Source organism: Microbacterium sp. SORGH_AS_0454 (assembly GCF_031453395.1).
Classification (GTDB): domain Bacteria; phylum Actinomycetota; class Actinomycetes; order Actinomycetales; family Microbacteriaceae; genus Microbacterium.
In genome coordinates, this window is the sequence record NZ_JAVIYS010000001.1 from 1541597 (window position 1) to 1654619 (window position 113023).

Here is a 113023-nt window from a genome sequence, read left to right on the forward strand (position 1 = left end):
ACAGCTACCGGGCTTTCGACACCCCCGTCGGGCGCGTGGGCATGCAGATCTGCTACGACAAAGCGTTCCCCGAGGCCGCGCGCATGCTCGCCCTCGACGGTGCCGAGATCGTCGTGAGCATGTCGGCCTGGCCCGCGGCGCGTACGGCGACCGCCGAGAACCTGCAGGACGACCGGTGGACCTACCGGTTCAACCAGTTCGACATCGCCCGGGCCCTCGACAATCAGGTGTTCTGGATGGCATCCAATCAGTCGGGCACCTTCGGTTCGCTCCGCTACGTCGGCAACGCGAAGGTCGTGGATCCGGGCGGCAACGTCCTCGCCACCACGCTGCTGGGTACCGGCCTCGCGATCGCCGAGATCGATATCGAGGAGACGTTCCGGGCGATGCGCGGGGGCATGTTCCACCTGCGCGACCGTCGTCCCGACGTCTACGGGCCCGTCGCCGAGACGACCGGCGCGCACGTCGAGGGATGGAAGGAGCTGGCCCGTGCCTGAGATGCGCTTCGCCGTCCGCTGGCCCGACGGCGCCGAGTCGTCGCACTACTCACCGAGCCTCGTCATGCACGACTACCTCACCACGGGCGAGAGCTACGGGGTCGCCGACTTCGCCGCGCGCGCCGGAGAGGCTCTGGATGCCGCGGCTGAACGCGTGCGGGCCGCATACGGTTTCGCGTGCACGTCGGCCATGGCATCCCGTGACGAGATCGTGCAGGCGGCAGCCACCTATGCCGGCGGCGAGGTCACGGTGCTCCGCATGGAGCCGCCCCTTCCGGCGGTGGCGTCGTGATCGCCGTCGAGATCCGGGCGGGCGACCACTATCCCGCCGTGATCGTCGGCGGCGGGCAGGCGGGCCTCTCGGTCAGTTGGAACCTCGCGCAGGCGGGTGTCGAGCACGTGGTCATCGAGCGCGAGTCCGCGGCGCACGAGTGGCGCGACGGCCGCTGGGACAACTTCACCCTCGTGACGCCGAACTGGCACTGTCGGCTTCCCGGCTACGCGTACGACGGACCCGAGCCCGACGGGTTCATGACCCGCGACGAGGTCTACGCCTGGGTGCGCCGATACGCCGACACGTTCGATGCGCCGATCGCCGAGGGCGTCGAGGTGCAGCGGGTCGACCGCCGCGACGACGGGGTCTTCGTCGTGCACACCAGCGCGGGCGAGATCACCGCCGACACCGTGACCTCCGCCACCGGGGGATACCATCGCCCGATCACCCCGTCGTGGGCCGACGACCTGCCCGAGCGCATCGTGCAGATGCACTCGCACCACTACCGCAACGCGGCACAGCTCCCGGGTTCGGTGCTCGTGGTGGGGACGGGGCAGTCCGGCACGCAGATTGCCGAGGACCTTCACCTCGAGAGGCGCCAGGTGCACCTCGCCGTGGGGCGCGCGCCGCGCGTGGCGCGGTTCTACCGCGGACGGGACTGCATGACGTGGCTCGCCGACATGGGCGTCTACGACGTGCCGGTGGGGGAGCAGGCCGCGGCCAAACGCGCGGCGACCAACCACTACGTCACCGGGCGCGACGGCGGACGCGACATCGACCTCCGCCTCTTCGCGGCGCAGGGGATGGGCCTGCACGGACGGGCGATCGGCGTCGCCGACGGAAGCCTCGCGTTCGATGACAGCCTCACGGCCAACCTCGACCGGGCCGATGCGGTCGCCGAGTCGATCAAGAACGACATCGACGCCTACATCGCCCGGGAGGGCGTCGACGCTCCGGTCGAGCCGCGCTACCAGCCGGTGTGGACCCCCTCGGGAGGCCCCACCCGACTCGACCTCGACGAGATCGACGCCGTCGTCTGGGCCATCGGCTTCCGCGCGGACTGGTCGTGGCTCGGCGACCTCGACGTGCTGGATGCGGCCGGGCACCCGGTGCACGACCGCGGCGCGACGGCGGTCCCCGGATTCTCCTTCGTGGGGCTTCCGTGGCTGCACACGTGGGGCTCGGGCCGTTTCCACGCGATCGCACGGGATGCCGAGCACGTCGCCGCCGGCATCGTGGAGGCGCCGCGCGGCGTCCTCGCCGTGCGCTGAGCGGCCAGCGCGTACTCTCGGGGAATGGCATCCGTGACGATGGCTGCGGTGGCGGCCCACTTCGGCCGCGACGTGGACCGCACGCTCGCCAAGCTCCCCGGCATCCTCGAGGACGCACGCGGGCGCGGCGTCGATCTGCTCGTGCTGCCGGACGCCACGATCGGCGGCTACCTGCTCGACCTGCACCACCCGGTGGAGGAGGGCGACGGCATCCCCCACTCCGTTGAGATCGACGGACCCGAGGTCGCTGCGATCGTCGCGCTGGCGGGTGACATGACGGTGTGCTTCGGGATCGCCGAGCGTGCCGTCGACGGGGGCGAGGAGCGGCGGTACAACACCGCCGTCTGCGTGAACGGGGACGGCGTGCTGGGGGTGCACCGCAAGGTGCATCTGCCGCTGGGCGAGTCGGAGGTCTACGCCGCCGGCGACGATTTCCGCGCCTTCGATACCCCGGTCGGTCGCATCGGCATGCTGATCGACTTCGACAAGACCTTTCCCGAGGCGGCGCGGTCGGTCGCGCTCGACGGTGCCCAGGTCATCGCGTGCCTGAGCGCGTGGCCGGCGAGCGTGACCGACCGGTCCGACCGCATCCGCAACGACCGGCAGGCCCACCTGTTCGACCTGTACGACTGCGCCCGCGCGGCCGAGAACCAGGTCTATCTCGTGTCATCGAACCAGACGGGCGTGCTGGGCGGCCTGCGCTTCCTCGGGCAGGCGAAGGTCGTCGACCCCGCGGGCGAGATCGTCGCCAAGACCTGGGCCAAGGGCGGGCTCGCCGTCGCCGAGGCCGACGTCTCTGCCGACGTGGCCCGCGCGCGACGCTCGCTCAACCACCTCGCGCAGCGCGCCGAACACGCCTACCGGCTCACCGCGCCGGCATAGACCGCGCGCTCGCCGCGGAAAGGACGACCCATGCGCATCGCGCAGCTGACATACTCCACCAAACCCCGCGGCGGGGTCGTGCACACCCTCGCGCTCGCCGAGGCTTTGGCCGCGCGCGGGCACGACGTGGAGGTGTGGACGCTGGGGCGCGGCGACGACACCGCGTTCTTCCGTCCGGTCGACCCGCGCGTCCGCGTGCGCGTCGTGCCCTTTCCCCCGCGCGACGGCGAGGGCGTGGGGGAGCGCATCGAGCGCTCGATCGAGCTGATGGCGGCGGCGCTCGACCCCGACGCCGACATCGTGCACGCGCAGGACTGCATCTCGGCGAACGCGGCGCTGCGGCGCGGCATCCCGGTCGTCCGCACGATTCACCACCTCGACGCGTTCACGACGCCCCAGCTCGTGGCGTGCCATGACCGCGCCGTCACCGAGCCGGTCGCCCGACTGTGCGTCTCGCGGGCCGTCGCGCGCGAGGTCGAGCGCGATTACGGCGTGCGGCCCGAGGTGATCGCGAACGGGGTGGATGCCGAGCGGTTCGCGGCCGCGGCCGATGACGACCGGGCTCAGTGGAGGAGTCAGCTCGGCGCGTACGTGCTGGCCCTCGGGGGCATCGAACCGCGCAAGGGCTCGATCGACCTGCTCGAGGCCTACGCCCTCACACGCGATACGCACCCCGACCTGCGCCTGGTGTTCGGCGGCGGCGAGACCCTGTTCGACTACCGCGAGTACCGGGACCGCTTCGAAGCGCGCGCGGCGGAGCTCGGCATCCGTCCGATCATCCTCGGGCCGGTCGACGACGCCGCGCTGCCGGCCCTGGTCGCCGAGGCGCGGGCGCTCGCGTTCGTCTCGACCAAGGAGGGCTTCGGCCTGGCGGCGATGGAGGCACTCGCCGCGGCCACGCCGGTGGTCGCCCGCGATCTGCTGGTGATCCGCGAGGTGTTCGGCGACGCGGTGCTCTACGCGTCGACGCCATCTGAGATCGCAGCCCAGCTCGACGCGGTGCTGCGTGGACGGGCGTCGGTCGACACGGCCGCCGGGGTCGAGCTCGCCCGCGCCCACACGTGGGATCGCGCCGCGCGGGCGCACGAGGAGTTCTACGCCCGCGTGCCGCTGGCGAGCGCGCGGTGACCGAGCAGACATTCTCGGCGATCCTCGCTGAGCGCGCGCGGGCCGATCCCGACGAGCCCCTCGTCGTGGACAGTGCCGGGGCGATGACGGCGGGGGAGCTGGATGCCGCGGCCTCGGCGCTCGCGCACGAACTCCTCCGCCGAGGAGTGCGGCGCGACGACCTCGTCGCCGTGTCGCTGCGCAACAGGCGCGACTTCGTCGTCGCGTGCTTCGGGATCTGGCGGGCGGGCGCGACGCCGCAGCCCCTGTCGACCGAGCTGACCGCGGGGGAGCGCGGCGCCCTGGAGGCGCTGGCCGTGCCCGCGGCCGCCGTGGGGTCGCGGCCCGTGTCGCCGGGGATCGCGTGGCTGCCCGAGGCGCGCGTGGCCCCGCGCGGCGGCGAGCTGCCGGATACGGCGGCATCGTGCTGGAAAGCCCCGGCGACCTCGGGCTCGACGGGACGGCCCAAGATCGTGCGCGCCGCCGCGCCCGCGACCCTGGATCCCGCGCGCCCGGTCGCGGAGTTCCTGCCCCGCCGGGCGACGCAGATCGTCGCCGGACCCCTGTGGCACTCCGCCGTGTTCACCTACGCGTTCCGCGGCCTGCTGACGGGTCACCGTCTCGTCATCCTGGATCGCTTCGACCCGGCCGCGTGGGTCACGGCCGTCGAGACGCACCGGGCGACCTGGGGTCTGCTGGTTCCCGCGATGATGGCGCGCCTGCTGCGGCTGCCCGCCGAAGCGCGGGCGCTCGAGCGCGTCGCGAGCATCGAGAGCGTGCTGCACATGGGGGCACCGTGCGCGCCGGGTCTCAAGCGCGCTTTCGTCGACTGGATCGGCGCCGAGCGGGTCGACGAGGTGTACGCCGGCAGCGAGTCGAACGGACTCACCCGCATCACGGGGACGGAATGGCTCGCACGCCCGGGCAGCGTCGGGCGGCCGATCGGGGGCACCGAGATCCGTATCCGCGACGACAGCGGGCGCGACCTGCCCACGGGCGAGGGCGGACTGGTGTGGATGCGGCGCGGCGCCGCCCCCGCCTACACCTACGTGGGCGCGAGCTCGCGCCGCGACGCCGAGGGTTGGGACACCCTCGGCGACATCGGACACGTGGATGCCGACGGCTACCTCTTCCTGCACGACCGGTCAGACGACATGATCAACCGCGGGGGTGACAAGATCGCCCCCGCCGTCATCGAGGCGGCGCTCGAAGAGCATCCCGCCGTGGCGGAAGCCGTCGCCTTCGGCGTCGCCGACGACGAGCTGGGCCAGGTGGTGCACGCCGCTGTCCGGCTCACCGACCCGGCGGCATCCGCGTCGGTGATGGCCCACGCCCGGGCGCACCTGGGCCGTCGCGCCGCGCCCGTCGCGCTGCACGTGTCGACCACGCCGCTGCGCAACGACGCCGGAAAGGTGCGGCGGTCGGCGTTGGCGGAGCGGTTCGTGGGCTGAGCGGCAGCGAAGACGTCGCGCTCCTCGTGTGAGGCGCGTTCCTCGGCCGCACGTCCGCGCGCAGCGCTGCCCGCCGGTCGATGCGCCCGGATTCGCACCGGCGGGGCCGCGGGCCCTCAGCCGTTGCGCGAATCGTCCGGGTCGGCGGGGTCGGAGGGGTCGGCGGGGGAGAGGACGCGCCGCAGCAGGGCGACGCACGAGGTCATCGCGACGCGGGGTTCGAGGATCCACTGGATCTGCAGGCCGTCCAGGGCCGCCACCGCGAGGGTGACGAGATCGCGCGCTCTTTCGGGGGAGAGGGCACCGCCCCACTCGGCCTGGATCTTGTCGGTGAGATGACCGCGCATCTGCGCGAACCGCGCGCGGAAGAACTCCTGAGCGGGATGCTCCTCGGTCGTGCTCTCGGCCGAGAGCACCGCGTAGAAACGCACCAGGTCCGCGCGGCGCTCGTTGGTGGCGGCGGCGAGCTCGAGGTAGTCGGGAACGGGCATCTCGTCGATGCCCCGGCCCTCGGGATCGCGCAGCGTGCCGTGTTCGTCGTAGAAGCGCTCGAGCGTGGCCAGAAGCAGCTTCTCCTTGGTGGAGAAGTGGTGCAGGATCGCGGACTGGACGATGCTGGCGTCCGCGGCGATACGTGCGAGAGAGGTTCCGCGGTAGCCGAATCGGCCGAAGTTGTGCACGGCCGAGGCGAAGATCGCCTCCCGGGTCGAGTCGCCCTGCGCGACGATCCGGGGGGCGCGGGGCATGGCACTCATCCTAGGGCGGCGGTCTCGCGGACCGCCGCCCGGTCGGATCAGCGGACGCCGCGGATGACGGCGATCGCCGCCGCGCCCAGCAGGGCGAAGACCGCCGCGCCAACGTACAGCGCGACGTAGTTCTGGCTGCCGGGCGTCGCCCCGATCAGCAGAAGCACCGGCGCAAGCACGGGGGCGACCGTCTGGGGCACGGTGCTGGACAGGTTGAACACGCCCATGCCCTTCGCGGCCTCGGTGTCGGAGTCGGGCAGCACGTCCGAGACGAGCGCGTAGTCGACGCCCATGTACGCCCCCTGCGACAGACCGCCGATGACGACGCCGAGCAGGAACCCGTCGAAGCCGGTGGCGGTGGCCACCACGATCATCGCGGCCGCGTAGCCGAGCGAGGCGGCGATGACGAAGACCTTGCGTCGTTTCACGATGTCGCTCAGCCAGCCCGCGAGCAGGCTGCTGACGAACACACTGGCGGCGAGAGCCAGCATGGAGATGAACAGCAGGTTCGGCAGCGCCTCCTTGGGCAGGCCGAGGTGGTCGCTGAGGAAGTAGGTCTTGTACGTCGTCAGCAGGGCCAGCGCGGTCCAGACGAGGAAGCGACCCACCCACGCGAGTCCGAAGGCCGGGAAACGGAACGGGTTGATCCACAGCGCGGTGAAGATGTCGGCGAGACGGAACCGGCCGACCTCCGCGCGGGTACGCGGCACTTCCTTGAGGCCGGCGACGAAGACGACGACGAGCACGAGGGCGAGCGCGGCGGGGGCGAGAAACATCCACACGCCCTGCGTGCCCGTCCCCTGCACGAGGAACGTTCCGGCCACGGCACCGACCTGACTGCCGGAGCCGAGCCACGCCGACACCCGACCGCGCTTGTGCGCGGGGACGCGTTCGGGCAGCACGGCCACGGTCGCGGCGAGGGCGGTGTTGAAGCCGACCTGCGCAATGCACCACGCGACGGCGATCATCGGAATGGTCGTCGCAGCCCCCAGGAAGAACGTCGCGATGATCCCCACCAGCACGCCGCCGAGGATGAAGGGGCGCCGCTGGCCGAAGCGCGAGGTCGACTTGTCGCTGAGGCGCCCGAAGATCGGGTTGGCGAACAGCGCACAGGCCGCGCCGAGCCCCGCGATGAGCGAGAGGGATGCCGCCTTGTTCGCCGGATCCACGTCGCCGACGCGGAGCGAGAGGGTGACGGCGGCGGGGGTCATGAGGGCGATCCACACCCCCAGTTGGCCGAGGACGTAACGGGTGATGAAGCCGGCGCCGACGTGCTGGCCCGTCAGCCGGATCATGCGCTCGGCGGTGCTCTCGGCCGTGCTGCCGGCGGCCGTCGGGACCGGATGCTGTGTCTGTGTCATGGTGTCTCCTTTGACGAGGGGGAAGGGGGGTGGGGGTCAGGCCTGCGGGGTGAGGCCGTGTCCGTAGGGGAACAGCGGCGCTTCGGTGTCGAAGGGCACGTCTTCGCGCGAACGCTCGACGGCGGCCATCGACGAGGGGAGCTCGAACGGCAGCCGCCCCTCCGCGCGCGCACGACCGAAGAGGACCTCGAGGTACGCCCGGTCTCCGCTGCCAAACGATCCCGTCACCGCCGCCGCCGCGGCGGCGACGTCGGTGAGGATGGCCGGGCGGTCCAGGAACACGTCCACGACGGTCGGGACGGCGCGGCAGAGCGCGTCGATGTGGGCGGCCTCGTCGGGCAGAGAACTCGAGCGAGCCCTGGTGGAAGAACGTCTCGAAGTAGAAGGTCTGTCGCACCTCGCTCGGCGCCTTCACGCGGAGGATCGCGATGTCGGCATCCTGGGCATCGTCCACCACCTCGGCGAAGTCGGCCAGGATCGCCCGGTCCACGCCCTCGGCGTAGACCCGCAGACCGGTGCGGAGGGGGAGCACCGCGCGGCCGGTGTCGCCGTTGGTCAGGACGGTGATGCTGCGCTGCTGGGCCGCGTGACCGGCCGCGACCGCGTCGGCGGCCCCCGCGACGGCGCGTGCGTGGTCGAGGTCGAGGAACGGGTCGTCGAACAGTCCGAGGGCGAACTTCACCCGTAGCAGACGCCGCACCGACTCGTCGATGCGCTGCTCGGTGATCTCGCCGCTCTCGACGAGGTCGACGACGATCTCGGGGCACTTCTCGCCGCCGAGCTGATCGGCCCCGGCGTCGAGGATCTTCTTCACGCGCGTGCGGGCGTCGGCGTGCTCCATGCCCCACGCCTTCGGGGGGAGCTCCCGCCCGGGGGTGGTGTAGCCGTGCACGAGGGCCCAGTCGGTGCAGATGACCCCGTCGTAGCCGAGCTTCTCGCGCAGGAGACCGGTGAGGATCTGCTTGTTGAAGCCGAAACCGACCTCCTCCACCGGTTCGCCGTCGAGCACGAGCCCCTCGGGGAGGCCGTAGTAGGGCATGATGCCCGCCGTGCCCGCGGCAATTGCGGCGCGGAAGGGCTCGAGGTGGTAATCGAAGTTGTCGCCCGGGTAGACCTGCTCCCGCCCGTAGGGGAAGTGCGCGTCCTCGCCGTTCTTCTGGGGGCCGCCCCCGGGGAAGTGCTTGGTGGTGCAGGCGACCGATGTCGCGCCCAGCTCGGCGCCCTGGAACCCGTCGAGGTAGGCGCGCACGTAGGCGGATGCGAGCTCGGCATCCTCGCCGAACGTGTGGATCTGCCGCGCCCAGCGCGGCTCGGTCGTGAGGTCGACGGTGGGGTGGAGCGCGGCGCGGATGCCGACGGAGGCGTACTCGGCGCGCGCGATGTCGGCGAACTCCCGGACCGTGTCGACGTCGCGGAGTGCGGCGAGGCCCAGGGGCTCCGGCCACTTCGAGAAGAACGCGGAGGGGAGCGAGGCGCCGACGTTGCGGACGAACGCGTGCCGCGGATCGGTGGAGAGGGTGACGGGGATGCCGAGTCTCGTGCGCGACGCTGCCTCCTGCAGGGCGTTGCTCCAGGCCACGGCCTGTTCGACGCTTTCGAGCTCGAGCACGTTGAAGTGCGTCATGTGCTTCTCGCCGAGCAGGTCGCTGGTCGCCGTCTTGTTGTAGCGCTCGGCACCGACGACGTCATCGTCGGGGGTCTCGTGCTCGACGACGACTCCGCCGCGTCCGGACTCGATGACCGACTGGAACATCTGCCCGGCCTTCTCGGCCAGCGTCATCCCCGACAGCAGGTCGTCGACGCGGTCGTCGATGCTCGCGGTCGGGTTCTCGTAGACCGCCATGATGCCGTCGTGGTCGAGGTCGCGGAAACGCGTTCCGTCGGGTGCGGTGAGCGCCGCGGCGGTGGGGGACAGCGTGTCGGACATGGGGGCCTCCTGAGTGGTCTGCACTGACTGTATGAACAGTCAGTCTGTTTGACAAGCAAAAGAAAGAGGGCGTGCGATTCGAAGAACGGCCGAGCCCGCGCGGCACGGCCCCGCCCCGCGCGAAGCGGGACGAGGCCGTGCGACCGGCGTCAGGCCCGCTGCAGACCGCGCACCGGGCTGACGGACTGCTCGGCTTCGTGGTCGGGGCCGAGGGGGATGCCGCTGCGGTCGCGCAGCAGCAGGGTGGCGAGGAAGCCGATGACCGTCATGCCGGCGAGGTAGACGGTGACCGCGGTCGTGCCGCCGGTGGCGTCGACGAGCGCCTGAGCGATGGTCGGGGCGAACGCGCCGCCGAGGATCGCGCCGATCGCGTACGAGATCGACACCCCCGAGAAGCGGATGGATGCCGGGAACAGCTCGGCGTACAGCGCCGCCTGGGGCCCGTAGGTCAGGCCCAGGCCGACCGTGAGCACGACGAGGCCCAGGGCGAGCATGCCCACGCTGCCGGTATTGACGAGCGGGAACAGCAGCAGCACGCCGACGAGCTGGGCGGCCCAGCCGACGAAGTAGGTGTTGCGACGGCCGATCTTGTCGCCGATCCACCCGCCGATCGCGGTGAAGACCAGCCACGACACGGCCGAGAGGGTGACGGCGCCGAGCACGTCGGCGGTGGCCAGCCCCACCGGCCCGTTGGGGTTGGTGGCGTAGCGCTGGATGTATCCGCCGGTGGTCATGTAGCCCACGGCGTTGTTGCCCGCGAACACGAGCGCGGCGATGATCACGAGTACGGCGTGCTTGCGGAAGAGCTGGACGATCGGCGCCTGGGTCTTCTCCTTGCGCTCGCTCAGCTCGACGAACACCGGGCTCTCCTCGACCTTCTTGCGCACGTAGTGGCCGACGAGGATGAGCACGAACGACAGCAGGAACGGCACGCGCCAGCCCCACGCGAGGAACGCGTCGCCCGGCGCGATGAGCGCCATCAGGGCGAGGATGCCGCTGGCCAGCAGCAGACCGAGCGGCACGCCGAGCTGCGGGGAGGCGCCGAAGAGGCTGCGCTTGGTCTTGGGGGCGTGCTCGACCGCCATGAGCACCGCGCCACCCCACTCGCCGCCGGCCGAGATCCCCTGCAGGATGCGCAGCAGGATCAGCAGGATGGGGGCGGCGATGCCGATGACGTCGTACGTCGGCAGCACGCCGATGAGCGTCGTGGACGCGCCCATCAGGATGAGCGTCAGCATGAGCACGATGCGACGGCCGTACTTGTCGCCGAGGTGTCCGGCGAGGAACGCGCCGAGCGGGCGGAACAGGAAGCTCAGCCCCACGGTGAGGAACGACAGGATCTGCGCGAACCCGGGCCCGGCCGGAGCGAAGAACAGCTGCCCGAACACCAGGCCCGCGGCGGTGGAGTAGAGGAAGAAGTCGTACCACTCCACGGTCGTGCCGACGACCGTGGCGAAGACGACACGGCGGCGGTCCGCCGCGGTCGAGATGGTGCCGGTCGGGGTGAAACCACCCGAACGGCGTGAGGATTGAGCGGACATGCAGGACTCCTTGGACATCGTTGTCGACGCCGCGACGTGACCGTCGCGGCGGGTGGGCAGGGATTCAGCGTTGGGACAGTTGCGGCACCACGGCGAGCCGTGGGCCGGGAGCGGCCGAGGCCGCGGCGACGAACTCCTCGAGTTGGTCGAGGTCGTCGAGATGATGGGCGTCGATGCCGTAGCCGCGCGCGATCGCGCACGGGTCGAGGCCGTCGATGTCGAGGTACCCGCCGTCGGGGACGTCCATGATGCGCGAGAAGCGCTGGAGCGCCCCGTACTCCTGGTTCTGCGCGATCACGAAAGTGACGGGGATGCCGTAGCGCGCCGCCGTCCACAGCGCCGCCGGGGTGTACTGCATCGCCCCGTCGCCGATGAGCGCGATCACCGGGCGGCCGGGGTCGGCGAGCTGCACCCCGATCGCGGCGGGCAGGCCCCAGCCGAGACCGCCGTTCGCGGGGAAGTAGTACGACTGCGCGCGATCGAACGTCAGGCGCGCCCACAAGGCATCCGCCGAGGTCCACTCGAGCACGATCACGGCGTCGTCGGGCTTCGCGCGGTCGATCGCGTCGAGGATCGCCGGCGCCGAGTAGCGTCCGTCCGTCGCCGGAGGAGCGGCATCCGGCGCGAACGCGGCGCCCGCGGGCGACTCGCCCTGTCGGACGCGGGAGGCCAGTCGCGCCGCGGCGTCGACAGGGTTGCCGACGAAGATCGCGCCCGCCGCCGCCCGCGCCGCCTCGCCGGGGTCGGAGGTGACGCCGATCAGCCGCGTGCCGGGGGCGAGGGGAGCGCCCTCGACGAACTGGTGATAGCGGAACACCGCGGCGCCGAGGGTGACGACGAGGTCGTGGTCGGAGAGCACGTCGGCCACCGCCCCGAGCCCGGTGGGCAGGATGCCGCGGAAGTGCGGATGCCGCGTGGGGAACGGCGCGCGAGACGGGCTCGGCGCGACCCACACCGGCAGGCCGCGGCGCTCGCTGAGTGCACGCGTGGCCGCCCATCCGGCATCCGTGTCCACGCCCGGTCCGAGCACCAGCACCGGTGACGACGCGGCGTCGAGCTGGGCCGCGATCTCGTCGAGGTGCGCCTCGGCGAGCACCGGGGCCGCCGCCACCGACCGCGACGCGAGTCCGGCGGCGACGCGCTCGTCGGCGGGTCGCGCCCAGTCGTCGAGCGGGACCGAGACGTAAGTCGGTCCGGTCGGCGCCGACAGTGCCAACAGCGCCGCCTGCGACACCGCCGCGGGCACGTCCTCCGGCCGCAGCGGCTCGGCCGAGAACTTCACGAGCGGGTCCGCCAGGCGCGTGGCATCCACGTTCGTCAGCATCGCGTTCAGCGGCACGTACCGGCGGCTCTGCTGCCCCGCGAGCACGAGCACGGGAGCGTGAGCGGCGGCGCTGTTGGTGAGGTTGCCCATCGCGTTGCCCGTGCCCGACGAGGAGTGCAGGTTGACCACACCCAGCGACCCCGACGCCTGCGCGTAGCCGTCGGCCATCGCCACCGCCGCGCCCTCCTGGAGGGCGAGGACGTAGTCGATGTCGTCGGGCAGGTGCTTCAGCATCGTCAGCTCGTTGGAGCCGGGGTTGCCGAAGATCCGGGTCACACCGCGCGCACGCAGCACCTCGTAGAACGCCTGGGCGACGTCGGGAGTGGACATGGGGGGATTCCTCCGCGAGATCAGAACGGGTAGGTGGCGACGTCGGCCTGCATCGTGACCCACTGCGTCTCGGTGAACGCCTCGATGTTCGCCTCGTGCCCGCCGAAGCGTGCGCCCGTGCCCGAGGCACCGACACCGCCGAACGGAGCCTGCGACTCATCGTCGACGGTCTGGTCGTTGATGTGCAGGATGCCGCTGGGCAAGCGATCGGCCAGCTCGTAGGCGCGGAACGCGTCCTTCGCCAGGATGCCGAGGGAGAGGCCGTAGTCGCTCGCGTTGACGAGCTCGACGAGTTCGTCGACGGAGCCGAAGCGGGTGACCGGGGCGACGGGGCCGAAGATCTCCTTCTGGAACGCCGCGTGCTCGGGGGTGACGTCGGCGAGGACGGTGGCCTCGAAGAACAGCCGGTCGTAGCCGCCGCCCGCGGTGACCCGCGCTCCGGCGTCGACCGTCTCGCTCACGATCGCGGCGATCTTGTCGCGCTGGCGCTCGTCGATGATCGGTCCGAGCGGCACGCCCGTGGCGGGGTCGCCCGCGGGCAGGGCGGACGCCTTCGCGCTGAGGACCTCGACGTACTCGTCGTAGATGCTGTCGTGCACGAGGTGGCGCCCGGTGGTCATGCAGATCTGACCCTGGTGCAGGAACGATCCCCACGCGCCGGCGGATGCCGCGGCGGCGACGTCGACGTCACCGAGCACGACGAGGGCGTTGTTGCCGCCGAGCTCGAGGTGCGCGCGCTTGAGCAGCTGTCCCGCGCGGGCACCGATGATGCGCCCTGCCTCGGTCGACCCGGTGAACGAGATGATCGGCACCGCGGGGTGCTCGACGAGTGCCGATCCCACTTCGACGCCGCCCGGCAGCACCGAGAACACGCCGGCGGGAACACCGGCGGCCTCGAGCACAGCGGCGAAGAACAGGCCGCCGCTGACGCTCGTGCGCGGGTCGGGCTTGAGCACGACCGCGTTGCCGAGGGCGAGAGCCGGGGCGATCGAGCGCGCCGACAGGATGCCGGGGAAGTTGAACGGCGAGATCACGCCGACCACTCCGACGGGGCGGCGACGGCTGAGGCTCAGGCGCGGCCGCGCCGAGCGCAGCAGCTGGCCGTACGGCATCATCGCGGTGGCCGCGGCGAGGTGGAACTCGTTCGCGACGAGGCTGGCCTCGAAGTGGGCCTTGCCCTGGGCGGAACCGGCCTCGTCGCTGAGCCAGTGGGCGAGGGTCTCGGTGTTCTCCTCGATGATCGCCGCGGCGCGGCGCATGGCGGCGGCGCGCTCCTCGGCGGGGGCGGCGGCCCACGCGGTCTGCGCGCGGCGCGCGGCTTCCACCGTGCGGTCGAGGTCAGCGGCGGTGGCCGCGGCCACCCGGCCGATCGTCTCGCCGGTCGAGGGCGAGACCACCGCGGCGGTGTCGGGCGTGCTCACCCACGATCCGTCGAAGTAGCGGCCATCCCAGGTCTGCGGGTCGAAGAACGTCATCGGTCAGTCCCCTTTCGGTGTGTCAGTGCGTGAGTGCGGCGGCGCGCAGAGCCTTGTCGGCGAGGGCCGCGGAGGCCTCGTCGACGGCGGCGCGTTCGGCGTCATCGAGGTAGTCCAGCGGGGTGGGCGCGACGGTGTCGTCGCGCACGACCGCGAGCAGCGTCGTGTGGGAGTCGTTGCCGTCGCCGTCGCGTCGCCACACCGCGACCGGCACCGGCTCGCCGGCGGCGAGTTGCGCGATCGTGCGGGCGGAGCCCACCGGCGTCGTCCAGCCGGAGCTGCGGCCGGGCCGCAGGTCGGACCACCGGCGGAACCAGCCGCGGGCGTCGGCGTCGATCCGCGCTCGCTGCGCGGCGTCGAGGACGAGCGGAGCGCCGTCGAGGGTGACACCGCTCCATACGAGCACCTGACCGTCGCCGTGCTCGCCGATCACGAGGGCGTCGAGACGGCCCGGGTCCACCCGCAGCTCCCGCGAGATCGCGGCGATGAAGCGGGCGCTGTCGTTGAGGCAGTAGCCGAAGACCCGCGCGGGGTGGATGCCGCTGGTGTGCGCGAGGCAGGTGGCCAGCACGTCGGCGGGGTTGGTGACGATCATGACGAGACCCGTCTCGCCCGCGAGCGCCTCGATGGCGGGACGCACCGCGTCGAGCACCCCGAGGTTGCCCTGCAGGAAGGCCTCCCGGGTTCCGTCCGGCGTCTCGGGAAGCGAGGCGGCGAACACCACGAGGTCGACGGGCTGCTGCTCGGCCGCGCGGTCGAGCGGGACGACGACGAGCCGGGCCCGCGTGCGTCCCGCGACGATCTGCGCTTCGCGCATGTCGATCGCGTGCGCCTCCAGCACGTTCTGCTTGAGGTCGAACAGCAGGATCTCGTCGTAGTCGTCGCTGAGCGAGAGCTGATGGGCGAGGCCCGCACCGGTGAGACCGGATGCCCCGAGGATCGCGACGCGCCGCGGCGACCATGTCTGCGTCATTGCACTCTTCCCTTCGCGCGTGTTCATGCGCTGTTCTCGATTCAAGACGCCGGACGCCGAGAGGTCCAGACGAAGGTTCGGATGCTGACCATAGAATCTCTCTATAGAGCTGCACCGGAAGGGCGAGCACATGGCATCCATCGATCTCGATCTGCTGCGCACCTTCGTCGCGATCTACGAGCGCCGCAGCCTCACGCGGGCGGCCGGAGCGCTCAACGTCACCCAACCCTCGGTCAGCTACGCGCTGGGCCGACTGCGCGGGGAGCTCGGCGACCCCCTCTTCGTCCGCTCGGCCCGGGGGATGACGCCGACCGCGCGGGCGGAGCAGCTCTACACCGTCGCCCGGTCGTCGATCGACGCGATCGACGACGTCGTCGCCGGGCGGGAGTTCGACCCGCTCACGGCCCGCTCCCGCTTCCGCGTGGCGCTGACCGACATGGGCGAGTACGCGTACCTCCCGGCCCTCATGGAGCGCATGTCGACCGAGGCTCCCGGCGTGAGCCTCGACGTCGTGCCCATCGACGTCGACGCGGTGGACCGCTGGATCCTCAGCGGAGAGGTCGACGCCGCCGTCAGCAGCGCCGCGCCCACCGGCCGTACCGTGACGACCGACCTGTTCACCGAGACCTACGTCTGCGTGGCGACCTGGCCCGCCGATCTCGTCGGCGTGCCGGTCGAGCCCGCCGAGCTGGCGACGCTGCGCCTGGCCCTGATCGACTCGTCGTCGGGGCACGACCGCGTCGGCCGGGCACTCGACGAGACCGGGATCACGCCGCGCGCGGTGCTGCGCGCGCACCACTTCTCGACCCTCCCCGAGACGCTGGTGCGCTCGGGCGATGCGGCGATCGTGCCGCGACGCGTCGCGGCGATGTTCGCGCGGCGGTGGCCCCTGCGGGCACGTCCGCTGGGCGAGCTGGTCGAGAGCTTCGATGTGCGGCTGTTCACCCAGGCCGCCCTGCACTCGACGGCGGGCCGTCGGTGGTTCTTCGCGGTGCTGGAGGATGCCGTGCGGGCGTTCGCCGTCGAGTCGTCGGACGGGGAGGATGCCGCCCGCTGAGCATCGTCGGCTCACCCGCCGCCGCCGTCACGCGCGTCGCAACCCGCCGCGCAGCGCGAAGAGGACGACGCCGAGGGCGACGGCGACGGACCCTCCGGCGATGACCGAGGCGGATCGCGCGCCGACGGCATCCGCAAGGAGACCGAGGACGGGAGAGCCGAGAGGGATGCCGCAGAGCGTGACCATCGCGAACAGCGCATTGACGCGGCCGCGCAGCGCGTGCGGCGTGACCATCTGCACGTAGGCCGCGCCCTGCGCCATCAGCAGCATGGAGGCGATCCCCGTCGGGACGAGGCCGACCGCGTACAGGGGGAAGGTCGGCAGCGCACCGGTGGCCGCGGTGAGCAGGCAGACGCCGATGGCGGCCGCGGCGATCGAGCCGGGAGTGACCCGACCGAGCACCGCCGTCAGGGCAGCCCCCGCGATGGTGCCGACCGCGAGGGCCGACCCGAGCAGCCCGACGCCGGTCGCTCCCGCGGAGAAGTCCTGCGTTGCGGCCAGCGTCGCGATCGACAGGATGTTGGGGGAGATGAGCCCCGCGACGGCGGTGAGCGCGAAGACGAGGCGCAGGCGTGGTTCGGCGAGGACGAAGCGCACCGCGTGCCCCATCCCCGCGGGAACGGCCTCGTCGCCGTCGGGCTGGCCGTCGCGCCGGCGGGGCAGCCGGGTCAGCACGAGAGCGAAGACGCCGAGGGCGGTGGCGCCGACGACGAACGACGGGCCGTTCCCGAACCCCGCGATGAGGAATCCCGCCGCGCTCGGACCGATCAGCCGGCCGAGCTGGAAGAACAGGGTGTTCAGACCGACGGCGTTCGAGAGGACGCGGGCCGGCACGATCTCGGTGATCACCGTGGGGCGCATCGCGCTCTCGAGCGCGGAGCCGAGGCCGTACACCGCGGCCAGGACGAGGGCGAGGGGGACGGTCATGACCCCCAGCAGGAGCGACGTCGCCTGCGCGATCCCGACCAGGGCCATCGTGCTCTCCCCGGCGATGAGGAGGCGACGCGGTCCCCACCGGTCGGCGAGCACGCCGATCACGGGGCCGAGGACCAGGAGCGGGACGAACTGGATGGCCGCTGTGATGCCGAGCACCGCACCGCTCCCGCCGCTGAGGTCGAGCACGAGCAGACTCTGCGACGTGCCCAGCATCCACGAGCCGATGAACGCGAGCTGCGCACTCGCCGCGTAGGCGCGGAACGCAGGGAAGGCGAAGCTCGCGATCGGCGAACGGCCGGGCCGGGCGGCATCCTCTCCCCCCGCGAGGGCGCTCACCACGGTTTGACGATGGAGGTCGGGTCCGCGTCGTACTCCTGGTCGCGACGGAGAAGGGACTCGTCCACGGTGGCGTACAGGATGCCGTCGACCTCGGGGGCGAGCGGCTCGGCGATGCTCTCACCGAAAGGTCCGAAGATGCGCGTGGAACCGCCGCCGCTGAGAATGCGATCGCGCTCGCCCTCCGGGAGCTCGAGCAGCTCGAGGTAGGCGGCGCCGGCCACGATGGTCGGGGCGAGGGTCACGACACCGCCCTCGGCGGCGTACTGCGAGCTCGCGGCCATGCTCGCCTCCGCGCTCATCGGGACGAACCCGGGATAGAGCCCGAAGTGGGGCCACGAGGCCACATGGAGTTGCTCGTTCTGCGACAACAGGGCGTGTCGGAGGAGCGGACGGCGGTTCTCGGAGCAGTTGAGGGCACCGATGCGGCCGATGGAGCTGTCGACGACCTCGAGATCGGCACCGGATCCGGAGGCGAAGATGTCCCACTCGACCGCGGACGGCTTCAGCTTCCGCCGCTTCATGGTGGTGATGCCGTCGTCGCTGATGACGTATTGCGCCATGTAGAGCTCGTCGCCCACGCGTTCGCTCAGACCGAGGACGACGGTGATGCGCCCCTCTCGCGCCGCCGCCTCGATCCGCCGATGCTGCGCGCTGCCCGCCACGAGCGAGTTCTCGAGGTAGCGCTGTCGGAACGGCGCGCGGTAGTCCTCGTCGCCGAACCACATGAAGCTGGGGTAGCCCGGCACCCAGGTCTCGGGAAACGCGATGACACGCGCGCCGTGGGCGGCCGCCTCGGCGATCAGGGCGACGGTCTTGTCGGTCGTGCCGTCGAGGTCGAACCACACCGGCTCGGACTGCACGGCGGCGAGAGTGATCTGGGCCATGGGGGCTCCTTCGGGGACGGTCAGGCGCCGGCCAGCAGGGCGCGGCGGGCGAGGCGCCTCTCCTGCTGCAGGCGAGGGTCGGGGACGGGAGCGGCGGCGAGCAGCAGACGCGTGTAGTCGTCGGCCGGCGTCTCGGTCACGGTGCGGGTGGGGCCGAACTCCACGATCCGGCCCTTGTTGAGCACGGCGACCTCGTGCGAGACCTGGCGCACGACGGCGAGGTCGTGCGAGATGAAGAGGTAGCTGACCCCGAGGTCGCGCTGCAGTTCTGCCATGAGGTCGAGCACCTGCGCCTGCGTGGTGAGATCCAGCGCGCTCGTGGGCTCATCGCAGACGACGAGTCGCGGCGACACGGCGAGAGCGCGGGCGATCGCGATGCGCTGTCGTTGTCCGCCCGAGAACTCCCGGGGGTAGCGGTCGACGGCGTTCCCGGGCAGGGAGACGCGGTCGAGGAGGCCGCGGACGATGCCGTCCGCCTCGGCCCGCGTCATCCGGCGAAGCGCCAGCAGCGGTTCGGTGAGGATGTCGCCCACCGTCAGGGAGGGGTTCAGCGAGCTGTAGGGGTCCTGGAAGACGACCTGGATCTGCGTGCTCACCTCGCGTCGACGGGCGAGCGGCAGGTGCGTGATGTCGCGCCCGTCGTAGGAGATGTGTCCCCCGGCCACGCGGGTGAGGCCCAGGATCGCTCGTCCGATGGTGCTCTTGCCGGAGCCGGATTCGCCGACGAGGCCGAGCGTGCGTCCGGGCTTCAGCTCGAACGAGACGCCGTCGATCGCGGTGTACGCCGGGGTGAACAGACCGCGCTTGCGGTAGGTGACGCGCAGGTCGCTTACGCGCAGCGTCCCGTCGGTCGCGGGCGCGGGTGTCGTGGTGGTCATCATCGGGTGCTCGCCTCCTCATCGGCATACCAGACGGCGTGTTCGTCGCCGCGCATCGCGGGGTTCGCCGCGAGCAGACCTGCGGTGTATTCGTGGCTCGGGTGATCGAAGAGCTCCTCGACGGCGGCGTTCTCGATGATCCGCCCGTGCAGCATCACGATCGCGCGGTCCGCGACGTCGGCGACGACCCCGAAGTCGTGCGTGACGATGATCATCGCCATCGTCCGCTCCCGGCACAGCTCGCGCAGCAGCTCGAGGATGTCGGCCTGGACGGTGACGTCCAGCGCCGTGGTCGGCTCGTCGGCGATGAGCAGCTCGGGCTCGGCGGCCAGGGCCATCGCGATGCACACGCGCTGCGCCATCCCGCCCGAGAGCTCGTGCGGGAACGAGCGTGCGACGCGCTCGACGTCGGCAATCTTCACCTGCGCGAGGAGCCGGCGCACCTCGTCCCGGCGGGCACGGCGGTCGAGATTGCGGTGCAGCCGCAGCGACTCGTCGATCTGGTGCGCGACGGAGAACGCCGGGTCCAGGCTCACCATCGGCTCCTGGCCGATGTAGGCGATGCGACGGCCGCGGACGTGGCGCAGCTCGCTCTCGGGGAGGGTGAGCAGGTCGTCGCCGTCGAGCACGATGCGCCCCGCGGTCGCCTCGACGCCGGTCGGCAGCAGACCGATGATCGACATGGCGGTCATCGTCTTGCCGGAGCCGGACTCGCCGACCAGGGCGAGGATCTCGCCGCGCCGGAGCTCGAACGACACGTCGGTGAGCAGGGGCGTCGCGCCGGCGGCGGCGGAGAGCCCGAGGACGGACAGCATCGCGCCCCGCTGGTCCACCGGGGTCGCTTCGGCGGGAAGAGGGGTCCGCGCGACCATCACGCCGCGCCCGGTGCCGGCGTTGCCGGGAATGGCATCCCGCACCGCGTCGCCGACGACGGTGAACGCAAGGATGGTCAGCACCAGGACGAGACCGGAGGGGACGAGCATCCACGGCTGCTGGTTGATGTAGGTGTTCGCGTCGGCCACGGATCCGCCCCAGCTCGGCGCGGGGGGAGGGCTCGCGAGCCCGAGGTAGCTGAGACCCGCCTGCGTGAGCAGTGCGAGGCTCAACACGATCGTGGCTTGGACGATCAGGGGGTTGCGGACGTTCGGCAGCACGTGGCGGGCGATGATCCGGGGCGAGCGCAGTCCGTATACCTTCGCCGCGTCGACGTACAGCTCCGCGCTCGTGGCAGCGGCGCCGTCGCGGGCGAGTCGGAAGAACACCGGCGAGACGATCAGGCCGAACACCGCCATGGCCGTGTACACGTTCTTCCCGGTCACCGCGAGGATCGTGAGCAGGATGACGATGACCGGCACGCTCTGCAGCAGGTCGATGATGCGTGCCGAGATGGCATCCCAGCGGCCCCCGCGGAAGTAGCCGGCCGTGAGCCCCGCGGGTACGCCGATGACGAAGGCGACCGCGAGAGCGAGCAGCGCGCCGAGCAGGCTCACCTGGCCGCCGTGGAGCAGGCGGCTGAGGATGTCGCGCCCCAGGCCGTCGGTTCCGAGCGGATGCGAGGCGGTCGGGAGGGAGAGCGTGTTCGCCAGGTCCTGCTTGATCGGGTCGTAGGGGGTGAGCAGGGGCGCGGCGATCGCGCCGATCACGACGATCGCAATCCACAGCAGTGCCAGGACCAGCGGAACCGAGATTCGCGGGCGGGCGCGGCGGGTCCGGACGGTGGGGACCGCGGGCGCGGGGGAGAGGGCGGTGGACATGGTCACCTCAGTTTCGGGTTGAGCCAGGCGGAGACGAGGTCGGTGAGGAGGTTCACGGCGACCACGAGCAGGGTCATGACGACCACGACCCCCTGCATGAGAGGAACGTCGAGCTTCGACACGGAGGCGAAGATGAGGCTGCCGAGCCCGGGGAGCGCGAACACCTGCTCGATCACGACCGCGCTGCCCAGCATGCCGACGAACTGCAGGCCGGTCACCGTCAGGATGGGGCCCGAGGCGTTGCGCAGCAGGTGCTTCGTGATGATCGACGTGCGGGACACGCCCTTCGCACGGAGGATGCGGACGAAGTCGCGCCGTGCGAGATCGGTGAGGCTGGCGCGGGTCTGTAGGGCGATCGCAGTCGCCGAGGCGAGCCCGAGCGCGATCGTCGGCAGTGTCAGGCTCCGGAGCCAGCCGTTGGGGTCGTCCTCGAACGGGATGTAGCCCGACGGGAGGAAGATCGGCACCCAGATCGCCAGGCAGAGCACGAGGACGAGGGCGAGCCAGAAGTTGGGCAACGCCATGCCGATGACCGACACCAGCTGCACGGCGCGGTCGACGAAGCCGCCGCGGACCGCGGCGAGCACCCCCAGCCCCACGCCGACGATCAGCGACAGCAGGGTCGCGGCGAGGGTGAGGCTCAGTGTGACCGGGATGCGGGCGGCGATGGTGTCCAGCACGGGGGAGTGGTCGTAGAAGCTGGTGCCGAAGTCCCCCCGCAGCGCCGCGGTGAGCCAGTCGAGGTAGCGCTCGAACAGCGGACGGTCCAGGCCCAGCGCGTCGCGCAGCGACGCGAGCTGTGCGGGTGTCGCGGTGTTGCCCAGGATCGTCGCGGCGGGGTCGCCGGGGATGAGCGGGACGAGCAGGAACGTCAGCAGCGAGACGAGGAGCACGAGGGGGACGGCGATCGCGAGACGGCGTCCGATGACCGAGAGCACGGGATTCTCCTTCCGGAGGAGGAACGCGGGGGTAGGGGTCGGGGACGGGGCTCGCGGCCCCGCCCCCGACCGCGGGACATCAGGAGATCGGCGACCAGGCGTAGATCCAGGGGTAGCCCTCGCCGGGCCACAGCTTCACCTGGACGTTCTTCGAGGCGTAGACGATCACGTCGGCGTAGTACACCGGCAGGAACCACGCGTCGTCCGAGACGATCTGTGCGATCTGCTGGTACAGCGACGTCTGCTCGGCGGGGTCGCTCGATGCGGCGGCCTGGGCGTACAGGCTGTTGATCCGCTCGTCCGACGACTTGTAGGGGTTGAGCACGCCCGTCGGGGTGACGATCGGGGCCAGCGTGGTGTACATGTCACCCTGCGTGTACGTCAGGGCGTAGGCGGGGTCCTTCGCGGCCTGGACGTTGGCGAAGAAGTCGCCGTCCTGGTCGATGGTCATCGTCACCCCCACCTCGGCGAGATACCCCTGGATGGCCTGCACCATGGCGTCATGGATGCCGGGGACCGAGGTGACGGCGAACGTGAAGCCGTTCGCGTACCCGGCGTCGGCGAGCAGCTCCTTCGCCTTCTCGGGGTCGTACGGGTAGGCATCGTCGAGAGCGGGGACGTTGCCGGTGGTCTGGGTTCCGAAGTACTGGTGCGCGGGGCTGCCGTACTCGCCGACGACCGCCTTCGTGATGGCGTCGCGGTCGATCGCGTAGTTCAGGGCCTGCCGCACGCGGACGTCGCCGAGCGCGGGCTGGTTGGTCCCGGCGCGGTCGCCGAGGACCAGTCCCCACGTGTCGGTGGCCTGCGTGACGATCTGCAGCCCCGCCGACTTCGCCGCCGCGGCCGTCGTGGTGTTACCGAGGGCGATGTCCATCGTGCCGGCGCGCACCGCGTTCAGCGTCGACGACGGGTCGGTGAAGTACTTGTACTCCAGGGCGTCGTACGAGAAGGCCGAGGCGTCGCCCCAGTAGTCCTCGTTGCGGACGAAGCGCCAGTGGTCGCCCGACACGGTGGCGTCGGTGTCGAGCACGTACGGGCCCGTGCCCGCCGGCTCGGTGGCGAGGTCCGGGCTGCTGAGGTCGGCCGGGCTGACCATCATGCCCACATTGTGCGACAGCAGATCCTCCATCGCGGGGAAGGGCGCCGACAGCGTGATCAGGACGGTCTTGGCATCCGTCGCTGTGATCGTGTCGATCGCCGCCGCGTTGCCGATCGCGGGACCCGAGACGGTCTTGACGCGTTCGAGGTTGGCCACCACACCGGCCGCGTCCAGGACGGTGCCGTCGGAGAAGGTCACGCCGTCGCGCACGGTGAGCTGGAAGCTGGTGGGGGAGAGGTACTCGTACGCCGAGGCGAGGCCGGGGGTGTACGTGCCGTCGACGTTCTTCGTGATGAGCGTCTCGTAGGCGGGCTGAAGGATCCAGATCGAGGGACCGGAGTCGGCCAGGTACGGGTCGAAGCTCACGGCGCTGACGGTCGTGGCGATGTCGAGTTCGTCGGTCGACGAGGCGGATGACGACCCGGCGCAGCCCGCGAGGGCGGCGGTGACGGAGAGCGAGAGGGCGATGGCCGCCGTCACGCGGAGGGGGCGTGGCATGAGAGGAGCTCCTTCGGGTGGTGGTGCGCGAACGCGATGGGGTGACGTGGATCAGGGACAGGCGGACGGAGTGGGGCCGTTCAGGTGCTCCCACGAGGCGGCGAGATCGAGCAGGTACTGCTCGTCGTCGGGGCGGGTGGCGAGCAGGCTGAGGGCGAACGGTCGGCCGCCGGGGAGCGTGCCGGCGGGCAGCGCGACGGCGGGGTGGCCGGATTTGCTGGCGAGGAATGTCGCGAGCGGACCAGGGAACAGCACGGCGTCGACGCCGTCGATCTCGCGCAGATGCTCGAGCACACGCTGTGCCGCGTCGTACTCGTCGGCGCGGAGTCGGTTGCGCAAGGCGCGGTCGGCGCGCAGGTCCACCCGCGCGGAGGCCTCGATGTTGTCGATGCCGTAGGGCTGCTCGTCGGGAGTCGCGTCGCGGTAGTGCGCGTAGAGCGTGTCGAAATCGCGGACGGGGGAACCGGCGGGGAGGGCGTCGAAGTACTCACCGACCGAGTCGCGGAAGTCGAACGCGGGTACGAGGAGGTCGCTGGGCCCGTCGACGGGGATCGCCGTGGTGGCCGGCCGCAGGTCGACCCCCGCGGTCAGCAGGGTCGCGACCGCGTCGGCCCACGCGGTCTGCGCGTCCGCCTCGGGGCCGGCCAGGCAGAGGGCGATGCGCGCGCCGGCGAGCCGGTCGACGCGGAGAGCGTCGTGGTACCGGCGGTGATCGTCGGGGCGCATCCCGCCGAGCGCGGCCGCGAGGTGGGCGACCCGCAGCGCCAGCGGACCCGGGGTGTCCTGCGCGAGGGTGATCGGCAGCGCTCCGCGCCGCGACAGCAGCCCGACGGTGGGACGCAGACCGTAGACACCGCAGTTCGCCGCCGGGACGAGGATCGACCCGCCGGGTGTCGGTGCCGATCGTGGCGTCCACGAGGCCGGCGGCCGCGGCCGCGGCGGATCCCGAGCTCGATCCGCCCGTCGGGAAGCGGTGCCCGCGGGGGTTGCGGGGCGACCCTCCCCGCGCGCTGTACCCTCCCGGGGCGGCGAAGGTGACCCATCCGCAGAGCTCCTGCAGGTTGGTCTTGCCGACGATGCCGGCACCGGCGCGACGGAGGTTCGCGATGATGTCGGCATCCCGGTCCGGAACGGACTCGGCGAGTGCGCGGGACCCCGCGGTGGTCGGCAGGCCCGCCACGTCGATGCTGTCCTTCACCAGGACGGTCACCCCCTCCAGCCCCGGCGTCGGGGCCGCCGCCGCGCGCGTCTTCCACTGCTCGTCGACCGTCGCGACCGCGCCGAAGCCGGTGGGCGCGGTGTCGAGGGAGCGGATGCGCGCCAGCACGGGGTCATCGACGCCCGGCTGGCCCAGGGTGGGGAGAGAGATCACAACAGTCCTTTGCGAATTTGGGAACTGAGAGGATCTAAACAGACCGCTGCGTGACGTAATTAGGGATCAAACGAAACGTAATAGGTCCTCAACATGCCGGAAACATAAGGGCGCGTTGGATGCAAAATCCCCGTCATTGCGGGGCGCTCCGAGCGTTTTGCCGGCGACGGCGCGCCTAATTTTGTGAAACGAACGACATTAATTGGTCCGCCCGAGTAGAGTGCTGAGGTGTCTTCCGATCAGTCCGCCGTCTCGGCGTTCCAGCAGTACGTCCGCGCGCGCATCCTGGAACACCTGCGTCAGAGCGGCGAGGCGAGTCGGACCGCATTGGCGGAGGTGACCGGGCTCTCCCGTCGAACGCTCGGCGGCATCGTCGACGACATGAAGCAGGCCGGGCTCGTCGACGAAGCCGACGCCGACCGCGGACCCGACCGCGGTGTGGGCCGCCCCGCGCGGGTGTTGCGCCTCCCGGTGCGACAAGAGGTCACGCTCGCCGCTGACATCTCCCCCGACAGACTCCGGGTCGCGCTGGTCGACTCCGCGGGAGCGATCCTGTCCGTCGCCGAAGCGAATGCCGACATCGCGCGGGGGCGCTCGCATACGGTGGGCACCCTCGTCGCGCTCGCACGTTCACTCGATCGCGACGAGGGGCGCCACCCGGCGCGCGCGGTTCTCGGGCTTCCGACGATGGTGGACTACGAGCGTCAGCTCGTCGATACGGCCGGTGCGCGCGCGCTCATGCCGAGCTGGACCGACGGTGCGACCGTCGACGAGTTCGCGTCGGCGCTCGGGCTTCCCGTCACGATCGCCAACGGGGCGACGCTCGCGACCCTCGCGGAACTCCGCCTCGGGGCGGGGCGGGGGAGGAAGAACTTCATCGTCCTCGGGATCGGTCACGAAGGGATCGGCTCCGGCATCGTCGTCGAGGGTCGCGTGTTCGAGGGGGCGCGCGGCTTCGCCGGTGAGATCAGTCACGTCAGCGTTCACGCCGACGGCGTGATCTGTCCCTGCGGGCAACGCGGTTGCCTCGCCGCCGAGACGGCGAATCAGCTCCGCCTGTTCCTCCAGGCGCGCGGGGTCGACATGAACGCGGAGGCGTACGAGGAACTGTCGACCGCGTCGGCGCAGGGCGACCCTGCCGTGCGGCGTCTGTTCGCCGATATCGGCTGGCAGATCGGTCGCGCCGTCGGCAGCGTCGCCAACGTCTTCGACCCCGACGCCGTAATCATCAACGACACCCTGACCGAGGTGGGCGACGACGCGGTGACGCAAAGCCTCGTCCGCAGCATCATGCAGCACACCCACCCCGGCATCACAGCGGGGATGACGGTCGTGGCCTCCGACCTGAAGCACACGTCGATCCTGGCGGGGGCGGGACTGCTCTAAGTCTGGCCCCCGGCCAGGATGCGGAGCCGGCCGCCGCGGAACCCGCGACGACCGGGGTCATGCCTTTGCGAGGCGTGCGCTCAGTCGGCGCATCCGTCCGGGCTGCACGCGAGCCCCGCGGTGGCCTCCCGCGGTGCCGTCACGACCCGCGCCGCGGCGGTGATCTGTGCCCGCAGGTGGGCGGCCGACGCGGTCGGGCTCCCGATCTGCACGAGCTCGTCACCGCGCCTCAGCAGCAGCATCGGGTAGCTGTGCACGCCGAGCTCGGCGAGCCAGTCCTGGTCCCGTCGGGCCTGGCCGGCGATCACGTCGTCGTCGAGGTGCCGCTGCACGGCGTCGGCGTCGAGTCCGCGGTCGGCCGCGATGGCGGCGTACGTCTCGGCATCCGAGAGACTGCGACCGTCGCGATAGAACGCCGCCTGCATAGCCGCCGCCATCTCGAGCGCGCGGTCATCGCCCGCGCTCGCGCGCAGGGCGGCGAGACCGCGGGCCGCGGCATCCGAGTCCAGCAGCGTGCGGCCCTCGCTCAGGAGGCGCTCGTAGTCGGGGCCGAAGGCGACCCCGGTCAGCTCGGCGATGCGGGCGTTCGCGTCGGGGATGTGCCCGAAGCGCCCGATCGGGGCGGAGTTCCCCGCCCGAGAACAGAGCGCCGTGGACCACGGTGATGCGGATGTCGTCATCGGCGGCCAACTCGTGCAGGGCCGGCGCCATGCCGTAGCACCAGCCGCAGTAGGCGTCGAAGACGTAGAGGAGGTCGTGCATGGGGTGTCCTGTCATCGGGGGGCGGCTTCGTCGAACGCGCGACGCGCGTCGAGCACGTCTTGCATGTGGGCGCGTGCCCAGTTCTCGACAGCGAGCAGCAGGGGGCCGAGGCTCGTGCCGCGCTCGGTGAGCTCGTAGATCGCGTGGGGCGGGCTCGTGGGTTGGACGGTGCGGGTGAGCAGACCGTCGCGTTCGAGACCCTTCAAGGTCTGGGAGAGCATCTTGGGGGAGATGCCGGCGACTCGTCGGGCGAGATCGCCGTGGCGCGCGGGTCCGTCCGAGAGGACGCCGATGACGAGAATCGTCCAGCGGTCGCCGATCCGGTCCACCAGCTGCCGGCTGGGGCAGTCGGGGTTGTACGGGTCGAAGCCGAGTACCTCGTCCATGGGCGTCCTCTCGATCGGTCGGGATTCAGTAAGCCACAGAGAAGCGCGCGCGGGGGTGAGCGTGCTGCTCGATCTCGTCGACGAAGGCGATGGCGTAGTCGGCGCCCGAGATCGCGGAGGTGCCCTCGGCATCCGTCAGCAGCACGTCGCCGCCCAGGCGGAAGGTGCCGGTGCGCTGGCCGGGGTTCCACGAGCCGAAGGTGGCGGCAGGGCTCAGGTAGAACCAATCGAGGGCGGTGTCGCTGCCGCGCAGCGCGTCGAGGATCTCGCCGTGAGCGCGTGCCTCGGGCACGAAGGCGGCGGGGAATTCGTCGGTGTCGACCAGGCGCGGGCCGCCGTCGGCGACGGCGAGCGAACCGGCGCCACCCACGACGCCCAGGCGCGCTCCCGCCGCCAGAGCGGCGGAGACGACCGCGGGCAGGGCGACGATCAGGTTGGGCTCGCCCTCCTGGCGCGCGGTCGCGGGCAGGGCGACGACGATGTGCTGCGCGTCGGCCGTGACCTCGCGCACGAACGCCTCGTCGAAGATCGAGCCGGCGACCGACGCCGCGCCCTCGGCGGTTTCGCCGCCCGAGCGCGAGACGCCGACGACCTCGTGACCGCGCTGGGTGAGTTCCGCGGCGATGTTGCTTCCCGCGTAGCCGGTGGAGCCGAAGACGACGACCTTTGCCATGGTGTTCCTATCTGTAGGGGAGGTAGTACCTAAAAGATAGCACACATGACGGCGGCGGAGCGCGGCGCGGCACGCCGACCGGCGCGGTATCGTCGCCGAACAGATTTCACTTCCGCGAAACACAGGCGGTCGACAACGCCCATAGGGTCGGCGCGACGTTGCGCGACAGGAGGATGCCGTGAGCCGCGTGTCGTGGAAGATCATGGAGACCCTGACCGCCGAAGCCCCCCTGCCCGAGCGGCGCCGGCGGCTGGGGCGCCAGCTGCTGAGGGCCGTCGAGGGAGATACGTTCGTGTCGTACCGGTGGACGCCCGCGGGTCCGTACGCCGACCCCGTGGGGGTGCAGTTCGACGACGAGCACCTCCGCGCGTACGACGCGCGCTTCCGGCACATCGACACGATGACCCCCCGGTTTCTGAAGGTCCGCGGGGCATCGGCCATCAGCCCGCAGCGGGACAGTCGTGACGAGTTCGTCCGCGACTTCCTGTTCCGCTCCGGCATGTTCCACGGCATGAACTACTTCGCCCCCCCATCCCGTGGTCGGATCCATCGACCTGCGGGTGTGGCGCTCGCAGCGGCGCGGCGCCTTCACCCCCGACGACGTCCGCAAGCTCCAGGCGATCGGCGACCTCATGCACCGGCTGTGGAGCACAGAACCGCTGGCGACCTCCGCCCTCACGCCGCGACAGAGGGAGATCGCGACGCTGGTGGGCGAGGGACTGACCGACCGGGCGATCTGCGACCGGCTCGGCATCTCGCTGCCGACCCTGCGCACCCACCTCGCCCAGGCATTCGCCAAGACCGGAACCCAGAACCGCACCTCGCTCGCGATGGCGGCCCGCGCCCCTCGTCATTAATGACGATGCCGGTGCGCTGACGCGTCGAGAATGCTGGGTCGCACGCAACCGTTCCAGCATTCCGGGAGAGAAATGTCCACATTGCGCACGGGGGTCTCGCCCCTGTCCCGACTCGATCGCTTCCCCCGGTGGGGATTGAGCGCGATCTCCGTCCTCACCATCGGCCTGGGCATGCTCTTCGTCCAGTACGACGTCTTCAACATCAACGTCTCGTTCGTGCAGACGTGCGCCCAGATCATCGGCGGCTGCACCCCGGCCACCGCCGACCAGTTCATCGGCCTGCCCATCTTCCTCAGCCTCGTCGGCTACGGCATCGGGGCCCTCATCCTGGGGCCGATGTCCGACCGCTTCGGACGCCACCGCCTGCTCATCATCGCCATGGTGATCACGGGTCTCGGGTCTCTGTTCTCGACCTTCGCGGGGGATGCCACCAGCTTCAGCCTCTCGCGCCTGATCACCGGCATCGGAATCGGTGCCGACCTCGCGATCATCAACGTGTACGTCAGTGAGATCGCCCCGCGGCGCATGCGCGGTCGCTACACGAGCGTGCTGTTCTTCATGGCGGCTCTGGGGGCCGCGCTCGGCATCTGGCTGGGTCTGTTCCTCACCACGCCCCTGACGCCGTGGCCGCAGGGTCTGCCCTTCGCCCTGGCATCCGACACCTTCACCGCCGGCTGGCGCTGGGTCTACGCGGTCGGCGCGATCCTGGCGGCGTTCTCGATCGTCCTGCGCATCGCGCTGCCCGAGTCGCCCCGCTGGCTGGCAAGCCGCGGACGCGACGACGAGGCCGCCGTCGTCGTCGAGCGCATGGAGAAGCTCGCCACCCGCCGGCACGCGCTCCTGCCCGCCTCGGAGGGTGACAGCGACACGACCGAGGTCACCGTCGGCGGGACGTTCTCGGCCGTGCGCGAGCTGCTGACCTCGCGCGTCTACCTGCGGCGTCTGCTCGTCATCGGCATGGCGTGGCTGCTGGGCTACATCACCCTCTACGCTTTCGCCGGGGCCTTCACCTCGGTGCTCGTGCGGCAGGGATACGCCCCGGCGGAGGCCGGCATCGTCAGCGCCGTGGGCCTGACCGGCTTCATCCTGGCGGCAGTCGTCGCCCGCTCGGTGGTCGACCGTGTCGAGCGCAAGTGGTGGATGCTCATCGGCGGTGTCATCACCGTCGTCGGCGCGCTGGTCGTGGTGGGCGGCGGCGGGGCGACCGCGGCGACCTTCCTCGGCGCCATCGTGGTGTTCTTCGGCCAGAACATCTGGGTTCCGGCCCAGTACGCCCTCACGGCCGAGAGCTTCCCGACGCGTTTCCGGACGACCGCCTACGCCCTGGCCGACAGCATCGGTCACGTCGGCGGCGGGCTCGGTGTCTTCCTGCTCGTGGGCATCTTCTCGCAGTTCCCGCTGCTCGGGTCGCTGCTGGGGCTCATCGCCTTCCTCATCGTCGGCGCGCTGGTCAACCTCCTCGCTCCCCGCACCCGCAACCGCTCGCTGGAGGAGATCTCCGCATGATGTCGACGCGAACGGCGATGTCCGACGACCACGGCATCTGGACGCAGCGGGCCGACGAGGAGTCCCTCGCATCGCTCGAGAGCTCGGACGCGTTCCCCCTCGCCGTCAAGGCCAACATCGCCGTTCGCGGACTGCGTCGCTCGGCCGGATGCCGCGTCCTCGACGTGGTGGCGGAGGATGCCGACGCCCCCGTGGTGGCGGCTCTCCGCCACCACGGGGCGGTCGTGATGGGCATGGCGAACATGCACGAGCTCGCCCTCGGGGTGACCTCGGACAACGCCGCCTACGGCCCGGCGCGGGTCCCGTCGGCCCCGCACCTCTCGGCCGGCGGCTCGTCGGGTGGGAGTGCCGCCGCCGTCACCGCGGGGCTCGTGCCGCTGGCGCTCGGTACCGACACCGGCGGGTCGGTCTCGATCCCGGCGAGCAACTGCGGCGTCGTGGGATTCCGCCCCAGCACGGGGCGGTGGCCCACGGCGGGGATCGTGGGCCTGTCGTGGACCCGCGACACCCCGGGGGTCTTCGCCGCGACCGTCGCGGAGGCGGCGCGCGTCGACTCCTGGGTCACGAGCAGCACGGCGGCAACCCCGCTCGAGCGCCCGCGCCTCGGCATCCCGACCGCGTTCCTCGACGACCTCGACGCGCGGACGGAGCAGGCGTTCCACCGCACGCTCGACGCGTGGGGACCGGGCGTCGACGTCGTGGAGGTCGACATCTCCGACGTGCTCGAGCGCACCCGCCCCGCCGAACCGCTCGTCGTCGGCTGGGAGGCTCCTCGGGAGCTCGCGTCGGCGGCCGCTCGGGCTCTGCATCTGACGCCTGACGAGGCGTTCGCGGCACTGCGGGCGGGGGTCGAGACGGCCGATGTCGCGGCGTTCCTCGATGCGATCGCCGCGCGTCCGGTGACGGCCGACGAGTACGCGCGGGCACTATCGCTGGTGCTCGACGCGCGCCGACTCGCGGCGGACCTGATGGACCGCGACGCTGTCGACGCCCTGGTCTTCCCCACCACACCGGCACCGGCCCCGCCGTCCGGCGGCGGCGAGAGCACCCGGCACCGCGACCGCGAGATCTCGGTCTTCGAGCTCTACACCCGGCACACCGGACCCGGAACGATCCTCGGTGCGCCGATGGTCACCATCCCGGCCCTCGCCGACGACGTTCCCGTCGGCGTCACCGTGCAGGGCCGACGTTTCGACGACGCGCGCATCCTGGCCCTCGGCGTGCAGCTGCAGAGCGTCCTCCTCGAGGTGGCGCCGTCGCGCCGAACGGTCGGCGCCGGACGATGAGAGCCGCCCGCGCGGGAACGAACCGCGCGCGCGGCTCTCACTCGCTGCGCGCGCCGACCCGCGCCACGCGCGGCGCTCGGGATCGCCTCGAGCACAGAGAGCGCGCGCTGCCGCAGGCGTGGGTCGCGGGATGCGATTCGCCACGTTCTCTCCACCCGAGGGGCCGGCGGCACCGGGCCCGCGGGTCACCCGTAGTCGGGCAGCGCGAACGTGTCGGCGGGAGGGCGGAACAGGCCCGTGGTCAGCCGACGTCCGGCGCGCGATGAGGCCGCTCGCAGCACCCCGTGAAAGAGAGCCCGTCCGGCGCGAGAGCGGGGATTTGCGAGTCGCGGTGTGCCTGGTGGCAGATCCTGTGCACGCTCGACGAACGGACGGAGGATGTCCTCGTAGCGCTGAAGGGCCGTCTCGACATCGGTGCTGCGACCGAGCTCGCCGGCCAAGACGTAGGCACCCACCAGCGAGAGGGTCGTGCCCATGCCGCTCAGGGGAGACGCGCAATGGGCGGCGTCGCCGACGAGCGCGACGCTGCCACGGTGCCACGTGTCGAGGTGCACCTGGCCGACCCTATCGAGATAGAACTCCTCGGCGTGAGCCATCTCGCGCAACACGCGAGACGCTTGCCACCCGGCATCCGCGAATCGCCTGCGCAGCGCGTCTCGCGAACGACCGGAGTCGTCGTCGCCTGTGTCGGCCCGCTCGTCGCCGCGGGTCGGGTAGGACAGCGTGGCGCGGATCGTTCCCAGGTTGTCGGGGCGCAGGGTAATAGTCCGTCCGCCCGTGGCGGTGTACCACCGCCACCAGTCGGTGTCGTCGGGCTCGCGTGGGATGGTCAGGTAGGCCGTCGACATGTTCTTCGAGACGATCGGATCGATGCCGGGGAAGACCAGTCGGCGTGTGCGAGAGCGCAAACCCTCGGCGATCACGACGAGGTCGAACTGCTCGTCGGTTCCGTCGTCGAACGTGACGTGTGCGCCGGCACCGTGATCGTCGATCGAACGGATCGTGGTGCCGAAGCGGTACTCGACGCGCTCGTCGGTGAGGTCGAACAACACCCGTGACAACTCGCCGCGGAGAATCTCGAGCTCGGCCGTCGCCCCGCCGGTGTCGTCACGCCCGGCGGGGAAGCTCGCCACCGTCTGCCCGCGGGCCCCGATGAATCGCGTTCCTGCCTCACTCGTGTTCCGGGCTCGGATCGCCTCTTCGACTCCCATGCGGCGCACCACCTCGCGACCGGCGCCGCGGATGTCGATGTTCTGTCCGCCCGCGCGCAGTTCGGGCGCGCGCTCGATGACGGTGACGTCCCACGCCGCGCGCTCCATCCAGAAGGCCAGTGCCGGCCCCGCGATGCTCGCGCCGCTGATGAGGACGCGTCGGCGCGCCGTCATCGCGCCACCTCCGTCGTGACTGTCGCCGCGGTCGACGGCTCGCCAGCCTGCCGCTCGACGCCGCGCGCTGCCTCGACGCCCGCCGGGCGCGAGGGGATCAGGAAGGTGGCGATGACGCCGACCACCAAGAACCCGGCGGCGAGGAAGGCGCCGAAGGCCACGGCATCCGTCATCGCCTGACGTGCCAGGTCGGCGACGTTCTCGAGGCCCGGCACCTGACCGATCGGTTCGATCGCCGCGCCGGCGCTGTCGGTCACGGCATCGGCGAAGTCTTTCGCGTCGGAAGGGGCATACCCGCTGTCCTCGAGCCTGTTCTGCAGTCCCCCGCCCAAGGTCGAGAAGAAGACGGTCGTGAGCGCCGCGATCCCGAGCGCCGAGCCGAGCTGGCGGAACGTGCTCTGGATGCCCGAGCTCTGACCGCCCTCCTCGGCGGGCACGTCGGCGAGGACGACGTTGGTGACCTGCGCGGTGGCGAAGCCGACGCCCACGCCGTAGAAGAAGAGGACGATCGCGATGAGCAGCCACGATGCGTCGGTGACAGTCGCGACGAGACCGAGGCCGGCGAGGCCGAGCACCTCGAGCACCAATCCGAGTCGCACGAACGCCAGCGCGCTGACGCGGTTCGAGAGCGGGAAGCTGATGCCGCTGGCGACGAAGCTGCCGATCGCGATCGGGACGAGGGCGAGGCCCGCCTGTAGCGGCGAGTAGCCGAGCGTGAACTGCAGCCAGAGGGGCAGCACGGCGATGATGCCGAACTCGCCGAGCCCGATGATCAGGGTGGCGACGTTGCCGTTGCGGAAGGACGCGATCGAGAACAGGCGCGTGTCCATGAGCGGCTGGTGGCGGCTGCCCGGGCGGCTGAGCCGTGCCTGCCTCCACACGAACACGGCGAGAAGGAGCGCCGAGGCGACGAGTGCGACGAAGGCGGGCGACAGCCCGGAGTCCCAGCGCAAGCCGAACACCTCGAATGCGTTCTCGCTCATGGTCCAGCCGTAGACACGACCCTCGACGAGCCCGAACGCGAGCAGTCCGAGACCGCTGACCGAGAGAGCGGCGCTGATGGCGTCGACGCCGCCACGCGAGCGGGCGGGCTGGAGGAGGAACAGCACGCCGATGACGACGATCACGATCGTCAGCGGAATGTTGATACCGAAAGCCCAGCGCCACGACGCGTGCTCGGAGAGCCACCCGCCCAGGACGGGACCGAGCGCGGTGGCGGCGCCGATCGTCGAGCCCCAGACGGCGAACGCCTTGCCGCGCGCGGCGCCGACGAACATCGCGTTGAGAAGGGCGAGCGAGGTGGGCAGCACGGCGGCGGCGCCGACGCCCTGCAGGAAACGGGCGAGGACGAGGATCTCGCCGGTGGGGGCGAGACCGGCGAGCAAGCTCGTGAGACCGAAGACGACGACGCCGGCGAGGAACACCGTCTTCGCCCCCCACAGGTCGGAGATGCGTCCGACGACGAGCAGCAGCGCGGCGAAGACGATCGCGTACGACTCCTGGATCCACTGCGCCTGGCTCGAGTCGATGCCCAGGTCGTCGATCACCGAGGGGGTGATGACGTTGACGATCGTCGTGTCCACGACGATCAGGGCGACCCCCAGAGCCACGGCTATCAGGCTGATCCAGCGGCGCGCACTCTCGGATCGCGGCATGGTGTCTCTCCTCAAATAGTTCTACCGTCAAATGTTTCTTCGGGAGAATAACTTGATGAAGTGATAACCTGCAAGTCCGGTCGCAGGAGGTTAGGACGGGAGGGCTTCATGGGTGAGGACGACGCCGCTCGTGCTTCGGACCCGGTTTCGCCCTCGGTCACGGACGCACTCCGCGCCTACGGCGCGACGTATGCGCAGGTCGCGCGGGCCTTCGCCGCCTACGCCGGATTGCACTCCACGGACGCTGCGGCGATGATCGAGATCCTCGGGGCCGAAGAGCGTGGCACGCCGCTGTCGCCGGCGAGACTGAGCGACCAGATCGGACTCAGCTTCGGCGCCACCTCGACCCTTCTGAACCGGCTCGAAGCGGTCGGCCACGTGACCCGCAGCCGCACGCAGGCGGATCGGCGGATCGTAACCCTGCATTCGACACCTGAGGTCCAGCGGCTTGCCGACGAGTTCTTCGCGCCTCTGGGGCGGCGCCTCGACGCGATGCTCGCCGCCCACTCGCCGGCGTTCCTCGCCGAGTTCTCGGCGGTGCTGATGGCGATGAGGGATGCCACAGACGACTACATTTCTCAGGGCCCCGGGAGCGAGAACGCGTCCGCCGGAGACACGGGTGAGCCCGTGGAAGATCGCGGCGGGGCAGAGCGCTAAAGGGACGTCGTCGACGTTCTGGCCGCGTCGCCATCCCTCGGGAGTTGTGACCGCAGGCCGGGGCACGGGCCCCGGCTTGCAGCGATCAGCCGTTCGAGGACGCCCCGAAGGCGGTGGTGTAGAGCTGTCGCAGCGCGTCCGTTGCGGGGCCGCTGTCGCAGGGTGAGATGAAGTCGTCCGTTGCGGCGACGAGGTACGTCTGGCCGGCGGTGAACAGCACGCCGGTGTCTTCCTGTACCTGTTCGACGGTCAACGTCGTGCCGGGAGTGCCGGCGAACACCTCGGTGACGGTGAGGGTGACGTTCTCGCCGGTGACGGCTGTGGCGGTGGCTTCGTAGGCGGTGTCGAATTCTTGCAGGCTCGCCACGGTCGGTGCCTGGCACGCGGCGGGGGTCTCGTCGGGGCCGGGGCCGGGGGCTTGGATGGCGGGGGTGGCGACGAGGCCGGCGATCAGGGCAGCCGCCCCGGCTGTCGCGGCGGCTCCGAGGGAGACCCCGGCGAACAGACGCCGCCGGTGGCGGGGGGCGGTCGCGGTGTTGCCGGCGAGGTCGTCGCGCTCCGCGGCGGCCACGATGCGCCGGATCCGGGCGTCGTCCAGGCTCGGGTCGCCCGTGGTCGGGTCCGCCTGGCGCATCAGTGCCCTCAGGTCATCGTCGTTCATCGCTCTCCCCCTTTCGTGGTGGTGCCGGCTGGTCGGCGTGGTGCTTCCATCTCTTGTCGCAGTTTCTTCTTGGCTCGATGCAGGCGAATGGTGGCCGCGTTGGTCGTGATGTTCAGGACCGTCGCGATCTCGGGCGGTCCGAGTTCTTCCCACGCCCACAGGCGCAGGACCTCGGCGTCGGTGGCCGACAGGCGGGCCAGGGCCGCGCGCAGGCAGTCGGCACGCGGATCCTCATCCGGGCCGGGGTCCACGGTGTCGGTGGGCGGGTCGACGGTGATGATCCGCTCCGCCACCCGCCACTGCCGCCGTGCGGAACGCTCGGCGTTTCGCAGGCAGTTGCGCGCGGTGACGTACAGCCACGGCAGGGGTTCTTCGGGCACATCGTCGAACCGTCTCCAGACGATCAGCATCGTCTCGGAGAAAACATCGTCCGCGGTCTGCGGATCGATTCGTCGACGAAGGAAGCGGAGGACCGCATCGCCGTGCGTTCGTACGAGCGATTCGTACGCTCGGGAGCGTTCCATCGGAAGTGTGTGCACGAAATCATCATGTCCGGGCTCGGGCGATGCTTTCACCTCGAATCGTCGAAAAAAATGTTCGGCGACATGAAAGGTCCGGCGCGATGGTGGCCATGGACAGATTGACGCTGCGCCGACCGCCCGCTCACCGGAACGGGCCGCAGCTGAGAGAGAAGGCCCCTCGCCATGAACATCAAGACCCTGACCGCACTGACCGCCGCCACCGCTGTGATCTTCATCGGCGGCCTGGGGTTCATCGGCGGCACCGCTGTGGCCGCGCTTCAGGACGCCATCGCCCCACACGACAACACCTACATCGATACCGTCCCCGCCCCCGCCGACGACGCGATCGATGCCCCCTCCGCCCCGCTGATCCTCACCCCGAACCAGTTGGCCGCGGGGCCCGTGACGCTGCAGCCGGGTCAGACCCTCCTCGTCGTCTCCGACGCGCCCCGGGGCGGGACCTTCACGGGCACGGGCGGATCCGGCGACGACGGCATCGTCCAGTTCGAAGCGGCCGACGACACCGACGACGCCTCCTTCTTCGCCCACAAGCCCGGCACGACCACAGCCTGGGTCTCGGGACCCGACGGCCACCGCGTGAGCTTCGACATCACCGTCGCAACCTCCTGAGCGTGGGGTCCACACTCGTCGCGGTGACCACTGACCGTCGGCGGTCCCTTCCTCTCGCCACTCTCACCCTCGCTGCCATCGTCGTCGCGGTCAGCGTGGTCTCCATGAACGCGGGCGCCTTCCGAGGCGCGAGCGTCTATGACCTCCGCGCGATCGTGCTGACCCTTGCCCGGGTGGACGATCCCGCGACGCTTCCGGTCGTCGTGATCGCCGTCGTGCTCGTGTGCGGATGGGCCGAACGCCTCATGGGAGGCGCGCGCATGCTGTTCGCCTACGCCTGCGGGGGCGTGGTCACGTCGGCGGCGGGTCTGGCCATCGGGGGGTGGGAGACGGACGTCTTCCCCGCCATCCCGCTCGGCGAGTCACCGGCCACGGGGGCGACCCCCGTCCCCGCGCTCCTGGGTGTGGCGATGGCCGCGAGCTGCTTCACGGGTGCCCTGTGGCGTCGCCGCGTCCGGGGGGCGTGTCTGGTGTCGGCGGTGACGGTGTTCCTCTACGCGGCGTCGGCGAGCGACCTGTTCTCGCTGCTCGCTCTTCCCGTGGGGCTCGGCGCAGGGGTGCTCCTGGGGGGCCGGAGAGCCGGAATGCGAGGGCAGCGCAGCTCGCATCACGAGGTCCGGGTCCTGCTGTGCGCCTTGACGGCGATCACCGCGGTGGGGCCGATCGTCGCCACCCTCTGGGGCAGCGGCGCCGGACTGCTGTCCGTCTACGGATGGCTGTCGTACGATCCGCTGGTCGTCGCCGATGCGGTGACGTGTGCGGCGGGCTCGACGATCGTCCCCTGTCCCGACGCGGCGAGCTACCACGCGGTTCAGCCGAGCGCCGGGTGGATCGCCGCCCTTCCGCTCGTCGTCCTCCTAGTCGCCGCGTGGGGCATTCTCCGCGGTCGGTTGGCCGCTCTGGGCGTGGCCATCACGGTCAACCTGCTCGTGTTCGCGGGGATGACCGCTCTCTTCGTCGTCTCGGAACCGGACATGCTCGCTCTGCTCGCCCAGGTCCGGGGTACCGACGCGTCGGGGGCGTGGCAGTCCCTGGTGGGCCTCCTCGCGGCAGCACTGGTCCCCCTCGGTGTGGCCGTGACGCTCTTCGTGTGCCGCCGTGCGGTGTCGGTCCCGCCGACGACGAGCGCCGTCGGCACTTTCTTCGCGACGATCTCGATCGGGGCCGCAACGGTGTCGGTGCTGTCGTTCGCGGGCGGACTGCTCGCAGCGGCGGACTTCTCGCCACGGCCGACGGTGGGCGAGCTGCTAAGCGACGTCCCCCTGCGGCTGCTGCCGCCCTCGCTCCTGCCCGGCGGATGGGTGCACGCCGTCCCCACGACCGCCGTGTCGCAGGCCCTCTGGTATCTGCCGTCCGCCGTCTTCTGGACGGTGTGCGTGGTGGCGACCGCACGGTTGGTGTTCAGCCGGTCCTCCGTGCAGGGCGCGGAGGACCGCGTGCGGGCACGGGAGATGCTACAGCGCGGCTGCGGTTCCCTGGGGTTCATGGCCACCTGGCCCGGCAATACGTACTGGTTCGCCGGGGAAGCGGATGCCGGCTTCGCCTACCGTCTGCACGGGGGTGTGGCGGTGACGTTGGGTGGCGCTTTCGGCGCCGATCGATGTCGCGAAGAGATCGGGGCGGCGTTCGTGGAGTTCTGCGGCGACAACGGATGGATCCCGGTCTTCTACAGCGTCGACGATGCCGCGGCCACGGCGCTCGACGCACTGCAGTGGCGGCGGACACGGGTGGCCGACGAGGCCGTCCTCGACCCGCGAACGTGGACTCCCGAGGGAAAGAAGCGGCAAGACGTCCGCACGGCCACCAACCGCGCGCGCCGGGAGGGCGTCCGGGCGCAGTGGGTGTCGTGGAGTGCGCTCACGCTCGTCGACCGTGTGCAGATCCGCGAGATCTCCGAGGCCTGGGTCGCCGACAAGTCGATCCCCGAGATGGGCTTCACCCTCGGCACCGTCGATGAGGCGGCCGACCCGGCGGCGCGGTTGATGCTCGCCCGCGATGCATCGGAACGGATCGTCGCGGTCACGACATGGATTCCCGTCTTCGGCGAAGAGGGGCTGACGGGCTACGCCCTGGATGTCATGCGCCGACGCCACGACGCCATGAACGGGATCACGGAGTTCCTCATCGGGGCGGTGGTCGAGCAGTTGCGGGCGGACGGCTGCACGCTGCTGAGCCTGTCGGGGTCGCCGCTGGCTCCCCACCGCGGCGGCGACACCGGAGATCTCTCGGCCGTCGACCGGTTCCTGGAAACGCTGAGCGGCGCGCTCGAGCCCGCATACGGCTTCCGCTCGCTGGCGCACTTCAAGAACAAGTTCCAGCCGCAGTTCTGCCCCCTGTGGGTCGTCTACCCCGATGCCATCCATCTCCCGGCGATCGCCATCGCCCTCCTCCGCTGCTACGTCCCTGGGCTGAGCCTCGCCGGCGCGGCACGTCTGGCGGTGCGCATGCGGACGTCGCGTCGGTCGTCGACCTCGACGGTGTGACGTGCCATGGAACATCTCCGAGAAAAGTTCCGTCCGAGGTGAAAGGCCTCGGGGGGTGCCGGCCATGAAGGGGTACAGGCCGCGATGATCGCTCGTTCACCCGGAACGGGCTGCGGCGTCGACTGAAAGGTGCAGCTCATGCGCATTCGTACCCTCTCCGCTGTGACCGCCTCGATCCTCGCCGTGGGTCTGATGACCGGCGGAGCCGCTGCGTTCGCTGCCCCGCAGAGCGACACGTTCGTCGACGGCGTGCCCGCCCCGGCCGGCGATGCGGATGAGACCCCCGACGCCGACGGAGTCGTCCTCGGCGGCATGCCCGCCCCGCTGATGCTCACCCCGGCCGACCTCGCTAAGGGCCCGGTGACCCTGCAGGTCGGGCAGACGCTGGTCGTCGTCCTCGATGCCGACAACGGTGGCGCCTTCACCGGCACCGGCGGCTCCGACGACGACACCGTGGCGCACTTCGACGCCGCCGTCCTCAGCCCCGACGACGACGAGGTGTCACTGAACGCGGCATTCTCCGCCGGAAAGGCCGGCACCACGAAGGGCTGGATCGCCGGCGCCGACGGCCAGCGCACCACCTTCGACATCACCGTCGCCGCGGCCTGAGCGATCGGGAGCAGGTCGGGTGCCGGCGGAGCGATCCGCCGGCACCCGACCGCGTTCGTCGGTGTGCCGGCTTCGCTCCCGCGCGCGCCGTGGTGCCGCGCAGAGCGCCTCTCACTCGGTGCGCGTCTCGGCGCGCGTGGTGACGCGCGCCACGTGCAGTGCCAGGTAGAGCACCTCGTCCTCGGTGAGGCGCGCCCCGCCCATCTCGAGCAGGTAGCGGACGCGCTGCGCGCAGGCGTACGCGGCGGGATGCGAGGCGCGGATGCCGCTGAGCAGCTCGGCGGAAGGATCGTCGAACAGGGCGTCGGCGTCCAGACGCACGAAGAGGTAGCGCAGGTGCGTGACGAAGCGCGCGACGTTCATCGACTCGGCATCCAGGGTCACCCCCATCGACTGCGACACCACCTCCAGCACCCGGCCGATGCGCTCGGTCATGTGGATGGTGGGGGCCATGCCCTCCGACGCGAACGCGGCGTTGACGAAGTGCAGCGCGAACGAGATCGCTTCGTCGGCTGGGAGCACGACGCCCAGGCGCGCGGCGGCGAGATCCACCGCCTCGCGCCCGACCGCCACCTCGCGGGGGTACAGCTGCGACACCTCCCAGCGCAGGGGGTAGTCCATCTCGATGCCCTGGCGCACCCGATCGATGGCGAATGCCAGGTGATCGGCGAGGGGGAGGATGAGCGCCTGTGACACGCGGATCCCCAACCGGTCGTGGGCGCGCTCGGCGACGAGGGCGGCGCACCGCACGACGTCGAGGGGGATGTCCGACAGGTAGGCGGCGATCCGCTCGACCGGATGCCGGGAGTCGGGCCGGAAGACCTGATCGATGACGGTGGCGTCGTCGAGGCGCTCCCCGCGCTTCCTCCCATGGGCGATGCCCTTGCCGAGGACGACGATCTCGACGTCGTCGTCGCCGCGCACGATGGCGGCGTTGTTGTTCAGAACCCGGATGATCTCCATTGCATCTTCCTTGGATGCCGCGGCGAGCCGCGGGGCGGGTGACGCGATGGGGGTGGGGTCGGTGGGACCCCACCCCCATTGTCATGCTTCGGCGGTGGTTGCCGGCTCGAGCGCGCGACCGCGCGTGGCGATGACGTCGGCGTACCAGTACGACGACTTCTTCCGCGTGCGCGCGAGCGTTCGCAGGTCGTCGTCGCCGCGGTCGACGTAGATGAAGCCGTAGCGCTTCGCGGCGCCTTGGTGGGTGGAGACGAGGTCGATCGCCGACCAGGGGCAGTACCCCAACACCTCGACGCCGTCCGCGATCGCCAGACGCATCTGCTCGAGGTGCCGCTGCAGGTAGTCGATGCGGTAGTCGTCCTGGATCGAGCCGTCCTCCTCGGGGGTGTCGAACGCGCCGAGGCCGTTCTCCGTCACCAGCAGGGGCAGGCGGTAGCGATCCCAGAGGGCGCGGAAGGTCGTCCGGAAGCCGACCGGGTCGATCTCCCACCCGAACGCGTTGGTCGGCAGGTTCGGGTTCTGCGTGGCGCGGTACAGCCCCACCTCGCCGCGGACCATCTGCTGATCCCCGGGGCGAGCGGCAAGGTCCGCCGACGTGCCCGTGGATGCCGCGACGGTCTGGGTCGCGTAGTAGTTGAACGCCACGAAGTCAGGGCGAGCGGATGCCAGATCCTCCAGGTCGCCCGGCTCGATCGTCGGCTGCCACCCGCGCTCGACCAGGTACGCCCAGGCGAGCGAGTTGTACCGGCCGTGCACGGCGAGATCGGTGTAGAGCCAGTTGCGCACCGCGTTCCAGTCGTCGGCGGCGACGACGTCGTCCGGCTTGCTGGAGGCCGGGTAGACGTAGGCGATGTTGGGGGCCGGTCCGATCTTCGCCTCGGGCAGCATCCGGTGGCACAGCGCCATCGCCCGGGACTGGGCGAGGAACATGTGGTGGTTCTGCTGGTACAGATCGCGCTTCGCGTCGGCGGCGTCGCCCGTGCTCACCCCGAGGGCGGTGCCGTGCAGGATCATCATGTTCTGCTCGTTGATCGTGAGCCACCAGCGCACCTTGTCGCCGTACTCGCGGTAGAGCACCTCTGCGTAGCGCACGAACGCGTCGGCGGTCGCCCGGTTCGACCACCCGCCCTTCTCCGCGAGCGCCTGCGGAAGGTCGAAGTGGTACATCGTCACGATCGGCTCGATGCCCCGGGCCAGCAGCTCGTCGATCACCGCGTGGTAGTGCGCGACGCCGAGCGGGTTGATCTCGCCGTCGCCGTCGGGGATGATCCGCGTCCAGGCGATCGAGAAGCGGTACGCCCGGAAGCCGATCTCGGCCATGAGCGCGATGTCCTCGGCGTAGCGGTGGTAATGGTCGCTCGCGACGGCGTAGGCCGTACGGTCGGCCCGGCCGACGTTGTTCGCGTCGATGACCGAGGGGCCCTTGCCGTCCTCGTCGATGGCCCCTTCCACCTGGTAGGCCGAGGTCGATCCGCCCCAGAAGAAGTCGGCGGGGAAGTCGGGGAGTTCGCGGTACTGCATCAGTTCTCCTTGGTCGCGACGAGGGCGGGAGCGCCCGCGGCGGCGGCGCCCAGACCGGGCACCTCGAAAGCGCCGAAGTCGGTGCTGTTGATCACGACGACGGGCGTGATGGCATCCAGTCCCGCCGCGCGGATCGCCGCGAGATCGACGTCGACCAGGGGTGCCCCGGCCGCCACGGTGTCGCCGACCGCGACGCGCGGGGTGAACGGAGCGCCGTCAAGGCTCACCGTGTCGATGCCGATGTGCACGAGCAGCTCGGCGCCGTCGGCCGTCTTGATGCCGTACGCGTGGCCCTGCGCCACGACGATCTCGCCGGCCGCGGGCGAGACGAAGGTGCCGTCGGCGGGTCGCACGGCGAAGCCCTGCCCCATCGCGCCCGAGGCGAACGCCTTGTCGGGCACCTCCGCGAGGGCGACGATCTCGCCGCGCGCGGGGGAGAGGACGGTGAGCGACGCGTCGGCGGGCGACGCACCAGCGGGTGCCGCCTCGGCGGGGGCGCGTTCGGCCGCGGCGGCGGCGCGGTCCTTCGCCAGGTCGGCGCGGCTGAACCCGAAGAAGTAGGTGCCGATGGCCGACAGCACGAAGGCCACGATCGTGCCGACGATGAGCCAGAGGAAGTTCGTCGGGTCGCCCGAGGGATCGATGCCGATCGGCAGGGTCAGCAGTCCGGGTGCCCCGGTCGAGAACACCTTGACGCCGCCCGCGCCCACGATCGCGCCGCCGATGGCACCCGAGATGCCGGCGACGAGGAACGCGCGCTTGCGGGGAAGGGTGATGCCGTAGATCGCCGGCTCGGTCACGCCGAACACGGCGGCGAGCGTCGCCGAGAAGCCGAGGGCCTTGGTCTTCTTCTCGCGCAGGCGCAGCGTCACGCCGAGGGCGGCACCGGCCTGGGCGAGCACGGCCGGGAAGGCGGCGGACTTCATGTAGTCGAAGCCGGTGTTGGCGATGTTGTTGATGAACAGCGGCACGATGCCCCAGTGCACGCCGAAGATCACGAGCACCTGCCACAGGCCACCCATCAGGATGCCGAGCACGATCGGCGAGAACTGGTAGGCACCGGTCATGAGGTCGGCCATGAGGGCGCTGACCCAGGTGCCGGCGGGGCCGATGGTGAGAAGGGTCACGGGGACGACGATCACGAGGCTGATGAGCGGCGTGATGAAGCTGCGCACCGCCTCGTGGATGAAGCGGTTGGCGAGGCGCTCGACGTACGACAGCAGCCAGACGGCCAGGATGATGGGCACGACCGACGAGGTGTAGGTCTGCAGCAGCACCGGGATGCCGAGGAAGTCGACCGGGTTGCCGGCGCGCAGGTACTCCAGCATGGTCATCGGCACGCGCTCGCCGTCGACGACCCAGGTGACGTTGACGAGGTTCGTGTAGATGAGGGCGCCCGCGACGGCCATCGCGGTGAAGACGTTCGCGCCGAACTTGCGGGCCGTGGTGACGGCGAGCAGCATCGGCAGGAACGCGAAGAACGCGTCGGCGGTGGCGAACAGCACCTGGTACGTCGTCGACGTCGCGGGCAGCACGCCCGCGGTCGAGAGGATGATGAGCAGGCCCTTGAGGATGCCCGTCGCCGCCAGCACGCCGAGGATCGGCGCGAAGATCGCCGAGACGACGTCGATCACCCGCGAGAGGATGCCGACTTTCTGCCCGCCCCCGTCCGCGGCGGGGGTGCGGTCCCCCTCGGTGAGCGAGGCGGGAAGGCCCGCGTACACCTTGGAGACGTTGTTGCCCACGACGACCTGGAACTGCCCGCCGTTCTCGACGACGGTGATCACGCCCGGGAGGGCGGTGACGGCATCCTTGTCGGCGCGGGCGCGGTCGCGCAGGGTGAAGCGCAGGCGGGTCGCGCAGTGCACGACTCCCGCGACGTTGTCTTCGCCGCCCACGGCGGAGAGGACGTCGCCCGCCAGGGTCGAGTAGTTGACGGTGGCCATGACCGTACTCCTTGTCGTTCGTCATCGAACTCGCGGAAAAAAGGCAACAAAAAAGGCCCGAACTCTGACCAACGGTGTTGGTCGAAGCTCAGGCCTTGCCTCGCTCGAAACGAGTTACATACCAGTGCTCGCATCACGAAGATGCTGCGGCGAGATTACACCGCACAGGTCGACCGTGTCCACTGCCGAACTCGCCGGGAGCCAGCTGTGGCACGACACGCTCGTGCCGCCGTGCGTCACGCCGGCGTGCGCACCGCCGCGAAACGGTTGCGGCGTCGCAGCGCGAAGCCCAGCTTCTCGTACGCCGAGATCGCGTTGACGTTCGCCGCCGCCGCGTGCAGCAGAGCCCGGTCACCGCGCTGCTGGATGTGGAAGGCGACGTCGAGCACGAGGCGTGAGGCCAGGCCCTGGCGTCGGTGGTCGGCATCCACCGCGACGGCGCTGATCTCGGTCCAGCCGGTCGGGTGCAGGCGCTCGCCGGCCATGGCGACGAGTCGACCCTGTCGACGGATGCCGATGTACCGGCCGAGCTCGTAGGTGCGAGGCCGGAACGGGCCGGGCTGATTGCGCTCGACGATCGCGATCATGTCGGCCGCGTCATCGGCATCCAGTTCGATCGCCTCGTCGTCAGGTCGCGTCTGCAGCGCCGGAGTCTCGACGAGCTGCACGCCCTCGCCCCCGCCGACGTACTCCCATCCCGCCGGGATCTCGCCGTCGTAACCCGACAGGCCGACCTCGGCGCCGGGCCCGACGAGGTCGCGAAGGGCGTCCCACACCCCGGGGTCGTCCCATGTGCGCACCGCGACGAACGGGGCGACGTCCGCCGGGTACCGCCGCACGAGGTCGCCACCGATCGCGAACGACGCGTGTGGTCCGGCGAGTGAGTGCCAGGCGGCGTTGTCGAGGACGGTGGCGTCGGCGTGCGGGATGTCGAGGGTCGCGGGGGAGGTCACCGGGCCACTCTGCGCCGGTTCGCGCGCGCGAGCAAACGTTCCGGCCTCCAGACGCCGCTTTGTGACGGCGCATGAAGGCGGACGTCGGTCGATGACGATCCACGACATCGCGTTTCAGGCCGCTCGCATCCGGTCGCGTGCCGGTCGCATCCTCGGTGGACGGCATCGCGCCGATCCCCTCCCGAACGACGAAAGGACCCCGCATGAGCGCCCTCTCCCCGGCCCGCGGCGTGCTCGCGAGGTACGTCGCCACCCGCCTCGCCCAAGCGCTGCTCGTGCTGTGGGCGGCGTACACGCTGTCGTTCCTCGTGCTGTACGCCCTGCCGAGCGACCCCGTGGCACTGCTCGCCGGAGGAGATGCGACCGACATCTCGCCGGAGCAGCTCGATGCACTCCGCCAGCGCTACGGCCTCGACCAGCCGCTGTGGGTGCAGTACCTGCTGCACCTGCGCGGCATCCTGTCGGGCGATCTCGGTGCCTCGATCTCGACCGGGCGTCCGGTGGTCGAGGTCATCGGCGAGGCCATCCCCCCGACGGCGCAGCTCGCGGGCCTGGCGCTCATCGTCGCCGTGCTGCTCGGCGCCGGAATCGCGATCGCGGCGACGCTCACGCGCTCGCGCCGTCTGTCGACGTTCCTGCTCGCCCTCCCGCCGTTGGGCGTGGCCGTGCCCTCGTTCTGGCTCGGGTTGGTGCTGATCCAGTGGTTCTCGTTCCAGATCCCGCTCTTCCCCGCGATGGGCGACAAGGGATTCACCGCGCTCGTGCTGCCCGCGATCACCCTCGCCGTCCCCACGAGCGCGGCCATCGCCCAGTTGCTCTCGAAGAGCCTGACGACCACGCTCGGCGAGCCGTACATCGACACCGCCTGGGCCAAGGGCGCGGGCCGTGTGCGTGTGCACCTGCGTCACGCGCTGCGCAACGCCGCCCTGCCCGCCCTCACCGTGACGGGCCTCGTCGTGGGCCAACTGCTCTCGGGCACGGTGGTGACCGAGACGGTGTTCTCCCGTCCCGGCATCGGGCGCGTGACCGCCCTCGCGGTGCAGCAGCAGGATGTGCCGGTCGTACAGGGCATCGTGCTGTTCGCCGCCGCCGTCTTCGTCCTGACCACCCTCGCGGTCGACCTGCTCTACCCGCTGCTGGACCCCCGCATCGTGCTGAGCAGCGCGTCACCGCGGCGGGTGCGGCGTCGCCCCGCGGATGCCACGGCCCCCGCGCCCCTCGAGACGGCGGTCCTGTGATGTCCGAGACCGTCGCCCTCGTCCCCGACCGTCGGGAGCAGTCCTCCGACGCGTTCGCCGCCACCGCGGTCGACCGCTTCGACGACGCCGTCGTCGCCCGCGGCTCCGGGTCCACGGCATCCCCGAATCGTCGAATCCCCGCCGCGTTGCGCCGACCCCTGGTCGCCGCGTCGATCCTGTGGCTGGCGGTCGTCGTGATCGCGGCCCTGTGGCCGGCGCTGCTCGCCCCCGGCGACCCGCTCGGCGGCACCCCCGCCGACAATCTGCAGGCGCCGTCGCTAGCGCACCTGTTCGGCACCGACCAGCTCGGACGCGATCTCTACACGCGCGTCGTGCACGGCACGGCCCTCACCGTGTCGGCGGCGGCCATCGCCGTCGCCGTGGGCGTGGTCGTCGGCTCGCTGATCGGGCTCGTCAGCGGCTTCGTCGGTGGGCGGACGGATGCCGTGCTCATGCGCGTCGCCGACGTGCTGCTCGCGATTCCCGGCCTCCTGCTCTCGCTCGCGATCATCACGGCGCTCGGGTTCGGCACCGTCAACGTCGCGATCGCGGTGGGCATCGCGAGCGTGGCCTCGGTGGCGCGCGTGCTGCGATCCGAGGTGTTGCGCGTGCGCACGGCGCCGTACGTCGAAGCCGCCCGCGCCTCGGGCAACGGCTGGATCGCGGTGCTGCTGCGCCACGTGCTGCCCAACTCCATCGCACCCGTCGTCGTGCTGGCGGTGCTGGAGTTCGGCACGGCGATCCTCGCCGTCTCGGCCTTGAGCTTCCTCGGCTACGGCGCACCGCCCCCAGCGCCGGAGTGGGGCGCGCTCGTCTCGGGCGGTCGCGACTACCTCCGCACCGCCTGGTGGCTGACGGCGCTGCCCGGTCTCGTCATCGCCGTCACGGTGCTGGCCGCAAATCGCCTCTCGCGGGGCCTCGACAGCGAAGGGCGGGCACGCCGATGAGCCTCCTCGACATCGACGGCCTCGCCGTCGCCTACCGCACACCCCGCGGCGACATCCAGGCGGTGCGCGAGGTCAGCCTGTCCATCGCCGCGGGTGAGACGGTCGCGATCGTGGGAGAGTCCGGCTCGGGCAAGTCCACGACCGTGCACGCGATCGTCCGGCTGCTGCCCGCCGCGGCGCGGGTCAGCGCGGGAGCGGCGCACTTCGAGGGTCGCGATCTCGTCGCGGTATCCGACCGCGAACTCCGAGCCGTACGCGGTCGCCGGATCGGCTTCGTCCCGCAAGACCCGACGGTCAGCCTCAATCCGGTCGTGCGCATCGGCGATCAGGTCGCCGAGGTTCTGCGCGTGCACGGCCTCGCCGACCGGCGCACGGCGGCGGTCCGCGCGGTCGAGGCCCTCGAGCGCGCCGGGCTTCCCGACGCCGCCGTCCGGGCTCGCCAGTACCCCCATGAGCTGTCGGGCGGGATGCGTCAGCGCGTGCTCATCGCGATCGCCCTCGTCGGCGACCCCGCGCTCCTCATCGCCGACGAGCCCACGAGTGCCCTCGACGTCACGGTGCAACGGCAGATCCTCGACCATCTCGACGCCCTCAAGCGCGAGCGCGGGTCGAGCCTGCTGCTCATCACGCACGACCTCGGCGTCGCCGCCGATCGCGCCGACCGCATCGTCGTCATGACCGACGGCCGCATCGTCGAGCAGGGCACACCGGCCGAGGTGCTCGACTCTCCCCGGCATCCGTACACGCGCCGGCTGATCGCGGCAGCTCCCAGCCTGAACGTCGACAGGGCGCGGGATGCCGTTGCCCCGGGCACCGGTCCCGCGCTCCGCGGGGGCCTGGTGACGGATGCCGAGACCCCGCCCTCCACCGAGGACCGGGTCCCGGGGTCCACCTCGTCCCGCGCGACGGCGGCACCGTCGCGGTCGACGGAGACGGCATCCCCCGTGCTCGAGGTCGACGACCTGGTCAAGGAGTTCGTGCTCCCCGACGGTCGCGCGGTGCAGCGCGCGGTCGACGGCGTGAGCTTCCGCCTCGACCGGGGCCGCACACTGGCCCTCGTCGGCGAGTCGGGGTCGGGCAAGACGACGACCGCGCGGCTGGCGCTGCGCCTGACCGAGCCGACCGCCGGGCGCGTGCGCATCGACGGCGTCGACGTCACCGGTCTCACCGGCCGACCGCTGCGCGACCTCCGCCGTCGCGTCCAGCTCGTGCAGCAGAACCCGTACGCGGCGCTGAACCCGCGGTGGAGCATCGAGACGATCGTCACCGACCCGCTCCGGGCCTTCGGCGTCGGCTCCCGCGCCGAGCGACGGGCCCGTGCCGCCGAGCTGCTCGACCTCGTCGCGCTCCCGGCCGCGGCCCTGCGGCGGCGGCCCGCCGATCTGTCGGGCGGGCAGCGGCAGCGCGTCGCGATCGCCCGCGCCCTCGCGATCGACCCCGATCTGCTCGTGCTCGACGAGCCCGTCTCAGCGCTCGACGTGTCGATCCAGCACCAGATCCTCACCCTGCTCGCCGACATCCAGCGCGAGAGGGGCCTCAGCTACCTCTTCATCTCGCACGACCTCGCGGTGGTGCGGCAGATCGCCCACACCGTCGGCGTGATGCGCCGGGGCCGGCTCGTCGAGCTCGGCGACGCCGACCGCGTCTTCGACACCCCGTCGAGCGAGTACACCCGCGCGCTGCTGGATGCCATCCCCGGCCGTGCCCTCTCCTCACCCGAACCCGTCCTGACCCTGTCCCTGCAAGGAGCACCATGACCACCCGACGCAGCACTCTCGCGGCGGCCCTCGCCGTGACCGCCGCTCTCGCCCTGAGCGCGTGCGCGAACACCGCCGCCGCCCCCGGTGCCGACACGGCATCCGCCACCCCGGTCCAGGGCGGCGATCTCACCTTCGCGGTCGCGAACGACCCCATCTCGCTGAACCCCTCGAGCACCGGCTCGGGCAACGACACCCTGTACGTCACCCGGCAGCTCGTCGACTCGCTGCTGTACCAGAACCCCGAGACGGGCGCCCTCGATCCGTGGCTCGCGACCGCGCACACCTCGAACGCCGACGCGACGGAGTTCACCTTCTCGCTGCGCGACGACGTCACCTTCTCGGACGGCACGCCCTTCACGGCGGCCAACGTCAAGGCGACGTTCGACGACATCGTCGCCGCGGGCGCGCTGAGCCAGGCCGTCAGCAGCTTCGTCGGCTACGCCGGAACCGACGTGGTCGACGACCACACCGCGCTCGTGCGCTTCTCAAGCCCCAACGCGGCGTTCCCCAACTCCACCGCGTCGGTGGCCCTCGGCATCGTCGGCGACGCCACCCTCGCCGTCCCGTACGACCAGCGCGCCGACGGCAAGGCGGTCGTCGGGACCGGCCCCTTCACGCTGAAGACCTACACGAAGGACACCTCGACGGTGCTGACGGCGCGTGAGGACTACGCCTGGGCCCCCGCGGCCCTCGGCAACGACGGCCGCGCGCGGCTGGACTCCGTGACGTTCCAGATCGTCCCCGAGGCGAGCGTGCGCACCGGCAGCCTGACCTCCGACCAGGTCGACGTCGCCGGCAGCGTGCAGCCGAACGACGTCGCCTCCCTCGAACAGGCCGGCTACCCGCTGGTGTGGCGCGGCAACCCGGGCATCTCGTTCGGGCTGTCGTTCAACCTGTCGCACCCGATCGTCGCCGACCTCGCCGTGCGCCAGGCCATCGCCGCAGCCGTCGATGCCGAGACCGTGCGCGACACCGCGTTGAACGACTTCTTCGCCGTCGCCACGAGTGCGCTCGCCGCGACCACCCCGGGCTATGCCGACGAGAGCGCGTCGTTCGGGTACGACCCCGACCGCGCCGCCGAGCTGCTCGACGCCGCCGGCTGGACGTCCGGGGCCGACGGCATCCGCGAGAAGGACGGTCAGAAGCTGCAGCTGAAGCTCTGGTGGATCACCAACTTCGGCCCCAACCAGACCTCGCTCGAGCTCATCCAGCAGCAGCTCAAGGCCGTGGGCGTCGACATCCAGCTGCAGAGCGGACCGGTGCCGGACTTCCTCGAGGCGCAGAAGAACGGTGACTTCGACCTGGTGTGGGGAAACCTCTCCCGTGCCGACGGCGACGTGCTGCGCACCACCTTCTCGAAGGCCACGACGCGCTACCGCATCGACGACCCGACGCTGGAGGCCCTGCTGCAGAAGCAGTTGACGATCAGCGACCCCGCCGCCCGCGACGAGGTGCTCGCCGAGGCGCAGGCGCGCATCGCGAGCCAGGTGTACCAGATCCCGGTGCACGAGCTCACCTCGATCCTCGGCACCCGCGACGCGGTGCACGGTGTGAGCCTCGGCGCGGACTCGCGTCTGGACTCGCTCGTGGCCGCGTGGAAGACCGACTGACCGCGACACCGACCCACGAAGGAGCATTCCATGAGCACCCCGCACCCCTTGAACCTCGGCGTCGCCCTCGACGGTGCCGGGTGGCATCCCGCCGCCTGGCGCGAGCCGTCGTCACGCCCCGCCGACCTGTTCACCGCCGCGTACTGGATCGACCTCGTCCGCACCGCGGAGCGGGCCGGCCTCGACTACGTCTCGATCGAGGACTCGCTCGCCCTGCAGTCCGAACGATTCCTCACGGGTGACGAACGCACCGACGAGGTGCGCGGGCGCCTCGACGCGGTGCTGATCGCCTCGCGCGTGGCCCCCGCGGTCTCGCGCATCGGTCTCATCCCGGTCGCGACGGTGACACACACCGAGCCGTTCCACGTGTCGAAGGCGATCGCCACGCTCGACTACGTCAGCGAGGGGCGCGCGGGCGTGCAGGTGAAGGTCTCGGTGCGCGCCGACGAGGCCGCGCACGTGGGCCGTCGGCCGCACCCGGGCGACGTGGCTCTCGACGACCCCGCCTTCCGCGCGTTCGTCGACGAGGCCTTCGACGAAGCCGCCGACGTCGTCGAGGTCGTACGCCGGCTCTGGGACAGCTGGGAGGACGACGCCGAGATCCGCGACGCCGCCACCGACCGGTTCCTGGATGCCGACAAGGTGCACCGCATCGACTTCGAGGGCCGCTTCTTCTCGGTGCGGGGGCCGTCGATCACCCCGCGCCCGCCGCAGGGGCAGCCGGTCGTCGCCGCCCTCGCGCACGCCGAGGGACCGTACCGCCTCGCCGCGCGATCCGCCGACGTGGTGTTCGTCACGCCGGCCGATGCCGCACACTCCCGCTCGATCGTCGACGCGGTGCGGGATGCCGAGCGCGCCGTCGAGCGCCAGGGCGAACCGCTCCGCATCGTCGCCGACCTCCTCGTCTTCCTCGACGCCCCCGGCGGGGAGAGCGGAGCCGACCGCCTGGCGCGGCTCGACGCGCTCGGCCGGCCGCTCGTCTCGGATGCGCGGATCGTCGCCGGCTTGGCATCCACCGTCGCCGACGTCATCGACGACCTCGTCGCCGCCGGTTACGCCGGGGTGCGCCTGCGACCGGGCGTCGCGACCGACGACCTGCCCCGCATCGCCGACGACCTCGTGCCCGAGCTGCGCCACCGCGGTCTCGTGCAGTCCGCACCGCGCACCACCCTCCGCGGCCGCCTCGGCCTGCCCGAGGGTCTCCCCAGCCGCTACGCCACCCCGGCCGCCTGAGAGGACGAAACACCATGAGCACGCGCAAGCAGATCATCCTCGCCGCCTACGTGGGCGGCGTGAACGAACACACCGCCTGGGAGCACCCGGATGCCGGGAGCCAGATCGACTTCTCGACCTTCCGCCACGTGGCGCAGACCGCCGAACGCGGGCGCTTCGACTACTTCTTCCTCGCCGAGGGGCTGGCCCTCCGCGCCCGCGACGGCCGTATCTTCGACCACGACATCGCCGGTCGCCCCGACACCCTCCCGGTGCTCGCCGCGATCGCCGCGGTCACCGAGCACCTCGGGCTCGTCGGCACCCTGAACGCGACGTTCAACGAGCCGTACGAGCTGGCGCGGCAGATCGCGAGTCTCGACCACCTCTCGGGCGGTCGCGCGGGCTGGAACGTCGTGACCTCGTTCGACGCGTACACGGGTGCCAATTTCCGTCGGGGCGGCTTCCTTGCCCACGCCGACCGGTACGTGCGCGCCGAGGAGACCGTGGCCACCGTTCGTGAGCTCTGGGACTCGTGGGCCGACGACGCGATCGCCGCCGACAAGGAGTCCGGGGTCTTCCTGCGCGACGGCCGGGCGGGGGAGTTCTCGCACCACGGCAGCCAGTTCGACATCGAGGGCCGGTTCACCGTGCCGCGCAGCCCCCAGGGCCGCCCGGTGATCGTGCAGGCCGGGGTGTCTCCGCAGGGCCGCGACTTCGCGGCATCCACCGCCGACGCGATCTTCTCGCCGTACTCGAGACTCGCCGAGGGTAAGGCGTTCCGCGACGACATCCGCGAGCGCGCGGCGCGGTTCGGTCGCGACCCCGAGCACGTGAAGATCCTGCCGTCCGCGGGGTTCGTCCTGGGCGACAGCCGGGCGGATGCCGAGGAGAAGGCGCGGCACATCCTCGAGCAACAGCTCAGCGACCGCACGATCCAGGTGACGTTCGAGCAGGTGTGGAACCGCGACCTGTCGGCGTACGACCTCGACGGTCCCGTGCCGGACATCGATCCCGACCCCGAGGCGCCGGCCTTCATCCAGGGTCGCGCGTTCATCTTCCAGGACCGTTTCCAGACCGTGCGCACGTGGCGTGAGCTCGCCGAGCAGAAGGGCCTCACGCTCCGCGGCCTCGCGCACGAGGTCGCCCGCGCACCCGGCTACATCGGCACGCCCGAGCAGGTCGCCGACCAGCTCGACACGTTCGTGCAGGAGGGTGGCGCCGACGGCGTGGTGCTCGGCTCGCACGTCGTGCCGTCGGGGCTGGACGAGTTCGTCGACCGCGTCGTCCCGCTGCTGCAGGAACGCGGGTCGCTGCGCACCGAGTACGAGGGCACCACGCTGCGCGAGAACCTCGGACTCCCTCTGCCCGAGGCCGCCCTGGCCGCGGCCCTCTGAGCGACGGGACGATCATGAGCATCACGACGCAGGCCCCGCTGGACCGCGCGCAGTTCGCCCGCGACTGGGAGGACTGGCACCGCACGCACGAAGAGCGCCGTGCCGATCCGCACGGCTTCCTCGCGGTTGCCGCTTTGTACTGGATCGACGAGGAGGCGCAGCCGTACCCGGGCATCCCCGGGCGGTGGCACACCTCCGACGAGGGCCCCGTGGTGGTGCTGGCCGCGGGCGAGTCCCTGCGGATCGGGGATGCCACGGTGACCGGCCGCCACGCGTTCGGGCCGATCGCCGAGCGTGAGGGCGTGACCGTCGGGTTCGACGGGGGTGTGATCGAGGTGGCGCGGCGCGGGGGACGCGACATCCTCCGCCCTCGTCGGCCCGACTTCCCCTTCCTCGGCTCCTACGCCGGCACGCCGACGTATGTGCCGAACCCGCGGTGGCGGGTCGAGGCGCGGTTCGTCCGCTACGCCACTCCGCGGCCGCACGAGGTGGGTGCAGCGGTCGACGGACTCTCGCACGTGTACGAGTCCCCCGGGTACCTCGAGTTCGAGCTGCGGGGCGAGACGTTCCGCCTCGTCGCCTTCCCCGGCCACGCCCCCGGCACGTTGAACGTGCTCTTCACGGATGCCACCAGCGGGCTCACCACCTACGCCGCGAACCGCTCGCTCTCGGTTGGTGAGCCGGATGCCGAGGGCCGGACGGTCGTGGACTTCAACCGTGCCGTCAACCTCCCCTGCGCGTACACCGACTTCGCCACGTGCCCGCTGCCGCCGGCCGAGAACCGTCTGCCGGTCGGCATCGAGGCGGGGGAGAAGACGCCCCTCGCTCGGGCGCACGGCATCGCCACGGCCCAGGGCATCGAGCCGGCGGGAGCCGCGTCGTGAAGTTCCAGCTGCTCGACATCATCCCGTTCTACGCCAACCCCCTCACCGGGGAGCAGGTCAGCCCCGCCGACCGGTTCGCGCAGACGGTCGAGGCGGCGGTGCGCGCCGAGGAGCTCGGGTTCGACGCCGTGGCCGTGGGGGAGCGCCACGCGGGTCGGTTCCTGTCGTCGTCGCCCACCGTCGTGCTCGGTGCGATCGCCGCGCGGACCTCACGGGTGCGGCTGAACTCCGGGGTCACGGTGCTCTCGGTGCTCGACCCCGTGCGGGTCGCCGAGGACTACGCCACGATCGATCAGCTCTCGCGCGGCCGCGTCGAGCTCACGATCGGCAAGGGCAACGAGGTCGCCCAGTTCCCCCTGTTCGGCCTCGAGATCGACGATCAGTGGGAGCTGCTCGCCGAGAAGTACGAGCTCCTGCGAGCCCTGTGGCGCACCGAGGAACTCGACTGGCCGGGCAGCGAGTTCACGCGGCCGCTCCACGCGACGACCACCCTGCCCCGCCCCTTCGACGGCCCGCCGCGGGTGTGGCACGGCTCGGCCACGACCCTGTTCTCGGCGGCGCTCGCCGCGCGGCACGGCGACCCGCTCTTCAGCGCCAATGCGATCCAACCGCTGCAGAACTACGGCGTGCTCGTCGACCACTACCGCGACGAGTACGCCCGCCACGGCCACGATCCGCGGAACGCCTATGTCGGAGCCGGAGCCGGGGCGCTGTTCCTCGCTGACACCAGCCAGCAGGCGATCGAGCAGTACGGCCCGGTGTACGAGGCGATCGTCGCCGCGACCAAAGTCCCCGGCAACAACACGCCGTTCCGCGACATCCACCACGCCGTCGCGGAGGGACCCGCGCTCGTCGGGACGCCGCAGCAGGTGATCGACAAGATCGCGACCTTCCACGGTCGGCTCGGGCACGACCTGCAGTCGATCAGCCTGCCGACGACGGTGCCCTTCGAGACGCAGCTCGAGATCCTCGAGCGCTTCGCGACCGAGGTCATCCCGGTGCTCCGCCGCGAGCTGCCGACGACGCTGTGGACGGATGCCGACCCGGCCGGTTCGTGGTCGGCGGGGTCGCAAGGCGCCCCCGCACGCGAGACGGCCACCCTGGTCGGCGCCGTGTCGTGACGACCGCCCCGGCGGTGACCGCGAGGGATGAGTCCGCCCGGGCGGCGCTGACGTGCTGCCTTCTCGCGGGCTTCGCGACGCTGCTCGATGCGACGGTGATCGCCTACACGGCGCCCACCGTCGCCTCCTCCCTGGATGCCGCCACCTCGGGCGTGCAGTGGTTCCTCGCGGCATACTCGCTGACGTTCGGCCTCGGGTTGGTGCCGGCGGGCCGGCTCGGTGACGCGTTCGGTCGACGCGAGCTGTTCGTAGCCGGAATGCTCGCGTTCGTGGTGGGGGCCGTGGCATCCGCCCTGGCCCCCTCGGTCTGGCTGCTCGTCGCGGGGCGTCTCGCACAAGGCCTGGGCGCGGGGTTCATCAGCGCGCAGGTGCTCGGCATCATCCAGGACACCTCGCACGGGACCGCACGCGTGCGCGCCCTCGGCGCGTACAGCGCGGTCGGTGCGTTCGCGGCGATCGTCGGGCCGCTGTCGGCCGGGGCACTGCTGTGGCTGCTGCCGGCCGAGCTGGGCTGGCGGCTCGTGCTCCTTCTTCCCGTGCCGTTCGCCGCGATCGCCGCCTGGCGCGGCTGGCGTTCGCTTCCTCGTGCTCGCCCGGCGCGACTGACGGCGGGCCTCGACGTGCCGGGGATCGTCCTCCTCGGGGCGATCGTCGTGCTCGTCACGCTGCCGGTGATCGATCCCGGGATGCCGGCATCGTCCACGATCGGCGTCTCGGTCGTGGTGCTGCTGTCGGTAGCGGCCCTGGTCCTGTGGGAGCGCGCGTATGCGCGGCGCGGGCGGCTGCCGCTGTTCGCCCCCGCGCTGCTGCGTTCGGGTGGTTTCGTGGCCGGGAACGTCGTCGCCCTGCTGTGGTTCGGCAGTCTTCTCGCTTTGTCCACCGTGGTCGCCGTCTACTTCCTGCAGGTGCACAGCCTCCCGGCGCTCGTGATCGCGGCCGGGCTCATCCCCGGCTCCCTCGCTCGCCTGCTCACGTCGCGCGCGAGCGCGGCGATCTACGCGCGACTCGGGTCGGCGGCCGTCAACGGTGGTCTCGCCGTCGAGCTGGTCTGCCTCGTGCTGCTCGTCGGCGCGACCCTCGTGTGGGACTCGTGGTCCCTGTTCGCGGCGGTGATCGTCCTCCAAACGGCGATGGGGCTGGCGGGCGGCCTGATCGAACCCGCGCTCCGTGCCATCACCCTCGGGTTCGCGCCGTCCACGCTGCACGGGGTCGCGGCATCCTTCCTCCAGCTCACGCAGCGGCTGTCGGCCACGTTCTTCGTCGCGCTCGCGACGGGGGTGCTGCTGGGTGTGGCTGCGGCTCCATCCACGTCGTCTCTCCGGGTCGCCGTGGGGATATCCGCGGGAGCGGTGCTCGTCGCTCTCGTGGTAGCTCTGAGTCCGGCCCTTCATCGATCCTCCGGCGAGGCGCGTCGCGCCCGGCCGCGTCGTGGTGAACCCCGCGTCAGTCCGCGCGTCGGTAGCCGTACAGGTCGGTGATGAGGCCGTTGATCCAGAGCGTCCCCCCGTCGGGCGTACGGACCAAGAGGGTGCGGTTATAGGCCTCGTCGACGACGGAGGTCTCATGGCCGGCTTCGGCTAGCTGCGCAGCGAGGGTATCCAGGTCGCCCGCGTACTCGAACGAGAGCGTCACGCCCGCGTCCGCCCCGGCGTGGAACGCGGCGAGCCCTCCGGCGTCGGCCTGGAAGTCGACCCAGGTTCCGGAATCGGAGCGGAGCCGTTCCTTCAGGCCGAGTGCGGTGAGGACGCCGGTCGCTTCATCGACGTCGCTCTGCGACCAGATCGGTAGGACGCGCAGATCCCCGTGCGCGCGCTGCATCCCGCGGGAGGCGCTGATGGTGACACCGGTGCTCGCTCGCGCGGTGACGACGGCCCCGACACCCGCGAGCTCGTCGCGTGAGACTGTGGCGCCCGTCGCCCGCAGCGTGCGCTCGACGGCATCGAGATCCTCGACGAGGACGTGGAGGTCGGTTCTGCCCGCGTGCGTCGACGCGCCGTCGACACGGTGGATGGCCAGGATGCCGCCACCGGCGAACTCGGCCCACTCCGGCGTGGGAGTGGAGGCGGGGACGAGTCCGAGATCAACAGCGAGTCGCTGCCACTCGAGGGTGCGGTGTGTGTAGTGGATCGCCTGGACTGTCGTCATCGCTCGCCCTCCGTGCGGCGCAGGTACTCGGTCATGGCCTTCTCGACCAGGGCGGACAGCGAGGTGCCCTCATCGATCGCCCGGTGCTTTATGCGACGCACCAGCTCCGCCGGGAGGTACACGTTGAACTGAGCCTTCGGGGAGCCGCCGCTTTCTTGCATGCTAGCAAATTAGCAATCTCACACCGGAGCGGCAAGTGTTACCGGGAGTTTCCGCGGCCCGGGGCGAGGCGGGACACTGGGCGATACTGACGGCATGACGACGGGGCATCCGACCTGGACCATCGAGCGCGTCGACTGGCGCGACGAGCGCGCCGTCGCGCTGCGCGCGGCCATGGACGACGAGATCGGCCCCCGCTACGCCGAGGTGTTCGCGGCCTTCGACGAAGAGACGCAGGCCGTTCTGGCCGAGGACTTCGCCGTCGATCCGGCGACGATCGTCGACGTCATCCTCGTTGTGGATGCCGTGGGCGAGCCGGTCGGCCACGCGGCGCTTCGTGCCCTCGGCGAGGAACTGGAGGTCAAGCGGGTCTTCGTCGATCGACGCGCCCGCGGACAGGGCGCGAGCCGCGCGCTCATGGCGGAGCTCGAACGTCTCGCCCTCGCGCGCGGCGCGTCGCGGCTCATCCTGCAGACCGGCGACCGCCAGCCCGAGGCCATCGCCCTGTACGAGCGGATCGGCTACCGCGTCATCGACGTGTTCCCGCCGTACGTGCGCTTCCCCGCGTCGCGGTGCTTCGCGAAGCCGCTGCCCGGGGTCTCCGTCTAAGCAGCAGCGGCATCCGCCCTGTCAACGCCCGTGCGCGGTCCCGAGCCGCCGACGTACGGTCACGCCATGGCAGTCACCCGGCTCTGGCTCGTCCGTCACGGTGAAAGCGAGGGGAACGTCGCCGCCTCGCGAGCGGAGCGCGAGGGTTCCCCGACGATCGACCTCGATACGCGCGACGCCGACGTCCCCCTGTCGCCGACGGGGGAGGAGCAGGCCCGCGCGCTCCGCTCCTGGTGGGAGCAGGAGGGATCGTCGATCGACGAGTACTGGGTCTCGCCCTACCTGCGCGCGCGGCAGACGCTCGCCCTCGCGGTCGACGAGGCGGCACTCACCGGCCGGACACGCGTCGACGAGAGGCTCCGCGACCGCGAGCTCGGCATCCTGGATCTCTTGACGGCGCGCGGCGTGCGCGAGTTCCATCCCGAGGAGGCCGCGCGGCGGCGCCACCTCGGTAAGTTCTACCACCGGCCGCCCGGCGGGGAATCGTGGGCCGACGTCGCCCTGCGCCTGCGGTCGTTCCTCGGCGAGAATCTGGATCGGCCGGCCGACACGGTGCTGCTCGTCGCGCACGACGCCGTGGTCATGCTGATCCTCGCCATCCTGCTCCCCCTCGACGAGGCCGAGCTGCTCGCCTTCGCGGCCGAGAACACCGTGCGCAACGCCTCGGTGACCGAGCTCGTGCGCGGTGACACCGGGTGGGAGCTGACGACGTTCTCGTCGGTCGAGCACCTGGCCGTCGAGGGCGCCGACATCACCGTCCACTCGGGAGAAGACGATGTCGCCCCGCGTTGAGGACGTCACGCTGTCGCTGCTGCGCGAGTGGGGACTGCCCGACCCGGGCGGCTCGAAGAAGTCGCGCGGACAGGTGATCGTCGTGGGCGGTTCCCCCCGCTCCCCGGGTGGGGTCCTGTTGTCCGCCGAGGCTGCCCTGCGGGTGGGAGCAGGTCGGGTCGGTTTCGCGGTGCCCGCCGCGATCGCCCCGCCGCTGGGACCGGCGATGCCCGAGGCCGGCGTCTACGTCCTCCCGGCGGGATCGCAGCCCCTCGACGACGACCTGCTCTCTGCCGTCGCGTCGGCTGACGCGGTGCTGCTCGGACCCGGCTTCGACGATCCGGATGCCACGCGCGCGGCGCTGCTCGCCGTCGCCGACGCGGAGGTCGACAGGCTGGTCCTGGATGCCTTCGCGCTCGGCATCCTTCCCGATGTCGACCGCGGCCTGCTCCCCGACGACCTGCTCATCAACGCCAATGAGGAGGAGGCGGCCCTGCTGCTCGGCCGCGACCTCGGGGAGGACCGCGTCGCCGACGTGCGCGAAATCGCGCAGCGGTTCTCGGCGGTGGTGCACTGCTTCGGCGCGGTCGCCGCCCCCGACGGACGCGCGTGGCGGGCCGAGCCCGGGGGCTCGGGGCTGGGGACCGCGGGCAGCGGCGACGTCCTGTCGGGCGCTATCACGGGCTTCGCCGCGCTCGGCCTCGAGGCGGAGCGCGCGGCGGTCTGGGGCGGATGGACGCATGCGCGGGCGGGCGACAGGCTCACCGAACGCCTCGGGATCGGCTTCCTCGCGCGCGACCTCCTCCCCGAGCTCACGGCCGTCGTCCACGACAGCTGAGCGTGTCAACGGTCTTCGGCGAGCGGGTCAGGACGACATACCGTGCGCCGAATGACGACTGACACCCCCGCGCCCTCGACCCTCCGGCGCGGCATCGGCGGACCCCTCCTGTTCGCCTTCATCCTCGGCGACGTCCTCGGTGCGGGCATCTACGCGCTCATGGGCGTACTGGCGGAGCGGGTCGGCGGAATGCTCTGGGCGCCCCTGCTCGCCGCGCTGGTGCTCGCGCTGCTCACGGCCGGCTCGTACGCCGAACTGGTGACGAAGTATCCGCGCGCCGGCGGCGCCGCCGTCTTCGCCGAACGCGCCTTCACGAACAAGCTCGTGTCCTTCCTCGTCGGCTTCAGCATGCTGGCCGCGGGCGTCACGAGCGCCGCGGGACTGTCGATCGCTTTCGCCGGGGAGTACCTCTCGACCTTCGTCGATCTGCCCGTCATCCCGGTGGCCATCGTTTTCCTCGGCGTCGTCGCAGCGCTGAACGCCCGCGGCATCCGGGAGTCCCTGGGGGCGAACGTCGTCATGACGGCGATCGAGGTGAGCGGTCTCGTCATCGTCGTGGTGGTCGTCGGTGTGCTCCTGGCGGAGGGCGGGGGCGACGTCTCGCGCGTCACCCAGGTTCCGGAGGGCACCGGCGTCGCGACCGCCGTCCTCGCCGGAGCGATCATCGCGTACTACTCCTTCGTCGGCTTCGAGACGTCGGCGAACATGATCGAGGAGGTGAAGGACCCGTCGAGGATGTACCCGCGGGCGCTGTTCGCCGCCCTCGCCGTGGCGGGGCTCGTGTACGTGCTCGTCGGTCTCGCGAGCAGCATCGCGCTTCCGCCCGATGAGCTGTCGGCGTCGAGCGGGCCGTTGCTCTCGGTGGTCGAGGCGAGCGGGGTCGCGATCCCCTCGTGGCTGTTCAGCCTCATCGCGCTCATCGCCGTCGCCAACGGCGCCCTGCTGACGATGATCATGGCGAGCCGCCTCACGTACGGGATGGCCGAGCAGGGGCTTCTGCCCCGCGCCCTCGCCCGTGTGTTGCCGCGGCGGCGCACGCCCTGGGTCGCGATCCTGGCCACCTCGCTGGTGGCGATGCTGCTGACCCTCGTCGGTGACCTCAGCCTGCTGGCCGAGACGGTGGTGCTCCTGCTGCTGTTCGTCTTCCTCAGCGCGAACGTCTCGGTCCTCGTCCTTCGCCGCGACCGCGTCGATCACCCGCACTTCCGAGTGTGGACGTTCGTCCCCGTGCTCGGGATCGCGTCGTGCGTGCTGCTGCTGAGCCAGCAGAGTCTGACGGTGTGGATCTTCGGGGTCATCCTCCTCGCCGTCGGGGTCGTGCTGTTCTTCCTGGCGCGATGGGGACGGGCGCGCGCGGAGCGCGCCCCCGCCGGATGATCAGACGCTTCCGGATTGCGTTTCCGGTGCAGGCCCGTCGTGATTGCCGACGGGAAGGGCCGTTCTCTCGTGGCGCTGGTTGTATGGAAAGGGTGACTCAGCAGTTCTCCGCCACGCGCTCCCGGCGGTTCGATCGGGAGGCCGGGGTCCTGTCGGTCGTCGGCGGGGCGGGGGAGCCCTTCGCCAAGCAAGCGGTCGTCGCGATCCTCATCGTGGGAGCCGCGATCGCCAGTGCCGCATCGCCGTGGTTGGTGGTCTCCGACGCCGTCCGCATGTGGGAGGGCGCGGGGACCGCCCTGGTCCTGCTGGCGCTCGCGGCTGTGATGGGGCGGTCGGCGCGCCTGCGCCGAGCCGAGATCGTCCTGCCGCTCGGGGACTTCTTGGCCATCGGGCTGCTGCGCTACGGGACCGGCGATACCCAGTCGGTGTTCCTCGCCATCATCGTGCTCCCGGTCATCTGGATCGCGGCGGGACCGGGGCGGTGGCGGATCCTCGTCCCGCTCCTCGGCGTGTGTGGGACCCTCCTCCTCCCGCTCGTGCTGTCGCCCGATCGCGGCCTGAGCGCGAGCGAGTCCGTGCGCCTCGTCATCGCCGTGCTCGTCTACGCGGCGGTCGGCGTCGTCGTGAACGAACTGTCACGCCGTTCGCTGCAGAAGCTCTCGACCGCGCAGTATCGGCGGCGGATCGCGGAAGCGGAGCTGTCGGCGGCGGCGACCGTGCAGCGTTCCCTGCAGCCGGCCGACGGATCCGAGCTGCCGGGGGTGTTCCGCGTCGCCGGGGCATGCGTGCCCGCACGGTCGGTGGGCGGCGACTTCTTCGACTGGTACGTCACGCCGGACGGCGGCGCCGCGATCACCCTGGGCGACGTCATGGGCAAGGGAGTCGGTGCGGGGATGATCGCCGCTGCGGTGCGCACGGTGATCCGCAGCAGCCTCGACGACGCCGACCCCGCGGTGGCCCTCCGCCGCACGGCGACGGGGTTGAGTGCCGAGTCGGCCGACGTGCAGTTCACCACGTGCTTCCACGCCCGCATCACCCCGGACGGCGCCTTGCGCTGGGCCGACGCGGGGCACAGTCTGACAGTTCTGCGCCGCGCGGCCGGCGGCGCCGAGTTCCTCCGGTCCGGTCACCTGCCGATCGGGATCGGCGTGAACTGGACGAGCGTCGAGACGCCGCTCGCGCCCGGCGACACCATCGTCAGCGTGAGTGACGGCGTGCTCGACCTCTTCGGGGGATCGTTCGAGTCGATCGACCGATACGCCGACTTCCTCGCGGAGCGCGACGACATCGACACCCTCGTCGACGATCTGGTCGCCCGCGCCGCATCGGGCGAGCAGGAGGACGATGTGACGGTGCTCGCCGTCACCTGGCAGCCGCGCTGACCCCATCCCGGTGGTCGGCGGGCCCGCGGGCTCTCCCCGGCGCGCCGGTGCCGCGTGCGTGAGCGGACGCGGATGCCGCGTTCAGGCCGCCGTGCTGCTCATACGCCGCGTGAGGAACGCGCGCACCTCACCCGCCACCTGCGAAGCGGCGGTGTCTTGCACGAGGTGCCGGTGACCGGGGACGACGGCGAGGGAGCCGTCGGCGGCTCTCCCGCTCAGCTGCTGCGCCCACCCCTGCCGCGCGATCGGGTCCTCGCCACCCCGGATGACGAGCAGCGGCGCCGCGAGGAGGGCGACACGGTCCTCGATGGGATACGTCAGCATGGGGCGGGTCTGCCGCGCGTACCAGACGGGCCCGCACCGCGCGTAGTCGGTGAGCACGATGGCGTTGGATCGGGGTGGTTCGAGGGCCGAGTCGCGAGCCAGCAGGAGCGCCTGGACGATCCCGTTGCGCCGTCGGCCGTCGGTGACCGGTCCGATCGTCACGACGGCCTCCGCGAGATCGGGCCGCTGCACACCGAGCTCCACGACCCACTGCGCGCCCATCGAGTGTCCGATCAGCACCGCGCGTCGCACACCGAGCTCGTCGAGCACGCTCCCGAGGGCCCTCGCCATCTCGTTCACTCCGACGGACCGGCGCGGTTTCGGCAGGCCGCCGAAGCCGGGCAGGTCGACCGAATGCACCTCGGCATCCCGTGCCAGCTCGGCGTGCAGCCGGGTGAGGTAGCGGTGCGACATGCCGATGCCGTGCACCAGCACACAGACGCGGGCTCCGGGCCGGCGGGTCGAGAAGGAGCGGAAAGCGAGGTCCCGCACGGTGTGGTCGCGGGCCGGGTGTGAGGTCACGAGTGACAACGTAGGCGCCTCTCCTCCCGTTCGGATGAGGGTTGCGGCCCGCGCGTTCCGGATCTGCCGGTCGTTCTCTTCGCGGCGGCTCCCCAGCCGCCGGGTGCACGATGGCCCTATCGCCGCCCTCACGCCCCTGTCCGCCGAGTAACGGAGTCCGAGGATGAAACGACGCTCCACCGCCGCCCTGCCCCTCATCGTCGCCGCCGTGGTCGCCCTCGCGGGGTGCGGGTCTCCCGGCGTGGCCCTCGAGCGGTACTCGGGCGTCCCGTCGTGGTTCAAGCCGACGTCGCCGTTGGATGAGGGTCCCGCCGCGATGCTCGATGGCGACGGCAACCTCACCCTCGTCACGTACGGAAGCTCGAGCTGTCCGGCCACCGTCACCGGCATCGAGGCGCAGGATGCCGATACCGTCGCGCTCTCGCTCGATGCGGGCTCAGCGGGGGTCTGCACGGCGGACATGGCGCCGACGACCCACGTCATCCGCGTGCCCGACGCGGCATCGGCGCGGCCGCTGACCGTTCACGTCACCTACACGGGTACGCCCTGGGAGTACACGATCAGCACCGAGTGAGCGTCGAGGCCTCGGTGTCCTCCCCACGCGCCTCAGCGGCGCCGGGTCAGAGGTCGTACCCGAACGCCCGCAGATCCAGGAACCGCCCGGGCTCGACCTCGACCGGCTGCTCGCGCTCCGTGAGGCGCCGGAACCCGAGCTTGAGATACAGCGCGTGAGCGCCGAGCATCTCCGGGCCGCTGTTCATCACGACGCGCTCCACGCCGCGCTCGCGGGCCAGGTCGAGCACGTGACGGGTCAGGGCCTCGCCGACTCCGCGCCCGCGTGCCACGGGCGCCACGGCCAGCTGCCGGAAGTCCAGCTCCCCTTCCCGGGCCAGGGGCGACAGGCGCTCGCCGGGCCGGGGGACCCAGACCGTGCCGACGATCTCGTCGCCGTCGAGGGCCACCCATACCTCGCCCTGCGCGACCCGGCCCGCGACGTCGGCCAGCGACGCGAAGTAGCTCTCGGTCAGCCCCTCGTAGCTGTGGCGGTAGGCCTCGGCCGTGATCCTGCCCGCCTCGGCGTGCTCATGCGGCTCGACGAGACGGATCGTCAGGCCCCCAGACCGTGGGTCGTGCGGGGCGGGGAGCGAGGTGGTCATGGCATCCATTCGATCAGAAACAGCGCGCGGCCCGGCCCCGTGAAGGACCGGGCCGCGCGGGCGGTCAGGACTTCGGCAGTCCCGGCGGGTTGATCTGCGAGGTCTCGATCCCCTCGGATTCGAGGTTCCAGACCTTCAGCACCTCGGCGTACGTGCCGTTCTCGATCAGCGCGTTCAGCGCGATCTGCACGGGCTCGATGAGGCCGTTGCCCTTCTTCGTGCCGGCCGCGATGTCGGCCTGCAGCGGCCAGCCGCCCGGGATGATGCCGACGAGCTTCGTCTCGCCGGTCTCCTTCGCCGCCCACGCGGAGGTCGCGTTGGGGCCGAAGGTGGCGTCGGCGCGGCCTGACTGCAGCGCGAGGGTCGCGGCGGCGTTGTCGTCGTAGTACTGCAGCTCGGCGGGGGCCTTGCCCGCGGCAGTGAGCTCGTCGTTCCAGCTCAGCAGCACCTTCTCCTGGTTCGTGCCCGAGCCGACGATGACCTTGAGACCCGAGATGTCGTCGGCCGTCTCGATGCTCGAGATCGGGCTGTCGGCGCGGACGGAGAAGCCCAGCAGGTCCTGCCGGTAGCTCGCGAAGTCATACAGCTCCTTGCGCTCTTCGGTGACGGTGACGTTGGAGGTGATGAGGTCGTACTTTCCCGACTGGATGCCGAGGGGCCAGTCCGCCCACGCCACCACGACCGGGTTGTACTCCAGGCCCAGGCTCTCGGCGATGAGCGAGCCGATGTTCGGCTCGGTGCCGGCGGGCAGCGTCTCACCGTCGGGGACGTAGCTCAGCGGCGGCACGAACGCACCGACCGCCACCGTGAGCTTGCCCGGTTCGATGGGCTGGAAGCCGCTCGCCTTCAGTGCCGCGACGGCGTCGGGAACGGCGTCGGTGTGCACCCACTCGATCTCGCCGGTGGAGGCGGATGCCGAGGGCTCGGGCGCGGCGACCGCTTCGGCCGGACGGCTGAGGCCGATCGCGGTGCCGACGCCGACGACGGCGACGACCGCCGCGGCGATCACGCCGATCGCGATGCCCTGTTTCTTGCTGAGTGCCATGGTGTGTCTCCTGTGGTGGTGCGGAAGGGATGCCGCGGCGGTGAGGTCGCGCCGCGGCTTTCGGGTACGGGTGGGAACGGGCCCGCGAGTGTGGCGGGTCGCGGGAGGGGCGGGGTCAGCCGAGGACCTTGGCGAGGAACTCCCGCGTGCGCGGATGCCGCGGGCGGCTCAGGACCTCATCGGGAGTCCCCTGCTCGACGACCAGGCCCTGGTCGAGGAAGACCACCCGGTCGGCGACCTCGCGGGCGAAGCCGATCTCGTGCGTGACGATGATGAGCGTCGTGCCGAGGTTCGCGAGATCCCGGATGACGTCGAGCACCTCGCCCACGAGCTCGGGGTCGAGCGCGCTTGTCGGCTCGTCGAAGAGCAGCACCTGGGGCTTCAGCGCGAGCGCGCGGGCGATCGCGACCCGCTGCTGCTGGCCGCCCGAGAGCTGGCGGGGGTAGGCGTCGGCCTTGTCCGCGAGTCCGACCCGGTCGAGCAGGCCGAGTGCGAGCTCGCGGGCGTCCTCCCTGCCGAGGCGCTTGAGCGCGAGCGGCGCCTCGGTGATGTTCTCCAGCGCCGTGAGATGCGGGAACAGGTTGAACTGCTGGAACACGATGCCCACGCGCGTCCGCCGCTGCAGGATCTCGCGCTCGCGCAGCTCGTGAAGCTTGCCGTGGCGCAGCTCGTAGCCGATGAACTCGCCGTCGACCGTGACCGATCCGGCATCCACGCGCTCGAGGTGGTTGATGGTGCGCAGCAGCGTCGACTTGCCCGACCCGCTGGGTCCGAGCAGGGCCACGACCTCGCCGGGCTGCACGGTCAGGTCGATGCCCTTCAGCACCTCCACGCCGTGGAAGGCCTTGTGGACGTTGTGTACTTCGACGAGTCCGCGGGATTCGGTGACCGTGCTCATGCCCCGGGCCCCTTCTCGACGGCCGGGGCCCCGGCATCTGTCGCCTCCGCGCCGAGCGATCCGGCGCGTGCCGGGCCCCTGGCATCCGTCCCTCCCGGGGGTGCGTCGCCCAGCCGCGCCCACTGCGCGCTCACCCATCGCCGCGCGCGCTGCGCCGGCGTCGGGGGCAGGGCCCGCGCCGAGCCGCGGGCGTAATACCGCTCGATGTAGTACTGCGCGACGCTGAGGATCGTCGTGATGAGGGTGTACCAGACGACCGCGACGAGCAGCAGTGGGATGACGCGGCTGTTGCGGTTGTAGATGACTTGAACGGCGTAGAACAGCTCTGGGATCGCAATGACGAAGACCACGGACGCTCCCTTGACCAGACCGATGACCTCGTTGGTGGCGTTCGGGACGATCGAGCGCATGGCCTGCGGCAGGATGATGCGGAACAGGCGACGGGATGCCGGGATGCCGAGGGCGGCCGCCGCCTCATGCTGGCCGGGGTCGACCGAGACGAGCCCTCCGCGGATGATCTCTGCCGAGTACGCCGCCTGGTGCAGGCCCAGGCCGAGGATCGCCGCGGCGAACGCGCTGACCAGCTGCACGGTGGGGAACTCCACGATCCAGAAGTCGGTCGTGAACGGCGTGCCCAGTCCCAGCGTCGGGTAGAGGTAGCCGAGGTTGTACCAGACGATGATCTGCACGACGAGCGGCACCGAGCGGAAGAACCAGATGTAGCCCCACGCCGCCGAGCTCACCAGCGGCGACGGCGACAGGCGGCCGAGGGCGAGCAGCGTGCCGAGAGCGAAGCCGACGACGGCCGAGATGGCGGTGAGGCCGAGGGTGTAGCCGATGCCGATGAGCACCGGCTCGGAGAAGAAGTACTGCGCGAACGTGCCCCACATGTACCGGTCGTTGGTGACGAGGCTCCACGCGAACTGCGCGACGACGAACAGCAGCAGCGCGCTGAGGATCCATCGCCACCAGTGGCGGGTGGGGACGACGGTGACGGTGCCCAGGTCGACCCTGCCGTCGGGCGGTGTCGTCGTCGGGCGGGCGGTGGGTGCCGGCGCGGTGGTGGTCATGGCGTGCTCCTCGGATTCCCCGCCGGAGCGGGGGCCCCGGGGGTGACCGACACGCTAGATCGCCCTCGGGAGGTCCTGCGAGGCGTCGTTTCACACGTCGAAACGACAGGTCACCGGCCGAAACACGACGCCACGCGGGGCCATACGAGAAAGGCCCGCGCGTCGGTGGGTTACGGCTGAGGGGTGCGACTCGGCGCGTAGCCGAAGTGCTGTCGGTAGGCGAGCGCGTGCCAAACTCCGGAGAAAGTCGAGTACGCCCGACCCTGGGGCCGAAACAACGCGCCAGCCGCGTGCGCCACCGGCGATTTGTCAGGAGTTCGGCCCGCGCGCTGTCGGGCCCGTCGTGGGAGTGCCGCCTCGCCCTCAGGCGTCGCGGAGGATCCGCGCCGTCACACGCGTCCCGAAATACACCGCGTCCACGGGGACGCGCTCGTCGGCGGCATGGAACTGCCCGTACACGTCGAAGTCGGCGGGCACCCGCAGCGGGACGAACCCGTACCCACGGATGCCTAGTCGGGCCAGGTGCTTGTTGTCGGTACTTGCCGGCAGAAGATAGGGCACGACCGTTCCGCCCGCGTCCTCCGCCGTCACGGCATCCTGAAGCACGTCGAGCAGCGGCGCGTCGACGGGCGACTCGATGGCCGGGATGTCTCGCGCCCACGCGACCTCGATGTCGTCGCCGACGACATCCGCGAGCTGCGCTCTGACCGCTTCGGCCTGCCCGGGGACCACGCGGACGTCGAGCGTCGCGCTCGCCGCGGCCGGGATGACGTTGATCTTGCCCCCGGCGGCGAGCACGGTGGGCGACGCTGTGTTGCGCGTGCCCGCGTCGATGACGGATGCCGCGAACCCGAGGCGCGAGAGATCGTCGGTGTCGAGCGGCTTACCGCTCGCCTGCCCGTACACCTCGAGGAAGCGTTCGAGCGTGGCCGTGCGCACGGCGGGGAAGCGGTGCACACCGACCGCCGCGACGGCCTGGGCGAGACGGACTACGGCGTTGTCGCTCGTCGGCCTCGATCCGTGGGCGGCGGATCCGCGGGCGGTGAGTGTCGCGACGGTCACGCCCTTCTCTGCCGTCGCCACGAGGTAGGCGCGGCGATCGCCGGGGAGGGGCAGCGAGAAGCCGCCGACTTCGCTGAGCGCTTCGGTGGCGCCGGCGAACACCTCGGGTCGATTCTGCACGATCCACCGGGCGCCCCACACGCCGCCGGCCTCCTCGTCGGCGAAGAACGCGAAGATGAGGTCGCGTCGCGGCACGATGCCGTCGCGACGGAAGGCCCGGGCGATCGCGAGCAGCATCCCCGCGAAGTCCTTCATGTCGACCGCGCCGCGGCCGTACAGGATGCCGTCGTGGATCTCGGCCCCGAACGGCGGATGCGTCCAGTTCTCCACGTCGACCGGCACGACGTCGAGGTGGGCATGCGCGACGAGGGCGCCGGCATCCGGATCCGAACCCGGCAACCGGGCGAGGACACTCGCCCGACCCGGCCGGGGTTCGACGAGGACCGTCTCGTAGCCGACCTCGTCGAGATGCTTCTTCACGTAGAGCGCGGCGCGCGTCTCGCCGTCGCCGATCGTGGCCGCGTCGCCCGTGTTGACGCTGTCGATGCGGATGAGCGCGCGGATGTGCTCGAGTGCTTCGGTCTCGAGCGGGCCGGGCTGCGGTGTTCCGGTCTCGGCAGCCTGGGTCGACGGCGCGTCCGTCACGGGGTCAGTGCTGGTGGGGGCGGGCGTCGTCGGCGAGCTTGAACGCCAGGCGTCCGTGCGCGTAGCCACCGCCCGCGCGGATGGCGGTCGCGACCCACGCGGCCTCGGCGAGCTCCGCCTCGGTGGCGCCGGCTTTGACGGCGTTCTGCGAGTGACCGTCGATGCAGTAGACGCACTGGGTCGTGATGCCGACGGCCAGGGCGATGAGCTCGCGGTACTTCAGCGGGATGGCGCGCCCTTCGGGGGCGAACACGGCCTGATCGAACGCGGCGAACGCGGCCAGGATGTCGGGTGTCTCGGCCTTGTAGACCTTGGTGTACGTCTTGTCGGCGGTGCGATCGAAGTACTCGGACATGGGGCCTCCCGGCGGCGTGAGCGGTGCGGATACGTCGCATCCACGGTGCCACGCGGGGCCGCCCCTACCGGCGGTCGTGCGTCATACGGTGACACACCGTCGCGATCCGGTTCAGGTCCAGAGGCGAGTGGCCAAGGACTCGGTGGTCTCGAAGGCCGATCTCGCGGCGTCCAGTCCGGATATGGCGTCGGCCAGGCTCGCGTTCATCCGCGCGAGCGATTCCGACCACTGTCGCTGGGCTGAGTCGTAGGCGCTACGTGCGGCCCCCGTCCATTCGGCGCGCCCCGCGGTGACGGCGGCGTCGAGGTCGTCGAGGTGGCCCTCGATGGCCACGGTGGCGTCGCGGAGTGTGTCGACCAGCTGCGCGTGGCGGTCGCCGTCGAAGCGGATGGTCATGTCTGGGTCTTCGGCCAGGTCAAGTCGTACCAGCGCAACTCGTACCCGGCTGGGATCTCGCCGGTCTCGTAGTAATGGAAGAAGATGTCGGTCGCTTCGTCGAGTGCGAACACCTCGTCGGGATAAACGGTCGCCGTGTACTTTCCGTCGAAGTAGGGAATCTCAGCGGTTGGTTCCCCGGAGTGGTCACCGCCTCGACCGACGATGTAGTGCCGGTCTTGGCCGTCGTCGTCGTATTTGTGCCATTCGATCGTCATGGCGTCGGAGGTTCCGGCGCATTGGAGGTAGACGGGGCTGCCACCTCGGTACACGTATTCGACAAAGTTCGCCTCGTCAGGCATGGGGCCGAGAATGAATGTCGATCTCTTATCAGGCTGCAGGAGGCTGAGGAGATGAGCGATCTGCTCCCGCGGTCCGCGAAAATCGGAGCCGAACTCCATGGAACTTCCGTCCATGGTGTAGTAGTGGCGTTTCATTTCGGGACCACCTTCAAAATAACGTTGGTAATTTGAATGACTTCTCCATTCAGAGTGGCCGTCGCCGGGTTTGTCGGACTGATGGCCTGGTCGAAGCCGAGTTGATTTCCTTCATTCCTGAGGTACTTTTCGATGGCTGTGCCACTCTTCACTTCCACCGCAGAATACGTGCCATCCGGGCGCCGGATGAACCCATCGAAGTAGCGGTGTTGAGTCGAACCTCCCAGCGACGCTCGTACGGTGTTCCGAAGAACGCTCCGTCCTTCTTCAGCTTCGATCTCGTCTAACCCCTGCTTCTCCTTGTCGGTCCACGGCTTCGAATCCTGCCCGCGAGCAAAATGTCCGCTCTCATCTCGCGAGTCACCCCGGTCCACGCCATGGTTCTTCTCCATCAGCATGACACCGGCGCTACCCGTGGCTTCGCCCGCCAGCTTCGAGGCCCCGGCGGCAGCCAACGCGCCCCCGGCGCCGGCGACTGCGAAACCACCGGCGACGGCAGCCCCTCCCGGAACGCTTCCCACTCCGGTCGCGGCCAGGCCGCCGCCGCCGAGGACCGTCGCGCCCCCACCGATCATCATCGCTGCGCCGCCGAGGAGCGCGAGGAGCGCGTCCGGGTTGCGCAGGATCGCATTGCCGACCGAGGCGGTGCCATTCACGAGAGTGGCCAGAGTGTCCCACTGCATCTGACCTTGAACGACGAGCGTTGCCAGGAGAAGCGTGCCCGCGCTCTCCCACGTGAGCGGTTCGGGCGGTGTGATGGCGGTCACGGCGTCGGCGGCTGTATCGCCAGCGAGGCGGACCTCGGAGCGTGCGTACGCGAGGAGGCTCTGGGCATCAGCTCGCGTTGCGGCACCAGCGTCGCTGTACAGCGGAAGGATTCCTGTCGCGCCAGCCTCGCGTTCGGCCTGCCGGTAGCTCTCGATACCCGCCGCGGTCTGTGCTTTTGCGGTTTCCCACATTGCGATGGCGTCGCCGGCCTTCTGCTGGGCCCACCCCAGAACGATGGCGTACCGGTCCAGTGCCTCAGCAGCCGTCTGCAGCGAGTCCGCGAGTTGGTCCCACTGCGTGCTGACGTCGGCAAGCCGGGCGGCGAACCCCTCCGCGGCGACGCCTTCCCAGCCTTCCGGCGCGGTGAGTCCCCGAAGCTGGGCGGCGATGTCACCCGCCGCGCGGGCACGCTCGCGCCACTGCGACACGAATTCGTCGATGCCGCCCACGGAACCGGGGACGAGCTCGACGGGGTCTGATGTGTACCCGAGCTCCGTCATCCGTCGACCGCCTCACCCGGCACGACGAGATCCTGGTCCGTCCGTTCGTAGAGGTCGGCGCTCTGCCTCAGCCGCTCGGAGAGGTTTGTCAGATCTTCGGTCGCGTCTCTCCACGAGCCGGCCATGTCGATGGCGAGACGCGATGTGGCCTGAGCCAGGTCAGCGTGACCGAGCTCAGCCGGACACGTCTCCACGAACGCGCCCGCGGAGTCACGGACGCGATCGAGATGCGCGGCAGTAGCGCGCAACGCCTCGGGATCGACGGAAAATCTCGACACGAGAGCCCCCTCTCGCCGACGAAGATAGTGCCTTCGCGCGGCTGGGAGTGAGGACTCTTCGACTTTTCCCAGCGGTGTTCACCCGGGTGAAGTCGGCTGCTCGGGATGAGGATCCGGGGCGTCGTCGCCGGACGCCGCCATGCGGAACGGCGGGAGAATCCCGGCGGTCCTCAGCGCATCACGCTCGCGCCCAGCTCGACCGGACTGCCCTCGATATTGCCGACGATCCCGCGGATCACGCCCGTGCCGTCCTCCCGGCGCAGGCCGTCGTACCAGGCCTGCGTCGCGGCGACGTCGAAGGCGTGCGTCTCATGGGCGCGCTTGCGGGCGCGCAGCACGAGGTCGCCCGCCCGCTCGGTGCGGATGCGCTCGTAACGCTTCAGGGAGTCCCCGACGCCGAGGGTGGAGGTGGCGAACACGATGCCGAGGGCGAAGCTGTCTTCGAGGGCGGAGCAGGCGCCTTGCCCGATGTCGGGGGCGGTGTTGTGCGCCGCGTCGCCGAGGATCGCCACGCGTCCCCGCACCCACGTGTCGAAGGGGTCGATGTCCCAGATCTCCACGCGGTTGAGCGACTCGTCGGGGTCGATGCCGTCGAGCAGCGCCCGCACGCCCGGTGCGCCCCACGACCCGAAGGCGTGTTCAAGGGCCGTCATCCGGTCTTCGACCACGCCCGAGGGTCCGGGCACATCGACGAAGAAGTAGAAGCGGTCACCCGCCACCGGCATCACGGCGCAGCGTTTGCCGTCGCCGACGTAGGTCGTCCATTGATCGAGCGGTCCGATGCGCTCGTCGGCTGCGACGAGGCCGTTGTAGTTGACGTAGCCCGAGTAGGTGCGCTCGGGACGGATGCCGGTGGGCTCGGTGACGTAGTCGCGCACGATCGAGCGGGCCCCGTCGGCACCGATCAGCAGGTCGGCCGTGTCGGTGGTGCCGTCGGCGAAGCCGGCGGTGACGGTCTCGCCGTCGTCGGTGACCTCGACCAACTGCTTGCCGAGGTGGATGTTCGTCGAGCCGACGGCATCCATCATCAGCCGCTGCAGGTCGGCGCGGGCGACGGGGTAGGGGCGCTGGCCGGTCTGTTCGGTGACCGGGGCGAGGCTGAAGCGGCACATCTCGTCGCCGGTGTGGCCGTCGTAGTAGGCCATGTCGTCCATGCGGCCGCCGAGGGCGGCCACCTGCGGCCCGAGGCCGAGCCAGTTCAGCACCTTCACACCGTTCGACCACAGGGACAGTGCCGCGCCGACCGGCTTGTTCTCGCGCATGCGGTCGTAGACGACGACCTCGTGGCCGAGTTTCTGCAGGGCGAGCGCGGCGGAGGTTCCGCCGACGCCCGCGCCGATGACGATGACCTTCATATCGCTCCTCAGCTGCCGCGGTAGGTCGAGTAGGCGAAGGGGCTGAGCAGCAGCGGCACGTGCAGGTGCTGCTCGCCCGAGACGGTGAAAGCGACCGTGACCACGGGGTGGAACGACGCGACGTCGCGCCCGCGGAAGTACGCGCCGGTGGCGAAGGTGATCGCGTAGTCGCCGTCGTCGAGCCGCTCGGGGCCCAGAGCGAGGCGGCCGTCGGCGTCGGTCACGCCCTCGGCGACGGAGGCGCCGTTCAGGCGGGCGAGCGACACGGCGACCCCGGCCGCGGGCGTGCCGGTCACGGCATCCAGGATGTGGGTGGTGACGTGGGTCATTCGGCGTCCTCGGGTTCGGCGGGAGCGTCGTCGGCGAAGGTGGTCCGCAGGCGTAGCAGGGCGATCTCGGCGAGCTGACGCGTGGCCTCGATGGTCTCGGCGTCGGGATCGTTGCCGAGCCGGCGCTCGAGCTCGGCGCGCATCTCGCTCGGCGTGCGTCCGGCGGCGCGGATGAGGAAGACGCGACCGAAGCGCTCCTCGTACGCGGCGTTGCCCGCGGCGATGGCCGCCACGTCATCGTCGGCGGCGGATGCCATCGAGCCCTGCTCGCGACGTGATGCCGCGGCCTCGGCCCCGTCGCCCGACACTTTCGCGCCGATACGGGGGTGGGCGTGGAGAGCTGCCTCGAGGTCGGCAGGCGACCACGCGGCGGCGAGATCTCCGGCGTAGGCGGCGAGGGCGTCGACGCTCGCGTAGGGGCGGCCCGCGACGACGGCGTCGACCCAGCCCGGAACGTCGGCCCAGACGCGGGCGACGGCGACGGCTTCGGCATCGTCGGCGGCGTTGAAGTCGGAGAGGTGCATACGCGCCACGCTAGGCGGTGCGCGTTACGCGGCTGTAGCGGGATGTGTCGGCGATGTTGCTGTGGGCAACATCCCGGGCGGGGTTCGCGGTCACGAGAACAGGGGATGTCATGAGAACAGGCTGTTGCGACCGGTTGCGGCCTGTCCTGGTTGTCTTCCCCTGTTCTGGTGACGCAAGACGCCGCGGGTAGTGAGCCGGGCCCTGCGTCAGGCGTGCACGATCAGCCAGTGCGCCACGGCGTCCGTGTCGCCCGTGTTGTGCAGGCGGTGGGGGACCGAGCAGGGGTAGCTGATGGCATCGCCGGCGCGCAGGATCACGCGCTCGGCCTCGAAGTCGATGGTGAGCTCGCCCGCGACGACCGTGCCGACCTCGTACCCCTCGTGGTGGAACAGCCCGTCGGCGCCGTGCGCGGCCGCTCCGGGCGGGTAGATCGACTCGAAGTAGTCGACGCCGGGAGAGGACCCCGGGGTGAGCCGGCGGAACGACACCCCGCTGTCGAGCACGATGTCGGGCGACTGGCCCGCGCGCTGCAGGGTGAATCCCGAGGGGCCGGCGGGTTCGACGGAACGACCGGATGCCGGGTCGAAGGCCGCGACGAGCGGAACGCCGAGGGCGTCGGTGATGGCGATGAGGCGCGAGACGCTCGGCTGCATCACGCCGCGCTCGATCTGCGAGACGGCGCTGGGGGAGATGCCGAGGGTCTTCGCGAGGGCGCGTGCCGAGATGCCGCGCGCCTGCCGCAGGTCGCGGATGCGGGTGCCGACGGAGGTCGTGGCCTCGGATTCGTGGGAGGAAGCGGCGGCAGCGGCAGTCTCGACGGCGTCGGCGAGGGATGGCTGCGGCATGCCCCGAGTCTAAGGATCGCCGAGGGTGTGAAGGAGCGACTTCACATGCTCGTTACAAACGCGAAACCGCCGCGGTGATGTGAACCAATAACTTCACATCAGAGCTCCACTCCGGCCGCGGACTCCACGTCGTGGCATCCATCGTCCTGAGAGGATTGACATGACTTCGACCCCGCTCACCGGCCCCCACGATCTCGTGGAGGCAGCTGGCCACCCCCACGGGGGTGGCAACATGAAGCCCCACTACGACGATCGTCTCGCCAACGAAGACCTCGCGCCCCTGCGGAAGCAGAAGTGGTCGAGCTACAACATCTTCGCGTTCTGGATGAGCGACGTGCACTCGGTCGGCGGTTACGTCACCGCCGGTTCGCTCTTCGCGCTCGGTCTGCAGTCGTGGCAGGTGTTCGTCGCCCTCATCGCGGGCATCGTCATCGTGCAGGTCTTCGCGAACATGGTCGCCAAGCCCAGTCAGAAGACGGGCGTGCCCTACCCCGTCATCAACCGCGTGGTCTTCGGCATCCGGGGTGCGAACATCCCCGCGATCATCCGCGGCCTCATCGCCATCGCCTGGTACGGGGTGCAGACGTTCCTCGCGGCCGAGTCGCTCAACATCATCTTCCTGAAGTTCATCCCGGGCTCCGCGGCCCTGCTCGACGTCTCGTTCGCGGGCCTGTCGGCGCTCGGCTGGATCTCGTACGCGATCCTCTGGGTCGCGCAGTTCCTGCTCTTCTGGAACGGCATGGAGGTCATCCGCCGCTTCATCGACTGGGCCGGCCCCGCCGTCTACGTCGTGATGATCATCCTCGCCGTCTACCTCGTGTCGCAGGCCGGCGTCCAGAACATCTCCTTCACGCTCTCGACGACCCAGCTCGACTTCTGGGCGTCCATCCCGGTCATGTTCGCCGCCATCGCCCTCGTCGTGTCGTACTTCTCCGGCCCGATGCTGAACTTCGGCGACTTCGCCCGCTACGGCAAGAGCTTCGAGGCGGTCAAGAAGGGCAACTTCTGGGGTCTGCCGATCAACTTCATGTTCTTCTCGCTGCTGACCGTCATCACCGCGTCGGCCACCGTGCCGGTGTTCGGTGCGCTCATCACCGACCCGATCAAGACGGTCGAGCAGATCGATACGCCCTTCGCGATCCTGCTCGGCGGCCTGACCTTCGTCACGGCCACGGTCGGCATCAACATCGTCGCCAACTTCATCTCGCCCGCCTTCGACTTCTCCAACGTCGCCCCGAAGAAGATCTCGTGGCGCGCGGGCGGCATGATCGCCGCCGTCGGGTCGACCTTCCTCATGCCCTGGAACTGGTACTCCAACGCCGACGCCATCCACTACTCGCTCGGTGTGCTGGGCGCGCTGATCGGCCCGCTGTTCGGCATCCTGATCGCCGGCTACTACATCGCCGCTCGCCAGCGGGTGAAGGTCGACGCGATGTTCACGATGGACACCCAGGGGCCCTACTGGTACCGCAACGGCTTCAACCCGAACGCGGTCAAGGCCGTCGTCTTCGCGGGTGTTCCGACGGTCGCGATCGCGATCTTCCCGAAGCTCTTCGCCGACCTGGGCCTGTTCAACATCGCCGCCATCAGCGACTACAGCTGGTTCATCGGCTGCGGTCTCGGGTACGTGCTGTTCCTGTTCTTCGAGCGTCTCGACCCCCGCATCCCGACGTTCGACGGCGAGACCGAGGGCATCTCCGACGGCACCGTCGACGGAGCCGCCCCCACCACGGCATCCGAGCCGTCGGCCGTCTCGGCTCCGGTCGCCGTCGTGACGAACACGGTTCCGGATGCCGCGGCCCCCGGTACGACTTCTCGCGAGGCGCTCGCGTGAGGATCCTGCTCATCAACCCCAACACCTCCCGGGCGATGACCGCGAAGATCGCGGACGCCGCCCGGGGGGTGGCGGGACCCGATGTGATCGTCGATGCCGTGTGCCCGAGCGTCGGGGCGGCGGCGATCGAGAGCCACACCGACGAGATCGCGGCGGCCGCCGCCGTGGTCGGGCTGATCGCGGCGGACCGCGACGGAATCGACCCCGCAGACGCGTACGTGATCGCCTGCTTCGGCGACCCGGGGCTCGACGCGGCGCGCGAGCTGGTGGAGGTGCCGGTCGTGGGCATCGCCGAGGCGGCGATGCACCTGGCAGCGGTGTCGGGGCGGCACTTCGGGGTGGTCACGACACTCAGCCGGACGCTGGGGCGCGCGCACGACCTCGTGTCGCGGTACGGCATGGAGCGGGCGTGCGTCTCGCTCGCCGCGACGGGGATTCCCGTGCTCGACCTCGAGGACACCGCCTCGATCGCGGTCGAGACCATCGCGACCCGCAGCGCCGAGGCCGCCGCGGGCGGTGCCGACGTCATCGTGCTGGGCTGCGCGGGTATGGCGGACCTGTGCGCCGAGCTCACGGCGCGCGTCGGGGTGCCGGTCGTCGACGGGGTTGCGGCGGCGGTGGGCATGGCATCCGGAATGGTGCGCATGGGCCTCGGTACGAGCAAGCGCGACGAGTACGCGCGCCCGCCGCGGGCGTTCGACGTGCGCCACGGGGCGCCGGGAGACCGGGACGACGCGCTGGTGGCGCCTCGCACCGCGGTCACCGCGCAGGTGTTCGCATGAATGTTGATGACGGTTACATCGGCGAAACGCGAGGCGCTTAGCGTGAACGGCATGAGCACCCGGATCGCCGCCCGCCGCGTCTTCGTCGACGGGGTCTTCGCGCCCGCCACGGTCGTCATCGACGAGGGGGTGATCGCCTCCCTCGAGCCGTTCGACGTTTCCGCCGACACGGTGCTGCCCGCCGACGCGGTGCTTCTGCCCGGGCTCGTCGACTCGCACGTCCACCTCGACGAACCCGGACGCACCGAGTGGGAGGGCTTCGCCACGGGCACCGCCGCGGCGGCCGCGGGAGGCGTCACCACGATCGTCGACATGCCGCTGAACAGCCTTCCCGTGACCACGACCGTCGAGGCACTGGATGCCAAGCGCCGGGCCGCCGCAGGAAAGCTCGCCGTCGATGTCGCGTACTGGGGCGGCGCGGTCCCCGAGAACCTCGGGTCGCTGCGTGCTCTCGCCGAGGCCGGCGTCGTGGGCTTCAAATGCTTCCTCTCGCCGAGCGGGATCGACGAGTTCGGCCACCTCGACGCCGAGCAGCTCGAGCGGTGCCTCGCCGAGCTCGCCGAGTTCGACGGGCTGCTCATCGTCCATGCCGAAGACCCGGCTCACCTGCACGCCGACGGCGCCCTGGGTCCGCGGTACAGCGACTTCGAGGCCAGTCGTCCGCCGCTGAGCGAGCGCGCCGCGATCCTCCGCGTCATCGACGCCGCGCGCCGCACGGGAGCGCGAGCGCACATCGTGCACGTGTCCGACGGGGGAGCCCTCGACGCCGTCCGCGCGGCGAAAGCCGAGGGCGTCCGCCTCACCGTCGAGACGTGCCCGCACTACCTCACCCTCGACGCCTCGGCCGTACCGGACGGCGCGGGAGCATTCAAGTGCTGCCCGCCGATCCGCGGCGGAGACAACCGCGACCTGCTGTGGGCGGGCGTCGTCGACGGAACGATCGATGCGATCGTCAGCGATCACTCACCCGCGACGGTCGAGTTGAAGGGAAACCCCGACTTCGGCCTGGCCTGGGGCGGTATCGCGGGGCTTCAGACCGGCCTCTCGGCCGTGCACACCACCGCTCGAGAGCGGGGACTCGCGTTCGAGTCGCTGCTGCCCCTGATGACGACCGGCCCCGCGCGCATCGCGGGCCTGGACGGGCTCGGCGTCATCGCCCCCGGCGCCCCCGCCCACCTGGTGGCGTTCGCTCCCGACGAGCAGTTCGTCGTCGACGCGGCCGCCCTCGAGTACCGCAACCCCGTCTCGCCCTGGCACGGCCAGACGCTCACCGGGGTGGTTCGCGAGACCTGGCTGCGAGGTGCCTCGGTGTACCGGCGCGGAGCCGCGGTCACCGAGCGCGAGGGTCGCGAGCTGCTGCGCGCGGCCGCGACGGTGGAGGCGTGACGATGTCGACGACGACCGGAGCCCCCGGTGCGCAGGGCGGCCTCGACCGCCGTGACTCGACGGCTGCACGGGCACCTGAGTTCGTCGGCGGGGAGGGCTCGGTCGTCCCGATCCTCCAGCCCGGCGTCGGTCCGATCCCCGCCTCCCACTACCTCCCCGCCGCGCCCGACACCGTGCTGTGGGGTCGTCTGCCCTGCGAAACCGACGCCCCCGTGCTAGAGATCTCGTCGGGAGAGAACGTCACGATCGACACCGTCAGCCACGAGGGCATCCTCGACGACCAGGGCAAAGACCCGGCCGCGTACTTCGCCGCGCACGGCGTCGCCGCCGACGCGGTGCTCCGCGACGCGATCGAGATCGCGGCATCCGTGGCTCGAGACCCCTTCGCCGACGGGCCGCACGTCGTCGTCGGCCCGGTGTACGTGAAGGAGGCGCACCCCGGCGACCTCCTGAAGATTACGGTCGAGTCGCTCGTCCCGCGCGTGCCGTACGGCGTGATCTCGAACCGTCACGGCAAGGGCGCCCTCGTCGGCGAGCTGCCGCGCGGCGAGCACAACGTCAGCGTGTTCACCGCGGTCGCCGAGCGTGATGGCATCCTGCACGGGACCCTTCCCCTCGTCGAAGGCGGGGATCCCGCGGTGTCGTTCCCGCTCGCGCCGTTCCTCGGCACGATGGGGGTGGCCGTGGCCGGTGAGGAGCGTCCGCACTCCGTTCCGCCCGGCCCCCACGGCGGCAACATCGACATCAACCTGCTCGTCGAGGGCACGACGCTCTTCCTCCCCGTGCAGGTCGAGGGGGCGCTCGCGTACATCGGCGACCCGCACTTCGCACAGGGCGACGGCGAGGTCGCGCTCACCGCACTCGAGGCCTCGTTGCGGGCGACCCTTCGGTTCGAGGTCATCCCCGCGGATGCCGCCCGCGCCGCCTTCGGCGAGGTCACCGGCCCGCTGGTGCGGACTCCCGACTACCTCGTGCCGACCGGGATGGACCCCGATCTCGATGCCGCGATGCGCGCGTGCGTGAGGTCTTCTCTCGCGCTTCTGGGCGGGCGGTGGGGCATGGACGAGCATCTCGCCTACGCCTACCTTTCTGCCGCGACCGACTTCGACATCTCGCAGGTCGTCGACATCGTCTCGGGGGTGCACGCCCGCATTCGCGAAGCCGACTTCGCGGGTGTCGCGGCCGTGGAGCCCGAAGCGTTGGCATCCGATTCCGAAGGAGACATCGCATGAGCCCCGTTCTCGCGGCCGCCCCGGCCCGTGCCGAGGCCGCTGACGCCGACCTGGTCTTCGATGCCCGTGTCGCGCGCGCGCCGCGGGACGTCGACGCCGCGGGCCCGCCGCTCAGGCGGAGCGTCCCTGAGGTGGCTCCTTCCGGTCGAGTGTCCAAAACACCCGGACAATTTTCCTGGGTGTCCGGGTTTCTTGGACACTCAACGCAGCTGAGAGGCGGGCGACGCTCGTGACGGATGCCATGACCCCGCCGACCGAGACCACCGCCGCCGCCGCCGGGCCGGTGCCGACCCCGCCGGAGCCCGGCACCGCGCCGATTCCCGCCGACCTGCGCGCCGCGTTCGACGCGTACGAGCGCGCGATCGTCGCGAACGACCTCGACGCGCTCGACGCCTTCTTCGCGCCCGGGCCCGACACCCTGCGCGGCGACCCGGCGGGACTGCTCGTCGGGCACGACGCGATCAGCGGGTTCCGGTCGCTGCGCGGAGGCGTCCCCCCGCGGGACATCACCGAGGTGCACTACCGGCCGCTCTCGGCGGATGCCGCCCTGCTCATGTCGGTCTCGCGCTTCCACGGCGGAGGCCGCGGCCTGCAGACCCAGGTGTGGCAGCGGTTCGACGGCCGATGGCTCATCACCGCGGCCCACGTCGCACCGCGTACGCCCCCGTTCGACCGCACGATCTGGCGCAGCGTCGGCGACCCCTTCCAGCAGGGCGCGTGGGAGGGACCGCTCGCGGGCCTGACCGTCGCGGTGAAGGATCTGTTCGCGATCGCCGGCTTCCGCATCGGGGCGGGCAACCCGACGTACCTCGAACAGGCGCGACCCGAGAAGGTCACGGCCCCCGCCGTCGCCGACCTTCTCCGCGCCGGGGCGTCGCTGCGCGGGATCGCCCGCACCGACGAGTTCGCCTACTCGATCGCCGGCGACAACGTGCACTACGGCACCCCCGCCCAACGGCGCGGTGGTCGGCGCCCTCCCCGGCGGCTCGTCGAGCGGACCGGCATCCGCCGTCGCCGTCGGCCACGCCGACATCGGTCTCGCAACCGACACGGCCGGCTCCATCCGCGTTCCCGCGTCGTACCAGGGTTTGTGGGGACTCCGCACGACCCACGACCTCGTTCCTCGCCAGGGCATGCTCCCGCTCGCGCAGTCGTTCGACACGATCGGCTGGCTGACGCGCGACGGCGAGACCCTCCACCGTGTCGCCGAGTGGTGCCTGAGCTACGACGGCTCGTTCTCGACCGAGAACGTCCAGGGCGCCTCCGGCGAAGACCTCCCGTGGCGCTTCCTCGTGCCCGAGGAGATCCTCGCCTGCGTGGAGCCCTCGACCCGCGAGGCGTTCTCGCGTCTGCTCGCCGGGCTTTCGGCATCCGACGACCCGCCGACCTTCCGGGCGGTGTCGAGCGGAGATCTCGATGCCGCGTTCACCGCGTTCCGCACGGTGCAGGGCGCCGAAGCGTGGCGCAACGACGGCGAGTGGCTGCGTGCGCACCCCGGGGCCGTGGGTCCCGCCGTCGCCGAGCGTTTCGACATCGCCTCGCGCATCACCGCCGCCGACGAAGCGGCCGCGCGAGAGGATCTCGAACCGATAGCCGCGCACCTGACCGAACTGGTCGACGCCGCCGTGCTGATCTTCCCGACGGTGCCCGGTCCCGCGCCGCAGCGCACCGCCGACGTCGACGCCGTGCGCGCCGCGACGCTGCGCATGACGGCTCCCGCGGCGATCGCGGGGCTGCCCGCGATATCGGTGCCGCTGCTCACCGTCGACGGCGCCCCGGTCGGGGTCTGCCTCGTCTCGCGCGCCGGTACCGACATCGCGCTCGTGCGCCTCGCCCGGCGCCTCGCCGAGGCCGCCGGGGCGGGGGCCGGTCGGTGACCGCCCTGTCGTGCCGCGGCCGGGCCGAACTCCTGAGAAATCTCGCCGGCGCCGTGGGGGCGATGGCATTCGTCCCCACTTCGGTCAGAAACTCAGGAGTCTCGCACCGCCCCACCGGCGGCCCGGATCCGATCCTCTCGCCCACCACCCGTTCCCGCACCACGGAGTCCTGATGTCCCACCTCCCCGGTCCGATCGACCCGCCCGCCCGCCTGCTGATGGGCCCCGGCCCGATCTCGGCGTACCCCAGCGTGCTGCGCGCGATGGGGGCACCCCTCGTCGGCCAGTACGACCCGTTCATGACGGCGACGATGACCGAGACGCAAGAGCTGTACCGGCAGGTCTGGGCCACCGACAACGACGCCACGGTGCTCGTCGACGGGACGAGCCGAGCGGGCATCGAAGCCGCGATGGTTTCGCTCATCCGCCCCGGCGATCGTGTGCTCGTGCCCGTGTTCGGCCGTTTCGGCCACCTCCTCGCCGAGATCGCCGAGCGCGCTCTCGCCGAGGTGCACACGATCGAGGTGCCGTGGGGACAGGTCTTCCCGGTGTCGACGATCCGCGAGGCCGTCGAGCGGGTGAAACCCCACCTCGTCGCGTGCGTGCAGGGCGACACCTCGACCACGATGCTCCAGCCGCTCGACGAGATCGGTGAGATCTGCCGCGCCCACGGCGCTCTGTTCTACACCGACGCCACCGCCTCGCTCGGTGGCAACCCCTTCGAGATGGACGCCTGGGGCCTGGATGCCGCGACCGCGGGCCTGCAGAAGTGCCTCGGCGGCCCCTCGGGTTCGGCGCCGCTGAGCCTGTCCGACCGTGCCGTCGAAGTGGTGCGCTCGCGCGCCCGCGTCGAGGCCGGGATCCGGGAGGAGGGCGACGCCTCGGCATCCGATTTCATCCGCTCGAACTACTTCGACCTCGCGATGATCCTCGACTACTGGGGGCCGCGCCGCCTCAACCATCACACCGAGGCGACGACCATGCTCTACGGCGCGCGGGAGTGCGCCCGCGTGCTGCTCCTCGAGGGTCGGGATGCCGTGATCGCCCGTCACCGGCTGCACGGCGACGCGATGCTCGCCGGCGTGGAGGGCCTGGGGCTCACCGTCTTCGGCGACGTGGCCCACAAGATGACCAACGTGGTGGCGGTGGAGATCCCGGATGCCGTGGTCGGCGACGCCGTGCGCAGCGAGCTGCTCAGTGACTTCGGCATCGAGATCGGCACCTCGTTCGGTCCGTTGCACGGCCGTGTCTGGCGCATCGGGACGATGGGCTACAACGCCCGCACCGACGCCGTGCTGACCACCCTCGCCGCTCTCGAGACGGTGCTGCGGCGCCACGGTGCGGCGGTGCCGGCGGGCGGGGGCGTCGAGGCGGCCCAGGGCGTCTACGCGGGGGCTCGGTCGTGAAGTCCGTCGTTGTGCGGGGAGCTCGCGCGTGACCACCGCCACCCGCCTGCAGGTCGCACCCGGACTCATCGCGTCGGCCGCGCGCCGCGTCATGGGCCGCTGCGAAGAGCTCGCCCGCGTCACCTCGACCCCCGGCTCGATCACCCGGGTCTACCTCTCGCCCGAGCACGCGCGCGTGAACCGCCTCGCCGCGGAGTGGATGCGCGAGCTCGGCATGACCACGCGCCAGGACGCGGCGGGCAACCAGGTCGGACGCCTCGCCCCCGTTGGAGTTCCCGATGCGCCGGCGCTGCTGATGGGCTCGCACCTCGACACGGTCCCGGACGCCGGACGCTTCGACGGCATCGTCGGAGTGCTGATGGCGCTCGAGGTCGTGCGGCTGATCCGCCGGGTCGATGACGAGGGGACGGCGTCCAGCCCCTTCCCCTTCGCTCTCGAGGTCATCGCCTTCAGCGACGAGGAGGGCACGCGCTTCGGCAAGGCCCTGCTGGGGTCGTCGGCCGTGGCCGGGCAGTGGGACGAGTCCTGGTGGGAGTTGACGGATGCCGACGGCTCGACGCTGCGCGAAGCCTTCCGCGAGTTCGGGCTCGATCCCGGCCGCGTAGACGAGGCCGCGCGGCGCCCCGAGCAGCTCGTCGGGTATCTCGAGGCGCATATTGAACAGGGGCCTGAGCTGCACCGCAGCGGGCAGGCGCTCGCGGCGGTGTCGTCGATCGCGTCGGCGCGGCGCTTCCAGCTCGTGGTCGAGGGCGAGGCCCGTCACGCCGGTGGCACGCCCTACGACATGCGCCGCGACGCCCTGCTCGGTGCGAGCGAGGCCGCTCTCGCGGTCGAGCGCATCTGCCGGGGCGAGCACCACATCGTAGGTACCGTAGGCCAGCTCGAGGCCTTCCCCGGAGCCGTCAACGTCGTCCCGGGCGAGGCGCACTTCTCTCTCGACCTGCGCGGGGAGTTCGACGACTCCCGCGATCACGCGTGGGACGAGATCGCGCGCGAACTCGACGCCATCATGGGTCGCCGCGGGCTGCGCTGGACGGCCCGCGAGGTGCACAGCGCCCCGGCCGTCTTCTGCGCACCCCTGCTGCAGGACGTGGTGCGGGCGGGCATCGGCGGCGAAGCACCGACCCTCTTCAGTCGCGCGGGCCACGACGCGATGTCGATCGGCGCGATCACCGAGGTCGGCATGCTGTTCCTTCGCAACCCCGACGGCATCAGTCACCACCCCGACGAAGCCGTGGCGGGGGAGGACGTGGCCGCGGGTATCCGCGCGCTGGCCGAGGCCGTGCTGCACCTGGGGGCCGAGCCGCGCTGAGATCCTCGTCGAGCGTGATTCCCGGGCAGCCGACATCGGTATCGCTCTTCGCCGGTCTGTAGGTCTACAACAAGCGGTGCGCCGGCCCCGTGGGCCGGCGTACTCTGACCAGGCCTGCGGCCCTCACGAACACACATCTCGTACGGGCTTGGGTAGGTGCACTCATCGTCATCGCGACTTTCGTGCTGCTATTGACCGCCGCAGCTCCCAGCCCGCTGTGGGCCACCCCCATTCTGGTGGTCACTTTTGGTGTCACGGCCACCCTGGTCGAGGTCCACCTTCAGAAAGAGCATCCCCTCCTCAAGGGTGAGCCGTTTCCGCGGCGCGTTGCGCTCATCCTGTTCCATTCAAGGGAACTGAAAACGGCGACCAAGGCCGAGCAGGAGTATCAACGGCGATGAACCGCAGGGGCAGCCATCGGCAAAACGCGGCAGCCCATCAAACCGTCGAATCAGATAATCAAGGCTTAGGCTGAGCGAAACTCAGCCCACCCCTTACTTACGAAACCGGTGCCCACCGAAGGCGCAGGCACACGCCAACCGACTGTCATAACTTGGCACCGAGTTCTAGCCAACCGAGGCCGCCGATTGATCCTCGCTCACATGTCACTCGCTCGATAAGAGCGGTCGGGGTAGTCGGGTGGCGATGCTGTTGGAACGTGCGGCTCCGGTGACGAGAGCGAGGAGTATGCGTCGACCCAGGACAGGCGTCGGCCGGTCGGATAGGTGGTCCTTGCGGGTAGGTGTAGCCGAGTCGCCCTGCCTGTCCGATAGCGAATCCTCTACCGGCTGCCCTTGTAGCGTTTCAGCATGGATGAAGCACGGCGCTCGTTGAAAGCGGCGGACGGTTCTACGATCTCGTACTCAGTCTTTGACGGGGAGGACCCGGCGGTTGTCATCCTGCACGGGCTTGCTGGCAGCAGCCGCGAGTTCGTCCCGACTGCATATGCGCTCGCTCCACGCAGGGTGATCCTCGTCGACCAACGTGGACATGGGTTTAGTACCCGCAGGCCGAGCGATGTAACTCGCGCCGCGTTTGTTGAGGACGCCGCGTCCGTGATCAAGACCGAGTCGAACGAACCGATTGATCTAGTCGGCCAGTCCATGGGCGCGCACACCGCAATGCTTGTCGCGGCGGCACACCCGCAGCTCGTGCGCCGTCTCGTGCTCCTGGAGGGAAACGAAGGCGGCGGCTCAGAGGGGGAGCACGCCGCGCTTGGCGAGTACTTCCGCTCCTGGGAGGTGCCGTTTGCCAGTAAAGAGGACGCGTGTGCAGCACTTGGGGACGGTCCGTTAGCCCGGGCGTGGGTTGCGGATCTCGAACTGCGTGAGGACGGCCTGTATCCGCGCTTCGATGCTGACGTAATGGTTCGGACGGTCAGGGAAGTGGCAGTTCGACGTTGGAGTGAGTGGGAAAGCGTTGCTGCTCCGACGCTCGTTATGTACGCGGATGGCGGCATGTTCTCGGAGGAACAGAAGTCGGAGTTCGTCCGTCGCGGCGCGAGCGTCACGCGCGCCGACCTGACCGGCGGCTCACACGACGCGCATCTAGACATCTTCGAGCAATGGAGCTTAGCGCTGCGCACCTTCCTCACTGCCTCCCTGTGATGCCCTTCGTTGCCGGCACTCGGCGTCCGTCGAGTATGAGCCCTGGGCGCAAGAGTCCGGATAGGGATCGGTTCACGCGACCGTCAACGAGCTGGCTCTAACGTCGAGCCATGAGCGATGAATCGAGCCGGCCCGCCCAGTTGCGCCTTGCTAGCTTCTCTGACGTTGAATCACTGACCGACTTGAGGTTCGAATGGGATCAGCCCGGAATGAGCCCGGCGGAGGATGAGCGGGCTAACTTCGCCCGGCGCTTCGCACGCTGGTGGCAGGAGGCGGAGTCTCGGAGCGCGTGTGCTGTCGCTGAGGTCGACGGCCAGCTCATTGGGGCAGCTTGGTTGCTCATTCATGAACGCGTTCCCAACCCATCCCACTTCGACCGCGCTGCGGGCGACATCCAAAGTGTGTACGTGCGACCCGCGTACCGTCGCGCCGGCATCGGACGAGGTCTGGTGCGGGTCTTGCTCGCGGAGGGGCAACGCCGGGCGATATCCAGATTCACCGTCGAGTCGAACGATCACGCACTGAGGCTCTACCAGGAAGAAGGTTTCGTAAGCAGTCGCCTCCGCCTCGAACGAACACCTATACACGGCTCGTTATGACGATTGGCGTCGCACCGGGGCGCACCGGCGCGAAAGGTCCGAATGGGGATCCTTCCAAGGCCCCAGTCGCATCGTGCCCATAGTGATCGTTTGTGCCTCGCGTAGATTCGACGTCGTGACGAACTTTCCATCGCGTCCGGGTTTGCCCATCCAGCCGGGCTCGACCGCGAGTCCTTCCGGAGCGGGCGCGGACCATCGAGCCGCCGTGTGGGTCGTCACCTCGCTTGGTGGGGTCATGTTGTTCGCCTCGTGGCTCTGGTTGGGATTAGTCAGAGAGGGCGCGCGGCAAGACCGCGGCCAAGCGGGTCAGGATTACGCCGACGCGCTCGTGAATGACCTCGGCATCACCCCGGTTGTCGTTGCCCACGTCATGGTGCTGGCGATTGTCGTGGCTGTGGGAGCGTGGTCCCGCAAGCGCAATGGTTCCGGTTTCATGGCCCCGGTTCTCGTGTGCGCGGCGGCGTCCATCGCCGGTCTCTTAATCTCCATCCCGCTGACTGCGCCAGTCCCGGCGCTGCCCTGACGTACGTCAAAACTGTCCGGATGGGGATCGCTAGACGAGATGTCCCGCTGTGCCTCTTGACCGTGGTCAGCTGGCGGCTGACGGCATCTCAGGTGGGGTGTGCGAAACGGATCTCACTTGGGGTTGCTTATGTGAGGGGGCGCTTAGTTGAGAGCACGCGATCGTCGGTAGACCGTGGCTCGGGACATGCCTAGTGCTATGGAGACTTGCGCGGCGGGCTGGCCTTCGTCGATCAGGTGCAGAGCGTTGCGGATCTGGCTGTCGGTGACGCATCGGGTGCGTCCGCCGAGCTTTTGGCCGGCTGCTCGTCTTTCCGCGATGGAGTCGGTCGGCCAGCTCGAGGCTTTCCCGGGAGCCGTCAACGTCGTCCCGGTTGAGGCGCACTTCTCTCTCGACCTGCGCGGGGAGTTCGACGACTCGCGCGATCACGCGTGGGACGAGATCTCGCGCGAGCTCGACGCCATCATGGGTCGTCGCGCGTTCCGCCGGACGGCCCGCGAGGTGCACAGCGCCCCGAGGCCGTGCTGCACCTGGGGGCCGAGCCGCGCTGAGTTCCGCGTCGAGCGTGATTCCCGGGCGGTCGCGACCGCTGTCGTAACCCGCCCGTGCGCATGCCGCGCGGGCGCCCGGTGCAGGCCATGAGAACGCGGGTGGCCCCCTCGGTCACCGGGCGCCCTGCGGAAGAATCGAGTCATGACCCCCACCCCTGGCATTCTCGAACTCCTCGCCTTCGCCGCCGAGCCCGGCGGCGGCAATCCCGCGGGTGTCGTCCTGGATGCCGTGGGTCTCAGCGACGCGGAGATGCAGCGGATCGCGGCCGACCTGGGGCACCCCGAGACCGCGTTCGTCGGCGCCCGTGAGGGGCGCCGCGTCGCCGTGCGCTACTTCTCGCCCGATGACGAGGTTCCGTTCTGCGGGCATGCGACGGTCGCGACCGCCGTCGCGCTCGCCGGTGCCGAGGGGCCGGGGCCCTTCGTGTTCGACACCGCAGCCGGGTCCGTCGAGGTGACGACCGAGCGCGCCGCGGACGGGCGCATCACGGCCGGGTTCACGAGCGTCGAGCCGTACGTCGTCGACCTCGAAGCCGACGTCGCCGACCGTCTGCTCGGTCTTCTCGGGCTCACGCACGCGGATCTCGACGAGCGGATGCCGCTGGCCCAATCGTTCGCGGGCAACCTGCACCCGGTCGTCGCGGTGCGAGAGCAGCACACGTTCGATTCCTTCACGTTCGCGCCCGCACCCGTGCGCGCTCTGCTCGACGAGCGCGGATGGAAGGGCACGATCATCGTCGTCCATGTCGACGCTGCGATCGCCGACGGCGTGGTGATCGAGGCGAGGAATCTCTTCCCGGTGGCCGACATCACCGAGGACCCCGCGACGGGCTCCGCGGCGGCGTCGCTCGGCGCGTATCTGCGCGACCGCGTCGGCCTCCCGGCTCCGTTCGGATTCAGCGTCCGGCAGGGCCGACACATCGGTCGACCGAGCGTGCTGGACGTCGAGGTTCCGGCATCCGGTGGCATCGTCGTGCGGGGCTCGGCGACGCCCCTCTGAGCCGCGCCGGCGGGTCGTACCCTTGCCGGGAACCGGAGGGCTCGGCGGGGCGACCCCGCAGACGCGACCAGCGATCACATGATCCAGATGCGCTCGCCGTGGTGCACGTCGAAGCACTCGTACGGGCCGAGGTCGTCGATCGCCCGCACGATCGTGCCGTTCTCGAACGTCAACGCGAGGCTCGAGGGCGCGTCGACCCGCACCGCCGTCACGGTCAGCGCGAGCAGGTCGAGCAGCGGCGCCGCGAGAGCGCGGGAGTCTTCGACGGATCTCTCGTCGTCGCCCGGGACGGTCACGGCGAGCGGCCCCTCGACGTCGAGGCCCACCCCTTCGTCGAAGAACAGCGACACCTTGTAGCGGCCGAAGGTCACGGCATCCAGTCGCCGACCCTCGAAGAAGTCGAACGTCTCGTCCGCGGGAATGCCGTACACAACGGTCAGCCTAGGCGGCGTCCCCGCCGGCCAGCCTCCACACACGGTCGCGCGAGAACGGCAGCTCGTACCCGCGTCGCCCGAGCGCGCGCGAGACGGCGTTGCCGATCGCGGCTCCCACGGGGTTGTACGGCGACTCGCTCATCGACTTCGCGCCGAACGGACCCAGGGTGTCGTCGGTCTCGGCGAAGTACACCTCGGTGTCGGGCACGTCGGCGAACTGCGGCACGCGGTACGTGCGGAACACCGGGTTCTGCACCACACCGTCCTCGACCAGCACTTCCTCGTAGAGCGCCCCGCCCAGGGCCTGAGCCGCTCCGCCTTCGATCTGTCCGCGGCACTGGGCAGGGTTGATGACGACCCCGGCGTCCGCCGACTGAATGGACTGCAGCACCTTCACCGTCCCCGTCTCGGGGTCGACGGCCACGCGGACCGCGTGCACGTTGAAAGCGAGCGACCGGAAGTCTCCGAACTCCGCCCCGTCCGCGGTGAGTTCCGCGGCGCCTGCGGCCTCGACGATCTGCGCCCACGAGACGACCTGGCCTCCGGATCGGATTCCGGATGCCACGACCTCGGCCTCCGCGGCGTCGCTCCGCGTGAGGTCGGCGGCGATGGCGAGCATGCGCCGCTTCAGCGCGAGGCAGGCACCGTACAGCGCCTTGCCGGCGACCACCGTCCCCGCCGAGGCGAACGCTCCGGTGTCGTGGCGCACCGCGTCGGTGTCGGCGGCCCACAGCTCGAGCCGCTCGGGGGCGGCGTCCAGCACCGTCGCGGCGATCTGCCGATGCACGGTCGAGGTGCCGTTGCCGAACTCCGCCGTGCCGACGCGCAACAGGTAGGTGCCGTCGGGGCGCAGGGTCGCGCTCGTGTGGGCGATGTGCCCGCGCGGCGCCATGGTCGCGATCATCGCGGCGGCCATGCCCTCGCCGACGAGCCAGCCGGCCGGGGCCTCGGCGCCGTTGCCGCGCCGCAGCGCCTTCTGCGCGAGGTCGAGGCACTGGTCGAGGCCGTAGCTGCCCCAGATGAGGTCTTCCTCGTGCGGCTCCTCGCCGTCGTCGGGGTGCAGGGAGTCGCCCTCGCGGACGGCGTTGATCCGGCGCAGGTCGAAGGGGTCGATGTCGAGCGCTTCCGCGAGGGCGTCCATCGCCGACTCGACCGCGAAGACCACCTGGCCGAGTCCGTACCCGCGGAACGCGCCCGACGGCGGGTTGTTCGTGTAGACCGCCTCGGCGTCGATCCACTTCACCGGAACCCGGTACAGCGTCGTCGACTCGGCGCACGAGTGGAAGAGCACGCCGATCGCGTGATTGCCGTAGGCCCCGGTGTCGCTCAGCACGTCGATCTTCATCGCGGTGAGGGTGCCGTCGGCATCCGCTCCGAGCGTCGTCTTCACGCGCATCGGGTGCCGGAGCGAAGCCCGCACGAACTGGTCGGTGCGCGAGAACTCGTAGGCGACGGGCCGGCCGAGCTTCAGCACGGCGAGGGCGGTGAGGTCTTCGGTGAACAGCTCCTGCTTGCCGCCGAAGCCGCCGCCGACGCGCGTGGCATATACGCGCACGCGATCGCGCTCCAGGCCGAACACGTGCGCGAGTTCGTCGCGGGCGAGGAACGGCACCTGGGTCGACGAGCGGATCACCAGGCGCCCCTCGTCGTCGAGCCAGCCGATGGCCCCGTGCGTCTCGAGGGCCGCGTGGGTAACGCGCGAGGAGCGCCACTCGCCGGTCACGGTGGTGTGGCTGGCCTCCAGGGCGGCCTCGATGTCACCGCCGTGGCCCACGTGGAACCCGGCCACGACGTTGCGGCCGGCCTCCATCACGCGCTCGTCGGGTGTGCGTTCGGGATGCAGCAGGGGAGCACCGGGCTGACGCGCCTGCTCGGGGTCGAAGACCGCGGGCAGCACCTCGTACTCGACGGCGATCGCTCGGCATCCGGCATCCGCGGCTTCCGCCGTCTCCGCCACGACCGCCACGACCCGCTGGCCGACGTGCCGCACGACGTCGTCGAGCATGCGCGTGTCGTCGGGGTCGTCGGTGCGGTGCTCGTGCCGGCCGGTCGAGTACCGCACGGCGGGGACGTCTTCGTGGGTGAACACGGCCACGACCCCGGGTACCGCGAGGGCATCCGCGGTGTCGATCGAGACCACGCGGGCGTGCGCGTGCGGCGAGGTCACGACACGCAGCACGAGCGCCGGACCGCCGGGCACGGGCTCGTCGAAGGTGAACGGCTCGCGGCCCTGGACGATGCGCCGCGCGGCCTCGGGAACGGTCGAGGCGCCGACGCGTCCTGCCGGGGAGGGCCCGGATGCCGCGGTCTCGTCGTGGCCGTCGCAGGAAGCGCCGCACGAGGGGTCGGGGGGTCGTGAGCCCGTCTCGCGCACCGGCCCGAGTACCGACGCCCGGATCGCCTCGCGGATCGGGCGGTACCCGGTGCAGCGGCAGAGGTTGCCCTTCATGCGGCGGTCGAGGTCGGGCAGGTCGTCGGCGGTGAGGGTGGATGCCGTGACGCTCATGCCCGGCGTGCAGAACCCGCACTGGAAGCCGAAGCCTGCCGCCAGGGCCTCTTGCACCGGGTGCAGCTCGTCGCCGGGGGCGAGGCCCGCGGCGGTGGTGATCGCGCGGCCCTCGAGCCGCATCGCGGGGATGATGCACGAGTGGGTGGGGGTCCCGTCGAGCAGCACGGAGCACGCGCCGCAGTCGCCGGCGTCGCAGCCCTTCTTCACCTCGACGTGGCCGGCCTCGCGCAGCAGCGTGCGGGCGCTCTGGCCGGGACGGGGATCGACCTCGACCGGGGCGCCGTTGACCTCGAACCTCACGCGACGCCTTCCTGCAGCTCACGCGCGAACCGCGCGCGCAGTCGTTCCGCGAGCACGACGCTGACGCCCCGACGCCAGTCCGCGCTCCCCAGGGGGTCGGTGTAGAAATCGCTCGCGGCGGCCACGGCATCCCGGAGCTCTCCCGCCCCGGGCACGTGCGGAAAGCGCAGCACGCGGGGCCGGCGCACCGCGGCCGTCACGACGAACACCGCGGTGCCGTCGGGGTCGACGCGGGCCGTGACGACGGCGCCGGAGCGACCGAGCTCCGCGAGCGCGATCTTCTGCAGGCCGACTCGCGCCGTGAGCGCATGCAGCGGGATGTCAAGGGCGCGCACGACCTCGCCGGGCGCGAGGGAGGTCGCCGCGTTGTCGACGACGAGCTCCGCCACGGCGATCCGGCGCTCGCCGCCGTCGGGCGTCCAGATCAGGGCCGTGGCATCCAGGGTCGACAGGAGCGCGATCATGGCTCCGGCCGCGAACGCCTGGCAGACGTTGCCGCCGACGGTGGCGGTGTTCCAGATCTTGAACGAGGCCAGCAGGGCATCTGCGGCGGGGCGCGCGAGAGCGAGGGAGGTCCAGGCGGTGGGGGCCTCGTGCTCGACCCACGAGAGAAGCCGCGCGATGGTGCACGTCGCACCGATGCGCAGGCCCTCGTCGGTGATCTCGAGGTCGGGCCAGTCGAGGGTCGTCAGGTCGACGAAGCCGGTGGTGCCGGGCTGGGGCTCGCTCATGATCCAGGTGCCGCCGGCGAGCACGACCTCGCCGGGCGCGAGAGCGAGATCGGCGCGCGTGCGTGCGGCGCGGTACGAGCTGACGGTGGTGATGTCCATCTCAGCCCGCCAGGATCCGGCCCGACCAGCGGCCGTCGGCGAGCGTGTAGTGCTGGCGCGTGCTCTGCCCGATCGGGTCGCCGCGCCAGAACGTCAGGGTGACCGGGCGCAGGCGGAATCCCGCCCACCGCTCCGGCGGCTCGAGCTCGGGGTGGGCGTCGGAGAACTCCGCCCACAGGTGGTGCCGCGCCTCGGACGGAAGGTGCGCGTTCTCGTGGGTGTTGAGCCACGCGAGCAGCTGCAGGTAGCGGGACCGCTCGCGGTAGACGGCCGCCGCCTCGGCGGCGCTCACCCGCTCGACGATTCCGCGCACGACGAGCTGGCGGCCGACCTCGGGCCACGCCACGGCCATCGCCGCGACCGGGTTGGCGGCGATCTCGGCGACCTTCGTGCTCGCCGAGTCGGTGTGGAAGTAGACGCCCGTGGCATCCCGGTCGCTGATCAGGACGTGCCGGAGCGAAGGGATGCCGTCGAGCCCGACGGTCGAGAGAGCGGCGAGGGGGCGCAGTTCCCCCTCGTGGGGCGGGAGCCACTGCTGGACGAGCTCCAGCGGATCGTCGACGAGCGAGTCGATGTCGTCGATGTCGGTACCGAACGTGGTGCCGGCCGTGATCATGGCCACCTCCGAGGGCTGCAGCGGGTAGGCCCGAGCGTAGGGAGCCCGCGTTTCGGCGATGTTGCCGCCATGAACATTCGCCGAAACACGCGCTTCCTACACTCCGGTCATGACCCTGCTGCCTCTTATCGACGCGTGCCCGAAGCGCATGCAGTACGGCCCCTGCGGCGGGGTCGGCTTCGACGGCTCGTGCGAGATCGACGCCGCGCACGCGTGCGTCTTCCTGCCCCGGCGGACGGTGCCCTGGTCCGGCATCGACCGCGTGGCCGCCCCTCCGCCCGCGCCTCGCACGGAAGCGGCCGAGCGGACTCTCGCCGACCTGGACACCCGACCCTGGGTCGTGGCCGATCTGCCCGCGAAGGCCCTCAGCGTCTCGTCGATCGACGCGTGCGCGGGGGTCCTCGCCGGAGAAGTGGATGCCGTCCTCGCCGGCGACGCGGGAAGCGCGCGCGTGCAGTTCCCTCCCGCGTACCGCGCCCACCTGCTGCAGCGACGAGGCCTGCGCGTGTGGACCGGCCTCAACATGCGCGACCGCAACCGCGTCGCGATCGAGGGGGAGCTCGCGGCCCTCGCCGTGGAGGGGGTGGCGGGAGTGCACTGCGTCACGGGTGACCACACCCGCACCGGGCACCGCCCCGACGCCGCCCCCGTCTTCGACCTCGATTCCACCGAGGCCGCGGCCCTCGCCTGTGCCGCAGGTCACGTCGTCTCGGTCGCCGCCTCGCCCGCCGCGCCGCCGGTCGACCGGCGCGCCGCACGACTGCGCGAGAAGGCGCGGGCCGGGGCCGATGTCTGCTTCGTGAACCACGCCGGCGGGGCGGAGCCCGTGCGCCGGTTCATCGACGAGGTCGCAGACGGCATCCGATTCATCCCGTGCGTGCCGGTGGTCGTCGACCACGCCTCCGCCGAGGTGATGGAGTCGTTCACCACCCTGGTGCTGCCGGAGGGGTTCCTGGAGCGCGTGCGCGCCGCGCGTGACCCCCGCGCCGAGGGCATCGCCCTCGCCGTCGCCCTCGCCGAAGAGATGCTCGCGCTGCCGGGCGTCGTCGGCGTGAACCTGTCGGGCGGGCGCGACGGCGCCGAGGAGTCGTTCGCCGAGGCGATGGCGGAGGTGGCACGGCGGCTGCGGTGAGGGCCCTCCCGTGGGTCGCGGCGGGCCATACTCCTGAAATTCCGCCGGTCGGGTGCTGCGGCGCGCCGATTCCCCGCGGCTCGAGCCGGCGCGGCTGACGGTTCTCAGGAGTTTCGCCCGGCCCGGGCGCGGCCACGTGCCCGCCTCAATGCATGATCATGCCGCCGGTGACGTTGATCGCCTGACCGGTGAGGTAGCCGCCCGCGGGCGACGCGAGGAAGTGGGTGACCCCGGCCACGTCCTCGGGCGCGCCCAGTCGCCCGAGCGGCGATTTCGCGCTCCACGTGCGCACGTCGTCTTCGGATCGGGTATCGGCACCCATGTCGGTGAGCACGTATCCGGGGCACACGGCGTTGACGCGCACACCGTGGCATCCCCACTCCTGTGCCCCCGCGCGCGTCAGCGCGACGACCGCGGCCTTCGATGCGGCGTAATGTCCCTCGCCGCCGCCGCCCTGTTTGGCGGCCATGCTGGCGATGTTGACGATCGAGCCGGCGCGCGCCTCGAGCATGACCGGCGCGACCGCTTGCATCGTCACCAGCGTCGCGCGTGCGTTGATGTCGAGCACGAGGTCCCAGTCGTCGACCGTGATGTCGAGGAGCGAGACGTGCTGGAACACCCCCGCGCAGTTCACGAGCACGTCGACGCCATCGAGAGCCGCGATCGCCTCGCCGACCGCGCGGCGTGTGTCGAGCGGATCGCGCAGGTCGACGGAGAAGAAGAGGGATGCCGTGGCCTCGGACGGAGCACGACGATCGAGCACCGCGACCCGGGCGCCGTCGCCGAGGAACCGTTCGACGATCGCGGCGCCGATCCCGCCGGATCCTCCCGTGACGATGACGCGCTGCGACATGGTGCTCCTCCCGTGGGCGTCGGGTCGCCCTGGCCGCACGGTACGCCCGGCGGGTGCATCGGCCGAAGACGCCGGTGTTTCCGCGGCGTAACGCTTCTGCCGTCGCGTCGGGTCGTCGGCATCCGGGGTCGTACGCTCGGCTCATCACCCGACCGGAGCCCCAGGAGAGACGTGCCCGTTCACCCCGCCATCACCGATTCCGCCGTGCGCGCGCACCTCGAACGACTGGCCGCGCGGGCCGGAACGATCCCCTCGGGAGCGACGGATGCCGAGGGCGACGACGCCGCACGCGTCACCGAGTTGCGCGCGAACCCGTCGTGGGTCCGCCTGCCCGACGACGAGGCGCTCGAGTCGATCGACCTGGACGCCGACGGCCTCGCCCTGCGCCTGTACCGCCCCGCGCGCGGGGCACCGCGGAACCCTCGTCTTCGCCCACGGCGGCGGCTGGGTCGCGGGGAACCTCGACAACAACGACGCGCTGTGCCGGGCCCTCGCGCTCGCCACCGGCACCCAGGTGTTGAGCGCCGATTACCGTCTGGCGCCCGAGCACCCCTTTCCGGCCGGGCTCGACGATCTCGACCGGGCCCTGCGCTTCGCCGCGACCGGCGCGGGAGGGCTCGTCGACCCCGCCCTCCTCGGCGTCGCCGGACACAGCGCGGGCGGCAACCTCGCCGCGGCTCTCGCGCTGCGCTCGCGGGAGGGCCGGGCTCCCGGCATCCGGTGTCAGGTGCTGTTGTGCCCGGTGCTCGACGCGCCCGATCCGACCCGCCCGAGCTATCGCGCCCACACCGAGAACCTGCCGCTGACCGCGAAGGGGATGCAGTGGTACTGGGGGCTGTATCTCTCGGATGCCGGCGGTGCGGTGCCCGTGGAAGCGGCACCGCTGCGTGCTTCTGACCTGACGGGCTCCGCGCCCGCGGTGATCGTCGCGGCGAGCGTCGACCCGCTCGCGGACGAGGCGGAGGAGTACGGCGACCGGCTCGCGGCATCCGGAGTCCCCGTCGACTTCGTGCGGCGCGAGGGGGTGCCGCACCTCTTCCTGGTGTTCCCGTCGACGCCCGCCCGCGACGAGGTGCTGGCGCAGATCGCGCCGGCCGTGCGGCGCGCCTTCGCCTGAGGTCCCGGCGCCCGCGCTCACCGCCCAGCCTCCGCGCCCGTGTCCCGCGCCGGCCCCCGCCCGTGTCCCGCGCCGCGCCTGCGCCCGCCCCACGACGTTGAGTGTCCAAAACACCCGGAGGCCTGAAAAATTCGTCCGGGTTTCTTGGACACTCGATAGTGCGAACGCGAGTGCCGCGCACGGGGAGACCCTGGCCCCGCCCCACGACGTTGAGTGTCCAAAACACCCGGAGGCCTCGAAAATTCGTCCGGGTTTCTTGGACACTCAACAACGCGAACGGGAACGCGAACGCGAGCCCCGCGAACGCGAGCGCCGCGAACGGTGTCGTCGCGTCCGGTTGAGTGTCCACAACACCCGGTCGCCTTGAGAATCCGTCCGGGTTTCTTGGACACTCGACGCCGCGGTTGGCCCCGCAAACAACCCGCCCCACGCCCGGAACACCGCGGAAACACGGCATTGTTACCGTCATCAACATGTCGCTCCTGGTCACGAATGCACGCCTCATCACGGTCCCCGCGGGTACCGACGACCCCGGCTACATCGAGCGCGGGTACATGCTCGTCGAGAGCGGCCGCATCACCGCGATCGGCGCCGGCGACCCCGCCCCGGGTATGACGGCCGATGAGACCCTCGACGTCGTCGGCAAGTTCGTCGCCCCGGGCTTCGTGTCCTCCCACAGCCACCTCTTCACGAGCGGCTCCCGCGGACTCGGGGTCGACCAGACGCTCTACGGCTGGTGCACCTCGATGTTCAGCGTGCTGAACAACGCCTCGCCCGACCAGATCTACTGGGCGACCCTGCACGGCTCGCTCGACTTCCTCGCCAACGGCGTGACCACCGCGTACAACTTCACCGACCCCCTGCTGCCGTGGGAGCCGATGGTCGACGGCAAGCGCGCCGACGGCGGCGGGGTGCTCCGCGACCACGCCTGGCACACCCGACAGGCCGACGGATGCCACGATGCCGGGCTCCGCTTCGTCGACTCGATCGCCCTGGATGCCACCGTCGGCACCGACGACGAGATCTTCGCCCGCTTCGAGGCCTCTCTCGATCACGTCCTGGCGATGGACCCCGACATCGCGCTCGGCGCCTCGATCATGGGTCAGGTGCAGTGGTCGACCCGGCCCGACGCCGCCGAGATCGAGGTCGCCGTCATGGACCGCTTCGGCGTGACCAACCAGGCGCACTTCCTCGAGACCTACGAGGCGATCGAGCACCAGCAGACGAAGTTCCAGCTGTACAAGAACGCCGGGGCGCTTCGCCCGGGCATGATGTTCGGCCACTTCATCCAGACCACGCCCGAGATCATCGCGGATGCCGCCGCCGGCGGCGCATCCATGTCGTGGCAGCCCGCGTCGAACGGGCGTCTGGCGTCGGGGATCGCCCACGTGCCCGAGATGCTCGACCAGGGAATGAAGGTCGGCATGGGCCTCGATGACCAGGCCTGCACCGACGTGGCCGACCCCTGGCAGAACATGCGCATGGGCATGTTCATGCAGCGCGCCCGCACCCACGACCCGCTGTCGATGATGCCCGAGCGCGTCCTTCGTCTGCACACCCTCGGGGGAGCGGAGATCATGGGCGTCGACGACCGCGTCGGCAGCCTCGAGGTGGGCAAGTTCGCCGACTTCGTCGTCGTCGACCCGCGCACGCCCGATATCGGACCGCTCTGGAACCCCGTGCGCAGCTACGTCCTCGCCTGCGGCTTGCGCAACCTGCAGCAGGTCTACGTCGGCGGGAAGCTCGTGAACGACCGGGGCGTCTCGACGAACCCGCTCGCCGAAGAGGCGTCGCGCGTGCTGCACGAGGATCTCCCCGCTCTGGCCGAGCAGTTCGGCGTCATCCTGTAGTCCGCACCGGCGCGGGTGGGCGCGGCCGTCGGGACTCGGCATCCGGGGTCTCTCCCGCTCCCACTCCCGGTTGAGTGTCCACGACACGCCGCGGGGCGCCGGCCTGACGCGGCGTGTCCTGGACACTCAACGCTCCGCTCACGCCGGGTCGCCGAGACAGGCGAGTCCGACCCGGAGCAGGTCGTGGATGCCGATTTCGCGACGCTCGAGGCGGCCCTCCCGCACGCGACGCTCGACCTGCCCCCGCCGACGGTCACGTCTCGGCGCTGCGGCACCTGCGCGCCGCACTTCGCCGTTGAGTGTCCGGAACACGCCGCTCCCGGGCGGCCCGGAACGGCCTGCCTTGGACACCCGTCGGTGTGTCCGGCGTCGTCGAGTGTCCGAAACACCCGGACGCGATGTCGCGGTCGTCCGGGTGTCTTGGACACTCAACCAGCTGGGCGCAGCCAGCTGGTTGCGCCCAGCGTCGCGCTCGCCCAGCGCCGCGCTCGCCCAGCGTTCCACTCGCTCAGCGTCGCGCTCGCCCAGCGCCGCGCTCGCCCAGCGTCGCGCTCGCCCAGCGTCGCGCTTGTCCAGCGTCGCGCTCGCCCAGCGCCGCGCTCGCCCAGCGTTCCACTCGCTCAGCGTTCCGCTCGTTCAGCGTCGTGGCCGCTCGACGGTCCGCGGGGCGGGCGCACCGCTCGCCGGGGCGGCGTCAGCGACGCTGTGCCACCCGCAGCAGCCCCTCACCGACCGCCGCGATCGCCGCGGCGAGCGTCAGCGACACCGCGATCGTCACCAGGGCCGTCGCGGGGCCCGTGGCATCCAGGGCCGCTCCCGCGATCACGCCGCCGATGGGCACGCCGAGCGACATCGCGGCCGTCGGATACGCGAGGGTCTCGGTCACCCGGCCTTCGGGGGCGCGGGCGGATGCGACGAGGATGCCGGAGACCATCACCGGCGACACCGCCAGCCCGAGCAGCATGATCACGCCGAACAGCGCGGGCACGGAGCCCTGCGCGAGCGGAAGACCCACCGCGACCACCGCAGCCAGCGCCGCGAAGCCGATGTAGCGGGCGGCGGGTGAGAGCTTCCAGGCCCGCGCTCCCGTGATGATCGAGCCGATCGCGATCGCCACGGCCAGCGCGCTGAAGGCCGGGCCCGCCAGCCACGGACGCTCGCTCAGCTCGGCCCAGCCGACGAGGCTCACGTCGAAGGAGCCGAAGACCCCGCCCAGGGCGATGCAGGCGATCGCGACCGGGATCACCCCGAGGGGCGGAAGCACGAGGCCACGCCGAGCTCCGCGCGGCGTCGAGGCGGGTTGCGTGCCGCGCTGAGAGGCGAGCCACACCCCGCCGACCACTCCGAGTCCGAGGGAGCCGAGCATCGCCACCGCCGGATCGACGGCCGCGGCGACCGCCGTGATGGCGGGGGGACCGGCGATGAACACCATCTGGTCGGCGATCGTCTCGAGGGCGAGAGCGGCCGTGCGCTGCGAGGCCGGTGCGAGCACGGTCCACCGCGCGCGCACGGCCGAGGTGAGATCGGGCGTGGACGCCCCCGTCACGAATGCGGCGACGAGCCACGTCCACAACGGCGCTCCCGTCAGCACGAGGGAGAGGAATCCGGATGCCGCGAGCACGAGGCATCCGAGGGACACCAGGATGACGCGGGCCTGGCCGTGCCGATCCATGCGCGACGACCACAGGGGCGCGGCGATCGCCATGCCGCCGACGAGGGGTGCGACGACGAGCCCGGCCAAGGCGAAACTGCCGGTGGCGGCCGAGACGAGGAGGATGATCCCGAGCGACAGCGTCGCCCGGGGGAACCGCGCGAGGATGCCGGCGGCGACGAACGTCCGCGCCCCGGGCAGGCGCAGCACCTGGCCGTAGGCCCGCACACCCCGCGCGGGTTCGGCGGCGACGCTCACGCGCGCACCGCCGAAACCCGGGGTATCCCGCGACGTGAGTGTCACGCCGTGTAGTCGAATCGGCTGATCTCCTCGAGCGCCTCGACCACGAACGACACGCTGTCCTCGAACAGTTCAGCGCCATGAGCGGCATTGGCTCCGGTCGGATCTCCCAGCACCCCGGTGGGGCCGAAGTCGTTCGACAGCCACCCGAAGCTCACGGGCTTGCCGTTGAAGCCGATGTGGCGGAAGTCGCCGATGCGTGCCGGCACGGTCGCCTCGAATTTCGACGCGTCGACGAGCTCGGGACGCAGGTGCATGATCATGCTCGTCTCGCCGTGCCCGGCGTGGATGCCCGTGCCGTGCTCGTTCGGTCCCCCGTCGGCGCCGGTGAACGAGGGCACCCGCGCGGCCGGCATGAAGAACGTCCGCAGTCCGAAGCGGCGGCGGAGCTCGCGATTGGCGACGTTCAGCAGGGCGACGTTTCCGCCGTGGCCGTTGAGGAACACCAGGGTGCGGGCGCGGGTCGTCAGCAGCGACCGGCCGATGTCGACGATGGTCTGCATCATCGTCTCGGGCGTCAGCCACAGGGTGCCGGGAGCCCACGAGTGCTCGTCCGACTTCGTGATCGACAGGGTCGGCAACTGCCAGACGTCCAGGCCCAGGGCCGCCGCCCGCGCGACGGCGGCCGTCGCCGAGGCCTCGGCGACGATGGCATCCGTCGCCAGGGGCAGGTGCGGTCCGTGGTGCTCGATCGCGCCGGTGGGCAGCACGATGATCGACTTCTCGGTGAGGGCCTCGGCAGCGGCGGGACCGCTGAGCTCGGCGAGCAGCCGGCTCAACGGATCGCTCCCTTGCGTGCGCCGGTGTACTCCGGGTTGAGCTTGCCGGGATTCAGCAGGCCGTGCGGGTCGGTGGCGCGCGCGGTCTCGACGGTCTGCTCGACGTTGAAGTCGACGTTCCACTGGTGGGGGTTGTGCACGCCCACCCCGATCCCGTTGAGCGCGGCGATGCCGCGGTAGACGTCTTCCTCGCTCACGTACGGCGCGGCGAGCATGCCGATCGGGTGCTGCTTCGTCGACTCGATGTGCAGGTGCGCGCCGGGGAACACGGCCTCGACCGCCTCGATGTCTTCGCTCAGCGGCATCCCCGCGACCTCGAGGTGGAACACCTCGTGCGGCTGGCTCTTCTGGTACCACTCGATCGGGTGGTTGTAGCTCAACATCGACAGGCGGATGCTGGCCTGCGGCCCCTCGCGCACCGCCTCGACGCGGCCCCCCGCACCCTCGACGATCGCGGTCACCGTGTCGATGAGCGATGCGTCGACGATCGCGCGCAGGCTCGAGCGCCCCTCGGGGATCGCCTCGTCGGCGGGGAGGGATGCCGAGATCTCGACGCCGTCGCCCGAGACCAGGCGAGGGGCGGGCTCGAGGTTGCCGATGGTCTGCAGCACCGACAGGGTGCCGGCGAAGTCGGGGAAGCTCGCCCAGAGGCCCCGCCACTCGCGCAGCGGCTCGAGGCGGACGGTCGCGCGCACGATGACGCCGGCCGTGCCGTAGTTGTGCACGTACTTCTGGGCCGCGTCGCCCTCGACGTGGTGGATCTCGGCGCTGCCGTCGGCGTGCACGACGTCGAGCGCGGCGACGAACCCGCGGTCGTTCGAGCCGTGCTCGATCGAGCCGGTGCCGCCGGATCCGCCCGAGAGGAACCCGCCGATGGTCGACTGCGCGGTCGAGGGGTACATCCACAGAGCCTGGCCGCTCGCCCACGCGGCCTGTTCGAGCATGACCATCGGGGTGCCGGCCTCGGCGGTGATGAAGCCGTCGCCGACCTCGACGATTGCCTTCGCCCGCGTGGTGTCGATGACCAGGCCGCCCTGCATCGGGATGCCCTGACCGTAGTTTCCGGTTCCCTTGCCGCGCACGGTGACGGGCACGCCGTGACGGGATGCCGCGGCGACGGCCGTGGCGATCTGCTCGGCGTCGGCGGCGAAGACGACGAGATCGGCGAGACCGAGGGGGAGCTTCGCGGCGATGATCGGCGACATGGGGGAGCCGTCGACGCTGGCGCGCTCGCGGACGCGGGGTTCGGTGCTGACGGCGGCGGGGCCGAGCAGGTCGAGGAGTTCGTCCTCGAGGGAGAGGACGCGGGTGGCGGTGTCGCTCATGGGTGGTTCTCCGGGTGGAACGAGGTGCGGATGCCGGGGGTGCGGCAGGGCGGGAGTGGTCGGGTGGCGGTCGCGCGGGCCGGATGCCGTCTTGCGAGGGAAAACGGCCCGGCCCGCACGAGGCGGACCGGGCCGGAGCGATCAGAACGAGATGCTCTTGTCGATGAACTCGTTCGTGTAGAGGTCGCCGACGGTGTAGCCGGACGCGGGCGGGGTGCCGAGGTCGGTGTAGACCTTGCTCGCCTTGGTGAAGAAGTCCTCGAAGCGGCCGTCGTCGAAGTTGCCGTAGGTGGAGTCGGGGCCGTCGCCGACCAGGCCGAGCTCCTTCTGCGTCTTCACGGAGTAGTCGGCCACGCCCTGCGTGTAGGTCCAGCCGGTGGCGTACTCGTCGACGAGCTTGAGGATGAGGTCGTTCGCGGCGGACGGGTCCTTGTAGTACGCGACGCCCGCCTTCTGCAGCACGGGGACGAGCTTCGACAGGCACGGGCTCAGTTCGTCGAACTTGTCGGCCTTGACCGACACCGACGACTGGTAGGTCTGCCAGCCGGCGTCGTGGATGAGCGCGAACTTGACGGGCTTGCCCCAGGCCGAGACCTCGTTCTGGTACACGTACGGCTCAGCCGACGCGAAGCCCTGCTGCATGTCCTTGCCGCCCGCGGCGACGAAGTTCGACGGGGTGCCGTCGTACGAGCCGTCGAGGACGTCGGACGAGGCGAGGCCCGAGCTCTTGAGGTACTCGATGTACGCCGAGCCGTCGAAGTAGCGCCACACGCCCTTGTTCTTCTCGAGTGCGGGCTTGACGTCCTGGATGGTATGGACGTCGGGGTAGGTCGCGGGGTCCCACATGACCATCGTCGGGCTGATGTCGAGCGGGGCGAACACGGCCTTGGTCGGGGTCGTGCTCGAGAGCTGGATCGCCTCGTCGGTGCTGACGTAGCCGAGGGTGATCGAGTCGTCCTGGTACATCTGGGCCGACACGGTCTGGAAGCCGATGGCCGGGCCGCCGGCGCGGATCTCGAGGTTGACGCCGGTGTACTCGCCGTCGGACATCAGCGGGCCGGTGACGGCCTTGGTGTTCGCGTCGACGGTGTAGTTGTCCTTGATCATCTCGTAGAGGTGACCGTGCTCGGCCTCGGGGTTCCAGTCGGTCTGGATGACGACCGTCGAGGGGCAGTCGGCCGAGAGGTCGACGGAACCGATCTCCATGTCGGCCGCGGACGGCGCGGTCTCCGCGGCGCTGCCGGCGCAGGAGGTCAGGGTGAGGGCGATCGCGACGGCGCCGGTGACGGCGGTGCCGCGGAGGAGGGTGGAGCGCTGCATGCTGGTTCGCTTTCTGTGACGGGTGGAGCTCTCGGGTGCGGGTGTTTCGGGTACGCCGGATGCCGCTCCCGTGCGTCTGCGCGGGAGGAGCCGTGGCATCCGGAATTCGAGGAGGTCGGGTCAGAGGGTGCTGTCGTACCAGCGGCCCACGGCCACCTTCGACAGCCAGCCGAAGAAGGCGAAGATCGCGACACCCAGCAGGCAGGCCGCGAGGATCGCCGCGAACAGCTCGGCGCTCTGCAGACGCGACTGGTAGTTGGCGATCAGCGAGCCGATGCCCGGCTCGCCGCGGCGGAAGAAGTAGTCGCCGACGATCGCGCCGATGACCGAGAGTCCGGCCGAGGTGCGCATTCCCACGAAGATCGAGGGCAGGGCGGCGGGGAGGGTGAGCTTGGTGAGCACCGTCCACTTGTCGGCCTTCTGCAGGCGGAACAGCTCGCGCTGCGACTTGTCGACCGACTGCAGGCCGAACAGCGTGTTCGACACCATCGGGAACAGCGAGATCAGCACGCAGACGATGACACGGGCGAGGAACTCGTAGCCGAACCAGAAGCCGACCAGCGGCACGAGCGCGAGGATCGGGATGCACTGGAGGACCACCGCGTAGGCGTAGGTCGAGCGCTCGACCCAGCGGGCGAGCGACATGGCGATGGCCCAGCCGATGCCGATGATCATTGCGATCCCGAGGCCCGCGAGGGCGACCCCGGTGGTGCGGAACAGGGCGATCCAGATGTCACTGCTCACCTGCGGGTCGAAGAAGCCCGAGGTGAACATCTCGTGCGGCATGGGCATGAGGAAGCCCTTGCCCGAGGCGCTGAGGGTGATCGAGATCGCGTACCAGATGCCCAGCAGCACGACGAGGACACCGAGCGGCGGGCCCAGCAGGGCGGCCCGCGCGCCGAACCCGCGACGGGCTTTCGCCGCGCGGGGGCGGGGCGGCTCGACGGGGGGAGTGGATGCCGAGGACTCGGCCGCGTCGGAGACGACGGGCTCTGCGGATGTGGTGCTCATGAGTGTCCTTCCCGGAGGGCGTGGGAGACCTCGCCGACGAGCTTCGCGAACTCGCCGGTGTAGCGGATCTCGGGATCGCGGGGCATGTCGAAGGGGACCTCGAAGGTGTCGACGAGGTGGCCGGGGCGGCCCGACATCACGACGACCTTGGTGGAGAGGTAGACGGCCTCGGAGACCGAGTGGGTGATGAACAGTCCGCCGAACTTCTGGGCGACGAAGATCTTCAGCAGTTCGTCGTTCAGACGCTCGCGGGTGATCTCGTCCAGGGCGCCGAACGGCTCGTCGAACAGGAACAGCTCGGGGTCGAGGGTCAGCGACCGCGCGAGCGAGGTGCGCATCTTCATGCCGCCCGACATCTGCTTGGGCAGGTGCTTCTCGAAGCCGTTCAGGCCGACGAGGTCGATGGCCCACTGCGCCTTCGGCGCGCGCACGCGCTTGGGCTGCCAGTTGAGCTCGGCGAGCAGTTCGACGTTGGAGCGCACATCGCGCCAGGGCAGCAGTGTCGCGTCCTGGAAGACGTAGCCGATGCGGTCGGTGGCCACGGTGGCGGTGCCTTCGCTCGCGGTCTCGAGACCCGAGGCGATGCGCAGGAGGGTCGACTTTCCGCAGCCGGAAGGGCCGACGACGCTGACGAACTCACCGCGCTGAACGGTGAGGTCGACGCCGGAGAGGGCGGTGGTGCCGTTGGGGAACGTCATGGCGACGTTCCGGAAGTCCAGCAGCGGCGCGGTGGGATCCGCGACGGATGCCGGGGCGGGAGAGGCCAGGGTCACGGGGCGCTCACTTTCCGTTCGGGGGCGGGGACGAGGGTGGGAAGAGCGGTCTGGGTCGAGACGGTGGTGCGGCTGACGAGCCGGCCGCGGTGCAGCACGACGCGGTCGGCGCTGGCGAAGGCCACGGCGTCGCCGAGCGAGTCCGCTTTCACCGCCACGAGGTCGGCGCGGGCTCCGGCGACGGGTCCGGCCATCGGCAGGCCCATCACGTCGCGGGCGCCGATGGTGACGGCATCCAGGGCCTCCGCCGGGGCGAGGTGGGCTGCGCTGACGAGCAGCGAGGCGGTCTCGAGGTGGTCGCAGCGCCCCACGGGGTTGAAGGGGTCGCGCACGTTGTCGGCGCCCGCCGCGACGCGGACGCCCGCGTCTTTGAGGCGGCCGATCGGTGCGATCCCGCGGGGGATGGCGTGGTCGGCGCCCCATCCCTGCAGGTACAGGTTGGTGATGGGGAGGGCGATGACGCCGATGTCGGCGGCACGCACCTCGGCCGCGAGGTTCTCGAGAGCGGTCTCGGGCATCATGCTCAGGCGCACGCAGTGGCCCGCGGTGCGAGGGCGGTGCCACCCGGTGACGGCTCGGGCGTAGGCGGCGAGGGTGTCCGCCCCGGCGAGGCTTTCGTCGGTGTGCAGATCGAGTCCGACATCGCGGCGACGAGCGAGGGCGATGAGCCGCTCGAGGTCGGCGATCGGGTCCTCGGCGAGGTGCGGAGCCCCGCCCACGAGATCGATCCCGGCGTCGAGCGCGGCCTCGAACACCTCGTCGAGCACGGTGGGGCCGCCGAGGGCGACGAGCTCGAGGTCCATGATCCCCTCGAGCTCCGCGCGCAGCCGGACGAGGGCGCGCACGCCCGTGAGGGCGTCCTCTCCGCGCAGCAGGTCCACGTGCGTGCGGATGGAGGTGATCCCGGATGCCAGCATCCGCAGCGCCGTGGCGCGTGCTCGCTCGAACGTGTCGTCTTCGTCGAGCGTCGCGGCGAAAGCGTGCCAGCTCTCGATCGCGCGCTCGAGGTCGCCGAACGGGGGGTCGATGGCATCCCAGGACTGGGATTTGTCGAGGTGCGCGTGCGGCTCGGCTCCGGCCGTCGTGACGAGGTATCCGTCGAGGTCGAGGATCTCGCCATCGGTCTCGGGGAGGGGGCTGCCGGCCGGCACCACCGCGAGCACCTCGTCGCCGTCGATCGCGATGTCGACGAGCGCGCCGGAGGTGAGGCGCACACCGCGCAGAGCGGCGATGGAGACGGGTGGAGCGGCAGACACGAGGGCCTCCGGAGGAGTCGAGAAGACAAGCGTCGGGACGGGAGCCACGGCAACGGGGCGAGCCGCTCGAGGCGGCTGCGTCAGTGTTGGTGTGACCAACATCCGGCGATGTTCCGATGCTAGGAACCACGCGTTTCCGCTGTATTTCCCCCGCGTGACCCTCTCGACAAAGTTGTCCGACAGGCGGCGGTGGTCGCGCGAGCGGGCGCGACGAGAACGGAGATGCCGGGGAACGGGGCCGTTCCCCGGCATCTCCGGTTGTCATCGCCCGCCCTGTCCCGATCGCCCCGTGTTCTCGAGCGGGGCCGGCGAACGGGCAGGATCATTCGGCCGCCGGACGCATCGACCCCCGCTGGGGGCACACGACGCCCGAGCGGTGATCGGGATCCGGTGTGGGTGCGGTCTGGCTCAGCCGAAGGAAGCGTCGGGGTAGAGCGCCTGGGCGATCTGGCGCACGACCGACACGTTTCCGAGGGTCCCCGGGAACATGTCGGAGCTTGAAACCGCGATGAGACGCCCGTCTCGCACCGCGGGCATGTCGGGGAATGTCGCCGTGAGGTACGCGCGGGCGGCCTGCTCGTGCGCGGGGTCGGTGACCGCGAACACGATGGCATCCGGTGAGTGTGCGGCAAGGGACTCGGGGGTGATCTCCGCGGCGAAGAAGTCGGCGAACTGGGGGTCCTCCGGCGTGTAGATCGTGTCGGCGCCCGCATGGCGGAGGATGTCGTACTCGACACCGGCGCCGATCGCGCTGAGTGTGGTGCCGTCGACGTAGATCTGCGCGACGCGGGGCTTCGTGCGGCCCTGGATCGCCGTGTCGACGGCGGACAGCTGCGCCTGTGCGTCGGCGATCAGCGCCGCGGCCTCGTCTTGCACGTCGAAGATCTCGCCGAGGTTGTTCAGGTCGACGAACAGATCGTCGACCGTGCCGTCCATGCGGCGCGAGAAACATCCGCCCGTCGCGGTGTACGCCGCCACACCCGCTTCGGTGAGTTGCTCGATACTCGCGAAGCCCTGCTCGGCGGTGAACTCGTAGGTCGTGGGCGCGTAAACGAAGTCGGGGTGGACGGCGAGCAGGTCTTCCCGGCTGGGGGGCGCTTCTCCACCGATCACGGGCACGTCGGCCGCGAGAGGAGCCACGTCCGCGGGCAGCTCCTGCACGGTCGCCTGGGCCTGGCCGACGAGATGATCGGCGAGCCCCAGCCGCAACAGCAGTTCGGTCTGCGAGGGGTGCAGGCCCACGGCGGCGGTGGGGACGTGGGTGACGGTGACCGGTGCGCCGCAGTTCTCGATGACGAGGGCGTCCCCGGTGGGGGTGGCCGCGCCCGGGGGTGCCACGGCGGAGCCGCAGGCGGTGAGCGCGAGAGCGCCGAGGCCGCCGACGACCGCCATCATCAGGCGGGCGGGTCGAAGGGAGTGCTGTGTCATTCGTTTCTCTCTGTCGGGTTGTCGGATGGGAAGGGACCGCGAAGCGGACGGGGGTGAAAGGCCATGACGCGGGCGCCCGTGTCGATCTCCGTCGCCACACGCGCCGTGACGCGGAAGACGCCGCCGACCAGGTCGGGGGTGAGAACGGCATCCGGCTTCCCGACCGCGACGAGGTGGCCGTCGTCGAGGACCGCGACTTCGTCGCAGAATGCCGCGGCGATGTTGAGGTCGTGCAGGGCGGCGATGACCGTCGTTCCGAGGCCGCTGACCACCCGCATGAGGTCGAGCTGGTGGGCGATGTCGAGATGGTTCGTCGGCTCGTCGAGGACGAGGACCTCGCCGTCCTGCGCCAGGGCGCGCGCGAGCATGACGCGCTGACGTTGGCCCCCGGAGAGTCGGCGCACCAGGCGATCCTCGAGGTCGAGCACGTCCGCGGTGCGAAGCGCCTCCGTCACGATCCGGCGGTCGTCGTCGGTGTCGCGGCTGAACGGTGCGTGATGCGGAGCGCGCCCGACCATCACGGTCTCGCGCACCGTCAGATCGAACTCCGAGGGGGCATCCTGCAGCATGACCGCGACCCGGCGCGCGAGGGTGCGCGGTGGCAGCGTCGAGACGTCGACGCCGTCGATGCACACGCGACCGGCATGGGGACGGCGGCCCGAGAACAGGGTGCGCAGGAGGGTCGACTTGCCGCTGCCGTTGGGCCCGAGCAGGCCGAGAATGCGCCCGCGTCTCACCTCCAGCTCGACGTCGTGCAGGACGCGGCGCCCGCCGAGCTGCACACTCACGGACTCGAACGACACCGTCATCGGTCGAACCCCGCTCTCTCGCCGCCGCGGCGCATGAGCCACAGGAAGAACGGCGCCCCGACGAACGCCGTGAGGATGCCGAGCGGGATCTCCGTCGGTGCCGCGACGGTGCGTGCGAGCAGATCTGCCACCATCAGGAACAGCGCGCCCCCGAGCACCGCGACCGGGACCATCCGGCGATGGTCCGAGCCCACCAGCAGGCGGGCGACGTGCGGCACGACGAGCCCCACGAATCCGATGCCGCCGCTCACCGCGACGATCACCCCCGTGAGCAGGGACGCGACCACGAGGAGAATCCCTCGTACCCGGGTGGTGCGCACCCCGACCGCGAGGGCCGACTCGTCCCCGGCCAGGAGGGCGTTCATCGATCGGGAGAGCCCGAAAGCGGCGAACAGAGCGATGACGAGCGCGAGTGCGGGGATCGTCAGCGACGACATCGTGGCTGCCGACACGCTGCCGAGGAGGAAGAACATCACGCTCACGACGTTCTGCGCGTCGGTCGTCAGCGTGAGGTAGCTCGTGACGGCGCTCAGCAGGGAACCGAGTGCGACGCCAGCGAGGATCATGCGGGTCGGCGACAGCTCTCCGCGGGTCCGTGCCAAGAGCGCGACGAGCACGCACGACCCGACGGCGCCGGCGAAAGCCGCCCCGCTCATGGTCAGACCGAGGAACGCGGCGCCGCCCGAGACGATCACGAGCACGGCGCCGACGCTCGCGCCGGACGACACTCCGAGGATGTACGGCTCGGCGAGCGGATTGCGCACGACGGCCTGCATCATCGTCCCCGCGAGGGCGAGCCCCGCCCCGGCGAGCCCCGCGAGGAGTGCCCGCGGTAGACGGAACTGCCACACGGCCTGATCCTGCAGCGGGGTGAGCGAGCCGTCCGTCATCCACGGCATCCCCGGCAGCAGGTGTCCGATCACGATCTTCGCGGAGTCGATCGGCGGCACGGGCACCGGGCCGATCGCGCCGGAAAGCACGACCGTGATCACGAGCAGGACGGCACTGACCGTCACCGTCGCGCTGAGCGGCATGACCCGTCCGCCTTGCCGGGCCGTGCGCGCACTGGCCCGCCCGCGCGGGGTGCGCTGTGTCGTCGCGGTCATGGTGTGCCTCCGCTCGTCACGTCGGCGGAGAACTCGAGGACGGTGATCCCCAGCGCGTGCAGGTCGTCGAGGGCGTTGGTGCCGTGCCCCGCGGACGGAGCGGTCCACGTGCGCGCGGGCGCGCCGAGGCGCTCGAGGGCCTCGACTGTGCGGCGCGTGTCGGTCGCCCGCACGCGGGTGTCGCGGCCCAGGGTGATCCCCAGAAACGCGGGGAGCCCCTCGGCATCCGTCCGATCCTCGATGATCGCGAGGGGGGAGAGGCGGCGGAGCCGCTCGCGTGACTCGGGGCTGCCGTCGTCGCCGAACTCCGAGCGCCAGCCCGCCCCGAGCGGATGATCCGCAAGCGAGAGGAGGTCGAGAGGCGCGGCCGTCGCCACGACGCCCACGCAGAGACCGGGATGCTGGAACCCACAGCTGGCGGCGATGACCCCGCCCAGCGACGCGCCGACGAGCACGAGGAGATCGGGTCGGGTGATCCCTCGGTCGACGAGACCGCGCGCGATGTCGGCGAGGTCGTCTACCGCCTGCTGCTTGCGCGCGCCGCTGCCGGCCGCGCGCCAGGAGGCACCGCGTTCGCCGCCGCCGCGGATCTGGGCCGTGACGTAGGCGCCGCCGTGCGCGACCCAGGCGGGGATGGTGGGCTCGAAGACGGGGAGATGCGGCACGCCGAACCCCCCGTAGCAGGCGAGGAGAAGCGGTCTCGGTCCGGATCCTGCGGCGGGCTCGGCGATGTGGGCGGTGAGGGTCTCGCCGTCACGCGCGGGGAGATCGAGGCGGCGCGTCTCGCCCGCCAGCGCGTCGGGCGCGGCATCCGTCTCGGTGACGATACGCGGCGGCGTGAGCGGGCCCTCGACGGCGAGATACAGGATGCCGTCGTCGATGCGCACCCCGGTGACCGTGGTCTCGCTCGCGGCTTCGACGAACACCTCCCGGGTGCCCGCCGCGTCGACGTCAGCGACGACGGTCCGACCGTCGCGAACGACGAGGACGACGATCCGGGAGCCCTCGACCGTGACATCGGTGATGCGCTGCGACTCGTCGCGAAGCGCCCACCGCGCGGTGCCGGAAGGTGCGAGCGCATCCAGCCCGCCTGCGTGCCAGACGAGCACGCCGTCGGGCAGCGGGAAGGCGCCGTACAGCGCGCTCCATCGTCCGAGCAGCCGTCCCGTCGCGCGATCGATCAGGGTCGTGCCCTCGTCGCCCGTCCTGCATGCAAGCACCCCGCGTGCACCGCTGGGGAACAGGCGCGTGCGATGCGCGGGTTCTACGGGGGTGGCCGTCAGAGCGCCCGTGTCGACGTCGAGGGCGACGAGCGCATCGTCACGGCTCGCGACGACCTCGAGGGTCCGTGAGTCGTCGATCCACAGCACGGTGTCGTAGCGCAGCCGGATCTCCGGATGCAGCCTCAGGGTGCCGGATGCCACGTCGACGATGCCGAGCACGGCGTCCTCGCTCGCGTCCTCGGCCCATTCGATCGCGATGCGTCGTCGGTCGGGGGCGGGGGTCATTCGGTGGATGTGCCCGTCGGGGGCGATCACCGTGCGTCCGTCGGCATGCCGGATGGCGGGCCGTGGAGTGCCCGCCGCGCGATCCAGGACGAATCCACGCACGGGCAGCCCCGGCCGCGGGTGGCGTTCGTGCGCGGAGAGGGCCGCGTCGAGTGCGTTGCGGAGCGCGGTCATCGGCCCACCGGATCGGTGAAGCGCCCGGGCGGGCCGGGCCACAAGAGGTGTCCGCCCTCGTCGAGGGCGCCGGGCATGGCGAT

The 113023-nt window shown here is 71.0% G+C and carries 107 protein-coding genes and 3 pseudogenes (2 of these 110 cut by a window edge); 48 read left to right on the plus strand and 62 right to left on the minus strand.

The window, feature by feature from the left end:
• The 6 genes in view from QE454_RS07140 to QE454_RS07165 are tightly spaced (at most 30 nt apart) and all read left to right on the plus strand, a layout consistent with a single transcriptional unit that may run on beyond the window.
• Nucleotides 1–497: the 3' portion of a carbon-nitrogen hydrolase family protein gene (locus tag QE454_RS07140; RefSeq protein WP_210072630.1), read on the plus strand. The gene continues 406 nt to the left of window position 1, outside the view; 497 of the gene's 903 nt are visible here — the last part of the coding sequence; the start codon falls outside the window, past its left edge; the stop codon is at nucleotides 495–497.
• Nucleotide 498: 1 nt separating this feature from the next.
• Nucleotides 499–789, plus strand: a complete 291-nt coding sequence (locus QE454_RS07145; protein ID WP_307461136.1) for an MSMEG_0570 family nitrogen starvation response protein — start codon at nucleotides 499–501, stop codon at nucleotides 787–789.
• Nucleotides 786–2042: an MSMEG_0569 family flavin-dependent oxidoreductase gene (locus QE454_RS07150; RefSeq protein ID WP_307456552.1), complete on the plus strand. Its 1257-nt coding sequence runs from the start codon at nucleotides 786–788 to the stop codon at nucleotides 2040–2042. Before QE454_RS07145 ends, QE454_RS07150 begins: the two co-directional genes overlap by 4 nt.
• A gap of 24 nt (nucleotides 2043–2066) precedes the next feature.
• Complete coding sequence (locus QE454_RS07155) at nucleotides 2067–2924, plus strand: carbon-nitrogen hydrolase family protein (RefSeq protein ID WP_307456549.1); 858 nt, start codon at nucleotides 2067–2069, stop codon at nucleotides 2922–2924.
• A gap of 30 nt (nucleotides 2925–2954) precedes the next feature.
• Complete coding sequence (locus QE454_RS07160; RefSeq protein ID WP_210072627.1) at nucleotides 2955–4052, plus strand: MSMEG_0565 family glycosyltransferase; 1098 nt, start codon at nucleotides 2955–2957, stop codon at nucleotides 4050–4052.
• The gene (locus tag QE454_RS07165; RefSeq protein WP_210072626.1) at nucleotides 4049–5482 is read left to right on the plus strand and encodes an AMP-binding protein; all 1434 of its coding nucleotides are present in this window, start codon (nucleotides 4049–4051) and stop codon (nucleotides 5480–5482) included. Before QE454_RS07160 ends, QE454_RS07165 begins: the two co-directional genes overlap by 4 nt.
• A gap of 116 nt (nucleotides 5483–5598) precedes the next feature.
• On the opposite strand, the gene QE454_RS07170 is transcribed toward QE454_RS07165, so the two are convergent.
• From QE454_RS07170 to QE454_RS07180, 3 genes are read right to left on the minus strand one after another with little or no spacing between them, the layout of a single operon-like run.
• A complete protein-coding gene (locus tag QE454_RS07170) occupies nucleotides 5599–6228 on the minus strand; it encodes a TetR/AcrR family transcriptional regulator (RefSeq protein WP_210072625.1) in 630 nt (209 codons plus the stop codon).
• Nucleotides 6229–6275: 47 nt separating this feature from the next.
• Nucleotides 6276–7589, minus strand: a complete 1314-nt coding sequence (locus tag QE454_RS07175) for an MFS transporter (RefSeq protein WP_210072624.1) — start codon at nucleotides 7587–7589, stop codon at nucleotides 6276–6278.
• A gap of 36 nt (nucleotides 7590–7625) precedes the next feature.
• Complete coding sequence (locus tag QE454_RS07180) at nucleotides 7626–7877, minus strand: hypothetical protein (protein WP_396652949.1); 252 nt, start codon at nucleotides 7875–7877, stop codon at nucleotides 7626–7628.
• A 73-nt stretch (nucleotides 7878–7950) separates the two neighbouring features.
• Here QE454_RS07180 and QE454_RS07185 point away from each other — a divergent pair, with 73 nt between their 5' ends.
• Nucleotides 7951–8277 (plus strand): hypothetical protein, encoded by a 327-nt coding sequence (locus tag QE454_RS07185; protein ID WP_309668569.1) that lies wholly within the window; start codon nucleotides 7951–7953, stop codon nucleotides 8275–8277.
• A gap of 51 nt (nucleotides 8278–8328) precedes the next feature.
• Here QE454_RS07185 and QE454_RS07190 read toward each other — a convergent pair.
• The 5 genes and pseudogenes from QE454_RS07190 to QE454_RS07210 all read right to left on the minus strand — a co-directional run.
• A pseudogene (locus tag QE454_RS07190) lies at nucleotides 8329–9516 on the minus strand (glycoside hydrolase family 3 N-terminal domain-containing protein); the annotation flags it as partial.
• Between the two features lie 149 nt (nucleotides 9517–9665).
• Nucleotides 9666–11057 carry an MFS transporter gene (locus tag QE454_RS07195; RefSeq protein ID WP_210072622.1) on the minus strand — a complete coding sequence of 464 codons (1392 nt, stop codon included), beginning with the start codon at nucleotides 11055–11057 and terminating at the stop codon, nucleotides 9666–9668.
• 64 nt (nucleotides 11058–11121) lie between these two features.
• The gene (gene mdlC / locus QE454_RS07200; protein WP_210072621.1) at nucleotides 11122–12711 is read right to left on the minus strand and encodes a benzoylformate decarboxylase; all 1590 of its coding nucleotides are present in this window, start codon (nucleotides 12709–12711) and stop codon (nucleotides 11122–11124) included.
• A gap of 20 nt (nucleotides 12712–12731) precedes the next feature.
• A complete protein-coding gene (locus QE454_RS07205; RefSeq protein WP_307456541.1) occupies nucleotides 12732–14186 on the minus strand; it encodes an aldehyde dehydrogenase family protein in 1455 nt (484 codons plus the stop codon).
• Nucleotides 14187–14208: 22 nt separating this feature from the next.
• Entirely contained in the window at nucleotides 14209–15159 is a 951-nt protein-coding gene (locus tag QE454_RS07210; protein ID WP_307456538.1) for a lactate/malate family dehydrogenase, read from the minus strand.
• Between the two features lie 130 nt (nucleotides 15160–15289).
• On the opposite strand from QE454_RS07210, the gene QE454_RS07215 reads away from it, so the two are divergent.
• A complete protein-coding gene (locus tag QE454_RS07215; protein ID WP_210072618.1) occupies nucleotides 15290–16216 on the plus strand; it encodes a LysR family transcriptional regulator in 927 nt (308 codons plus the stop codon).
• Nucleotides 16217–16243: 27 nt separating this feature from the next.
• Here the strand turns inward: QE454_RS07215 and QE454_RS07220 are convergent, their stop codons facing one another.
• From QE454_RS07220 to QE454_RS17265, 8 genes and pseudogenes are all read right to left on the minus strand, one after another.
• Entirely contained in the window at nucleotides 16244–17491 is a 1248-nt protein-coding gene (locus QE454_RS07220) for an MFS transporter (RefSeq protein WP_210072617.1), read from the minus strand.
• A complete protein-coding gene (locus tag QE454_RS07225; RefSeq protein ID WP_307456533.1) occupies nucleotides 17485–18375 on the minus strand; it encodes a carbon-nitrogen hydrolase family protein in 891 nt (296 codons plus the stop codon). The genes QE454_RS07220 and QE454_RS07225 overlap by 7 nt, the downstream gene beginning before the upstream one ends.
• Nucleotides 18376–18395: 20 nt before the next feature.
• On the minus strand, nucleotides 18396–19256 hold the full coding sequence (locus QE454_RS07230) for an ATP-binding cassette domain-containing protein (protein WP_307456530.1): 861 nt from the start codon (nucleotides 19254–19256) through the stop codon (nucleotides 18396–18398).
• Entirely contained in the window at nucleotides 19253–21007 is a 1755-nt protein-coding gene (locus QE454_RS07235; RefSeq protein WP_307456528.1) for a dipeptide/oligopeptide/nickel ABC transporter permease/ATP-binding protein, read from the minus strand. The genes QE454_RS07230 and QE454_RS07235 overlap by 4 nt, the downstream gene beginning before the upstream one ends.
• A gap of 2 nt (nucleotides 21008–21009) precedes the next feature.
• On the minus strand, nucleotides 21010–21945 hold the full coding sequence (locus tag QE454_RS07240) for an ABC transporter permease (RefSeq protein ID WP_210072614.1): 936 nt from the start codon (nucleotides 21943–21945) through the stop codon (nucleotides 21010–21012).
• Between the two features lie 79 nt (nucleotides 21946–22024).
• Complete coding sequence (locus tag QE454_RS07245; RefSeq protein WP_210072613.1) at nucleotides 22025–23542, minus strand: ABC transporter substrate-binding protein; 1518 nt, start codon at nucleotides 23540–23542, stop codon at nucleotides 22025–22027.
• 51 nt (nucleotides 23543–23593) lie between these two features.
• Nucleotides 23594–24421, minus strand: a complete 828-nt coding sequence (locus tag QE454_RS07250) for an amidase family protein (RefSeq protein WP_396652983.1) — start codon at nucleotides 24419–24421, stop codon at nucleotides 23594–23596.
• 22 nt (nucleotides 24422–24443) lie between these two features.
• Nucleotides 24444–24914, minus strand: a pseudogene (locus tag QE454_RS17265) (amidase family protein); the annotation flags it as partial.
• A 228-nt stretch (nucleotides 24915–25142) separates the two neighbouring features.
• On the opposite strand from QE454_RS17265, the gene QE454_RS07255 reads away from it, so the two are divergent.
• Nucleotides 25143–26300 carry an ROK family transcriptional regulator gene (locus tag QE454_RS07255; RefSeq protein WP_307456522.1) on the plus strand — a complete coding sequence of 386 codons (1158 nt, stop codon included), beginning with the start codon at nucleotides 25143–25145 and terminating at the stop codon, nucleotides 26298–26300.
• Between the two features lie 80 nt (nucleotides 26301–26380).
• Here QE454_RS07255 and QE454_RS07260 read toward each other — a convergent pair whose 3' ends face one another.
• The 3 genes from QE454_RS07260 to QE454_RS07270 all read right to left on the minus strand — a co-directional run bounded on the left by QE454_RS07260 (nucleotide 26381) and on the right by QE454_RS07270 (nucleotide 28121).
• Complete coding sequence (locus QE454_RS07260) at nucleotides 26381–26980, minus strand: DsbA family protein (RefSeq protein ID WP_309668571.1); 600 nt, start codon at nucleotides 26978–26980, stop codon at nucleotides 26381–26383.
• Between the two features lie 93 nt (nucleotides 26981–27073).
• Entirely contained in the window at nucleotides 27074–27448 is a 375-nt protein-coding gene (locus QE454_RS07265) for a helix-turn-helix domain-containing protein (RefSeq protein WP_210072609.1), read from the minus strand.
• 25 nt (nucleotides 27449–27473) lie between these two features.
• Nucleotides 27474–28121 (minus strand): NAD(P)-dependent oxidoreductase, encoded by a 648-nt coding sequence (locus QE454_RS07270; protein WP_307456517.1) that lies wholly within the window; start codon nucleotides 28119–28121, stop codon nucleotides 27474–27476.
• Nucleotides 28122–28657: 536 nt separating this feature from the next.
• Between QE454_RS07270 and QE454_RS07275 the strand changes: the two genes are divergently transcribed.
• The 3 genes from QE454_RS07275 (at nucleotide 28658) to QE454_RS07285 (ending at nucleotide 31770) form a co-directional block, all read left to right on the plus strand.
• Complete coding sequence (locus QE454_RS07275) at nucleotides 28658–28978, plus strand: response regulator transcription factor (protein WP_307456516.1); 321 nt, start codon at nucleotides 28658–28660, stop codon at nucleotides 28976–28978.
• Between the two features lie 72 nt (nucleotides 28979–29050).
• Nucleotides 29051–30484, plus strand: a complete 1434-nt coding sequence (locus QE454_RS07280) for an MFS transporter (RefSeq protein ID WP_307314466.1) — start codon at nucleotides 29051–29053, stop codon at nucleotides 30482–30484.
• The gene (locus QE454_RS07285; protein ID WP_307456514.1) at nucleotides 30481–31770 is read left to right on the plus strand and encodes an amidase family protein; all 1290 of its coding nucleotides are present in this window, start codon (nucleotides 30481–30483) and stop codon (nucleotides 31768–31770) included. Before QE454_RS07280 ends, QE454_RS07285 begins: the two co-directional genes overlap by 4 nt.
• 185 nt (nucleotides 31771–31955) lie before the next feature.
• Here the strand turns inward: QE454_RS07285 and QE454_RS07290 are convergent, their stop codons facing one another.
• Nucleotides 31956–33155, minus strand: a complete 1200-nt coding sequence (locus QE454_RS07290) for an FAD-dependent monooxygenase (RefSeq protein ID WP_307456511.1) — start codon at nucleotides 33153–33155, stop codon at nucleotides 31956–31958.
• Nucleotides 33152–34810, minus strand: a complete 1659-nt coding sequence (locus QE454_RS07295; protein ID WP_307456509.1) for an MFS transporter — start codon at nucleotides 34808–34810, stop codon at nucleotides 33152–33154. Before QE454_RS07295 ends, QE454_RS07290 begins: the two co-directional genes overlap by 4 nt.
• A 108-nt stretch (nucleotides 34811–34918) precedes the next feature.
• Between QE454_RS07295 and QE454_RS07300 the strand changes: the two genes are divergently transcribed.
• Nucleotides 34919–35467 carry a MarR family winged helix-turn-helix transcriptional regulator gene (locus QE454_RS07300; protein ID WP_210072602.1) on the plus strand — a complete coding sequence of 183 codons (549 nt, stop codon included), beginning with the start codon at nucleotides 34919–34921 and terminating at the stop codon, nucleotides 35465–35467.
• Nucleotides 35468–35552: 85 nt separating this feature from the next.
• On the opposite strand, the gene QE454_RS07305 is transcribed toward QE454_RS07300, so the two are convergent.
• Both QE454_RS07305 and QE454_RS07310 read right to left on the minus strand, forming a co-directional pair.
• Nucleotides 35553–36128, minus strand: coding sequence for a hypothetical protein (locus QE454_RS07305; protein WP_210072601.1), 576 nt, complete (start codon nucleotides 36126–36128; stop codon nucleotides 35553–35555).
• Nucleotides 36125–36652: an RNA polymerase sigma factor gene (locus QE454_RS07310; protein ID WP_307456505.1), complete on the minus strand. Its 528-nt coding sequence runs from the start codon at nucleotides 36650–36652 to the stop codon at nucleotides 36125–36127. The genes QE454_RS07305 and QE454_RS07310 overlap by 4 nt, the downstream gene beginning before the upstream one ends.
• A gap of 180 nt (nucleotides 36653–36832) precedes the next feature.
• Between QE454_RS07310 and QE454_RS07315 the strand changes: the two genes are divergently transcribed.
• From QE454_RS07315 to QE454_RS07325, 3 genes are all read left to right on the plus strand, one after another.
• Complete coding sequence (locus QE454_RS07315; RefSeq protein WP_210072599.1) at nucleotides 36833–37279, plus strand: hypothetical protein; 447 nt, start codon at nucleotides 36833–36835, stop codon at nucleotides 37277–37279.
• Between the two features lie 23 nt (nucleotides 37280–37302).
• Entirely contained in the window at nucleotides 37303–39762 is a 2460-nt protein-coding gene (locus QE454_RS07320; RefSeq protein ID WP_307456503.1) for a bifunctional lysylphosphatidylglycerol flippase/synthetase MprF, read from the plus strand.
• A 138-nt stretch (nucleotides 39763–39900) separates the two neighbouring features.
• The gene (locus QE454_RS07325) at nucleotides 39901–40371 is read left to right on the plus strand and encodes a hypothetical protein (RefSeq protein WP_210072597.1); all 471 of its coding nucleotides are present in this window, start codon (nucleotides 39901–39903) and stop codon (nucleotides 40369–40371) included.
• Between the two features lie 111 nt (nucleotides 40372–40482).
• Here the strand turns inward: QE454_RS07325 and QE454_RS07330 are convergent, their stop codons facing one another.
• From QE454_RS07330 to QE454_RS07345, 4 genes are all read right to left on the minus strand, one after another.
• Nucleotides 40483–41334: a PRD domain-containing protein gene (locus QE454_RS07330; protein WP_307456501.1), complete on the minus strand. Its 852-nt coding sequence runs from the start codon at nucleotides 41332–41334 to the stop codon at nucleotides 40483–40485.
• An 81-nt stretch (nucleotides 41335–41415) separates the two neighbouring features.
• Nucleotides 41416–42855, minus strand: coding sequence for a glycoside hydrolase family 1 protein (locus QE454_RS07335; RefSeq protein WP_210072595.1), 1440 nt, complete (start codon nucleotides 42853–42855; stop codon nucleotides 41416–41418).
• Nucleotides 42855–44801, minus strand: a complete 1947-nt coding sequence (locus QE454_RS07340; RefSeq protein WP_210072594.1) for a beta-glucoside-specific PTS transporter subunit IIABC — start codon at nucleotides 44799–44801, stop codon at nucleotides 42855–42857. The genes QE454_RS07335 and QE454_RS07340 overlap by 1 nt, the downstream gene beginning before the upstream one ends.
• A gap of 236 nt (nucleotides 44802–45037) precedes the next feature.
• Nucleotides 45038–45754: a GNAT family N-acetyltransferase gene (locus QE454_RS07345; RefSeq protein ID WP_210072593.1), complete on the minus strand. Its 717-nt coding sequence runs from the start codon at nucleotides 45752–45754 to the stop codon at nucleotides 45038–45040.
• Between the two features lie 203 nt (nucleotides 45755–45957).
• Between QE454_RS07345 and QE454_RS07350 the strand changes: the two genes are divergently transcribed.
• From QE454_RS07350 to QE454_RS07390, 9 genes are read left to right on the plus strand one after another with little or no spacing between them, the layout of a single operon-like run.
• Entirely contained in the window at nucleotides 45958–46992 is a 1035-nt protein-coding gene (locus QE454_RS07350; RefSeq protein ID WP_210072592.1) for an ABC transporter permease, read from the plus strand.
• On the plus strand, nucleotides 46992–47939 hold the full coding sequence (locus tag QE454_RS07355; protein WP_307456493.1) for an ABC transporter permease: 948 nt from the start codon (nucleotides 46992–46994) through the stop codon (nucleotides 47937–47939). Before QE454_RS07350 ends, QE454_RS07355 begins: the two co-directional genes overlap by 1 nt.
• The gene (locus tag QE454_RS07360; RefSeq protein WP_210072590.1) at nucleotides 47936–49696 is read left to right on the plus strand and encodes an ABC transporter ATP-binding protein; all 1761 of its coding nucleotides are present in this window, start codon (nucleotides 47936–47938) and stop codon (nucleotides 49694–49696) included. Before QE454_RS07355 ends, QE454_RS07360 begins: the two co-directional genes overlap by 4 nt.
• Nucleotides 49693–51309, plus strand: a complete 1617-nt coding sequence (locus QE454_RS07365) for an ABC transporter substrate-binding protein (protein ID WP_210072589.1) — start codon at nucleotides 49693–49695, stop codon at nucleotides 51307–51309. The genes QE454_RS07360 and QE454_RS07365 overlap by 4 nt, the downstream gene beginning before the upstream one ends.
• 30 nt (nucleotides 51310–51339) lie before the next feature.
• Nucleotides 51340–52542 carry an LLM class flavin-dependent oxidoreductase gene (locus QE454_RS07370; RefSeq protein WP_210072588.1) on the plus strand — a complete coding sequence of 401 codons (1203 nt, stop codon included), beginning with the start codon at nucleotides 51340–51342 and terminating at the stop codon, nucleotides 52540–52542.
• Between the two features lie 14 nt (nucleotides 52543–52556).
• Nucleotides 52557–53915 carry an NtaA/DmoA family FMN-dependent monooxygenase gene (locus QE454_RS07375; RefSeq protein ID WP_210072587.1) on the plus strand — a complete coding sequence of 453 codons (1359 nt, stop codon included), beginning with the start codon at nucleotides 52557–52559 and terminating at the stop codon, nucleotides 53913–53915.
• Between the two features lie 14 nt (nucleotides 53916–53929).
• The gene (locus QE454_RS07380; RefSeq protein ID WP_210072586.1) at nucleotides 53930–54799 is read left to right on the plus strand and encodes a DUF1684 domain-containing protein; all 870 of its coding nucleotides are present in this window, start codon (nucleotides 53930–53932) and stop codon (nucleotides 54797–54799) included.
• Nucleotides 54796–55920, plus strand: coding sequence for an LLM class flavin-dependent oxidoreductase (locus QE454_RS07385; protein WP_307456487.1), 1125 nt, complete (start codon nucleotides 54796–54798; stop codon nucleotides 55918–55920). Before QE454_RS07380 ends, QE454_RS07385 begins: the two co-directional genes overlap by 4 nt.
• Complete coding sequence (locus QE454_RS07390) at nucleotides 55917–57398, plus strand: MFS transporter (protein ID WP_210072585.1); 1482 nt, start codon at nucleotides 55917–55919, stop codon at nucleotides 57396–57398. Before QE454_RS07385 ends, QE454_RS07390 begins: the two co-directional genes overlap by 4 nt.
• On the opposite strand, the gene QE454_RS07395 is transcribed toward QE454_RS07390, so the two are convergent.
• Together QE454_RS07395 and QE454_RS07400 are read right to left on the minus strand one after the other, a co-directional pair.
• Nucleotides 57364–58065, minus strand: coding sequence for a hypothetical protein (locus QE454_RS07395; RefSeq protein WP_210072584.1), 702 nt, complete (start codon nucleotides 58063–58065; stop codon nucleotides 57364–57366). The two genes, QE454_RS07390 and QE454_RS07395, sit on opposite strands and share 35 nt — an antisense overlap.
• A complete protein-coding gene (locus QE454_RS07400; RefSeq protein ID WP_307456483.1) occupies nucleotides 58062–58226 on the minus strand; it encodes a CopG family transcriptional regulator in 165 nt (54 codons plus the stop codon). Before QE454_RS07400 ends, QE454_RS07395 begins: the two co-directional genes overlap by 4 nt.
• 94 nt (nucleotides 58227–58320) lie before the next feature.
• On the opposite strand from QE454_RS07400, the gene QE454_RS07405 reads away from it, so the two are divergent.
• The 5 genes from QE454_RS07405 (at nucleotide 58321) to QE454_RS07425 (ending at nucleotide 63201) form a co-directional block, all read left to right on the plus strand.
• On the plus strand, nucleotides 58321–58833 hold the full coding sequence (locus QE454_RS07405) for a GNAT family N-acetyltransferase (RefSeq protein WP_307456481.1): 513 nt from the start codon (nucleotides 58321–58323) through the stop codon (nucleotides 58831–58833).
• A gap of 66 nt (nucleotides 58834–58899) precedes the next feature.
• Nucleotides 58900–59625, plus strand: a complete 726-nt coding sequence (locus QE454_RS07410; protein WP_210072582.1) for a histidine phosphatase family protein — start codon at nucleotides 58900–58902, stop codon at nucleotides 59623–59625.
• On the plus strand, nucleotides 59609–60442 hold the full coding sequence (locus QE454_RS07415) for an ADP/ATP-dependent (S)-NAD(P)H-hydrate dehydratase (RefSeq protein WP_210072581.1): 834 nt from the start codon (nucleotides 59609–59611) through the stop codon (nucleotides 60440–60442). Before QE454_RS07410 ends, QE454_RS07415 begins: the two co-directional genes overlap by 17 nt.
• A 51-nt stretch (nucleotides 60443–60493) precedes the next feature.
• Entirely contained in the window at nucleotides 60494–61819 is a 1326-nt protein-coding gene (locus tag QE454_RS07420; RefSeq protein WP_210072580.1) for an APC family permease, read from the plus strand.
• A 92-nt stretch (nucleotides 61820–61911) separates the two neighbouring features.
• Nucleotides 61912–63201 (plus strand): PP2C family protein-serine/threonine phosphatase, encoded by a 1290-nt coding sequence (locus QE454_RS07425; RefSeq protein ID WP_210072579.1) that lies wholly within the window; start codon nucleotides 61912–61914, stop codon nucleotides 63199–63201.
• A gap of 81 nt (nucleotides 63202–63282) precedes the next feature.
• Here the strand turns inward: QE454_RS07425 and QE454_RS07430 are convergent, their stop codons facing one another.
• Nucleotides 63283–64047 (minus strand): alpha/beta fold hydrolase, encoded by a 765-nt coding sequence (locus QE454_RS07430; protein ID WP_307456474.1) that lies wholly within the window; start codon nucleotides 64045–64047, stop codon nucleotides 63283–63285.
• Between the two features lie 163 nt (nucleotides 64048–64210).
• Between QE454_RS07430 and QE454_RS07435 the strand changes: the two genes are divergently transcribed.
• Nucleotides 64211–64621: a hypothetical protein gene (locus QE454_RS07435; protein ID WP_210072577.1), complete on the plus strand. Its 411-nt coding sequence runs from the start codon at nucleotides 64211–64213 to the stop codon at nucleotides 64619–64621.
• A gap of 46 nt (nucleotides 64622–64667) precedes the next feature.
• On the opposite strand, the gene QE454_RS07440 is transcribed toward QE454_RS07435, so the two are convergent.
• The 14 genes from QE454_RS07440 to QE454_RS07505 all read right to left on the minus strand — a co-directional run bounded on the left by QE454_RS07440 (nucleotide 64668) and on the right by QE454_RS07505 (nucleotide 75751).
• Complete coding sequence (locus QE454_RS07440) at nucleotides 64668–65204, minus strand: GNAT family N-acetyltransferase (RefSeq protein WP_307456471.1); 537 nt, start codon at nucleotides 65202–65204, stop codon at nucleotides 64668–64670.
• 64 nt (nucleotides 65205–65268) lie between these two features.
• Nucleotides 65269–66249, minus strand: coding sequence for an ABC transporter substrate-binding protein (locus tag QE454_RS07445; RefSeq protein WP_307456469.1), 981 nt, complete (start codon nucleotides 66247–66249; stop codon nucleotides 65269–65271).
• 115 nt (nucleotides 66250–66364) lie between these two features.
• On the minus strand, nucleotides 66365–67147 hold the full coding sequence (locus tag QE454_RS07450) for an amino acid ABC transporter ATP-binding protein (RefSeq protein WP_307456467.1): 783 nt from the start codon (nucleotides 67145–67147) through the stop codon (nucleotides 66365–66367).
• A complete protein-coding gene (locus QE454_RS07455) occupies nucleotides 67144–68217 on the minus strand; it encodes an amino acid ABC transporter permease (RefSeq protein ID WP_307456465.1) in 1074 nt (357 codons plus the stop codon). Before QE454_RS07455 ends, QE454_RS07450 begins: the two co-directional genes overlap by 4 nt.
• Before the next feature lie 363 nt (nucleotides 68218–68580).
• Nucleotides 68581–69924: a M20/M25/M40 family metallo-hydrolase gene (locus QE454_RS07460; RefSeq protein WP_307456462.1), complete on the minus strand. Its 1344-nt coding sequence runs from the start codon at nucleotides 69922–69924 to the stop codon at nucleotides 68581–68583.
• A 4-nt stretch (nucleotides 69925–69928) separates the two neighbouring features.
• Nucleotides 69929–70279, minus strand: a complete 351-nt coding sequence (locus QE454_RS07465) for a carboxymuconolactone decarboxylase family protein (protein ID WP_055959812.1) — start codon at nucleotides 70277–70279, stop codon at nucleotides 69929–69931.
• 111 nt (nucleotides 70280–70390) lie between these two features.
• A complete protein-coding gene (locus QE454_RS07470) occupies nucleotides 70391–70675 on the minus strand; it encodes a WXG100 family type VII secretion target (protein ID WP_307456460.1) in 285 nt (94 codons plus the stop codon).
• Nucleotides 70672–71151, minus strand: a complete 480-nt coding sequence (locus QE454_RS07475; protein ID WP_307456458.1) for a hypothetical protein — start codon at nucleotides 71149–71151, stop codon at nucleotides 70672–70674. Before QE454_RS07475 ends, QE454_RS07470 begins: the two co-directional genes overlap by 4 nt.
• Entirely contained in the window at nucleotides 71148–72419 is a 1272-nt protein-coding gene (locus QE454_RS07480) for a WXG100 family type VII secretion target (protein ID WP_307456456.1), read from the minus strand. The genes QE454_RS07475 and QE454_RS07480 overlap by 4 nt, the downstream gene beginning before the upstream one ends.
• Nucleotides 72416–72697, minus strand: coding sequence for a type VII secretion target (locus tag QE454_RS07485; protein WP_307456454.1), 282 nt, complete (start codon nucleotides 72695–72697; stop codon nucleotides 72416–72418). The genes QE454_RS07480 and QE454_RS07485 overlap by 4 nt, the downstream gene beginning before the upstream one ends.
• 170 nt (nucleotides 72698–72867) lie before the next feature.
• Entirely contained in the window at nucleotides 72868–74052 is a 1185-nt protein-coding gene (gene hpxO, locus QE454_RS07490) for an FAD-dependent urate hydroxylase HpxO (RefSeq protein WP_307456452.1), read from the minus strand.
• Between the two features lie 8 nt (nucleotides 74053–74060).
• Nucleotides 74061–74381 carry a hydroxyisourate hydrolase gene (uraH, locus tag QE454_RS07495; protein WP_307456450.1) on the minus strand — a complete coding sequence of 107 codons (321 nt, stop codon included), beginning with the start codon at nucleotides 74379–74381 and terminating at the stop codon, nucleotides 74061–74063.
• A complete protein-coding gene (gene uraD, locus QE454_RS07500) occupies nucleotides 74378–74905 on the minus strand; it encodes a 2-oxo-4-hydroxy-4-carboxy-5-ureidoimidazoline decarboxylase (protein ID WP_210072563.1) in 528 nt (175 codons plus the stop codon). Before uraD ends, uraH begins: the two co-directional genes overlap by 4 nt.
• A 207-nt stretch (nucleotides 74906–75112) precedes the next feature.
• Entirely contained in the window at nucleotides 75113–75751 is a 639-nt protein-coding gene (locus tag QE454_RS07505; RefSeq protein ID WP_210072562.1) for a helix-turn-helix domain-containing protein, read from the minus strand.
• Between the two features lie 160 nt (nucleotides 75752–75911).
• Between QE454_RS07505 and QE454_RS07510 the strand changes: the two genes are divergently transcribed.
• The 12 genes and pseudogenes from QE454_RS07510 (at nucleotide 75912) to QE454_RS07565 (ending at nucleotide 88308) form a co-directional block, all read left to right on the plus strand.
• Nucleotides 75912–77585 (plus strand): NCS1 family nucleobase:cation symporter-1, encoded by a 1674-nt coding sequence (locus QE454_RS07510; protein ID WP_307456446.1) that lies wholly within the window; start codon nucleotides 75912–75914, stop codon nucleotides 77583–77585.
• A complete protein-coding gene (locus QE454_RS07515) occupies nucleotides 77582–78367 on the plus strand; it encodes an aspartate/glutamate racemase family protein (RefSeq protein WP_307456444.1) in 786 nt (261 codons plus the stop codon). Before QE454_RS07510 ends, QE454_RS07515 begins: the two co-directional genes overlap by 4 nt.
• A 51-nt stretch (nucleotides 78368–78418) precedes the next feature.
• Nucleotides 78419–79753, plus strand: coding sequence for an allantoinase AllB (gene allB / locus QE454_RS07520; protein WP_307456442.1), 1335 nt, complete (start codon nucleotides 78419–78421; stop codon nucleotides 79751–79753).
• A 2-nt stretch (nucleotides 79754–79755) separates the two neighbouring features.
• The gene (locus QE454_RS07525; protein WP_373459418.1) at nucleotides 79756–80985 is read left to right on the plus strand and encodes an acetamidase/formamidase family protein; all 1230 of its coding nucleotides are present in this window, start codon (nucleotides 79756–79758) and stop codon (nucleotides 80983–80985) included.
• A 241-nt stretch (nucleotides 80986–81226) separates the two neighbouring features.
• A pseudogene (locus tag QE454_RS07530) lies at nucleotides 81227–81871 on the plus strand (AtzH-like domain-containing protein); the annotation flags it as partial.
• A 76-nt stretch (nucleotides 81872–81947) separates the two neighbouring features.
• A complete protein-coding gene (locus tag QE454_RS07535; RefSeq protein WP_309668572.1) occupies nucleotides 81948–82862 on the plus strand; it encodes an amidase family protein in 915 nt (304 codons plus the stop codon).
• A 172-nt stretch (nucleotides 82863–83034) separates the two neighbouring features.
• Nucleotides 83035–84267, plus strand: a complete 1233-nt coding sequence (locus tag QE454_RS07540; protein WP_307456435.1) for an alanine--glyoxylate aminotransferase family protein — start codon at nucleotides 83035–83037, stop codon at nucleotides 84265–84267.
• Nucleotides 84268–84295: 28 nt separating this feature from the next.
• The gene (locus QE454_RS07545) at nucleotides 84296–85579 is read left to right on the plus strand and encodes an allantoate amidohydrolase (protein WP_210072559.1); all 1284 of its coding nucleotides are present in this window, start codon (nucleotides 84296–84298) and stop codon (nucleotides 85577–85579) included.
• Between the two features lie 182 nt (nucleotides 85580–85761).
• Nucleotides 85762–85980, plus strand: coding sequence for a hypothetical protein (locus QE454_RS07550; RefSeq protein WP_307456431.1), 219 nt, complete (start codon nucleotides 85762–85764; stop codon nucleotides 85978–85980).
• 408 nt (nucleotides 85981–86388) lie between these two features.
• Nucleotides 86389–87186, plus strand: coding sequence for an alpha/beta fold hydrolase (locus tag QE454_RS07555; RefSeq protein WP_307456429.1), 798 nt, complete (start codon nucleotides 86389–86391; stop codon nucleotides 87184–87186).
• A gap of 110 nt (nucleotides 87187–87296) precedes the next feature.
• Nucleotides 87297–87785 carry a GNAT family N-acetyltransferase gene (locus QE454_RS07560; RefSeq protein WP_307456426.1) on the plus strand — a complete coding sequence of 163 codons (489 nt, stop codon included), beginning with the start codon at nucleotides 87297–87299 and terminating at the stop codon, nucleotides 87783–87785.
• A 205-nt stretch (nucleotides 87786–87990) separates the two neighbouring features.
• On the plus strand, nucleotides 87991–88308 hold the full coding sequence (locus QE454_RS07565; protein ID WP_307456424.1) for a hypothetical protein: 318 nt from the start codon (nucleotides 87991–87993) through the stop codon (nucleotides 88306–88308).
• 143 nt (nucleotides 88309–88451) lie between these two features.
• On the opposite strand, the gene QE454_RS07570 is transcribed toward QE454_RS07565, so the two are convergent.
• Nucleotides 88452–88670: a helix-turn-helix domain-containing protein gene (locus QE454_RS07570; RefSeq protein WP_307456422.1), complete on the minus strand. Its 219-nt coding sequence runs from the start codon at nucleotides 88668–88670 to the stop codon at nucleotides 88452–88454.
• On the opposite strand from QE454_RS07570, the gene QE454_RS07575 reads away from it, so the two are divergent.
• A complete protein-coding gene (locus QE454_RS07575) occupies nucleotides 88627–88950 on the plus strand; it encodes a hypothetical protein (protein WP_307461252.1) in 324 nt (107 codons plus the stop codon). The genes QE454_RS07570 and QE454_RS07575 overlap by 44 nt on opposite strands.
• A 51-nt stretch (nucleotides 88951–89001) precedes the next feature.
• Nucleotides 89002–89859, plus strand: coding sequence for a PhzF family phenazine biosynthesis protein (locus tag QE454_RS07580; RefSeq protein WP_307456420.1), 858 nt, complete (start codon nucleotides 89002–89004; stop codon nucleotides 89857–89859).
• Between the two features lie 74 nt (nucleotides 89860–89933).
• On the opposite strand, the gene QE454_RS07585 is transcribed toward QE454_RS07580, so the two are convergent.
• Genes QE454_RS07585 through QE454_RS07600 form a run of 4 tightly spaced genes read right to left on the minus strand, consistent with a single transcriptional unit; the run spans nucleotide 89934 to nucleotide 94548 of the window.
• Entirely contained in the window at nucleotides 89934–90290 is a 357-nt protein-coding gene (locus QE454_RS07585; RefSeq protein WP_307456418.1) for a DUF6188 family protein, read from the minus strand.
• 10 nt (nucleotides 90291–90300) lie between these two features.
• Entirely contained in the window at nucleotides 90301–93102 is a 2802-nt protein-coding gene (locus QE454_RS07590) for a molybdopterin-dependent oxidoreductase (protein ID WP_307456416.1), read from the minus strand.
• Nucleotides 93099–93932 (minus strand): FAD binding domain-containing protein, encoded by an 834-nt coding sequence (locus tag QE454_RS07595; protein WP_307456413.1) that lies wholly within the window; start codon nucleotides 93930–93932, stop codon nucleotides 93099–93101. Before QE454_RS07595 ends, QE454_RS07590 begins: the two co-directional genes overlap by 4 nt.
• A 1-nt stretch (nucleotide 93933) precedes the next feature.
• Nucleotides 93934–94548 carry a pyridoxamine 5'-phosphate oxidase family protein gene (locus QE454_RS07600; protein WP_309668574.1) on the minus strand — a complete coding sequence of 205 codons (615 nt, stop codon included), beginning with the start codon at nucleotides 94546–94548 and terminating at the stop codon, nucleotides 93934–93936.
• A 109-nt stretch (nucleotides 94549–94657) separates the two neighbouring features.
• Between QE454_RS07600 and QE454_RS07605 the strand changes: the two genes are divergently transcribed.
• Nucleotides 94658–95680 carry a methylenetetrahydrofolate reductase C-terminal domain-containing protein gene (locus tag QE454_RS07605; RefSeq protein ID WP_307456408.1) on the plus strand — a complete coding sequence of 341 codons (1023 nt, stop codon included), beginning with the start codon at nucleotides 94658–94660 and terminating at the stop codon, nucleotides 95678–95680.
• Nucleotides 95681–95825: 145 nt separating this feature from the next.
• On the opposite strand, the gene QE454_RS07610 is transcribed toward QE454_RS07605, so the two are convergent.
• A complete protein-coding gene (locus QE454_RS07610; protein ID WP_307456405.1) occupies nucleotides 95826–96533 on the minus strand; it encodes an SDR family NAD(P)-dependent oxidoreductase in 708 nt (235 codons plus the stop codon).
• A gap of 265 nt (nucleotides 96534–96798) precedes the next feature.
• On the opposite strand from QE454_RS07610, the gene QE454_RS07615 reads away from it, so the two are divergent.
• Nucleotides 96799–97650 (plus strand): alpha/beta hydrolase, encoded by an 852-nt coding sequence (locus QE454_RS07615; protein ID WP_309668575.1) that lies wholly within the window; start codon nucleotides 96799–96801, stop codon nucleotides 97648–97650.
• A gap of 473 nt (nucleotides 97651–98123) precedes the next feature.
• The gene (locus QE454_RS07620) at nucleotides 98124–99500 is read left to right on the plus strand and encodes an amidohydrolase family protein (RefSeq protein WP_307456399.1); all 1377 of its coding nucleotides are present in this window, start codon (nucleotides 98124–98126) and stop codon (nucleotides 99498–99500) included.
• 694 nt (nucleotides 99501–100194) lie between these two features.
• On the opposite strand, the gene QE454_RS07625 is transcribed toward QE454_RS07620, so the two are convergent.
• From QE454_RS07625 to QE454_RS07680, 12 genes are all read right to left on the minus strand, one after another.
• Nucleotides 100195–101454, minus strand: coding sequence for an MFS transporter (locus QE454_RS07625; RefSeq protein WP_309668576.1), 1260 nt, complete (start codon nucleotides 101452–101454; stop codon nucleotides 100195–100197).
• A complete protein-coding gene (locus tag QE454_RS07630; protein ID WP_307456396.1) occupies nucleotides 101451–102230 on the minus strand; it encodes a creatininase family protein in 780 nt (259 codons plus the stop codon). The genes QE454_RS07625 and QE454_RS07630 overlap by 4 nt, the downstream gene beginning before the upstream one ends.
• The gene (locus QE454_RS07635) at nucleotides 102227–103555 is read right to left on the minus strand and encodes an FAD-binding oxidoreductase (RefSeq protein WP_267789103.1); all 1329 of its coding nucleotides are present in this window, start codon (nucleotides 103553–103555) and stop codon (nucleotides 102227–102229) included. The genes QE454_RS07630 and QE454_RS07635 overlap by 4 nt, the downstream gene beginning before the upstream one ends.
• A gap of 141 nt (nucleotides 103556–103696) precedes the next feature.
• Nucleotides 103697–104875, minus strand: a complete 1179-nt coding sequence (locus QE454_RS07640) for an ABC transporter substrate-binding protein (RefSeq protein ID WP_307456395.1) — start codon at nucleotides 104873–104875, stop codon at nucleotides 103697–103699.
• Nucleotides 104876–104995: 120 nt separating this feature from the next.
• Nucleotides 104996–105886: an ABC transporter permease gene (locus QE454_RS07645; protein WP_307456394.1), complete on the minus strand. Its 891-nt coding sequence runs from the start codon at nucleotides 105884–105886 to the stop codon at nucleotides 104996–104998.
• The gene (locus tag QE454_RS07650) at nucleotides 105883–106659 is read right to left on the minus strand and encodes an ABC transporter ATP-binding protein (protein WP_180993396.1); all 777 of its coding nucleotides are present in this window, start codon (nucleotides 106657–106659) and stop codon (nucleotides 105883–105885) included. Before QE454_RS07650 ends, QE454_RS07645 begins: the two co-directional genes overlap by 4 nt.
• Entirely contained in the window at nucleotides 106656–107915 is a 1260-nt protein-coding gene (locus QE454_RS07655) for an amidohydrolase family protein (RefSeq protein ID WP_307456393.1), read from the minus strand. Before QE454_RS07655 ends, QE454_RS07650 begins: the two co-directional genes overlap by 4 nt.
• A gap of 408 nt (nucleotides 107916–108323) precedes the next feature.
• A complete protein-coding gene (locus QE454_RS07660) occupies nucleotides 108324–109343 on the minus strand; it encodes an ABC transporter substrate-binding protein (RefSeq protein ID WP_307456392.1) in 1020 nt (339 codons plus the stop codon).
• Nucleotides 109340–110152, minus strand: coding sequence for an ABC transporter ATP-binding protein (locus QE454_RS07665; RefSeq protein WP_210072537.1), 813 nt, complete (start codon nucleotides 110150–110152; stop codon nucleotides 109340–109342). Before QE454_RS07665 ends, QE454_RS07660 begins: the two co-directional genes overlap by 4 nt.
• Nucleotides 110149–111258 carry an iron ABC transporter permease gene (locus QE454_RS07670; RefSeq protein WP_307456391.1) on the minus strand — a complete coding sequence of 370 codons (1110 nt, stop codon included), beginning with the start codon at nucleotides 111256–111258 and terminating at the stop codon, nucleotides 110149–110151. Before QE454_RS07670 ends, QE454_RS07665 begins: the two co-directional genes overlap by 4 nt.
• Nucleotides 111255–112940 carry a prolyl oligopeptidase family serine peptidase gene (locus QE454_RS07675; RefSeq protein ID WP_307456390.1) on the minus strand — a complete coding sequence of 562 codons (1686 nt, stop codon included), beginning with the start codon at nucleotides 112938–112940 and terminating at the stop codon, nucleotides 111255–111257. Before QE454_RS07675 ends, QE454_RS07670 begins: the two co-directional genes overlap by 4 nt.
• Nucleotides 112937–113023, minus strand: partial view of a hypothetical protein gene (locus QE454_RS07680; RefSeq protein ID WP_307456388.1) — the 3' portion only. Its footprint extends 1113 nt past the window's final position; only the last 87 of its 1200 coding nucleotides appear in the window; its start codon lies beyond the right edge, outside the window; its stop codon occupies nucleotides 112937–112939. Before QE454_RS07680 ends, QE454_RS07675 begins: the two co-directional genes overlap by 4 nt.

What these genes read in the sequence shown, in the direction of transcription:
- QE454_RS07145 (WP_307461136.1), top strand. Translation starts at nt 499, where the DNA reads ATGCGCTTCGCCGTCCGCTGGCCCGACGGCGCCGAGTCGTCGCACTAC.
- QE454_RS07155 (WP_307456549.1), top strand. Translation starts at nt 2,067, where the DNA reads ATGGCATCCGTGACGATGGCTGCGGTGGCGGCCCACTTCGGCCGCGAC.
- QE454_RS07160 (WP_210072627.1), top strand. Translation starts at nt 2,955, where the DNA reads ATGCGCATCGCGCAGCTGACATACTCCACCAAACCCCGCGGCGGGGTC.
- QE454_RS07170 (WP_210072625.1), bottom strand. Translation starts at nt 6,228, where the DNA reads ATGCCCCGCGCCCCCCGGATCGTCGCGCAGGGCGACTCGACCCGGGAG.
- QE454_RS07175 (WP_210072624.1), bottom strand. Translation starts at nt 7,589, where the DNA reads ATGACACAGACACAGCATCCGGTCCCGACGGCCGCCGGCAGCACGGCC.
- QE454_RS07195 (WP_210072622.1), bottom strand. Translation starts at nt 11,057, where the DNA reads ATGTCCGCTCAATCCTCACGCCGTTCGGGTGGTTTCACCCCGACCGGC.
- mdlC (WP_210072621.1), bottom strand. Translation starts at nt 12,711, where the DNA reads ATGTCCACTCCCGACGTCGCCCAGGCGTTCTACGAGGTGCTGCGTGCG.
- QE454_RS07205 (WP_307456541.1), bottom strand. Translation starts at nt 14,186, where the DNA reads ATGACGTTCTTCGACCCGCAGACCTGGGATGGCCGCTACTTCGACGGA.
- QE454_RS07210 (WP_307456538.1), bottom strand. Translation starts at nt 15,159, where the DNA reads ATGACGCAGACATGGTCGCCGCGGCGCGTCGCGATCCTCGGGGCATCC.
- QE454_RS07215 (WP_210072618.1), top strand. Translation starts at nt 15,290, where the DNA reads ATGGCATCCATCGATCTCGATCTGCTGCGCACCTTCGTCGCGATCTAC.
- QE454_RS07225 (WP_307456533.1), bottom strand. Translation starts at nt 18,375, where the DNA reads ATGGCCCAGATCACTCTCGCCGCCGTGCAGTCCGAGCCGGTGTGGTTC.
- QE454_RS07230 (WP_307456530.1), bottom strand. Translation starts at nt 19,256, where the DNA reads ATGATGACCACCACGACACCCGCGCCCGCGACCGACGGGACGCTGCGC.
- QE454_RS07235 (WP_307456528.1), bottom strand. Translation starts at nt 21,007, where the DNA reads ATGTCCACCGCCCTCTCCCCCGCGCCCGCGGTCCCCACCGTCCGGACC.
- QE454_RS07245 (WP_210072613.1), bottom strand. Translation starts at nt 23,542, where the DNA reads ATGCCACGCCCCCTCCGCGTGACGGCGGCCATCGCCCTCTCGCTCTCC.
- QE454_RS07260 (WP_309668571.1), bottom strand. Translation starts at nt 26,980, where the DNA reads ATGACGACATCCGCATCACCGTGGTCCACGGCGCTCTGTTCTCGGGCG.
- QE454_RS07265 (WP_210072609.1), bottom strand. Translation starts at nt 27,448, where the DNA reads ATGGACGAGGTACTCGGCTTCGACCCGTACAACCCCGACTGCCCCAGC.
- QE454_RS07270 (WP_307456517.1), bottom strand. Translation starts at nt 28,121, where the DNA reads ATGGCAAAGGTCGTCGTCTTCGGCTCCACCGGCTACGCGGGAAGCAAC.
- QE454_RS07280 (WP_307314466.1), top strand. Translation starts at nt 29,051, where the DNA reads ATGTCCACATTGCGCACGGGGGTCTCGCCCCTGTCCCGACTCGATCGC.
- QE454_RS07285 (WP_307456514.1), top strand. Translation starts at nt 30,481, where the DNA reads ATGATGTCGACGCGAACGGCGATGTCCGACGACCACGGCATCTGGACG.
- QE454_RS07290 (WP_307456511.1), bottom strand. Translation starts at nt 33,155, where the DNA reads ATGACGGCGCGCCGACGCGTCCTCATCAGCGGCGCGAGCATCGCGGGG.
- QE454_RS07295 (WP_307456509.1), bottom strand. Translation starts at nt 34,810, where the DNA reads ATGCCGCGATCCGAGAGTGCGCGCCGCTGGATCAGCCTGATAGCCGTG.
- QE454_RS07300 (WP_210072602.1), top strand. Translation starts at nt 34,919, where the DNA reads ATGGGTGAGGACGACGCCGCTCGTGCTTCGGACCCGGTTTCGCCCTCG.
- QE454_RS07305 (WP_210072601.1), bottom strand. Translation starts at nt 36,128, where the DNA reads ATGAACGACGATGACCTGAGGGCACTGATGCGCCAGGCGGACCCGACC.
- QE454_RS07310 (WP_307456505.1), bottom strand. Translation starts at nt 36,652, where the DNA reads ATGGAACGCTCCCGAGCGTACGAATCGCTCGTACGAACGCACGGCGAT.
- QE454_RS07315 (WP_210072599.1), top strand. Translation starts at nt 36,833, where the DNA reads ATGAACATCAAGACCCTGACCGCACTGACCGCCGCCACCGCTGTGATC.
- QE454_RS07325 (WP_210072597.1), top strand. Translation starts at nt 39,901, where the DNA reads ATGCGCATTCGTACCCTCTCCGCTGTGACCGCCTCGATCCTCGCCGTG.
- QE454_RS07330 (WP_307456501.1), bottom strand. Translation starts at nt 41,334, where the DNA reads ATGGAGATCATCCGGGTTCTGAACAACAACGCCGCCATCGTGCGCGGC.
- QE454_RS07335 (WP_210072595.1), bottom strand. Translation starts at nt 42,855, where the DNA reads ATGCAGTACCGCGAACTCCCCGACTTCCCCGCCGACTTCTTCTGGGGC.
- QE454_RS07340 (WP_210072594.1), bottom strand. Translation starts at nt 44,801, where the DNA reads ATGGCCACCGTCAACTACTCGACCCTGGCGGGCGACGTCCTCTCCGCC.
- QE454_RS07350 (WP_210072592.1), top strand. Translation starts at nt 45,958, where the DNA reads ATGAGCGCCCTCTCCCCGGCCCGCGGCGTGCTCGCGAGGTACGTCGCC.
- QE454_RS07355 (WP_307456493.1), top strand. Translation starts at nt 46,992, where the DNA reads ATGTCCGAGACCGTCGCCCTCGTCCCCGACCGTCGGGAGCAGTCCTCC.
- QE454_RS07360 (WP_210072590.1), top strand. Translation starts at nt 47,936, where the DNA reads ATGAGCCTCCTCGACATCGACGGCCTCGCCGTCGCCTACCGCACACCC.
- QE454_RS07365 (WP_210072589.1), top strand. Translation starts at nt 49,693, where the DNA reads ATGACCACCCGACGCAGCACTCTCGCGGCGGCCCTCGCCGTGACCGCC.
- QE454_RS07370 (WP_210072588.1), top strand. Translation starts at nt 51,340, where the DNA reads ATGAGCACCCCGCACCCCTTGAACCTCGGCGTCGCCCTCGACGGTGCC.
- QE454_RS07375 (WP_210072587.1), top strand. Translation starts at nt 52,557, where the DNA reads ATGAGCACGCGCAAGCAGATCATCCTCGCCGCCTACGTGGGCGGCGTG.
- QE454_RS07380 (WP_210072586.1), top strand. Translation starts at nt 53,930, where the DNA reads ATGAGCATCACGACGCAGGCCCCGCTGGACCGCGCGCAGTTCGCCCGC.
- QE454_RS07395 (WP_210072584.1), bottom strand. Translation starts at nt 58,065, where the DNA reads ATGACGACAGTCCAGGCGATCCACTACACACACCGCACCCTCGAGTGG.
- QE454_RS07400 (WP_307456483.1), bottom strand. Translation starts at nt 58,226, where the DNA reads ATGCAAGAAAGCGGCGGCTCCCCGAAGGCTCAGTTCAACGTGTACCTC.
- QE454_RS07405 (WP_307456481.1), top strand. Translation starts at nt 58,321, where the DNA reads ATGACGACGGGGCATCCGACCTGGACCATCGAGCGCGTCGACTGGCGC.
- QE454_RS07410 (WP_210072582.1), top strand. Translation starts at nt 58,900, where the DNA reads ATGGCAGTCACCCGGCTCTGGCTCGTCCGTCACGGTGAAAGCGAGGGG.
- QE454_RS07415 (WP_210072581.1), top strand. Translation starts at nt 59,609, where the DNA reads ATGTCGCCCCGCGTTGAGGACGTCACGCTGTCGCTGCTGCGCGAGTGG.
- QE454_RS07420 (WP_210072580.1), top strand. Translation starts at nt 60,494, where the DNA reads ATGACGACTGACACCCCCGCGCCCTCGACCCTCCGGCGCGGCATCGGC.
- QE454_RS07435 (WP_210072577.1), top strand. Translation starts at nt 64,211, where the DNA reads ATGAAACGACGCTCCACCGCCGCCCTGCCCCTCATCGTCGCCGCCGTG.
- QE454_RS07440 (WP_307456471.1), bottom strand. Translation starts at nt 65,204, where the DNA reads ATGACCACCTCGCTCCCCGCCCCGCACGACCCACGGTCTGGGGGCCTG.
- QE454_RS07445 (WP_307456469.1), bottom strand. Translation starts at nt 66,249, where the DNA reads ATGGCACTCAGCAAGAAACAGGGCATCGCGATCGGCGTGATCGCCGCG.
- QE454_RS07450 (WP_307456467.1), bottom strand. Translation starts at nt 67,147, where the DNA reads ATGAGCACGGTCACCGAATCCCGCGGACTCGTCGAAGTACACAACGTC.
- QE454_RS07455 (WP_307456465.1), bottom strand. Translation starts at nt 68,217, where the DNA reads ATGACCACCACCGCGCCGGCACCCACCGCCCGCCCGACGACGACACCG.
- QE454_RS07465 (WP_055959812.1), bottom strand. Translation starts at nt 70,279, where the DNA reads ATGTCCGAGTACTTCGATCGCACCGCCGACAAGACGTACACCAAGGTC.
- QE454_RS07470 (WP_307456460.1), bottom strand. Translation starts at nt 70,675, where the DNA reads ATGACCATCCGCTTCGACGGCGACCGCCACGCGCAGCTGGTCGACACA.
- QE454_RS07475 (WP_307456458.1), bottom strand. Translation starts at nt 71,151, where the DNA reads ATGAAACGCCACTACTACACCATGGACGGAAGTTCCATGGAGTTCGGC.
- QE454_RS07480 (WP_307456456.1), bottom strand. Translation starts at nt 72,419, where the DNA reads ATGACGGAGCTCGGGTACACATCAGACCCCGTCGAGCTCGTCCCCGGT.
- hpxO (WP_307456452.1), bottom strand. Translation starts at nt 74,052, where the DNA reads ATGAAGGTCATCGTCATCGGCGCGGGCGTCGGCGGAACCTCCGCCGCG.
- uraH (WP_307456450.1), bottom strand. Translation starts at nt 74,381, where the DNA reads ATGACCCACGTCACCACCCACATCCTGGATGCCGTGACCGGCACGCCC.
- uraD (WP_210072563.1), bottom strand. Translation starts at nt 74,905, where the DNA reads ATGCACCTCTCCGACTTCAACGCCGCCGACGATGCCGAAGCCGTCGCC.
- QE454_RS07505 (WP_210072562.1), bottom strand. Translation starts at nt 75,751, where the DNA reads ATGCCGCAGCCATCCCTCGCCGACGCCGTCGAGACTGCCGCTGCCGCC.
- QE454_RS07510 (WP_307456446.1), top strand. Translation starts at nt 75,912, where the DNA reads ATGACTTCGACCCCGCTCACCGGCCCCCACGATCTCGTGGAGGCAGCT.
- allB (WP_307456442.1), top strand. Translation starts at nt 78,419, where the DNA reads ATGAGCACCCGGATCGCCGCCCGCCGCGTCTTCGTCGACGGGGTCTTC.
- QE454_RS07525 (WP_373459418.1), top strand. Translation starts at nt 79,756, where the DNA reads ATGTCGACGACGACCGGAGCCCCCGGTGCGCAGGGCGGCCTCGACCGC.
- QE454_RS07540 (WP_307456435.1), top strand. Translation starts at nt 83,035, where the DNA reads ATGTCCCACCTCCCCGGTCCGATCGACCCGCCCGCCCGCCTGCTGATG.
- QE454_RS07555 (WP_307456429.1), top strand. Translation starts at nt 86,389, where the DNA reads ATGGATGAAGCACGGCGCTCGTTGAAAGCGGCGGACGGTTCTACGATC.
- QE454_RS07560 (WP_307456426.1), top strand. Translation starts at nt 87,297, where the DNA reads ATGAGCGATGAATCGAGCCGGCCCGCCCAGTTGCGCCTTGCTAGCTTC.
- QE454_RS07575 (WP_307461252.1), top strand. Translation starts at nt 88,627, where the DNA reads ATGGAGTCGGTCGGCCAGCTCGAGGCTTTCCCGGGAGCCGTCAACGTC.
- QE454_RS07580 (WP_307456420.1), top strand. Translation starts at nt 89,002, where the DNA reads ATGACCCCCACCCCTGGCATTCTCGAACTCCTCGCCTTCGCCGCCGAG.
- QE454_RS07595 (WP_307456413.1), bottom strand. Translation starts at nt 93,932, where the DNA reads ATGGACATCACCACCGTCAGCTCGTACCGCGCCGCACGCACGCGCGCC.
- QE454_RS07600 (WP_309668574.1), bottom strand. Translation starts at nt 94,548, where the DNA reads ATGATCACGGCCGGCACCACGTTCGGTACCGACATCGACGACATCGAC.
- QE454_RS07605 (WP_307456408.1), top strand. Translation starts at nt 94,658, where the DNA reads ATGACCCTGCTGCCTCTTATCGACGCGTGCCCGAAGCGCATGCAGTAC.
- QE454_RS07610 (WP_307456405.1), bottom strand. Translation starts at nt 96,533, where the DNA reads ATGTCGCAGCGCGTCATCGTCACGGGAGGATCCGGCGGGATCGGCGCC.
- QE454_RS07615 (WP_309668575.1), top strand. Translation starts at nt 96,799, where the DNA reads ATGCCGAGGGCGACGACGCCGCACGCGTCACCGAGTTGCGCGCGAACC.
- QE454_RS07620 (WP_307456399.1), top strand. Translation starts at nt 98,124, where the DNA reads ATGTCGCTCCTGGTCACGAATGCACGCCTCATCACGGTCCCCGCGGGT.
- QE454_RS07635 (WP_267789103.1), bottom strand. Translation starts at nt 103,555, where the DNA reads ATGAGCGACACCGCCACCCGCGTCCTCTCCCTCGAGGACGAACTCCTC.
- QE454_RS07640 (WP_307456395.1), bottom strand. Translation starts at nt 104,875, where the DNA reads ATGCAGCGCTCCACCCTCCTCCGCGGCACCGCCGTCACCGGCGCCGTC.
- QE454_RS07645 (WP_307456394.1), bottom strand. Translation starts at nt 105,886, where the DNA reads ATGAGCACCACATCCGCAGAGCCCGTCGTCTCCGACGCGGCCGAGTCC.
- QE454_RS07660 (WP_307456392.1), bottom strand. Translation starts at nt 109,343, where the DNA reads ATGACACAGCACTCCCTTCGACCCGCCCGCCTGATGATGGCGGTCGTC.
- QE454_RS07665 (WP_210072537.1), bottom strand. Translation starts at nt 110,152, where the DNA reads ATGACGGTGTCGTTCGAGTCCGTGAGTGTGCAGCTCGGCGGGCGCCGC.
- QE454_RS07670 (WP_307456391.1), bottom strand. Translation starts at nt 111,258, where the DNA reads ATGACCGCGACGACACAGCGCACCCCGCGCGGGCGGGCCAGTGCGCGC.
- QE454_RS07675 (WP_307456390.1), bottom strand. Translation starts at nt 112,940, where the DNA reads ATGACCGCGCTCCGCAACGCACTCGACGCGGCCCTCTCCGCGCACGAA.